This is a genomic window from Paenibacillus sp. FSL R7-0652 (assembly GCF_038595045.1).
Taxonomy (GTDB): Bacteria; Bacillota; Bacilli; order Paenibacillales; family Paenibacillaceae; genus Paenibacillus.
Genome location: NZ_CP152001.1, coordinates 4,911,657 through 5,026,999, shown reverse-complemented (window position 1 = coordinate 5,026,999; position 115,343 = coordinate 4,911,657). Strand labels below are relative to the sequence as shown.

The window sequence follows — 115,343 nt, the reverse complement described above, 5'->3', positions numbered from 1 at the left end:
GACGAGCACGTTGCGAGGTCCCTGAATCGCTGGCTTTGATTTTACATAATCAATCTGTTCCCGGACTTGTGCCGCACAGCCGACAGGATGAGAAGTTGTACAGATAAAACCGCGTGTTCTTGGTTTAATAATCATTATTGTGACACCCTTTCGTGTTTAATTCATGTCGGATCATGTTTAAATTCATGTTCAAATCTTTTAATTCATTTGCAAAATGTAATTAATTCATTGTACTACACCGCAGTACTGTGCCGTGTGTACTGATTGTAAAGCCCTTAAGCATCCTCCCTATTGTAAAACAATTACGTTCGAAACGGAAACCGTTTTGGTCAATTTTACTGAGAAGCTGGAAATTTTGCTCCCATTTTGGGATGATAAGCATGAAAGATGATAGACTTGATTGCAGCGGATGGACTTCTTACGATGAAAGGATAAATCGGTTATGTTGAAAGAACGGATCGAGTTTCTAAGCAAAAGAAAACAAATTTCGCGTAAAGACCTTGTGGAAGGTCTGGTTACGCAGGCACATTTTGCGAATATTCTGGCTGAGCGTTACCCGCTGCCGGAGGATTTGGCTGAGAGCATTGCCAAACGCCTGGGCGTAGGTGCTTCCTATCTGCTGCAGACGGCTGTGCAGGATGAGCAGACATTGGCCCGGGCAGAAGCGGTATTTGCACAGATGGCGGTGCCAGCCTCGGCGATCCCCGAGGAGACGGTACATGCACTCCAGGATCGGGACGATTCGCTTACCGTAGAGCTGACAACCGCTCTTATGAAGGCGGTATATTATCAGCAGCTGAATGATGCGGCTGCGCATGAATATATACATACATCCTATTTGAATTTTTATCTGGAGAAATACGGCCGTCCGGATGACGTGCAGCTGCCTCGGCCGCTGGCCAAGGCACTTCTTTTCTACAAAATTCAGTATTATCGCTCCAAAATGGCTTTTGTCGATGTGCTTACGCATGCAACCAGACTGGGCGGCCTGACGGAACCCGGCAGTGAACTATGGCTGTCTATACAGAATATCCAGATGGAGGCATATATTCAGACCCGGCAGTATGAAGAAGCGAAGCGTACGTTCGAACAGACGATGAAGCATGTGTATGATCAGCGGCTGTTTCATCGCCTGTCCGGTCTGTATGTGGCTTACAGCGGTTATTGCTTTACAATGGGACTGGTACAGGAAGCTTTGTCGGCATTATCGATGGCCGAAGCGAATTTAGTGTATGCAGGGAATCCCGGAGATCTGGTAACCGCGATTGCAAACAACCGCATTGTGATGTTAACGATGTCAGGTGATCTGGATCTGGCACAGGCGGAGATTGAGCGTTTCGACACCCTGCTGCATGCAGAAACAGAGGAGACACGGCAGGCAATGAAGCCGCTGCTGCTGGTGTATCGCTGTGAGGTTGCATCCGCCCGCAAAAGCTGGGGCATGCTGGCGCAGAGCGTAGATCAGCTGTTAAACTGTGCTGTAACCGAGGATCAGAAGATGAACGCCATTTTCTATCAAAGCCAACTGGCGCTGGCACATGGTGAACAGGAGGCATTCTTAAACCATGCTCAGGCCTGTCTTCCTTACTTTGAATCGGTCCAGCAGTCGATGCGCCTGGAAGCTTTATATGAAGGAATGGCTGTAGTGAGCGAGGATCAGCGAAAGTATAAGGAAGCGGCAGCATATTATCGCAAACTGGTGTATTTGCTGCGGAAATCTTCCTGAAGTGATTCGGGAAACCGTGACAAACCGATTCAATAAAAACCGGAAGGAACGCTTCAACGCGTACCACCCGTGTCATGAAGCAGGGCAGCGCTGCTCCGAGGCGCTGTGACGTGAGGATAGCGAGGTTAGGTAAAGTAAATCCAAAGTAAAGTAACTTGAGGATAGGTGATGTGGTTTAATATAATGTAGTGTAATGTAATTTTAGAAGTGGAAGGAACAAGTGAGACATCCAATATATTCGTCTAAAAGCGGGTGTTTGAAAGGCTTGAACTGCCATTTTCGGGGTGAGTTTTGCAAAAAGATATGACTAGATGCTCGGTGAGCGGGGGAAAAAGACCTTTTTTTTGTGGAAAGCAGGGAAAAGAGCAAATAAATGAATGGAGGTGTGTGTTTAACAGGCACATATTTTCGTTTTTTTTGTATGTGACCAGATGTGTATTCAGAAGCTGCGGGTTGTGTTTATAATAAATCATATCCAAAAAAAACAAATGAGGTGTTCGATATGATGGGATGGTTTTCACGTAAAAACAAACAGGAAGATGCTGTTGCCAAAGCGGATCGCGTGATGAATAAAGGGCTTACGGGCATGATGATGAAAGGCTTGGTTCCTAAGGAGCATCGGGATGCGATTAATCAGAGTCTGGACTCGGCCAAACAGGCACAGCTGGCTTCCAGCGGCTCACTGCCCCTGACGGCCACTGGAACTGTGCTGCGTGTGACGGATACCGGGAAATTAATTAATTTTGATCCAATCGTTGTGCTGGTGCTTGAGGTGACAGAAACAGGAGGGCGTACTTATCAGCGCACCATGGAAACGCTCGTATCCAAGCTGCAGATTCCGCGTGCAGGTGATCGTGTAGGTTTGGGGCAGAACCCCGCGAATCCTTCTGAACTGATCTACATGGGACTGATGTCTGTTTAAGCGGCAGGGATGACGGGAGTCATGCGGAACACTTTGTACCGTGGAGTCGTTTTTTTGGAAGGTAAATAGGGAATATTAGGAAATAGTAGTACAGATATTACAGATAACAACGATAAATAGATATAGATAGGATGATGGACATGAGTCGTTTTTTTAGAGTAATTGGTATGCTTCTGATTTTTGGGGCGGGGTTTTCCCCGTTCGTGGCCCAGTGGCTGTGGAATGATCCATTTATGGTGATGCAGTCATGGTGGTTTAAACCGATGATCTTTAGCGGAATTGGTCTGGTGGTCATTTCAGCCATATTCGGTACAAGTCTGGGTCAGCGCAGAATCAAATCAGGATTGCCTGCGGTTGGCGTAATTCAGAGTATACAGCAGACGGGCACCTATATTAATGAACAGCCTGAAGTACGAATGATGCTGAAGGTATCTCGTCAGGGCCGCGATACGTATGACGCCGAACTCAGAACTATTGTTCCTTTGGCCTCCTTGTCCCAGTTTCAGCCTGGAGCTTTCATCCCGCTTGTGGTATCGGAAAAAGATGAACGCAAAGTCGGGCTGGATCAGCATGGAACGGTATCGCAGGAGCACATGCAGCAGCTGTTGAACGAAAAAATGATGCAGCAGGGCATAGCGCCCGAGATGGTGGATATTGCACGTAACGGGGAGAAGGCAATGGCTAAAATCCTGGATGTCACCCCTCTGGGAAGTGGAAATAACGGAAATATCAAGCTGCAGCTTAAACTGAGCATCACGAAGCCGAGCGGTGAAACCTTTGAAGTAATTACGCAAAAGGAGGTTCTTCCTTCTACGCTGTCACAGATCCAGCAGGGCTATGTCATTAACGTATTTTATTCGAAAGAGGATCCTTCCAAGGTAGCTCTTGCACTTCAAGTCCAAGAGGAACAGCTGAACAATCTCTTCTCATCTTGAGTGTTCTTCATGCTCTTGAGAGCTATCCAGCGCTCAGCGCTTCAGCACTACATACGCTCATAACTTATTATTCAGCCAAATAAACCAGCCCTGCTTCAAGACGATGAAGCAGGGCTGGTTTTTAAAATTTTTAACACCAGTATATCAGGAACGACTGCTCGAAGCAGCGCTTATCAGCATCTCCCGGAATGAGGGGAATAGAGGGCGGGCGTACTGTTCAAGTTTCTCCCGGACAGGCTGTTCTTCAACTGTCAGGACCTCATGATCAAACGATACGACGGCGTAATCATTCTCCTCGGTGGGTTGGTTCGTATCCCAGCACACAGGTCCTGCACCATCTTCATAACCTGCAAATGGAATATAACCTGCGGCAATTAATGGTTTCCACGCGGACCAGAGCCCAGACACTTCCCGCAAAGGGGCATCTGAAGCCAGATTTGGCAGAGCGACCGTAAATGCATCGTAACGAAGATAAATGTTCAGCACGCAGCGACTGCTGAGGTAAGCGGTGTACAGTGACGGAAGAGAAAAAGAAACAGCATGAGCAGCAGGGTGAATTAAAGTTTGTACCAAGTCGTTAATTTGTTTTTCTGTAACTTCCGAGTCCAACATTTTCCAACAGACCCAGCCCTCTTCGTCGATTTCACCATCCTGCATAGCCGCAGGCACGCCATAATCCCCTTCTTCTGTCTTGGCAGGGGAGGACATCAGCATCTCCCGGTGCGGAGAGTCAAAGTATGTGTCGAGCCAGCTCTTGATGAAAAGCCGGTCTTGTTCAAGTGTTTGTGCATCATTCATAGCAGCCACAACCCTTCATAGCTCATATCCCTTTTATTTTATACAATCCCGATTCGCATACGGTAAGAGAAAAGTGCTTCTTTTGATTTTCCGGCAAAAACAAGCTCTGCCTGACGTCTGAAATGCTCCGCCATGTCGTTCACTTCTGCTGCGCCCAGCTTGAGAGCTGTCTGCAGTCCGCCTTGACTAAGTGCCAAATTAGCATAGCGATCCGCCGTAAACTGCTCATAATGATGAAAGACAATCTCCCGGCTGTAGCGGAACAGACCGGACTCCCTAATCTGCTGCAGATGGCCTTCCTTATTCCATTTATGTGCCTGCTGCGCCTCACTCGATAGATGTGAAGCGAGCTCATCCGCTGTGCTCACGAGCTGCTGGTATGCAGCTTCAAGCTGCCAGTCCAGCACGGGAGGCCAGTCGCAGTCGTAGGCAGCAAAAATGCCGCCTGGCCGCAGCACCCTCGCGAACTCACGCAGGGTAGATTGCGGCTCCATCCAGTGAAACGATTGGGAGCAGGTGATAATATCCACACTGTCATCCGGCAGGCCAAGATCGTCGGACATGCCTGATGCGAAGCGAAGCTGCTCCGGCTTGCCTGCGGCTTCCCACTTGGCTGTGGCAGTGGAGCGCATGTCATCACTGGGTTCCACACCGATCACTCGCGACGCATGGTCCAGCCAGATCCAAGTGGACAGCCCTGTACCACAGCCAACATCTGCGACGAAGCGCGGCGAGGTGCCCAAATAATTGGTCAGAATATCGACGACTTCAGGGGGGGCGGAGGGTCTATTCTGATCATACAGTGTGCCAAATCCTTTAAAACGTTCCACGTTATTGAGCCTAATCTGCTGATTCATGTGTTTGCCTCCCAACATCAATGAAGTCCAGTGCATCTTACGGCTATGCTGTACAGTATAAACTCATCCTATATTCTATCATCATCGTGCATTTCCCGCCCATCATTTGCCAATAAATGCGCGGCAGCTTCCTGATGCCTGCAAAGCAGCTCCTCGCGTACAGCTGCAGGTTCTGTTACCGTTACTTTGGAGCCAAAGGACATTAGAAAAGAGTACAGCCGCTCACCCTCCTCGGCTTGAAAAGAGACCCGCAGCGTTCCATCTGCTCTCTGCCGAATCATGGCAGGATCAAGCACATCATAAACCCGGTAGGCGATGGATTGATCAAACAGAAGTTTAATCTGGATGGGTTCAGGCTGTCCCAGAGTGTCTCTATGTTCTCCTTGTGTAATGTCCTCATTCATTTTTCCATTTCTTACGGGTGCTGCGAGAGTACGTTCATATCCGCCGTGAACAAAGCGCAGCCCTGTAATCCGTTTGATTTTGTAGGTGACGAAGGTGTCGAGCGAATGGGATGCCGCAGGCTTGGATTGCTTCAAACCTTTGAAGTACCATGTATTGTTCTTAAAGATCAGCTTGACCGGCAGAGCAGTCTCCTCACTGGCCTCTCCATTGGAATCGATATAGTGAAACGAGAGCAGTTGACTGGCGAATATCGCCTGTTTCACCTGATTAAACAGCTCCATCTCCTGCTCAGGGATACTGCCCCAAGGAGAGTACTCAAATTCAATCCAGTCCAGTTTATGATCAAAAAGAGTCGTTAACCTGCTCAGCATGCGGGCGCTGTTCAGGTGGGGAATGGCACTGACGCTGTACAAGCCCAGCAAAATTTCATTTTGTTCATCCTCGCTCAGCAGCGACTTGTCCATGACATAGTGATCCATCAGATGAATGCCGCCGTGTTTGCCCGTTGTAGTATAGACGGGAATACCTGCGGCACTCAGGCGATCAATATCCCGGTATACGGTGCGAACTGAAACTTCGAACAGGCGCGCAAGCTCCGGGGCAGTTGTTTTCTTTTTTTCCAGCAGCAGCAGCAGTATTCGGAATAATCGGTTATGTTCCATGACAAAATTATATCATGACAACCCTTGTCAGGGTATGGGTGCTACACTTGGACTATAACGTTATCGTTCTTAACGAGTTTCAGTGGATTAAAGATAACAGACTTGCTCCTGCAGCAGTCAGCAAAAGAGGAGGAACGCAGCATGAAAATGAAGGACGGATTCTTTTGGGGCGGTGCTACGGCTGCCAATCAGTTTGAAGGCGGATGGGATCGGGACGGCAAAGGACCGAGCACAGCAGATAGGATGACAGGAGGAACACATACCACGCCCCGCCGAATTACACCTGTACTTGAAGAAGGTACCTATTATCCGAGCCATGAAGCGGTTGATTTTTATGGACATTATAAAGAAGACATTGCGATGATGGCCGAGATGGGTTTCAAAATGTTTCGCATGTCGATCAATTGGTCTCGCATTTACCCGAACGGTGACGATCTGGAGCCAAACGAAGAAGGTTTGAAGTTCTACGATAACGTCTTTGCCGAGTTGAAAAAATATAATATTGAGCCTTTGGTGACGATCTCTCACTACGAGACACCGTTTGGCCTCACACAAAAATATAACGGCTGGGCTTCTCGTGAAGTAATCGAGTTTTACATCCGCTACTGTACAACCTTGTTCAACCGTTATAAGGATCAGGTAAAATACTGGCTGACCTTTAATGAAATCAACTGTCTGACCATGCCGATTGGTGCATATATGGCAGGTGGATTGTTGTTTGAGGGCAAAGAAACATTGACGGACGGAGTAGATCAGCCACAGACTCGGTTCCAAGCGCTGCATCATCAATTCGTGGCCAGTGCCAAAGCGGTGAAGCTGGGGCACGAGATCAACCCGGATTTCAAAATCGGCTGTATGGTTGCTTTCATGACAACGTATCCGAATACGTGTAATCCTGACGATATTTTGCTTGCGCAGAAGAAAGATCAGTTGTCCAACATGATCTGTGGCGACGTACAGGTTCGGGGAGCATATCCAGGATTCGCAAAACGTTTCTTCGCAGAAGAAGGCATCGAGATTCAAATGCAGCCGGAAGACGAGCAGACGCTGCGTGAAGGCTGTGTAGATTTCTACTCCTTCAGTTATTATATGTCTCTCGTAGAGAGTGCGGATGCATCGCTGGATCGAGCGGAAGGAAATCTGCTGGGTGGTATCGAGAATCCATATCTTGAAGCCTCCGACTGGGGATGGCAGATTGATCCGAAGGGGCTGCGCTACACGCTGAATCATCTGTATGATCGTTATCAGGTGCCATTAATGGTGGTGGAGAATGGGCTCGGCGCGGTCGATGTCGTAGAAGAAGATGGTTCTATTCAGGATGACTACCGGATTGATTATCTGAAAGGTCATATTGAGCAGATGAAAGAAGCGGTTGCGGACGGTGTAGACCTGATTGCATATACAATGTGGGGCTGTATTGACCTTGTAAGTGCTTCGACTGGAGAGATGAAGAAACGTTATGGTTTCATTCATGTCAACAAAGATAATGATGGCCATGGTGATTTGAGCCGCACACCGAAGAAAAGCTTTTATTGGTACAAAAACGTGATTGCTTCCAATGGTGAGGAACTGTAAGAAGTGTTTACTATCCGAAGAAGCAGTTTGTGAAGTGAAGTAACTTTTGTTAAAAGAAGAAGAACAAAGACCCCAGCAATCTTAGGATCGCTGGGGTCTTTGTGATGCTCCCTGCAGGATGCATGCAGCTATGCGAAGCTTTTGGCATGCCGTCGGGACAGCCGCTGCAGGTGGCGTCTATAGAACCAGATGCAGGTGAATAACCAGCACCCGCTCAGAAAGTAGCCGCCAACGACGTCACTAGGGTAATGCACGCCCAGATAGATCCGGCTAATGCCGATCATCAGGATAAAAGCAGCACTGGCTGCAATCATACATACCCGCCCGGCAAAGCTCGGGATATGTTTCCAGATGAGAAAGGCCAGTCCGCCATACAGGCTGAACGCAGCCATGGAATGTCCACTGGGGAAGCTGTATCCGCTAACTTCGATAATGCGGTTAATGGTTGGGCGAGCTCTTTGAAACACCAGCTTGATCACGGTGTTCAGCAGAGTAGAACCGGCAAGCACGCTGGCCAGAAAGAGCAGCTCGCTTCTGTGGCGCAGAAAGGCATAAAGCACGAACATGACAATAACGGTAATGACAACCACCTGAAGTTCACTGCCAATCCAGGTAAAGAACTGCATGAACTGAGTCATGCCCGGCGATTCCATGCCCTGAATCCGGTCGATCAGCACAGCATCAAAGCGGTGAATTTGATTATCGCTGATGGAGAGTGCGGTGCTGATAAAAGCGAAAAGGCATAACGCTGCAGCGAGCAGCGGAATAGAGATTTTTTGCGTTCGATTATGCTTCAAATGTAGGGTTCCTCCGTGATGTAGGGTGTCTTTGTTACGGCTATATCTGTCGAACGAAAGTATGGTTTGCACGAATGCACCGATAAAGGTTCAATCATTCCATTCAATCGATATAGTCGAAGTATGTACATAACCTTTTTAACATAGTGTTAACATTCTACAATAAAACAAACAAAAACGAAAATGGATACGTTAATAACATAAAAGTAGTTTAAGTGAAGCTTATGGGGGGCGTAAGAATGAGGAGAATCATTTCGGCTGTTTTGATTCTGATGTTGTGTGCAGCAAGTTTAATCGTTTGGTCAGGAGATCGTGCCTATGCGTGCAGCTGTGTGGAATCCAGTGTCAAGGAGAAGCTGGAGAGGTACAGCGCAGTATTTACGGGGAAAGTGGTCAAGATCGGGGGAGACTCCATATTCAGCAGCAGGCAGTATAAGAAATATACGCTGGATGTGGACACGGCATGGAAAGGCGTAGATGAAAAAAAGATGAAAATTCTGATCAATAATATGGGCGAAGGTGCCTGTGGAACAACATTGACCCATAATCAGTTTTATCTTATTTTTGCTAATCAGAATGAGAAGGATGGCAAATTATACAGCAGTCTATGCAGCGGTAATCTGCAGCTGGAACAGGCTGGAGAGGCGATCAATATGCTGGGTAAAGGCACTCCTGTAAGTTCTGTTGATTTCAGGGGCAGCAGCGGATATCGAAATTCGTGGATGATCTACCTATATGGTGGAGGTGCAGTTGTGATCCTTGCGCTGACGGGTGGTTGGCTGTGGAGAAGAAAGCAGCGGAGAGCATAATATCCATGGTGGGATTGACTGCAGTAATATCATAGTTAGTAGGTTTGAGAGCGGCCAAATGAAGGAACAGGAGCTGCACTGCAGTGAGCGCAGTGTGCAGTAACATTTGACAGACAAAACATCCCCTTATGGACGTGAGCACGTTCCGTAAGGGGGTGTTGATCTTTCAGCTGTGTTTTTGAGTTCGGTTGGTGATGAGCATCCGACCGGAGAGCTTTAACTCCATATTAACGCTGGAGCTGTAACATATAATCATACGCGGTAACACCGAATACTCGCTTGAAGTGTCTGTTCAGATGAGTCAGATCCACAAAGCCGCAGTCGGCTACAGCGGCATAGATGTCTTTGTGTTTCTCAAGGGATTGGCGGGCATGCTCAACCTTGCAGTTCAGAAAAAATTGATAGGGCGAAATTCCAGCATGGGCCTTGAACTCTCGAATAAATTGAAATTTGGAGAGGCCGAATTCAGCAGACAGATTATCCAGTTTCAGCACATTAGCCGTGCTGCAAAACATGATTTCTTTTGCTTTGCGAACGAGACTGTCCTGAGGCTTCCAGAGCTTTGAGGGCTGTTCTTCCCGGGCAAGCATATGCACCAGATCGAAGAGCCGGGTGCTGCACTCGGCTTCATCCTGTCTGTGCTGCACGGCATCGTTCAGCATCAGAATACTTCGGGCAAGCTTCGGATCATAAACGATAGGCGTGGAGAAGCGAAGTTCTTTTTTACCCATAATCTCTTCAACTAATTCGGGCTTCAGGTAAAGCATCACATAATCAATACCCTCTTTATCATACGAACTTCCATCATGGAACTGCTCCCGGTTAAACAGCATGACGCCGTTCGGATGTGAAGCCTGATAGTGACCGTCCAGATGATATTGCTGAATCCCGCGCAGGGTTACCCCTACAGCATATTCCTCATGACAGTGTTTTTTATAGGCGAAATCGGTGAAGCTGGCGGACAGAGCCAGCACGTCTTCGGATCGTTTGTAGCTAAACTGTTCCATACCGCACACCTCCGCAGATGAAGTAAGTTTGTTAGATCAGACCTGACACGATAATGGCTGAGTATATCAAAAAAAGTGCCATCAGCATACTGCATGTTCGCTGGTATCGGTTCAATAAGGACCGAAAAATAGTGCCGAACACAACCCAGCTCGAGTACGCCAGAAAACCAATACATGTAATCAGCATAACATAGAAGAACGCAGACCAGGATTCTGCATCCGTGTAGGGAAGTACATAGGCCGGAATGACGGTAAACGTAAACAGTACCACTTTGGGATTCACAAACTGCATCATGACACCGTTCCAAAAGCCCAAAATGGCCTGCGGAACTTCCTCGGTAGAGCCCATTCGATAGACTTGATATGCAAGGTACAGCATGTAGATGCTGCCGATCACCTGCATAAACTGTAGTATGCCCGGCAAGATGTTAGCGAGAAGCTGATTCAGAAAAGCAGAGGCGATCAGCAGCATGCCAAAAGCCAAAGTGGCTCCCCAGACATAGGGCATGGTGCGGCGTGCACCTACCTTTTGAGCAGAAGAAAGAATCACAATATTGCTGGGGCCGGGTGTGAACGTAACAACGGTGCAGTAGATTAAAAAAGAAAGAATATTCATTTCCAGCTCCTTCCTCGATGAGAGATTTGTATAAAATTGAAAGACGATTGTTGTAATCATACGGCGAAGCATACCAGAGCTATAGTACATTATTGCAGCCGTGCTTGAGGTCATGGGGCGTGTTTCCTGATCAGTGCACTCTCTATAAAAGTTGTGCGTATTTTATTTACACGTTAACGGAGAGGACAGAAAAAACCTGAAAAAGCGAAGCGTTCGCCTAAAAGGTTTCTGCAAGAAAGCTGCATCGGAAGCATACGCTTATCACCGGATTTTCCCCTTTGAAAAAGGGAATCAAAAAAATCTGGGGATAACCGCTACTCTCCAGGTTATTCTGTCATCGGAGTGGACTGTGTAAATTTTTAGTCAACTTATATGGAGAGGTTCCCTTTTTGAATGATTGCGTTTACAATCTATAACGGAGTGAGGGTGTACAAACAGACATAGACCACTTGAGGAAGTGAATGAAATGAAAAAAATGCTGCTGATCTATATTGTGCTGATTGCGGCGTTTGCCCTTTATGTTTTGAGATTTGAATATACCAGTCAGGTGGACAGCTCGTGGGAAAACCGCGGACTGCGCGGTGATCTGGGTGAAACGTACATGATGATCACGTTCCAGTCGGGTCTGGAATATTGGAAGAGTCCGTTGAAAGGTTTTGAGGATGCTGCGGATGCGCTTGGCGTGACCGTCGAATACCGCGGGGCTACACGGTATGATGCAAAGGAACAGACCACCGTGATTGAGCAGGCCATTGCACGCAAACCCGCAGGCATCGCTATATCGGCGATTGATCCGAAATCATTGATTCCGGCCATCAACAAAGCAGTGGAAGCAGACATTCCTGTGATCCTGTTTGACGCAGATGCACCGGGGAGTAAGTCATATTCTTTTTTGGGGACAGATAACTACAAGGCAGGCGTAACGGCAGCGGATAAAATGGCCGAACTGCTCGGCCGTGAAGGAGAAGTGGCTGTATTAACGCTGCCGGGACAGCAGAATCATGAGGAAAGAACGAAAGGATTCCGTGAAACGATTGAGCAGCGATATCCTTCCATGCAAGTGGTTGAAGTGGCAGATGGACATGGAGATACACTTAAATCCCGGGATGAAACAATGCGCTTGATGAAGGCACATCCAAAGCTGGCAGGTATATTTGTTACTGAGGCCACAGCAGGCGCTGGGGCTGGCGAAGCGGTGCAAAATGCAGGTTCAAGCCATGGTCAGAAACTGCATATTATTTCTTTTGACACGAATAAAGCAACGCTGGATCTAATCCAAAACGGCACGATATCCGCTACGATTGCACAAGGAACCTGGAACATGGGATATTGGTCGCTTCAGTATCTGTTCCATCTGCATCATCATCTAACCGTACCCGCGCCTTCACCTTCCGGGGAAAATGCACCCCTTCCTGTTACGGTCGATACGGGGATCTCGGTCGTAACCCGTTCAAATGTGGATGATTATTATGCCAAATAACCAGGAGTCCAGCTCTTCTGCCAATCAATCAGTCAACGAACATGAGGCAGAAAATAACGTGTGGAGCCGGAGAACATGGCGTTCTGTGCTTGGCGATCGTGTCCGTCGTTTGCGTTTACGCAATATGCCGCTGCGGTATCAGCTGATGCTGCTCTTCCTGCTGTTCGCGATCGTGCCTTCCGTCGGAATGGGAGTGCTTGTCAACTGGACGGTTGAGCGGGTCGTGGAGCGTCAGGTAGAGGGACACACGATGCAGTTGATAGGCAAGGTCAATGAAGCGTTAAACACAAAGATGGAGAATTTGCAAAATATGACCTACCTGATCGCGTTTAATCCCGATGTGAATGCATTTATGGATGAGAAGCTTATCGGAGATGGTGGCGGTCGAACAGAATCATCCACCACTGAAGGTCATTCAGAATCTGAGCAGAATCGTCTCTATGGTATGAAGCAGACCCTGCAGGGATTCACCACGTTATACCCGGAAATTGCCGGCATTGTGCTTGTGAACAGCGGCGGTGACTACATCAGCAACGAAATGTATCCTCGAACGGACCAGCGTTTGACCCGGGAAGATTGGTATCAAAATGCTGCAGCGCAGCCGGGTATTTTCACCGTGCTGGGTCAGCCGCAGGAGCGCAACATGACAACCCATGTGCGGTATAAGAACGATGAGATCGTGTCGGTCGTCCGCTCGGTCACGGATGAAACGAGTGGAGCTGTGAAAGGTGCTGTATTGATTGATCTTAAGCTGAGGTCTGTTTCACAGGCCGCGCGTAATGTGACACTTGGGAAATCCGGGTATGTCATGGTGACAGATGCGAATGGACAAAGCGTATATAAACCAGAACATCCGTTAATTGAACATATTCCGGTCAGCTGGTTTAACGCCGGGGAGAGCGGAACATTTACGAAACAGGTGGATGGAGAGACATTGCTGTTCATGTATCAATCCTCTACGTTTACAGGCTGGAGAACGGTAGGGGTATTCCCAACCAAAGAATCGATATCCGAGGTGCGGCAGATTCAGTTTTATGTCGTCAGTTTTGTTTTTGTGGTGTGTTTATTTGGTCTGAGTGCATCTTTGTGGTTCTCGCGTTCGATTGCCCAGCCGATATTCCGGTTGATGTCGTATATGCGCAGGGCAGAGACGGGAAATCTCAATGCGGGCCGCTGGAGTGATCGGGCCGATGAAATCGGCATGTTGGGCAGCAGCTTTAACCGAATGCTGAGCCGGATTCGCCAGCTGATCTTGCTGAATGAGCTGCGTGAACGGCAGAAACGGGATGCGGAGATGCGCAGTCTGCAGGAGCATATCAAACCTCATTTTCTATATAATACGCTGGATACGATTCACTGGATGGCTCGCAAGGAAGGCGCTGACGGTGTATCGGATATGGTAGGGGCACTGTCCCGTTTGTTCCGGATCGGACTGAGCAAGGGGCAGGATTATATTCCGCTTCATTCCGAGCTGGAGCATATCAGCAGTTATTTGCAGATCCAGCAGACCAGGTACCGTGATCGTCTTCGCTGTACAGTAGATGTCCCAGATGATTTACAGAACCTATATGTGCTCAAGCTGCTGCTCCAGCCATTGGTGGAAAATGCAATTTATCATGGTATTAAAGGCAGACGCGGCCCGGGTCATATAGTCATTAAAGGGAATCTGCATCAGGGGCGGCTTCATCTGACGATTCAGGACGACGGAGCCGGAATGACCAAGGAACGGTTAGAGGAGATGCTGCGGCTGCTGGATATGCCTATGGAGAGTCTGGAATCGTCTTCACCAGAATGGACGGGCAAAAGTTATGGGATGCTGAATGTGCAGGCGCGGTTACGGTTGTCATTTGGCGGTGATTACGGGATTCTGCTGGACAGCAGGCCGGGTGAAGGAACCTGTGTGACAATAGTTCATCCACTGATGCGAGAACTGCCCGCAGCACCACTTCCCCAGAATGAGACGCGAGATCATCAGGATGAATCGAAAAAGGAGTGAAGAAGGCCGTGGATTATTCAATGACACCCGTCAATGCCAATGCAGCGGATACCTTGTATCGTGTGCTGATTGCAGACGATGAACCGATCATTCGGGAAGGAATCCGGGAGGCTATAAATTGGGCCGCACTCGGCATGGAGGTTGTGGGTGAAGCCGAGGACGGCGAAGAAGCACTCGAACGGGCAGTAGAGCTGCATGTACATGTGGTGCTGGTTGATATGAATATGCCGTTCCTGAATGGCATTGGACTCATTCGCGCCTTGCAAGAGCGCTGCCCGGGAGTTCGATATCTGATCATATCGGGACATGATGAATTTGCTTATGCTCAGGAAGCGGTCCGTCTCGGGGTGGAAGACTATATCCTGAAGCCCGTACAGGCAGAACAGCTGTATGCTGCACTCAAGCGGCTGCGTCAGCGGCTGGACGAGGAACATCAGCGGACAGCGTATGTCAGACAGGCAGCGCATCAGATTGAACGGAACATTCCACTGCTGCGTCAGCGATTTTGTCAGGAATGGATGGAGGGGCAGACGGGCGGTAAAAATCTGACAGAGCAGCTCACCTTTCTGCATCTTCCTGCGGTATCACCTGTGCAGATCGGTGTTGTGCGCTGGCCTGCTGCTGAAGCGCGCCAGACCATTTTGAGAGAAAATGACCGCCAGCTGTTTCTGTTTGCCGTGGAAAATATCATTACGGAACTGCTCGGAGACCGTGCGCATGTGCTGTTCCGCGATGCCAGCAGCGTCATTGGCATTTGTCTGTGGCAGGAGGCACCGGAGGAGATCGCATCTCTGTTGGAGCAGCAGATCAGCGCATGTCTGAACATTGCAGTGCATGCCCATGTGGAGCCGCACACCGGAACGCTGGAAGAAGTGCCGGATACATATCGGCATTGCCGTGGGCAGGTCTATGAAGAAGTGAAGCTCTCTCCACTCGTCCGCAGAGCAAGGCAGATGATTCAGGAAGAGTATGCGGAGCGGGAACTGACGCTGGAATCACTGGCATCCCGTTTGCAGGTGTCGGCGGTGTATCTCAGTCGTGTGTTGAAGAAAGAACTGGACGATTCTTTTGTTACGCTTGTCACTCGTGCCCGAATCCGTAAGGCTGCACAGCTGCTGGATTCCACTGCACTCCCGATCCATACAATCGCCGAACGAGTGGGGTATGATACGCAGCATTATTTCAGCACGGCGTTTAAGAAAACGATGGGCATCTCCCCTGCCCAATATCGCAAGAATGGCGGAACCGAACGTTCCACCGCAGATCCGATATAGGTAGGAATCCATCTGTCATGCGTCTGTATGTGCAGAGCAGCTTAAGTTCAATATATCGAGAATAGAAGTAGACCCGCCGCTAAAGGTAAAATGCCTGCGGCGGGTTTTTCGCTGTCCTCTTCCATCAAAAGTTAAATTTTTATAAAAAAGGTTCAAAACCTGCAAAGACCCTGCTGGTACTGAAATGCTACCATGGGATGCAGAGAGGAACAATAAGCTGCAGGATACTCTATATGTTGTAAGCGTTATCTTATGAAAAACGAACGCGATACGTGGAGAAAGGGGAACTTCATATGAAAAAAGGAGCCGCATTGATCTGGCTTCTAATCATGGCTATGATGCTCTCGGCCTGTAATCTGGCTGAAAGCGATGTGGGCAGCAAGGAAAAAGGGTATGTCGGCATATCCATGCCTACCAAATCATCGGAACGCTGGGTAGGAGACGGAGAGAACATGGTTCGTCTGTTTCAGGAGCAGGGCTACAAAACAGATCTTCAGTATGCGGAAGACGTGGTTGAGAATCAGATTTCACAGATTGAGAACATGATTACGAAAGGTGTAGATGTCATGGTCATCGCATCCGTAGACGGCAACACACTGACGGATGTTATCAAGAAGGCACATGACGAAGGCATTCAGGTCATCTCGTATGACCGACTTATTCGTAATACGCCATATCTGACTTACTATGCTACGTTTGACAACTTTAAAGTTGGAGTGCTGCAGGCCTCCTATATTGAACAGAAGCTGGGGCTTAAGGATGGTAAGGGACCGTTTAACATTGAGCTGTTTGGCGGATCACCGGATGATAATAACGCGTACTTCTTCTTCGACGGTGCGATGTCCGTACTCAAACCATACATTGATTCTGGCAAACTGGTCGTCCGCAGCAAACAGATGACCATGGCGCAGATTGCTACACTGCGCTGGGACGGTGCTTTAGCCCAATCACGGATGGATAATCTGCTGAGCGCTTATTATTCGGGTGATAATCTGGATGCCGTGTTATCTCCGTATGACGGAATCAGTATCGGGATTATCTCGTCTCTGAAAGGCATTGGCTACGGCAAGCCGAACAAACCGCTGCCGGTTATTACGGGGCAGGATGCGGAACTGGCATCGATCAAGTCCATTGTGGCTGGAGAGCAGACACAAACGGTCTTCAAGGACACACGCAAGCTCGCCGAGAAAACAGTGGAGATGGCCAACAGCATTTTACAGGGAAAACAAGCAGAAGTTAATGATACTAAGTCATATAACAACGGATTAATGGTGGTTCCTGCATATCTGCTCGACCCGATCTCAGTGGATCGAACCAATGTGGAGAAAGATATTGTGGGCAGCAAGTATTACACGAAAGAAGAAATCGGCCTACCGTAAAGTGCGATGAAAGAGATTGGTTTGCCTTAAAATACGATGCAAAAGATCGGCGTGTTATACGCATGATCCAGGAAAGGAGCACATGCCATGACGGACGTCATCCTTGAAATGAAGAACATTACCAAAACGTTCCCGGGCGTCAAAGCGCTGGAAAACGTCAACCTGAAAGTACGGGAAGGCGAGATTCATTCCATATGCGGCGAGAATGGAGCAGGCAAGTCTACGCTGATGAAGGTGCTGAGCGGAGTGTACCCGCATGGAAGCTATGAAGGAGACATTTTGTTCCGCGGTAAGACATGTGAGTTCAAAGATATCAAGCAAAGCGAGGATCTGGGCATTGTCATTATCCATCAGGAGCTGGCGCTGATCCCGTATCTCTCCATTGCGGAAAATATATATCTGGGCAACGAGCGTGCAAGCAAAGGTATCGTGAATTGGAAGGAAACCTTTGTCGGGACACGTGAACTGCTGGGGAAAGTAGGGCTGAACGAAAACCCTAACACGCTGGTATCCAGCATCGGAGTAGGTAAGCAGCAGCTTGTTGAAATTGCGAAAGCGCTCTCCAAAAAAGTACGTCTGCTCATCCTGGATGAGCCCACCGCGGCGCTGAACGAGGACGACAGCGAAAATCTGCTGCAGCTGATGCTGGAATTCAAAAAGCAGGGCATTGCCTGTATCCTCATCTCTCACAAACTGAATGAAGTGTCGAAGGTATCGGATGCAGTGACGATTCTGAGGGACGGCAGGACGATTGAAACGCTGGACATGAAGAAGGATAACGTCACCGAGGACCGCATCATCAGCGGAATGGTCGGACGAGATCTGACGAGCCGCTATCCTGAACGTCATGCCACCATTGGTGACGTGGTGCTGGAAGTGAAAGACTGGACGGTGTATCACGAGCATCAGGCGGAACGTAAGGTGCTGGATCAGATCAATATGAACATCAGACGTGGTGAGATTGTCGGGATTGCGGGGCTGATGGGTGCCGGACGCACGGAACTTGCGATGAGCATCTTCGGCAAATCTTATGGACGTAACATATCCGGACAGCTGATCAAGGATGGCAAGCCAATTCAGAACAATAGTGTGACCGAGGCGATTCAGAATGGTTTTGCTTATGTGACGGAGGATCGCAAGGAATATGGCCTTATTTTAATGGATGATATCAAACGCAACATTTCCCTTACCGGACTAAGCAAACTGACTCGTAATGCCGTTGTAAACGAACATGAAGAAGTGCTGGTCGCGGAAGAAATGAAAAAAAGCATGAACATTAAAGCACCTAACATTCTGCAGAAAACCGGCAATCTGAGCGGAGGTAACCAGCAGAAGGTAGTGCTGAGCAAATGGATCTTTGCCGGGCCGGATATTCTGATTCTGGATGAGCCGACGCGTGGAATTGACATAGGGGCCAAGTTCGAAATCTATACGATCATTCATCGGCTTGCTGCCGAAGGCAAGGGTGTGCTGGTGATTTCATCGGAGCTGCCGGAAGTTCTGGGCCTGTGTGATCGGATCTATGTGATGAATGCCGGACGAATCACGGGTGAAGTCAGCCGGGAGCAGGCATCGCAGGAAACACTGATGAGATATATGACCAAGTCTGGAGGCGGTAAGCATGGAAACGGTAACTAAACTATTCAAAAATAACATACGTCAATATGGGATGATCATTGCTCTCGTTGTCATCATGCTTTTATTTGAGGTGCTGACCAGCGGGCTGCTGCTGAAGCCCATTAACATTACGAATCTGATTTTACAAAACAGTTACATTCTGGTCCTCGCCATTGGTATGGTGCTGGTTATTATTACAGGGCATATCGACTTGTCCGTCGGTTCGATTGCGGCTTTTGTCGGTGCCGTTGCCGCTATCATGATGGTCGATTGGCAGCTGCCTGCATGGCTTGCAGTCATTGCTTCCCTGCTGGTAGGTGCGCTGATTGGTGCTTGGCAGGGCTTCTGGATTGCGTATGTGAGGATTCCGGCCTTCATTGTTACGCTGGCGGGCATGCTGCTGTTCCGCGGACTTACAATGATTGTACTTGAAGGGCAGTCTATTTCACCTTTCCCTGGTGGATTCCAGAAAATCAGCTCGGGTTTCCTGCCGGATGTTCAATTCTCCGGTTTGGGTCTGGTATCCATTATTGTGGGGATTGCACTCACCATCTGGTACATTATTAACGAAATGCGGGAACGGGCTTCCCAGCGCAAGTATGGCTTTGAAGTGGTATCGCAAGGGCTGTTCCTGCTCAAGCTGATTGTAGTCGCAGCGGTAACCAACCTGTTTACATTCGTACTAGCAAGTTACGCAGGTATTCCTAACATTCTGGTGCTCCTGTTTGTGCTGATTGTCGTGTATTCCTTCGTCATGAATCGTACGGTGATGGGGCGTCACGTGTATGCACTTGGAGGCAATGAGAAGGCTGCAGGCCTGTCCGGGGTTAAAACGAAAAAAGTGACCTTCTGGGTGTTTGTGAACATGGGCACACTGGCCGCTGTATCGGGTCTGATCTTTGCCGCTCGTCTGAATGCGGCTACACCAAGAGCAGGTACCAACTTTGAGCTGGACGCGATTGCAGCCTGCTTCATCGGTGGAGCTTCAGCTTCGGGAGGGATTGGAACCGTATTTGGCGCCATCATCGGTGGTCTGGTTATGGGCGTGCTGAACAACGGAATGTCCCTGATTGGTCTCGGTATCGACTGGCAGCAGGGAATCAAGGGCTTGGTGCTGCTGCTGGCGGTGGCATTTGATATCTATAATAAAAACAAAAGAGCGGCTTAATATTATAGATGTAAAATATAAAATATACTGAATGTAACGTATACTAAAGGTAAATATAACGAAATTTAATATGAATTTAGCGAAAAGGCTTGGCAAATGCCAAGCCTTTTTTGTCTTTATTTTGGAACAGCAATCCATAATGTCCATGAATCTTTTTCAATAATTGGAGTTGTACTGTTTTTAAGTTTGCTGTTAATAAATACAATCAGCTCGCCAAGCTCATGGTCTGTCAATTCATGAAGAATCGAGCGTCCAGTCCGCTGCGCCAGATCTTTATTTAATGTAGCCAGGTTCTGGTGAACACATCTGGTTTCCCAAAGCTGCACGGTTCTAACGATCATGAATCCATTGGAATCAAGCGATCTCTGGACCTCATGGGCTTCGTGCCGACGTGAGCGTTCCATGCCAATCAATTCAGGATACTTCTCAAAGAAGTAACCTCTCATGTTATGTTCGTCTCCTGGGAGTAAACAGTCTTCAGGTGTTCTGTCTTGGATGATGAACACACCATTGTTTTTCAGGATACGTTTTGCTTCTTGAAAACAGCTGTCTAAATCTTGCAAATGATGTATGAGCGCTCTTTCCAAGACGATATCAAAAGTATGGTCTGGAAGTCCCGAGTTGTAGGCGTTCCCCTGCTGCAATGTGACATTGCTCAAATTCTCACAATGCCGAGCAGCCCCTTTTAACATCTCATCTGAAAAATCTACACCCGTCACATGTGCAGCTCCTGAGTTTGCTAAAGCTCGGGTATAAATTCCTCCGCCGCAGCCGATATCAACAATCTCTTTCCCCGATACATCCACATACTCCTGAAGCAAAGAGAGCCATGATGCATCCGCAGTTCTGGTCGTATACGTCATTCTGTTGCGTTGATCGTGAAAATTGATGGGCACATTACCACCTCTTGTTTCATTGTGTGAAACGTAGTTTCAATAAATGATATATCTTACGATACCATATTATTCTTTTTGGTCAAGAGGTTCCAGCCCATATCCAAGTTTCTTACCTATAGACAGCTCGGTGTAAATTAAGCCTTGCACCGTTTTATCTACATCAGCGCACCTATGAAACGGGTGGCAATTCCAAAGTAGATAAACAGTGAAAGAATATCGTTCAGTGTTGTAATTAAAGGACCGGATGCAACAGCAGGATCAACCTTGAAGCGGCTGAGCAGCAGCGGAATGCAGGTGCCTGTCAGTGTGCCGATGATCAACGTGAAGAACAGGGATACACCGATAATCATACCGAGCAGCCAGTCCCCTTGCCAGAAATAAGCAATTACTGTAATCAGCAGACCGCAGACAAGGCCGATCATTGTACCCACTTTAATCTCTCGTCCAATTAAAGCCAGCACAGTTGATCTGTCGAGCTTGCGTCCAATAAGTCCGCGTACGACGACAGCGAGGGACTGAGTCCCCGTATTTCCCGTCATCCCGGCAATCATAGGCATGAAAAATGCGAGAGCAACGACCTGATTCAATGTATCTTCAAAAAAATCGACAATGCTTCCCGAAATCAATCCGATCAATAACAGTAAAATGAGCCAGGGCAGTCTACGTCTGACCGCGACCAGCGGTTTGGTATCAAAATCAATATCCTTGCCGCCGCCGCCCATTTTGGCAAGGTCTTCGCTGGCCTCATGCATAATGATGTCAATGACGTCATCCATTTGGATAATCCCGCACAGCCGATTGTTCTCATCCACCACCGGAAGGGCAATGAACTCGTAACGCTGCAGCAGTTGTGCCGCTTCTTCCTGATCCATATCTACGGTCGCGTGAATAACCCTCCTGGTCATTAACTCTTCAACCTTGGTTTTGTCGTCAGCCAAGGCGAGGGATCGATAACTAACGACACCAGCCAGCTTACCCTCATCGTCGACAACATAGAGATAACTGGAGGCGGATAGATGTAGTGTACCTTGCGACTGTCTAAGCGCTTCCTTCGCTGTATCGTGAGTGAACAAGGTACGATAGCGGTCTGTCATAATTCGTCCGGCCGTTTCCGGCGGATAGCTGAGTACAGACCGAATAATGGCGGAGTGATCCAGGTTCATGCTGGACAGCAATTCTTCCCTGCGCTTCGCTGGCAGATCGTGCATGAATCGGATAAGGTCACTTTTATCCATCTGCTGCATGACTTCCAATGTACGTTCTGGTCCAAGCCTTTCAAAAAGTTCGGCCTGTTCATGCAGCTTCAGATTTTCGGCTAAATCAGCAAGAATATCCGGTTTGAACAGAAGAAGAAAACGATTTTTATCGTCTTCAGGGAACTTTTTATAGATGAGTGAAAGATCATAGGGACGCAGCTCCTTCACGAGTTTATAGAATTCCGGCAGATTCTGAGACTGCACGTGCTGCTTGAGCTGCTCGGTGATTTCCTCTACGGAAAGCTCTTTGTTGGTCTGTGACCCTTTCATATCGACACTCCTTTTCTGTAAGATGGGCTCCATATTTTTAAACGAAAAGGGCCTGCAGCTAAACAACCGTACATGCATAGGGAGAAGCAGGATGTTGAAATCTTGCTTAAACATTCGACATAGGCTTACAAATGGAAGCGCTCAGGATATACTTGTTCTACAGCAGCAAATGAGGAGGTCGTGTGTATTGGAAACAGAGATTCGAACACAATTGCTCAGCCTGGCTGAGCCGGAATACCAAAAATTCTCAGCTTCTCTCATCCCGAATATTACAAATGTTTTGGGTGTGCGGCTGCCCGCTATCCGCAAAATAGCTAAACAGATTGCCGCGGAAGACTGGCGTACGTACCTGGATACGGCGAAGGATGAATTTTTTGAGGAGGTTATGCTGCAGGCAATGGTTATTGGTCATGCACAGGCGGATTTACATGAGCTGCTGACAAGAATTGCCGCGTTTGTGCCCAAGATTGACAATTGGTCGGTGTGTGACAGCTTCTGTGCCGGACTGAAATATACCAAAGTGCATCCCGAAGCGATGTGGAACTTCATTCAGCCCTACCTGCGGTCAGATCAAGAATACGACATCCGGTTTGGTGTGGTGATGCTGCTGAATTTTTATCTGGAAGAGCCTTATATTCATCAGGTTTTACCTTTACTTGATCAGATTAAACATGAGGCATATTATGTGAAAATGGCTGTAGCTTGGGCCATCTCGATCGCTTATGTGAAACAGCCCGAGGCTGTTATGCCGTATTTGAAGCAAAATACGCTTGACGATTTTACGTACAATAAGGCTCTCCAGAAGATTATAGAATCGTACCGGGTGACGCCAGAGGATAAGCAATTGATGCGAAGCATGAAACGTAAGGTGAACAGACAGACACAAAAAACGGCTGACGTAATCGCGGGAAAAAAGAAGGTGAATATGGGATGAGACAAAAGATAATGTATGCCAATATACAGCTGGACGGACGCCCATGGAGTCTGCTTGCAACCGAAAAGGGAGTGTGCAGGATCGTGATGCCCAATGAAAAACTGGAGGATTGGACTGGCTGGATTAGTAAAATTGCACCAGGCACTGCACTCGAAGAGAATGAGCAGGCATTAAAGCGGACTGGAATGATGGACTGGCTGGTGTCTTATTTTGCAGGAGAAAAGACAGTCTATACGGAGGACATCCCGCTCGACCTGATTGGCACGCCGTTTCAGCAGCAGGTGTGGAAGGCACTCGGGTATGTGCCCTATGGACAGACACGTACGTATGGAGATATCGCTGCAGTGATCGGCAGACCTTCAGCTGTACGTGCTGTAGGTGCGGCAAATGGGGCCAATCCGATTCCCGTATTACTTCCATGTCACCGCATTATCGGTGCTAATCGCAAGCTGACGGGTTTTCGCGGCGGACTGGAGATGAAGCGCAGGTTGCTGGATATTGAACATATTGAAGGCGTGGCAGACGGAGGGCATGCGAGATTTGATTTTTGATATAGAATGCTCCTCCTGTTTGAGTTGGAATTTTCTCTTTATTTGTAATGTTACAAGTGAATTGTAAAAGAGATGTGGTATAAATCTATCTGTGACATGTATATTTATTACAGGTAAAGAGAAGTACATACATCAAAGAAAAAACAGCCGCGCCGCGCCTTCATTGTATAACACCCGGGAATTTCTATTTCATGAGAGGAGATGATGTGATGTCGTACGTTTCGCAGAAATCTCACCCGAATCGTACAAAACGCTGGATGATCCGAATTGGAATTTTTATAGTTATTCAAATCATCTTTATGGTTATTGACGGTACGTTCCTGGAACCCAAGTTAAATGATAGTAACAATGTATTTACTGAAATGCTTAAGGGGATATTGCAATCAAGATTGCTTAATGAATGGGTTGCTCCTTATTCCTTTCCTTTGTTTAATTTAGTTCTGATCGTTCACGCTGCTGCTTTATTGCTTCAAGCTGCGGCAGAGATGATCTCAGCTGTTCTCAAAAAAAGATAAACACAGGCACTGTGGTCAAATACAAATGTGAATGTAAATGCTGAATGAAATCAAAAACAAGCTGGTTTTCGGTTTAACGAAAGCTGGCTCGTCTTTTTTTTTATTAGGTATATGCAGTCTTCATATGTCTATCTTTATATTCTCCTTTATTTATATGACAAAATAAGACAGGGGATTGTCGATTTACTGTGAGGAGTGTCGTTTTTTATTTGGCGCTTTCGAGGATTTAATGGGCAATTATGGTATATTTCTATATTGGATTGTGATACAATAGTGGAAAATATATGTAAATATAGATTAAGTAATTTATTGAAAGTTTAAGGCATAACATAGGGGATGAAAGATAGTCTCTTGCTTTGACTGCATATAATAGAGTGAAATGTACATTTTATGAGAACATAAGAGGAAGCTGCAGCTTGGAAACAGCACATCATCCGTGACATGATATATTTAAGAGAGGAGATCTCAATTGGAAAATATAACGATAAATTCCGATGAAGGAGATAGCCTGAAACTTCACCTATATAACACGGATAAATTCAAGACCATAAGTCTGATGTTGACAATGAGAGCACCCCTGGATAAGCAATCCATCACTTCGAGAGCTTTAATTCCCCAGATTCTCACCGGAGGCTCAATGAAATACCCGACTCGCAAGCAATTACAACAGAAGTTGGATGAGATGTACGGGGCAGAGCTTTCTTGGGACACATACAAAAAGGGAGAGGATCATTGTATTTCCTTAAAAATGGAAATCTCAGCAGAACAATTTCTGAATGATAGCGATTCCTTATTGCATTCCTCCCTGCTTCTATTACACGAAATGATCTATAACCCTTTAATCGAGGATGGAGCGTTTCATCCACAGATTGTTGAACGGGAAAAACAGTTTTTAAAACAGCGCATGGATTCGATGTTCAATGATAAGGTGTTGTACGCCCATGTTCGTCTGGTGGAAGAGATGTTTGAAGACGAGGCGTATGCCAGTCCGCCGTATGGTAGAAGGGAAGAGATAAATTCTCTCCATGCGCAATCCGTATTCCAAGTCTATAATGACATGCTTCGAAATGATCGCTTTGATTTATTCATCGTTGGAGCTTTTAACGAGAGAGATGTCAGAGTCATGGTCAATGAAGTATTTTGTGAAAAGTATAATAATATCTCTTTAAATAGAAATTCTTCAATTAGATCCAAAGTAGATGCGGTGAAAGTGGTACAGGATCATCTGGAGGTCAAGCAAGGAACGCTCCTTTTGGGATATAGAATGTCTACAACCATACAAGATGAGCATTACGAGGCGGCAAGAGTAGCAAATGCTGTTTTCGGAAGGTTTCCATCCTCCAAGTTATTTCGTGCGATACGCGAAAGAGAAGGTCTTGCTTATTATGCTCACTCCCAGATCGAAAGCAGCAAAGGCTTGCTTGTAGCGATGGCAGGAATTGATTTTGAACATTATGAACGTGTGATCGAACTAATGAGAGATCAAGAATACGCGATGAAAAAGGGCGATTTTACGGAAGCCGAAATGGAACAAGGTAAAGCACTGCTGATCAACTTATTGTTAGAAGCACATGATTCCCCTGAAGGCATTATGGATATCTTTATTCAAGCTGTGGATAGCGGATTTTCTGCTGCGATTCAAGACCATATTAAAAGAATCAGCTCAGTAACCAAAGAAGATGTCGTTAACGCCGTGAATAAGTGGGAGCTGGATACAATCTACTTCTTGAATAGAAAGGAGTAAACGCTTTGGAAGCTATCCAATATAATATACTGGAAGAAACAATATACTTTGAGAAGCTGAACAATGGTCTTGAAGTTTACATACTTCCTAAGAAAGATTTTCATAAAACAGCTGCAGCACTCACTGTTAAATTTGGATCTGTAGATAAGAATTTCGTTTTATCAGGAGAAGATTCTATTACACTGCCAGACGGGCTGGCTCATTTTCTGGAACATAAAATGTTTGATTGTAAGGATTGGAATGTGTTTGACAGGTTTGCCCGGCTGGGAGTAAATGTCAACGCTTTCACGAGCTTTACTCGTACAGCTTATACAATATCGGCAGCTTCCAGCGTCCATGAAAGTCTTGAAACTTTGCTGGATTTTGTCCAAGAGCCTTACTTTACGGATGAAGCCGTAGAAAAGGAAAAAGGAATCATAGAACAGGAAATAAAAATGTACGACGATAATCCAGGCTGGCGTGCTCAATTCGGAGTTTTAGACAATTTATACACAAGCCATCCAGTAAAAATTGATTTGGCCGGGACAGCAGCATCCATTCGAAGTATTACCAAAGAGGATTTATACACGTGTTACCAGACATTTTACCATCCTGGCAATATGCTGCTTTTCGTTGTTGGGCCTGTAAGTCCTGAAGAAACGATGGAGCTTATTCGACAAAATCAAGAGCATAAGAACTTTCCGCAAAAGGTAGAGGCCAGCTGTATTTTCGCTGACGAAGATCGCGGCGTGAATCGAAGCTCCAGCGTAATGCGGATGCCGGTCCCTATTCCCCAAGTATTAGTAGGATACAAAGAAACAAAACCATTACGACGAGGGCGGGAACTGCTTAAGTATGAGTTAGCTGTGAATGTATTGTTGGAGTTAATGTTTGGCATCAGTTCAGAGGCATACAATACAATGTATAACCTCGGCTATGTGGACAGTTCATTTCATTTCGAATATACAAGCGAGAAAAATTTCGGATTTACAATCATAGGTGGGAACAGCTGCGAACCGGAAAAAGTAATATCCTGTATAAACGAAACGATACAGCGGTTTAAAACGGAATCCATCCCTGAAGAAGATGCAGAGCGTGTGATCAAAAAAGAAATTGGCCGTTTTCTAAGTTCCATTAACTCCCTGCAATTTATTGCAAATCAGTTTACACGTTATCGCTCTAACGATACCGATTTATTTGACGTATTACCTGCACTGGAGCAGTTAACTCAATCTGATCTTGAAGATGTACTGCACTTGCATTTTTCTGATGAATCCAAAACAACGCTAGTTGTCAAAGATTACTGAACATGCAGAAAAACAGGAGTGAAAACATGACTAATCTTCTGGAGATTAAAAATATCAGGAAATCATATGGAGCCAAGGAGGCATTAAAAGATGTTTCTTTCAATGTTCCTCCTGGATCTATCGTTGGTTTCATTGGTGATAACGGTGCCGGTAAATCAACAACGTTCAAAATAGTACTGGGCCTTATTTCTAACGATGCCGGTACAGTTCAGTTGTTTGGCCAGAAAAATATGAATAAAAATCCTCAGATCAAGGAGAAGATTGGAGTTGTATTTGATGCAGCCAATCTTCCAGCCCATCTGACCATCAAGCAGTTAAATAACGTGTTTGGACATTTGTTCAAAAACTGGGACGAGAATAACTTTCAACGTTTAGTCCGTACTTTCTCGCTGCCTATGGATAAAAAAGTAAATGAGTTCTCACGTGGAATGTCGATGAAGCTGTCTGTAGCGGTTGCCTTATCACATCATGCTGAGCTGTTGATTCTCGATGAAGCGACGGGAGGACTTGACCCTTCATCAAGAGAAGAAATGTTAAATGAGTTAAAAAGCTTTGTAAGTGATGGCAGAGGGGGAATCGTACTTTCCTCACATATCATGAGTGATATCGAGAAAATAGCAAGTCATCTTGTCATTATAAAGGAGGGCGAGATCTTGCTGAATGAAGAGAAGGAAAAGGTCTTTGAAAAATATGCGATTGTCGACCTCGCTGGAGAACAGCTTGACTTACTTCATCCGGAAATTGTGGTGGCCAAGAGAAGTTGCGATTCTTATTATAATGTACTTGTATCAGATAAAAAACAATTACCAGAAGGTATGGTGACTAGACCAATCTCTATGGATGAGATCAGTTTATTATTAACAAGGAGTCATGAATAAATGAAAGGTTTATTAATGACAAGTTATTACTTGGTATATCGGAGTTCACTGTGGTACACAGGTCTGGCTATTTTGCTGTCGGTCATCATTCTAACGTACGCAGATGATTCCATGCACCGTTTGGCTGCCATGTTAAATATTTTGCTCATGGTCATGTCTGCACTCGATGTCATTAAATTTGAGGGAAAGTCAGGATATGATAAATATGTCCTTACCTTACCTGTGAGTAGAAGCCATGTCGTTCAAAGTCACTACCTATTCTATTTTCTAGTCGTCATTTATGGTGTTCTGTTATCTTTCGCTATCTTTTATGTCTATAGTCTTGTGTCAGGTACGGAGATATACAATATGTTCCATGCTATCTTTTTTGGCACTTTTGCAGTTCTCATAACCGGCGGTATCAATTTCCCTCTCTATTATATTTTTGGACCGGAAAAGTCAGATTCCATTACGTTGGGAAGTGTTGGCGGAGCAATTTTAATTACGATCGTTTCACAAGGTATTGTTGGCGGATTGGCCACGAGCCTGAATGCCAATGATCCTGACCAATTTGTTCCTATCATTTATTTATTATTTGGTTTACTTGTCTATATAATATCTTTATGTGTCTCTATGTTTATCTATCAGAAAAAAGAGTTTTGATAAGGGGATGTCTTCAGCGACAATAAGGTCAAGTGTTCTATCTAACTTGGCCCAGTGAATATAATTCTTATAACAATGTAAATTAGATATCTGATAGGGTGGATACTTAATTTTAGGAGGGAATGGAATGGAAGGGAACATGCTGTACAACCTGTATCTAAAACCGAATTCGGAATACTACGGGAAGTCGGAAAACAGCGAAGAAAAGATGCACATCTATGAGCTGAGTGACCTTCCTGACCCTTACGTTGTAATATCAGCAAACGAATCGGTTTGGAAACACTATCATGTTAAGGATTCACCTCTTCCTGATCAGGGATGGAAAATTCATGTCTCTGCATTATTCGAAGAATCAAAACGTTTATTAGAAAAGGTTTCGAAAATATGTATAGATGAACGGGTTGAATTCAAACACCTTAAGGATAAACAAAGCTTTATCAAGATGAATTCGAAAAACGCGAACCGAGCATCTTCAGGCAAATTCATAACGGTATACCCTGTGAATAATGATGAGTTCGTAAAGCTGCTGGATATGATCTCTTTTGCAACCTCAGGCTTCCAAAAAGGACCTTATATTCTGAGTGATAAACGGTGGAAAGATAGTAACGTGTTTTACAGGTACGGCGGTTTCAGGAGTATTTTTAATGAATATGGGGAGCATTGTATCAAAGATGATCAAGGTCGATTAATTAAAGACGAGAGAACCCCGTATTATCAGGTGCCTGATTTCGTCAAAGGTTTTGACGATTACCTTAATACAATAAATATATCAAAGGACTCGGATGATGCAGATTCCAGTGGTGACAGCAGCCTGGAACGGTATGAGATTGAAGCCGCACTGAGCTATAGTAATGCGGGCGGGGTATACGGTGCGACTCGTAAGCAGGACAATCTGAAAGTAATCATTAAGGAAGCCAGACCTAATGCAGGTCTGGATGGTGCAGCTCGGGATTCATTGTCCAGACAAACCAAGGAATACGAGGCGCTGAAGAAACTTAAAGATCTACCTGGAGTCGTAGAGCTAATCGAATATTTTCAAGAGTGGGAGCATTTCTTTTTGGTGGAAGAATTCATTGAGGGGGGAGATTTAAGGCAGTGGCTTGCTAAATATTTCCCGTTCTTTAGGGATCATGAAGACCTGAACATACATGCTGAACATGTCAAAAAGATACTGCTTCAATTATTTGCGTTAATCGAAGAGATGCATCATAAAGATATTGCTATGGGAGACTTCCAACCGGCCAACATTATGGTGATGGAGGATCTGACTGTAAAACTGATCGATTTTGAAACAGCTATGCCTGTAAATTCGGATGAAAAGCCTAGTATGATGACAATCGGATTTGCTTCACAAGAGATAAAAATCAGTGGTGCGCGAGATTGGTTTGGCTTAAAAAAATTGACAAGATATTTGGCTCTTCCAATTTTATCTTCCGAAGTTTTAGATACGTATTTACAGCATAACCACTTTCGGTGGATTAAAGAGCTGTATGATGATTCGTTTTATCAATTCATTGTAGACCTGCAGGGGAAGTGCGATCTTAAGATCCAGGAGTACCAGTCATATGTACCTGAAGCCATTAAAATGAATGAACAAACCATTGATCTGGATCTATCTTCAATTACAGCGAATTTAATTAAAGGTATGCAGCACAATTTAACGAATGATGAGCGATTCATTAACGGTGATATTCGTCAGTTTGAGATGAATGGAGGCAAATATAACTTTTTGACAGGAGGAAGCGGCGCTGCCTATGTTCTCACGAGAAATAAGGTCAGTTCAGTAGAAGTGAACCAATGGATTCAAGATTTCTTGCTGAAACATCTGAATCACATGGATGGGAACGGTCTGATAACAGGGAAAACGGGAGTCCTGGCCTTATTGTACGAAACGGGATATCAGGATGTTGTTTTACAAGAATTGAAGATGATGAGACGGAATATGAACGAAACCAATATCTCTTTACGCTCAGGTCTTTCAGGAATAGGTCTGTTTGTTGTCAGCTTATTTTTTGAAACAGAAGATTATGAATATGTGAAGTACGCTAAGGAAATAGAAGAATTAATAGAGAAGAACCTGGATCACGAAGGAAAGTTAAGTACCAATGACTGGATGGCTGTAGAAATCGGTGTAATAGATGGTTTATCAGGTGTGTCACTCTTCTATTCCGCCATGTATTCGGCAACGAGGGATACTTCATATTTGGACAAGGCAAAGCAGCTCATATCTGAAGATCTGAAGAAAACAATTATGGATGAATCTACCGGCTCAATCCAAACGGTGGATGAGAGAAATCGACAACTGCCCTATCTCTCCGGAGGATCGATAGGTATCGGCATATGCATATGGTTTCTCAATCATGTGAGTGGACAAGATTTTTTCAAAAGTGAAATGAAGGCGGTTTCAAAATTGTCGCGTATATGTTCTACCATCAGTGGAGGGTTATTTGATGGGGCGGGCAGCTTTCTCTTACTGCCTTCTATGGTGGAGCAGGGACAGGAACGTGAACAAATGGAACAAGAGGTTTTGAATCTACTGAATCTATTTTTAATAGATAAACGGGAATATTATGTTTATCCCGGTCAGTTTTCTTATCGATTAGCGGATGATGTGTATTCAGGCAGCTCGGGAATCATATTGGCCTTGATGGGCATCGTCAAAAATAATCCGCTGTATTGGCTTCCGTTGATCCATTCAGATCAATTTGCCGCAAAAACCAAAGCTGGTTCTGTACTAACAGCCAACTAAGCCGTTTTATAAACAAGACATGTGCTGCATACACAGGATTTCTCAGCGCAGGAAAGGAGGTGAAATCTATGAATAAAGTATTGGAATTGCAAAAATTAGCAAACAAAGAGGGAAAAGGTAAGGCAGCAGAAGCTACCGTAACTGTAGTTACCGTTACTGTTTTTCTGTCAACAGTAAGCAACCACTGCTAACTTGAAATTCCAGTTAGTGCATAAAATCCGCATTGATAAATTGCTGTAATAAGGTAATGAAGTGCACTTTACTTGCTGCTTAGCTGAGATACGCAGCTGCTTCTTCAGCTAAGCAGCAATCCCTCTTCTGTATAGACCACTCAATCAAATTCAACAGAAGGAGAGACCATAATGGAAAAATTATTAGAAATGGCGAAAATTCCCGAGCCATTTGAGGAAGGATCAGTACAAATCTGGCTTGACTCTAGCCGTGATGACCTAGTTTTGAAAGCTCATTTTGATGAAAATATTCCTGGTGGCAGTAAGAATAATGAATTTATTAATGAAACCGTTGATTTCATTCATACTATTGCTCCTCTAGATCAGTATACCAAAATTGTTGATCTTGGTTGTGGCCCAGGCCTGTATGCTCAAAAATTAGCGATGAGAGGTTATAAGGTCGTTGGTGTCGATTTCAATAAAAAGTCAATTGAGTATGCAAAGCGGGAAGCCGCAAAAGAAGGTTTATCCATTGAATACAGAAACGAGGACATCACAAGCATTGAACTCGAGAATGAATTCGACATGGCTCTATTGATCTATGAAGTTTACAGCTTTTTTAGCCCGGAAAATAGAAAAAAAATACTTAACAATATCCACCGAGGTTTAAAACCCGGGGGATTAATTCTACTGGATGTATTATCAGAATACAGCTATAACAAATTTGAAACTCAACTGATGTGGGGACTGACCCGAAAAGATAACCCCTTCTCAGAGAAGAAACATTTGTCCTTATATGCTTCTGTGAAATATCCTGATTATGTGACTTTATCAAAAAATGTTTTGGTTTTTGGAGATGGTGAGTTGGTAAACTATCATTACTGGAATCAACATTTTACGGTACAGAGCCTGGAAAAAGAAATGAACGATGCCGGATTTACGCTTGAAAAAGTATACGCAGATGTGAATGGTGGAGAGTACCAATCGGACCGGGACTCTTTCGCGGTTCTTCTCAAGAAAAATTGAAAACTTGATTGCATCGCCTGCAATCCTTACATATGACCAAACATGATTTCCTCTTCTCTCACCTATATGATTGTTTATTGAAAATCATACGGTATGTTAATATAAAATTAATATAAAGGATTAGATTTAGTAAGAAACATGCCGAATGAAAAGAGGAATAGTCTATGGAAAAGACATATTGGCTCACTAATGTCATTTTGGAACAAGGATATATTCGTGAGGGAACAGAAGTAACAGGAACAAAAACTGGGCCTGCCCATCTTCGTATTGAAAATGGAGTAATTGCTGCCGTTGTGGATGGGGGCGAGCAGCCAACGGATCATTTACCACAGGTGGATGGTAAAGGGCTGCTTCTGCTTCCCTCGTTTGAAGAAGCACATATTCATCTGGATAAAACCTATTATGATGGACCGTGGAGAGCGGTTAGACGAATCTCCAGCATCTTTGAACGCATTGAGGAAGAGAAAGTGCTGCTCCCCAAACTGCTGCCTGAGGCCAGACGTCAGGCGGATGGTATTCTTGCCTTAATTCAATCCTATGGTTCCACGCATGTACGTGCACATTGTAATATTGAACCGGTCAGTGGACTTCGGAGGCTGGAAGTAACCAGAGAGGCACTGAATAGCTATGCAGGCAAAATATCCTCAGAGATCGCTGCGTTTCCACAGCATGGGCTGTTGCGCTCGAATTCGGTGGGACTCATGGAACAAGCCATGTCTGAAGGGGCCACTCATGTTGGCGGACTTGACCCGTATACCGTAGATGAGAACATGGAAAAGTCGCTGCATACGATGGTTGAACTTGCAGTGAAACATCGGGCGGGCATTGACATGCATCTGCATGATGGAGGAGAGGCAGGCAGACAGACACTGCTTGAACTTGTCAGACTGACCGAAGAGGCGGGGCTTCAAGGTCAAGTTACGGTCAGTCATGCATTCTGGTTTGCTGGAGCAGAACAGCAGGAGGCCGAAGAGATGGCGGGCCGCATGGCATCGCTGGGAATGGGCGTGGCTTCAACCGTTCCCATTGGCAGAACAATGATGCCGCTTCCTATGCTGCAGCGCGCTGGTGTAAACGTGAAGCTGGCAACGGACAGTTTGACGGATCACTGGTCTCCTTTTGGTAGCGGCGATATGCTGGAGAAGGCCGGGCGCTTCGCTGAGCTGTACGGGTTTAGCGACGAGTTAGCTTTATCACAATCCCTGGCTGTTGTTACTGGCGGAGTAACACCGCTGAACGCCGCAGGGGAAAGGGTGTGGCCGATGGCTGGAGATGCCGCGAGCTTTGTGCTGGTCCATGCGAGCTGTGCTGCGGAAGCGGTTGCCCGGAGATCTGCAAGGGAGGCCGTATGGTATCAAGGCCGATTGGTGAGCGGATCCACAGCAGATATGAAGGGGCAGGCTGCAGAAAGACCGGATTAGAATAGAACAGGATCGTCACAGCGTGAGCCACGGAATCCGTGGCTTTTTTTGCTATTGCAAGAAAAGGAAGAATAAATTAAAAATGACAAAGGAAGAAAGGATGCGCAGATTCCACATTTTGGGTTATGATAGACGTGAATTACAAGAAAGAAGTCGTTCAATAGCTTCCACAGCATTGGAGGCAGATGCGCAGTATTCTGTTTGGAATTAGTGGGGGGACAGACGCTGTTGCCGGGTACACAGCTTCTCAAGATTGTAATGGTCATAAAGACTTAAACATGGACAGATGAAGGAGATTGAAGATGGAACATTCGTTTGAAAAATTAGTAACTTTACAGCAGATAACCCAGGAAAATGAGCAGGAGTGCATTCTTCTCCAACCACGAGAAGATCAGCTCGCACTGGTAGCCAGCAATGCGGACTCTTTAGTTCATGCGACCAAGGAAGTGACTTCAAGACCTTACGGAATTTATGCAGACGATCAGATGGTGGGATTTGTTTTATTTGATAATGAAATCTATACAGACGGTCATTACTGGATTCTGCGTTTTATGATTGACAGAAATCACCAGGGTCAGGGGTATGGCAAACGTGCTATTCAGGAAATTATTCATTTCTTGCAGGAGCGAAGTGACTGTAAGCAGATCAGAGTATCACATGTACCACACAATATTGCGGCTAATACATTGTACAAGCGTTGTGGCTTTCAGGAAACGGCTGAAAGAGAGGACAACGGTGACATTATTTTGAGTTACCAGATGAGAGTATAAGGGGTAGTTATGATGATCAGAGAAGCTGAATTTAGGGATGCAGCAGCGATTGAAAGATTGTACAGAGAGCTGCTTCCGAGCCATACGCATACAAAAGTGCTCGCTGAACGAATAGAAGAGATTAGACGCCACGAACACAGCTATCTCTTTGTGTATGAAGTTGAGAAACAGGTGGTAGGTACGGCGCATTTACATATTTGTCTGGATGCTCTCGCGGGGAACCAACCGTTTGGTGTGGTGGAGAGGGTCATTATATCCAGTGAGGTGCAGGGCCAGGGGTATGGTACAGAATTAATGGAACATCTGGAACAGATATGTATACGGATGAATGCATCGAAGATGCTGCTCGCCAGCGGCGCTTCCAGACATGAGGCCCATCATTTCTATCAAAAGCTTGGATATGATGGGGAGTCCAGCAGAGCTTTTAAGAAATATCTATAATTTTAGGAGAAGGATCAGATCAATAGAATGAGGACTAACCAAGATGGATATAAACACAATAAGCTCTGGAATAAAGGACGTACAGCAGTGCTCTTGACGCTGCTGCTTATGACGTTATGCTGTCTTGGTACTGCGGCGTATCTGCGGGCAAAATCAGGATCGAATATGTATGCTTTTTTGGTCTGGGACATGTTTCTGGCATGGGTTCCACTGCTCATATCATCATTGATCGTTTATGTATTAGAATGTAAAGGTTTCAAACCCGGATGGTTGGGCGCTGCTCTAGTGGGCCTGCTTTGTCTGATTTGGCTTTTCTTTCTGCCCAATGCGGCCTATCTGTATACGGAGATGCTGCATGCCTTCCGGTATTTCACAGCTCAGCCAGAGTCCCCATTTTGGTATAACATGGATTTTTGGTATAGTCTTACACTTTCACTTGGTACGGCTATCGTGGGTTTATTACTCTCTACATGTTCTGTTAGGCAAATTGAAAACGTGCTGTATCTGTTTGTACATAAATATGTCTGCTGGATAATTATAAGTTTTATATTACTTCTGAGCAGTCTAGGCGTGTATATCGGCAGGTATAATCGCTGGAATTCATGGGATGTTGTATCCAGACCGGAGCAGATTATAACGGACTTGCTGCATGATTTCGGCGCAGTGGACAGTATGCTGCTCGAATTTGTAATCCTAAAGTCTGTGGTGCAGGGATTCGTGTATATCATTGTTTCACTAATGAGTTCAAGAACAAACCAGCGGCAGCACTGAAATAGCGTTTCGGAACAGAATGGAATTCATGAATATTTCATAAAAGCAAGGAGCGACCCCGATGAGAGTGATTATAAACCGTGTTCGTTTGTTGGAGCAGTTAACCAAAGCGGTTCGCTTCGTATCATCCAATGAGCATGTCCGAGTGCTCGAATGTATATATATGGAGACGTTTACAGACCGGATCAGCTTGATTAGCGGAGATGGTACAGCTTTTTTTATGACGGAGATTCCTGCAGAGGATATTCAGATCCAGCAATCAGGGAAGGCTGCGGTTCAAGCAAAGCTGCTGGCTGATATTGTACGAAAGATGCAGGAGAACGAAATCATATTATCCAGCGAGGCAGCAGGTGACCGCCTAATCGTCACCACTCACTCCGCCAGATCAACTTTTGTACTCCAGCTGCTGCAGGCTGATGAATATCCGCTTCCAGAGTCGATCGAGTGCAGTACGTTATTTACGATCAGCGGGGCAGGCTTAAAAGATGGGATTCGTCAAACTTTGTTTGCGGTCCAGAAAAAAGAACATATGCCTACGCTGACTGGAGTGAAAATGGAGGTTAAGGATGCTGCGTTAACGATGATCGGCTGTGACCGATATCGGATGGGGAAGGTGAAGCAGGCTCTGACATCTGAGATGCATGTAGTGAGCGAAACAGCTATCGTTCCTGGCCGAACGATGAATGAGCTTGAGAAACTTCTCGGAGATGAATTTGTGAACGTTAGATTGGGCAAAACCAAGATTGAATTTACGGGTGAACATTTCACCCTTCTGACTCATTCAATTACAGGAACTTATCCGAATGTTGACATCGGTACAGACTCGGCTTATGCAGCTCGTTTTGTCGTTCCTGCATCTGATCTGATAGCCGCACTGGACCGCACTGCAATAATCGCATCTCAGGAAAAAACCAATCTGGTCCAAATGCGGGTCCAAGCGGAAAAGGTTGAATTCAACGCCTCAAGTCAAGTAAATCAATCATCAGAAACACTCTCTACATATCGTTTTCTAGGAACGGAATGTAAAGTGTCATTGAATGTAGGTTACGCATTAGAAGCTATAAAAGCGCTGGACGCTGAGCAAGTTCAAGTACAGATTAACCAGGGGATGCAGATGATCCTTTTTACCTCAGATGAAAAAGAGGGGGCACTGCAGCTGATTATGGCGGCTCGTACCGCAGGTTGATATTGGTTCATGCATAATGAGGAGATAGAAAACCAGGGTGAATATATATATGACACTGCTCAGGAGGTAACGACACATGGGTGAGGCTTCTGTTTTTATCAAACGTTTACCGGATATTGGTGAGTGTGAGCGGATCTTTAAGGCAGCAGCGATGATGGATGCGATATTGATGCCCGAATGGGAGTACCGGTATTATTCTTACAATGCACAGTGGGACAAAGGTGAACAGATGGCCTCGATGAGAGACGGAGAAGGGGATCACTATTTTGCATGGTTTGATTCCGGCAGTCTGATTATAAAAGGGTATGACAAAGCTTATGCTTCTCTTCATAAAAATCGGCTTGGTGATGTGTTGAAGGGTGTGCCTGCGGTATTTAATGCATTTCTGCATGAGCCTGCCTTTATGATGGATCAGACGACATTCTGCATTTGGAACGAAGCAGGGAAGAACGGCTGGGCTTCAAGTCAGCAGCTGACGGATGAAGCCTGCGTTTTAATCGAGATACTTGCGGGTGGTGCAGTGTATTATCATGCCTGGGCTCAAGCGTATTATGAGGTCGAATTGGATCTAAATTGGGTTCAGCATGTATTTGCCTTGAAACCGCTGAACGAACAGCTGCTGCAGCGGTTAAATGCAGAGATTGAGCTTGACGAACTGGAAGAAGATATTGCAGAAATTGGTTATCCGGAGATGGAGGAATGACATATGAGTCTAACCGAATGGACTGCGGATACGCTTCAATATGATCTGTCAGATGAATATTCGATTCGACTGGCTGATGTTAAGGAGTGGGGGTTATTCTGTACCGTTTATTATGATATGGGGTACGTTGGATTTTTCAGAGAAGAAGAGTTCAATTCCTCAAGGTGCAGTGCGTACTGGATCTATCAAGGGGAGCGCAAAGTAGGCGGTGTAAGGATGGAGCCCAACAAGATGTATCACTTGTTTCTCATCCCCCCTTTCCAGCAGGGCTTTGAGATCGTCAAGCTTCTGAAACGGAAATTAATGCAGTGGTCAGACCGCAGCAAACGCATCGTGACCTTTGAGATTTTACCGAGCCAAGCAGACTGGTTTGCAAGGGCCGGATTCTGGCCGGCCGAGTTCAGATGCCGCTGGATGCAGCGGCCTACGGATCATTTTGATATCGAGTGGGACCCTAGGTGGTCTGTACAGAGTCCGAAGATCATTGAAAACGGGACGGGTGGATTGAAGTACGTCAACGAAGAAGAAATCGCCCGGTGTGATCTGGAAAGTTTCGGTGGAAGTCTTGAAGCGGCTCGAAGAAAGCAGAAATCACTGGAAGATTTTACACCTGATGAGGACCCCAACTACACTAACGAGATTCTGACGCAGGCCTCTACACTGGTATATGATCAGGAAACCGGTCAGTTGATTGCCAACTGCCGCTTGTGTCTGCAGGACAATCAGGCTGCTGTATACAGTATCGGTGTGATCCCTTCGTACAGAGGAAGAGGACTCGCTTCCCAGATGTTACAACGAGCATTAACCATGCTCAAGGGGCAGTATCCTTTTTTACGGCTGTACGTCATGGAGGGAAATGATGCGGAGTCGGTGTATTTGAATCTGGGTTTTGTCCAGGGGGTTCAGGAGATTCAGACCATGTATATTCCTGAGGAGGAATCGGAATGAAGGCCGCCATTTTAACCGATATTCATGGAAATGCTCCAGCGCTTCAAGCCGTGTTAAGTGATATTGACCAGCAGGGGGACATCGAGCAGTTATTTTGTCTGGGAGACATGATTGGTATAGGTCCATATTCCAATGAAGTGATTGAAATGTTATACAGCCGTGAACACATGACGGCCATTGCAGGGAATCACGAAGAAGCGGTACTCCATTTACTTGAGGGAAGAGGTCCGTTGAAAGGGCACAAAGAATTGCAAGAACATCATGAGTGGGTTGGCAGACAGTTAAGCGAAGAATCTATCAAGCTAATACAGCGTCTGCCCAAATCTATAGACAAAGAAGTCGAAGGACAGCATGTGCTGCTGACTCATTATCATATGAGCGATAACAAGCTGGATGACATTGATCGGGAGCCTTCCGGCGTGAAGTTGGATGCAAAGTATAAAGAAACCTCGTATGACCTGATCTGTTTTGGACATTATCACATTCTTCATTATTTCAGGACGGCGCAGCGGGTCTATATGAATCCGGGAGCTTTAGGCTGTAATGAGTTTGCGGTTGCGCGATATGGCATTGCAGAGTTTCATAAGGATCGACTGGATGTGAAGTTCACGGCCGTTACCTATGACAACAGGCAGTATCTTCAAGCTTATGAGCGTCTGAACGTTCCGAATAAAGATTTTATTTTGAAAGCGTTCCATGGGAATCAACTTGACAAAGAAGTGCAGTAATGACTAAGGGCGATCTGGCGAGATTGCCTTCTTTTGTTTAGAAAAGGGAGGAAAAATAATGATGTTCGTTATAATTATTTGTTCACTCTTAATTTTAATTTTAGGCCAATATGTAATTAAAGCAGCCATTGATACTTCACGAAATAGCCAGCATACGAAAGAGATTTTGGTAGAGCTGCGGGAGATCAAAGCACTTTTGAAAGAGAGACAGTGAACACAAGCGGGAACAATATGGCTTCTGGCTGCGGGAACTGCTGAATAGTTTGAAAATAGGATGTAACTAAAGTCGGCTTTAGGTTGTTTAAGTATTGGATGAGGTGATAAAAAATGAAGAAAACCCAACATTTCAAACGACTCTGGCTGTTTGTTGGGATGGCCGCGGCTGCTGCTGTCCTGTACTTCTGGTTGATGAATAACCGATTTGTGGATATTCATACTCCTCTGTCAAGTGCCGAAGTCGTGCGTGCGGATACGAGCAAAGCTGTATATACCAAGATTGGCGGCGGTGCCCATATCCGTTTTGACGATGCTGTTTTGAACGAAGAAGATATAAGCCGGGTTGTTCATTGGTTGAATGAAGCTCCAGGACTCGCCAAGACACCTGTGGATCGCATTGATGGCAGCATTCATATGGGGATTGCTTTGAGACTTAAGCATCATACTGGGGTCACCATTCAATACAACGGCAGCCAGATTTACGTTACGAAAAATGGCCGTTTTAACCAGACATCGAGGTATGCACTGCACCATCCGGAGTTAAAAAATTATTTGGATGAAGAACTAGAGGGGACGTATTTTGGAGGAAGTCCTGTTAAGGGAGAACAGGAGGGAACATCATGAAGATAAACTTGAAAATATTCAATCTTTCCGCTTGGCTTGCCGCACTGGCAGTCTGGTGTCTCCCGGGTACCATAGAGACAGAAGGCGGGCCGCTCCGAACCGAGTATGGATTTCCATTTCGTTTTTTGACGGATTATCATCTCCCGAACCCGGATGGAGCGATCTGGTTTATATCCGACATGCATATCAATTTGCTGGTGTACTTCTTTAATATTTTGTTTATTTATGCTGGAATACATGTGATTTTGTATCTCAAAAAGAGAATAAAAGAGAAGCAGCCGGAGTGAATTACAATGAAGCATCTTTGTTGAATAGGAGTGTGCAGATATGGAGACGTTTTTTCGCTATAACTGGATCGTACGTGAACAGTGGTATGCATGGTGTGCAGACCTGCCGCCAGAAGAGCTGCTTCGCCCGCGTACAGGAGGGGTTGGGAGTATACTGAGAACTTTGTTTCACGTTATTGATGTGGAATGGAGCTGGCTGCAGCTGCTGCAGGGAAAACCGGACGATGAGGAGGATTTTGCCAACTATCAGACGCTCCAAGCCGTGCGTGAGCTGGATCATAAACTGCACAGGGACGTGGAAGCATTTGTTCTAGCCTGGGAGCCTGATATGGAAAAGAAAGCTTTCATAGACCGCCGAACCGACGGGCGCGCGGACATGGATGCTTGGGGGGAAATTATGATGCATGTGATTGCACATGAAATTCATCACATGGGACAGTTATCCGTATGGGCCAGAGAACTCGGCCGGGTGCCTGTATCCGCTAATGTTATAGGCAAAGGCTTGATCAAGCCTAACCCGAACGGAAGGTCGTGAACAAACGTGATACGGCTTGGTGACATGAACTGGGTTCATCTGGACGAAAAGATCAGGCAGGGTATGCAGCAGCAGAATCAGCAAATTATTCCGCTTACACCTGGGTTGGAAGCCGATGTGATGTGCGTTAGATGGAATGATCAGTCGTACGTTCTGAAGATATGGAATAAGGAATCACGCCCGGATATCGGCAAACAATATCACCTGCTGCTGAAGCTGGGCCAGAGTGGAATTCAAGTGTCCAGACCCTATGGCTGGGGGAAGGATCAGGATCACAATCAGGTGCTGCTTACAAGTTACGATGGCATACCAGTTACCCGGCTGGATCAAAAGGTTTTAAGGCGAATGGCCTGCACATTAAATGATATCCACCAGTATCCATTCAGCATCGCACATACAGATGCAGATACAGAGGCGTCCAAAGAGTACATCCCTCGCTGCCGTTTTGTTGACTATTTTTTTCCTCAGATCGATAAACATGCTGATATTTACGATCGTGTGAATGATGTGGTACAGCGTGTACAGATCAGACAGGATCACTTGATTCACGGTGACTATAACTTGGGGAACATTGTCGAGATGAATGGACAGCACACGGTTATTGACTGGACCAATGGACAGTACGGAGATCCGAGATACGACACGGCATGGTCTGTCTTTTTAATCACCATCTATAACGGAGAAGAGTACGGTAAGCTTTATCGGGATGAGCTGCGGACTGTTTCAAGCTGTATGTTGGATGAAGAACGAGCCTTTGAGGCCCTTGCCTGGCTGCGCTGGGTGCTGCTGTCACGCGAGGGGGATGTTCCAAGAAATTCGGAAGTCATGCGGCGTATGCTGAACATTGCTGCGCATAACCTGTATCTGCACACCAGTTTGTTGTGAATGAAGTAACGTCTTCATCGAGCATATTTCCTTATACCCCAAGATGCCGTTTGGGTATTCCGAATATCTTTTCAAGGCGATTCCCAAGCCTGTCCTAAACTCATATTTTCTGCATACCTATGGTAGTAGAGGAGCGTGATGAGTTATGGAACAGAAAGTGCAGACTTATTTTGAATTGAAACAGCAGCAGAAAGAGATTGAACAGCGGTTATCCGTATTGCGAGATGAGATTGTGGCTTATTGTGCGGAGCAGGGGATCTATGAGACCGAAGTAGGCAGCTACAAGGTGAAAACGGTGCTCCAGCACCGCAAGGAATACGATGATCAGAAGCTTTACGCGTCCCTGCCTGATCCGGAAATTTGGAAGCTGGTGTCCAAGGTGGACAGCCATAAGCTGAAGAGTTTGATCAAGCTTCATATTCTTACTGAAGAACAGGTCAGCCCGGCGTGTACGGTGAAGCAGGTTACGATGCTGCAGGTCGACAAGTTATAACGTATGGCTTCAACCCTTCTTTCGTACCGAAATTGGTAGAATTTCAGGGGGCAAAAGTTTATTTTGTTCATGGAAAGCGCATTCATAATCCGTTATGATGAAGTAATAAACCTGCGAGGAGGAACCAGGATGTCTACTGAAATTCCGTCCCTACATACTGCTTATGCCGATTCGTTCAAGATAGGTGCGGCAGTACATACCAGAATGCTGCAGTCCGAAGGGGATTTTATTGCAAAGCATTATAACAGTGTTACCGCTGAGAACCAGATGAAGTTCGAAGAAGTTCATCCGCGAGAGCATGAATATACATTTGAGGCAGCAGACGAGATTGTTGATTTTGCTGTTGGCCGGGGAATCGGTGTGCGCGGTCACACCTTGGTATGGCACAATCAGACCCCGGCATGGGTGTTCGAAGATGCTTCCGGTGGTCCGGCTTCAAGAGAATTGATGCTGTCCCGGTTGAAGCAGCATATTGATACAGTCGTTGGCCGTTACAAAGGACAGATCTATGCTTGGGATGTTGTGAACGAGGCTATCGAAGATAAAACCGATCTGATTATGCGTGATACGAAGTGGCTGCGCTTGGTCGGAGAGGATTATCTGCATCAGGCGTTCAGTATGGCTCATGAGGCAGATCCGGATGCACTGCTGTTCTATAATGATTATAACGAGACAGACCCCGTGAAGCGGGAGAAAATATACAATCTGGTTCGGTCCCTCCTGGACAAGGGGGCACCTGTTCATGGTATTGGTATGCAGGGACACTGGAACATTCATGGTCCTTCCATTGAAGAGATCCGTCAGGCTATTGAACGTTATGCCTCACTGGATGTACAGCTTCATGTCACTGAGCTGGATCTGTCCGTCTTCCGTCATGACGATCGACGTACCGATCTGACGGAGCCAACATCAGAGATGATGGAGCTTCAGGAGAAAAGGTATGAGGACATTTTTCGATTGTTCCGGGAGTATAAATCCAACATTACTTCCGTGACATTCTGGGGTGTGGCTGATAATTATTCGTGGCTGGATCATTTTCCGGTACGCGGCCGCAAAAACTGGCCGTTTGTATTCGATACACAGCTGCAGCCGAAGGGTTCGTTCTGGCGTATTCTTGGGCAGGACTGAGGCTTAGGCTTAGGCAGTAATTCAGGTATAAGCTCAGCTCAGTTTAGGTTGAAGTTTCAAGCTGCAGTGTACCGCAGTCTGTTGACGGTTACGAACTCATAGCCTTGCAGGCAGGCCCATAAAAAGGGCGAGCCTGCAGGGCTTTTTTGAAGTATCTTATAAATAGAGCAGATTTATTCTAATCTTAGCATTGTCACATTGACTATACGGTGCCATACTGGAGAAAAAAAGGGGAAATGGCAGGTGAATCCATGTATAAGGTCATAGTAGCAGATGACGAGCCATTTATGCTGGAAGGCTGGAGAACGATGATCGATTGGCAGGGCTGCGGATATGAGTTATGTGGAACTGCGACAGATGGAGAAGAAGCACTTGAGTTGATCGGCCATGTGAATCCGGATCTGGTTGTAACCGATATTCAGATGCCGGTACTTGATGGACTTGGCTTGATTCGAACGATGCGTGAAGAATTAAACTATGATTCCCAGATCGTCATCGTGACTGGTTATTCCGAATTCGGTTACGCACAGCAGGCGATACGATATCGGGTGAATGAATATGTACTCAAGCCTTTGGTGCCTGAAGAGATTCATGAGTTATTGAAAAATCTGATTATTCCTCTGGACACCCAGAGACAGGAAATCGAGACGAGGTATGCGGAAGAACGAAATGAGGCAGCGGAGATGCTGGATACGTTTACTGACGCAGGTGGTGTGATTGAAGAAGCGGATCTCGAAAAAATGACTTCTCGTGCCAAGCAGTTCCTGGCTTTGATTGAAGCGGGAGATGTGAACCGGATTGATCGTGCTGTGGACGATATGCTGCAGGAGATGCGCGAATCCCGGGCTGCGAGGGGCTGGACTCAAAGCGCTGTCAGGTATGTACATGGAGAACTGCTGCGGAGATATGGGATAATTGGAGCGGATCAGACGCTTCTGCAAAAACGAACCTGGCATCACACAGAGAGTTGGTTCCATGGAGAGTTAAAGCAGCTGTTTAGGCAGATTGCCGAAACGTTCGCTTCATCTGCTCAGGCTGATCCGGGTTCAGGAGGGCTGGTAGCAGAAGCTGTTCAGTATTTGAAGGAACATTACCGCACCAAAATCAAACTGCAGCAGCTGGCGAATCACATTCATGTGAATGCAGCTTATCTGGGCCAGCAGTTCAAGCGGGAGATGGGCATCAGCTTCAGCGAATATGTGCATCGTCTTCGAATCGAAGAGGCACGCCGGATGCTTCGCCGAACGAATATGAAAATTTCAGATATTGCATTCGAATTGGGTTATCATGATGCGGAGTATTTTACCGAGAAATTTAAAGCGCTTACAGGCGAACTCCCGTCCTTATATAAAAACAATAATCAAGGGTGATCATGTGCATAAAAAAAAGTGGACTTTTCATACAGTGAATGATATCCCCCTTCGATACAAGTTTTTGCTAATTTATGTCGTGAGTATTCTTCTGCCCATTATCGCGATTAATCTGTTTTTCTATCAACGGACATCGGCAGATATCAAGGTGCGGGAACAGGAAAATCTGCGTAAATCCATTGACAGGGCCGCAGGTGAATTGGTGGGTATGATTGATGAGAGTGTTGCACTGAGTCGTATGATTGCAGCGGATGACTCCTTGTATGAAGCACTTGATCGTACTTATGAGTCACCTGTGGAGTATTACAACGAATACCACATTTTCCTGCGTGATAAATTGACTCGGTATATGTCAGCCAATATTCTTGAAGTTCGGATTTTCACGGATAACGATACCATTCAGACAGGTAGTCACTACATTGTCATGAAAGACAAGGGAAGTTCACTGCCTGGAATGAAGCAGTTAAATCAAGCAAGTGGGGATATTCTCGTTATCGATTATGAAGAACAGACCGGATTCAGCCGGGGGAAGCGAATCAGTGTCATCGGGAAGATGAAAACTTTTACTTCGTATGCTAACTATGCGAAGTATTCCAAAATCGATCTGGAAGTGAACCGGATTTTCAGCATACTTAATCGCGAGACGAACAGCCTGCAGCTCCGGCTTGTGGACGGAAATAGCCGCCCGGTTGTGTCCAGTGCACGCTTCCCTGCAGATGGACAGTGGTCTGCCAATGTGAATTCGGAATATGTGCTGGAGAAACCACTTGGCAATCTGGCTTATCTGGACGGCTGGAAGCTGATCGGGGTTGCGGACACGCGGCATGTCGACCAACTGCTGAAGGAAGCGCGGAATTCTATTTTGTGGCTGGCCTTAATAAGTGTAATCGTACCTTCGGTGCTCATCTATTTTATTCTGCGCTCGTATCACTATCGGATTCGCAAACTGTCACGGCATATGGAGAAAGTGCGTAATGAACGTTTTGATCTGATTGAGATACAGGAAGGCCGGGACGAGATCGGTGGTTTGATCCGCACATTTAATATGATGATTAGCAAAATTCATTCCCTGATCAATGATGTGTATAAGCTGGAGATCAGGCACAAAGATCTGGAACTGGATCAAGTACGAACCGAGTTATCCATGCTTCAGAGCCAGATGAACCCGCATTTTCTGTTTAATACACTAAATGCACTGCTCGTTGTGAGCACCAAAAACGGTTATACAGAAGTTTCGGAAATTATAAAGAGTTTATCGCTGCTAATGAGACAACTGCTCAGCAGATCAGATAATCTTATTACACTGGAGGAGGAGCTGCAGTTCACTACGCTTTATCTTCAGATTGAGAAGTTCAGGTTCGGGGAGTTGTTTGATTATACCTTTGATATTGATCCGGAGGCTGCGGGTAAACGCATTCCACGTATGAGTATTCAGCCGCTGGTTGAGAATGCATGCAAGCATGGTTTGCAGGCGCGCAAAACAGGACGATTAATTCATATTACTGCCAAGCTTGGCGAATCCGGGCTGGTTATTCGTGTCATAGATAACGGAATCGGGATGGAACAGGACAAACTGCGCCAATTATTACAGGATGTGCGGTCGGATCAGGCAAAAGACGGCTCACATGTAGGCATCCGCAACGTATACCGCCGCCTGGAGCTGTTTTATGACGGGGATGCAGCGTTTACGATTCGCAGTGAGAAAGGCAGCGGTACGGAAGCCGGGTTTCATATTCCGACAGATAGACTGTGACGTATGAATAAGGGGGTCAGCAAGATGTATAAGGTGCTTCTGGTAGACGATGAGCCGTTTGCGATCGAGGGGCTTCAGCTGCTCATTGATTGGCAGAAATTCGGTTTCGAGATTAACGGTGTATGTGCCAACGGAGAAGAGGCTGTTGAAGCTATACGTACAGACAAACCTGATCTGGTCGTCACGGATATTCATATGCCTGCGATGAACGGGCTGGAACTAATTGAGGAGGCACGTCGCCTGGGATATGATTCCACGATGTTTGTCATTACGAGCGGGTACAGCGATTTTAATTACGCAAGGCAGGCGATTCGTCTTGGGGTATGCAATTATTTGACCAAACCGGTGGATACGGTGGAAGCGGATGATATGCTGGAGCGTCTGGCACAGGAGTTGAAGGAAAAGCAGCAGCGGGATTCTGTTCGTGAAATGGCCAAAGCTCAGGAGATAAGGCATGTTTTGAGTACATTGATTACGGGTCAGGATGCTGAGAATGAAGAGGACATGGCACGCGATATATCTAAATTGAAGGAGCAGGCTCATAAGTGGACGTATGTAAAAGTAAGATTTCAGCGTGCCGATTCCGGTCAGATCCGCTCCACTATTAATGATATGGTGAGCCGTGAACCATGCTGCTATGTAGTTGAAAATGAACAGGATGCCTGCGGCATCGTATGGGGTGAAGGAGATGCCGTGCCAGATAATATGCAGGGCAGGAGCCATCGCGATTTTGCAGAGCGCCTGCTGTCTGCTCTGAACGAAGACATTCCTGACGGGGTACAGCTCGCCGTAGGGCTGCCTGTGCAGCAGCCGGAAACGTTATCTCTTTCCAAAAGTATGGCTGTTGAAACGGAGCGTTTTTTGTTTTTACATCCGGGGAATCTGTTGTTTGCCGAAGATATTCAGGAGCAGCATTTAAAATTCAATCCCGAATTTCTCCATGAAGTGGACAATATTATGGAGCGTTTGGAAAACGGTTCGCCTGAGCAGTTAAGTGTGTCGATCCGGGAAGCGTTCCATCAATTTGTAATCAACAAGACTGCACCTGAGTTTGTGCACATATTCATGACCCAAATTTTATTTCGAGGCCTTGCCCTGTGCAAGGAGCTTGGGGGGGAAACGAAAGAGCTGCTTCAGAATACGGCGTTCTATCCCGGCGATCGGTATCATCGGAACATTGAAGAATCAGCCAGTCTGCTTGAAGCGTTTTGCCTGAAGTGTCAAGCTGCCGCCGCAGCTCTTCGTCAAAAACAGCTCGGCGGAACACAGGCGATGGTGGCCGACTATTTGCAGGAGCATTTCAGGGAGACCTTCACCATTAAAGAACTGGCAGAACGTTTCTTCATGCATCCTGTGCATCTGGGGCAATCGTTTATGAGAAAGTATGGCAGAGGCGTGCTGGACATGGTGCATGATCTGCGGATCGGGGAAGCCAAAAGGCTTCTCAAAGATTCAGACGCTGCGTCATGTGCCATTGCGGAACAGGTTGGTTATAAGAGCTACCAGCATTTTCTTAAGCAGTTCGAGCGGAGGACAGGGATGAAACCGGCGGAGTACCGCCTTAAACATGCAAACTGAAGCATGTTTAAGGCGGTATGTGTGGATTAAAGACCTCCTGCAATTAAGGGGGGCAGATGCTTAAATCTGTTTATTTTGAAACCGCATACATTTCCTCATAATGAAGACAGTAAGGCAAACCACTTCCAAGGAGGCGCAATACATGGGGGGATTGAAGAAAAAGAAACTTTGGGGTTCCGTTTCTCTCGTTCTGGCATTAACTCTGGCACTTGCTGGATGCAGCAGTGAAGAGGCTAAAACGACGACACCCGATGGTAAGGAAGTATTAAACATCTCGGCTTTTATCGGAACACCGAATCAGGCACCTGCAGCGGATAACCGGATCTACAAAAAGATCGAAGAAGAGCTGGGTGTCAAACTGAACATGGAGTTTCTGGTAGGTGACTTGCAGCAGAAGCTGGGTGTTATGGTTGCGGGTGGAGATTACCCGGATCTTATTACGGCAGATACCAAGCTGGTTGCGGCTGGTGCGGTGATCCCGCTGGAAGATCTGATCGAGCAGCATGCACCAAACCTTAAGAAGCATTATGCAAAAGATTGGGAACGGATGAAAGATTCCAGTGATGGACATATTTACTGGCTGCCTAACTACGGTGTATATACCGGTGAATTCATCAGTAACTATTATTCCGGCCCTGCGTTCTGGATTCAAAAGCAGGTGCTGAAAGAAGCTGGATATCCAACACCGAAAACGCTTGATGAGTATATGAAGCTGATTCGTGATTATACAGCGAAGCACCCGACAACAGAGGATGGTCAGCCGACCATTGGTTTCACCACACTGGCTTCTGACTGGAGAACATTCCCTCTCCTTAACCCGCCAGAGCACTTGACCGGTCATCCCAATGATGGCGGCGTTATCGTAGATGACAAAGGTGTTGCAACCGTATTCGCGGATAAAGATATTTCGAAACGATACTATAAAGAGCTGAACAATCTCTATAACGATGGATTGCTCGATAAGGAAGCATTCGTCCAAAACTATGACCAGTATTTGGCGAAAATTTCTTCGGGCCGCGTGGTCGGCATGTTTGACCAGCACTGGAACTTCCAGCAAGGTGAAGACCCGCTTGTAGCTCAGAACAAAATTTCTCAAACCTATGTTGGCTTCCCGCTGGTTTACGACACAAGCATCAAGGATCATTACCTGGATCGCCCGGTAATTAACTTGAATAATGGCTTCGGTATCAGTAAAGATGCTAAAGACGCTGTTGCCATCATCAAATTCCTCGATGCATTGATGGATGAAAAATATCAAAAGCTTCTTTCCTGGGGTGAAGAGGGCGTTGACTATAAGGTAAATGATAAAGGCAGATTCTATCGTACACCTGAACAACGTATTCAACAGGAAGATCCGGCATGGAAATTGGCTAACAAAGCAGAAGGTTTCTATGGCGCAGCACCGAAAATGGAAGGTACGTTCTCTGACGGCAATGCAATTGGTGCAACGAACCAACCTGAGGAATTCTACGACAGCTTGAAGCCGGAGGATAAAGAACTTCTGGATGCATACGGTTTCAAAACATGGAGTGACTTCTTCTCTCCTGCACCTGAGAACCCAGTGTATTATCCGGCATGGCAGGTGGACCTGAAAGAAGGTTCAGATGCATCGGTAGCAAACAAACAAATGACGGATACATCTCTGAAATACCTGCCTAGAGCCATCATGTCTAATTCCAATGAGTTTGATTCGATCTGGAGCGAATATGTGGACGCTTACAAGAAAATTAATGTGAAAGCATACGAAGACCGAATCAATGAGCAGTTACAATGGCGGATTCAGAACTGGACCGTGAAATAAATAAAAGCGGTTGTTGGATCACTTCGGAAGGCGGCAAAGGGGGATGGATACAGCTTATCCCCTGCGCCTTCCGAACAATCCATCCCTATAATCCGCTGTATGTTGATAGGAGGAGTGAAGGATGGCGAATACGCCGGGAGCCATACAGGATAAATCTGCTCCAACCGTTGTTACCAAGACGCCTCTGATGAAGCGCCTGCGCAGTCAAAAACAACTAATGTTTATGTCTCTGCCCATCGTTGCTTACATTCTGGTTTTCTCGTATTATCCGATCTGGGGCTGGGTTATGGCGTTTCAGAATTACAGTCCAGCGAAGAAATTCTCGCAGCAGGAGTGGGTCGGACTTAAGCACTTCAAGTTTCTGCTTACGGACGACGCGTTTCTGAACGTGCTTCGCAATACGATCGCGATGAGTTTGATTAACATGATTCTTGGCTTTGTGACAGCCATTGTTTTTGCGATTTTGCTGAATGAAATCAAGAACAAACTGTACAAACGTACCATTCAAACGATCTCGTACCTGCCTCACTTCCTGTCATGGATTATCGTTACGGGCATTGTTGCCAGTTCGTTATCCGTAGACGGCGGGATTGTGAACGTGGTGCTGATGAAGCTGGGATTCATTAATGAACCGATTATGTGGCTCAGCGTTCCAGAGTATTTCTGGGGGATTGTCGGTGCATCACACGTATGGAAAGAGGTCGGCTGGAACGCTATCATCTATCTGGCAGCAATTACCTCCATTGATCCTTCACTCTACGAGGCGGCCGAAATTGATGGTGCCAACCGTTATAAGAAAATGCTGTATGTTACGCTGCCGGGAATCAAGTCCATCGTCATTATCCTGTTGATCATGAACATGGGTTGGATTCTGGAAGCCGGTTTCGAAGTACAGTACTTGCTTGGAAATGGTGTCGTTGTTGACTGGTCACAGACGATTGATATCTTTGTCTTGAAATACGGACTGCAGATTGGTAACTATTCACTTGCTACCGCCGCCGGTATATTCAAAACCGTCGTCAGTATCATACTGATTTTTGCGGCGAACTCAATATCTAAACGATTCGGCGAAGACCGATTAATATGAGGAGGACACATCGATGGGAATAAACAAATCTCGGATTGAGCCGATTGTCTTCCATACATTTAACGGCTTGCTGATGATCTTTATTGCAGTAGTGACTTTATATCCTTTCTTGAATACGCTGGCTATCTCTTTTAACGCCGGGAACGATACGATTCGGGGTGGAATCTATCTATTGCCAAGGGAATGGACCACTCAGAACTACAAGGCGGTATTTGCAGGAGGCACGATATTCCAGGCATTTGGAATCTCCGTCGCCAGAACAGTGCTCGGTACGGTCCTCAGCTTGTTCCTGACCTCCATGCTAGCTTACACCCTGAGCCGCAGAGATTATATTTTGCGCAAACCGATTACGATTATCGTCGTTATGACGATGTACTTCAGCGCAGGTCTCATTCCAACGTACTTCTTGATCAAAGACCTGCACCTGCTGAACAACTTCCTGGTATACATCATTCCAGGTCTGATCAGCGCATTTAACATGATCGTTATTCGAACGTATATCCAGACGCTGCCGGAAGGGTTGATAGAATCAGCCAAGATTGATGGTGCGGGTGATTTCAGGACTTTTATGTCCATCATCCTGCCGCTCTGCCAACCCGTACTCGCAACCGTAGCTTTGTTCATTGCGGTAGGACAGTGGAACTCATGGTTCGATACGTTCCTGTACGCTTCTTCCAAGCAAAATCTGAGTACGCTGCAGTACGAGTTGATGAAGCTGCTGTCATCTTCCATGAATACGAACAGCAGTGCAGCTGTATCCAGTGGGGCAGACATGGGGCAGGCACGCAACATGGTTACGCCGATATCCATTCGGGCTGCGATTACGATTGTTGCAGCACTGCCAATCCTGGTTGTATATCCGTTCCTGCAGAAATACTTTGTACACGGTTTGCAGCTGGGCAGTGTGAAGGAATAGAGTGAAAGCAGAAACAAGGGTGTAAAATCAAGAAAAAGAATGAAATCGATCTATGGTAAATGATCGATTCATTCTTTTTTTTTTTTTTTTTGTATAATTTTGAAACTTTTTATTTTTTTAGATGTTATTTATTATAGGCACCCGCCTGAAAATAAACAAAGAGATGACATAATGGAAAGAAAAATCATTTTTGGAGCAGGAGCAGTTAAGCTTGCTTATGATAGTAAACTTTCTGGTGCAAGCGGAAATGCTGTGTCATACATGGGATACAACATATGGGGATAATGTTATTCTAAAAAGTAATGGTAGTTTTTCAGTAACCATAAAAGGCGGTACCGATGCTGTCGATACTTTAATTGGACCTGACTATGCGTATTAATGTTCATTAAGTTACAGTGTCTATATATATAAAACTCAGCTACTTCTTTTTGACATATCTAATAAACCAAAATAAAAAAATCCAAGGCAAGATGTATAGCGTTATCCACTCAAATAGACTGATAAGATCAATTACACTAATGCCATTCTGAAACCTTTGATAACTTACTATTGATAATATAAATATAACTATAATACAAATTGAAATTTTCAATGGTCTGTTCGACATGATTGATCACTTCCTTCTTTTAATATGGAATATAATATGTTTTGTAAGCAATAATTACAATGAAGTATTTATTTGTCAATAGTGAAATGAAGTACACTTTTTTAGTATGATGTATTGTGAAGCCAAGTGCCACAGTTCCTCTGAAAAGGATTCTTGAGCGACTCTCGTTTTCCTTAATGTCAGGGATCTGCATAATGCCATGAACTAGTCTTACAGCAAGCATACTCTCACAAGGAGGTAGATATGAGAATTAAATACCTGGTTATGATTCTACTTATGTTTATGCTCGTGGGCTGTTCAAACAGAGTGATATCACTTGATGGAAAAAGCGAAAATTGGCGGGTGATGCTCACCAACAGCTCCGCAGCAGAGATGGTTGAATTCACCATTCGCTATATCGGTGACGAACAGATTGTGAAGGACGTACATTATCAGTTTGGCGGTCAAGAATTCGATGCAAACGGATATGAAGAACATTTGGGTATGCCGCAGCGGCATATTAAACACGCTTCAGGTTCCAAGTTTCTGGATCTTGAACCCTTTCCGATGCCTGTTCATATTCAATGGAATGAGGATCAAGTGGAGACCGTATATCTTCAGGGGTTGTAAAACCATATCTTCATGACGGAGTTGAAGAAGATGAAAAATATTCGGAATAATTCGTTAACTTTTGTCGGGAATTTCGTGATGGCCTATTTTATTTTCGGAGAAGGAACGCTCGGCAGACCGCTGATCTTTGCCTTCTGCATGCTCATGCTGATGATGGGGATAGACTGGTATAAAAGCAGAGCTAACTATACGCTGTATTAGTGTGCGTATGTGTACAAAGAGCCGATTTTGCAGAGGATCGGCTTTTTGGTGTACATTTTTAGAGAGGAGGTGCTTGATCTTTTGTCACAAACGCTATGTCTTGACCTATTCAGACGCTGGATGATGCAGAAACAGGAAAAGCTGCAGATGCTTCAGATCACTACAGAAGAGAGAAGACGAGATCCTGAGAAGGAGGAGGAGGGCACTTCTGACATAGATCTCTTCATTGGATATATTCATGAATCAGAAAGAGCCATTGGTCAAATCACGGTATGGGCCTCTAGGCAAATGGAATTTGAGGTCATTAATATCGACACAGAGGAGCGTTTGCTGTGGACGTATGTTGAACAGATTGAAGAACAGGATACCTATTTCGAAACGATATTGGAACCTTATTTTGGGGCGCTGCAGTCCGGGGTTAAGGCTTGATTCTGCTTATCCGGCTCCTGCATTGGAGAGAGAAAAGAGACTCGCATTTACATTAGCGCAGTTGTTCATTACACTTGATAGGTAAAGCTTATGTTTCTAAACCATTTCAGATGTTCAGGAGGAAGTTCATTATGCATCAATCTGCACATATTCAGGAAGCACGGGATTACATATTAAATCGAATCGATACCAAGCCGGCTGTAGGCATGATTCTGGGTTCCGGACTGGGAGCGCTGGCGGACGAGATTGAAAATGCCACGGTTATTCCGTATACGGATATACCTTATTTTGCTCAATCCGAGGCGATCGGTCACGCGAATGAGCTTGTTATTGGGGAACTGATGGGTCAGACGGTAGTAGCGATGAAAGGCCGTTTGCATTATTATGAAGGCTTCACATTAGACGAAGTGACGTTTCCAGTGCGTATCATGAAAGCATTGGGTGTAGAGAAGCTGCTTATTACCAACGCTTGCGGTGCCATCAATACCAGCTTTGAGCCAGGTCAGCTCATGCTGATTACGGATCATATCAATCTGGTGGGGAATAATCCGCTGATGGGACCCAACAATGCTGAACTGGGCGTGCGGTTCCCTGATGTATCCCAGGTGTATAATCGTGAACTGCGCAGCATCGCACTGCAGGTTGCTGAAGAGCAGCGTGTGAATCTGCAGCAGGGGGTTTACGCTTGGTGGAGCGGTCCTGCTTATGAGACGCCTGCCGAAATTCGCATGATTCGTACGATGGGGGCAGATGCTGTCGGTATGTCCACTGTACCAGAGGCAATCGTCGCGATTCATGGGGGTATGAAAGTACTCGGTATTTCTTGTTTGACCAACATGGCATGCGGCATTCTAGATCAGCCTCTCAGTCATGATGAAGTTATTGAGGTAGCCGCGCAGGTGAAAACTACATTCATCGGGTTGGTTAAGGGCATCCTGGAAAAAATGTAATACAGCATCCTAGGGTGTGTAGAGCAAAAGCAGCTATGCAGCGTATCGTGAATTCCCCAAGCACGGTCTGTCAGAAAATTCTGACGGGCAGTGCTTTTTTTGGCACATCAGAGGTTACAGGATTATTCCTTAATCGGAAGATTCCCCCTATAATATGTAAGAGTGACATCAAGACAAGGTTCAGCTGAATAAAAGGAGACTATAACAATGGAAGATTTACGCGAGGATGAATATGTCATTTTTAAACACGTTCATGCGAATTGGTTAAGAAAATTCGAAGGTGTGGGGGGCAAGCTGTTTCTGACGAACCAACGATTGATTTTTATCCCTCATAGTTTAAACTTTCAGACCGAATGGGTGCAAATGGAACTGTGGGGGATGGCCAAAATTGAAAAACATCAAACGTGGGGAATAATACCTAACGGAATTAAAATTACAATGGATTCGGGGGAAGTTGTCAAATTTATCGTATGGAATCGATCAAAGATCATTCGTGAGATTATCTATGCTAAAAGAACCGATGATATTATTTTAGGCTAGTTTTATAGGCATCACATACATACCTGCATGTGTAAGAAGTGATTATTCAAATACCTGCAGACGGAGCCATCTGTATGAAGCATTAGGATTAGGCCCCACCGTTGAGCACGGCATAAGATACAGCCTCATTCTATGTGCTAAGGAATGAGGCTGTTTTTGTGAGTGCATTATTCTAAGATTGTTCTTCCAGAAGGACATACTTATGTAGATATATTTATTAAAATCATTCGCAGCAGTTGTACATTTCAAACCTTCCTCATATGGTTGATTCATTATTTCTAAGCGTCGATAGATCTCCATCCAAAACTTTCAGTGTTGGCAGGAAGGAAGCGGCTGAGGAGCAGACGATAGGAAGTAATCCAACAGTTATAAATAGAGCGGGGATTCCATATTGTTCTGCTGCAGCTGCACCTGCAAAAGCACCTATAGGCTGCAGTCCTCCACCAATGAGGAAGCGAATGGAATTGACTCTGCCTTGTAGAGATACAGGTACAAGTGTGCCATGAAGTGTAGAACTAAGGACACCAAAAAAGGGGCCTGCAGCACCCGAGAAACATAAGATCAGCAGTGCAAATGGATAACTGGGTAACAGGCCGAGCAGGACGTAGCTTAGCCCAATCACGGTTAAACTGCACAGCATGACGGTTCTTCGTTTTTTAAACTCACCCAGCTTCGAGATAATCAGCAGGCCTGCAAGTGTGCCAAATGCCGACGCAGAAGTCAACGTCCCCATGGTCGCTGCGTCCTTGTGAAGAACTTCACGTACAAAAGGAATCATCATCGTCCAAACAGCTATGGATGACATATTACTTATGGCAACCATGGCCATGATGGTTAACATGGCTGGGAACCTTCGATAAAAGGAGAAAGCTTCCCCAATGTCCTGGATGTATTCTTTTGCAGAAAAATGAACCTTATTAGCTGTTTTCTGATAGATGGCAGGCATATAGAGCAAAGCAGTCAAGGCTAGAATGTAACAGGCAGCATTAATGCCTAAGGTGGGCAGGGAACCTGCAAGAGCGATTAAAGCTCCAGCCAGAGCAGGACCAATCAAAGCAGCGGCGTTACGACAGCCATCGATAACGGCAAAAGAACGTGTTAATTGCTGCTTGTCCACTACGCCAGGAATAACGGCCATGGCTGTCGGCATGAACAGAGCGGAGCAAGCACCACTGAGTGCTGCCGCGGCGAAGAGATGCCAGACATGCAGATGACTGCCTGTCATACTCAGCGTCAGTGGAATCAAAAGAGCCGTTAGTCTAACCACTACAAGTCCAGTCATGAATTTTCCCCGGTTCAATCGATCGGAAAGCGGCGACCCGAGCAGGCGAAAACATACTTCGGAGATACTGAAGCAGAGTGCCATAGCTCCCATCGCCAGTTTGGAAGCTGTCAATTCATAGACCAGCCATTCCATAGCTAAGAGACCAAAAACATCACCCAAGGAACTTAGAGTAACTGTGACCAATAGATAGTAGTAACTTCGTTTAAACATGAAGGTTCCCCCGTAGATGTAGATTAATGTTTACTGATTGGAGAGAAAGGACCAGATCAGCCTTGAAGATAGGTTTTAATCTGCTGCGGAAAGTCATTCAAGGCTTCTAATCGCAGGCTGTATTCCGTATTTTTGTGTTTGTAGTGAACGATGATGAGACCTGCAGCGCGTAAAAAAATGAGATGATAATGAATTGTGCTCTTGGAAAGCTTGACTTGGCGGACAATTTCAGAAAAGGAAAGCTGTTTACCCGCAAGGATACGCAAAATAATTAATCGGGTTTCATCAGACAATGCCCTTGTGAGACGCAGCAGTTTGGGATCAGGACGACCTGCTTCGGTTGGAATAATGTCACAAGAGTAATTCGTGAAAATAACCTCGTCCAACATCGTGGATGTGACAAAAGGGCGTGCGTGGTATTGGGGAATCAGGATGACCTTTTTTAATTGTGAGTTCGAGTATATTCGCATTCCCTGCGTTGCTTGTTCATAAACTTCCTGGTCATCTGTGTTGTCAAGACTGGCGCGTCTTGTCTCTGCCTCGCGTGTAAGTTCATCAAGGATAACCGGGTTGATCTCACTGAAATAGTGGTTATTCCATTCCCGTAACACCTCTATTGTATGGCTGCGTAGGAGTGGAAGATTAGAGGGGACAGACATGTGAAACTGTGACGCGATGTCAAATAACTGTCCTGTTGACAGGTTTTCAAGCCAATCCAGAAATCCATTCACCGTGCGTTCTTCCGGGCAGGTCCAAATGTAGGGAGCCAGAGTGAAATTATCTGTGGCTTTCATCATTTCGCGCATAAGTTGAAGCTTGGCAGGCGTAAATCGATGCTGCACATCACGGATCCAGGTTTTTCCCGCATCCAGAGCATTATGATTTTGCTTGTTCATAAAAGCAGCAAGACTGTTTACACATTCGTACATCGGGGCAAAATCGACTTCTACTGTATACTTCATAGAATAAAACCTCCATTAGTTCTATATTTATAGAACAAGTATGTTGTTTTATATTATATGAACTATTTGGATTTAGCAATAGGACGAGTTCATTGGTGATAACACGTTTGAGTAATGGTACGGCTCTGCTTGGCAATCTTTATCGTATGCTTGCACCCTTCCGTCTTTACCTGCACAGATGCTGTATGGATCTCTGAATATGAAAACATTGACATTATGTTGACAATTCCAATATTTCCCGTTTACAAATCACTCCTATAATTACAAACGTGATAGGTCATTTTGACTATGAACGTGGATAGTTTGGGGGGATGAGCAGCCAGCTCTCATATTGACGATACATGCAAGAATTCCGAACAGGGCACAGCAAAATCAGGCAGGAATATATGGAGAAAAGAAGGGTGACAAGAGCCAATGTCAATGAAAAAGGTGTTTGTAGTGTCCATGGTAGCCGCAGTGATCACAACGTCTGTGGCTGGTGCAGTATCGGCTGCTCCTGCAGCAAAACCTGCTGCGGGTACGAGTACAGCGCAGGTGAAAAACGCCACGTTGACCATAAACGGTAACAACATCATTGTACGGTCCATCGTAAAGAACGGGGAAACCCTTGTAGCGGTGCGCGACATCATTAATGCCATTGGAGCACAAGCCGAAGTTGTAGGCGGAGCAACCGTGATTCAACTGAATGGTCATAAGGTCAGCTTACAGAACAAGTCGAAGCAGCTTGATGTTGACGGTACAAAGGTAGACCTGAATCAGCCCATTTCGATCATCGGAGGCACCAGCTATGCTGCGCTTCGTCCGCTGGTATCCAGTGTAGGTGGGACGGTCAGTTTAAAGAACGGTCAGCTTGAGATCAGCACCATTGCACTCATTGAAGGCGCAGAGAACCCGCGTTTTGCCGGAGCAGGTCATCTGATTGTCTCCAAAAACGATGAGCAGGGTAGAAACGACTATCTTGTAGATACAGCCACTGGGAAATATGAACTGCTGTTAACAACGGAAGGCGGTTCAGACCTAGTGGTGTCTCCGAGCGGTACTCAAGCAGTCTATACCAATGCAGAAGGAGCCGTATATGTTATCGATCTGACAACCAAGGCTTCCAAACTCATTACAAGTGATACAAGTATCAAGCCGGAACTGGTCTGGTCTGCGGATGAAAGTTCGATTTACTTCCTGCAGGGGGATAAAGGTTCGGTAATTGCGAATCTGAATCTGGCAGACGGCTCGATCAAAAAGCTGGTGGAAGATAAGGTAGATTACAAGGAAAACCTGAATGTTTCCGCAAGTGGTAAACGATTCATTTACACCGTAACAACGCTGGGTAAAGTGACAGCAGATGCGACCAATGTAGATGAAGACAATATCGACATTGATTTCTCGGCTAACCAGCAGCAGTTATTTTCATATAACAACGGTGATGGGAAACCTGAGGCTGTGAAGTTGACAACCTCAACCGATGATAAAGTATTTATCTATTCGGCAGACGGACAGAAAGCCTACTACGTAAGCGTACCGTCTGGGGAGGGTAATGCTTCACTGATGTCTGTAGACGCATCTCAGAAGCCGGTTAATGTGTATAACGAGCATGATGTAGAGCAGGCGATATTGTCAGGCAGTATACTGTATGTGCTTGCTTCGCAGGATGAAAAGAACAGCGTGATCCTGGCCATTGATACTGTAACCGGACAGCAATCCAAGCTGTATACCGTATCTTCCGATGTATCCTCGATTGTGGTGAAAGGTGCTCAGATTGCGGTTGTTGAGAACGGACGAGTGCTGGTTCAGGCAGAGGGCGGCTGGAAATCCATAACGAAGTAAAGCGGCATATACGCAGCGATGCGGATGTAAATAAAAGTACGTAATCCAATAATGAATGAACTGAGATAAAAAAGATCGTTACATTCGAGAGGAGTTTATAACAATGAAAAAATGGATTAAACCGTTCACGGCAATGCTGATGGCTGTATCTCTGGTCGGGGGACTTGGTGGTGCATTGACTGCAGATGCTGCCAAAAGCAATGAGAAGGGTAAAATCGTCATCAATGGTTCTTCTGCGCTGCTCCCATTGACGCTTCAGGCTGCAAGTGAGTTCAAGAAAGATAATCCAAAAGTTAAAATTTCAGCTTCGGCTGCAGGCTCGGTGACAGGCCCACAATCCGTTCGTAAAGGCATTGCGGACATCGGAGCAGTAGACTGGGATGCATCCAAGGATGTACCTGGCTTCAAAAAATTTGACGGACAGGTCGCTCATCCGGTAGCGGTAACCGTGTTTACTGCCGTAGTGAATACGAACGTGAGTGTAACGAATCTGACTACGAAACAACTGCAGGATATCTTCTCTGGCAAAGTAACGAACTGGAAAGAAGTTGGCGGTACAGACGGTAAAATCGTTGTCGTTAACCGTAAGTTCGGATCAGGTACACGCGTTAATTTCCAGCAAAAAGCACTCGATGGCAAAGATTTCATGAGCAAAGGGGACAACTACAAAGAAGTGGGTTCCAGCGGCGACATGAAAACAACAATTGAAACAACACCTAACGCGATCGGTTATATCGACCTGCCGTACGTAACAAGCAAAATGAAAGCTGTATCCATCAACGGTGCGGCTCCCACAGAGAAAAACGTGCTGAACAAAACGTACAAAGTATGGGGGATCGGATACTACATGACCAAAGGTGAGCCAACGGGTGCAGTCAAAGCATTCATTGATTACATCCAAAGCAGCAAGTTCCAGAACGGTTCCCTCAAAAAGTTGAAATTCATTCCGCTGGCAGCCGTGAAATAAGCATTGATTCCGATCTAATCTATCTATATCAGTATTCGTAATCAACATCCTGCAGTTCATAAGAAAGGGATAGCCAGCTTCCGCGCGTGGTCGCCAAGCTGGCTTCTCTATGTGAAAGGAAGAGCCCTTTATGATGGAAATGAATCCACCGGGGAACAGCCCGGCTCCGCAGGAGCTTGGTCCAAGCCTTGGCAGAGCGCCTGAGAAGAGAAGACGTTTTGACCGCAAAGCCCGCCTCCGGTGGTCCAACCAGTTGTTTCGTATCCTCTGCATTGGAAGTGCGGCCTTTGTCTGCCTTGTCCTGTTGTGTATTCTGGTACTTATGCTCCGCACAGGTGTGCTGACTTTTGCAGACGTCTCGCTGAAGGAGTTCTTTTTCTCAACGAACTGGGACCCGGAAAATGAGCATTACGGTGCACTGACCTTTATTCTCGGCACGTTTGCGCTCACCGGACTAACTATGCTGATGGCGATTCCGCTATCGATTATTATTGCTGTCTTTCTGGCGGAAATGATGCCCAAATGGCTTCGACGTCTGCTGCGTCCTGTGCTGGATCTGCTGGTGGGTATTCCGTCTGTCGTTTATGGCTTTCTCGGTTTGACGGTGCTGATTCCATGGCTCAGAGACTTGAGCGGGCGTGATCTGGCAGATGGTCTGCTCGCAGCGGCTATTGTGCTCACAATCATGGTACTGCCGACGATTAGCCGGATTAGTGATGATGCGATCTCGGCGGTGCCCAATAAATACCGGGATGCGGCCTATGCGCTGGGTACGAACCGCTTTCAAACGATTACCCGTGTCGTTCTTCCCGCGGCAAGAGGCGGCATTATGTATGCTGTGATTCTAGGCATGACACGAGCCATTGGCGAGACAATGGCGGTGGTGATGGTCATTGGTAATACGGCGCAGCTTCCGAGCAGTCTGTTTACTCCGACAGCCGTGCTGACCAGCAACATTGTGATGCAGATCTCCAGTGTAGAGTTTGATTCAACCTGGAATCATGGCCTGTACATGATGGGCTTTATTTTGCTGGCCATCTCGATTCTGATGATTGCTGCCGTAAGAATGCTGCAGAAGAGAGGGGGACGCAGCCTGTGAGCGTGAAGAAGGAAGTCCATCCGGCTCCAGCCTATTCCTTTGGCAGACGACGGGCGTCCTCCGCGTGGACGGATCGGCTGTTTACAGGCACAGTGTGGGGCATCGGTATCGTTGTCATTTTATTCATTGTTGGACTGTTATTCCTGCTGCTGCAGAAAGGGCTGCCGATGCTCAGCTGGGATTTCCTGTACGGTGTACCGAGTGAGATCGAAGAAGGGGGAGGCATTGGCCCCGCACTGTTTAACTCCTTTTACGTGCTGATTCTGTCACTTCTCATCTCGATTCCGATCGGGTTTGCAGCAGGGATTTACCTGGCTGAATTTTCACCAAACAACAAATGGATTGAGATGGTTAGGATCTGTGTGGAGGGATTGTCATCCGTTCCATCCATTATTTTTGGTTTGTTTGGGATTGCGCTGTTTGTTGAGTATTTCGAGATTGGTCTGACGATTCTTGGGGCTGCGGTCAGTCTTGCTTTCCTAAACCTGCCCGTGCTGACACGGGTGACGGAGGAATCGGTCCGAGCTGTTCCCACAGAACTTCGCAGCGGCTCGTTTGCACTGGGGGCGACGCATCTGCAGACAATTCGGAAGGTCATGCTGCCGGTTGCTTTGAACGGGATTATGACAGGCATCTGTCTGACCGCAGGGCGTGCTTTTGGTGAGAGTGCCGTTATTATTTTGACTGCGGGTGTGTCCACGTCGGGTGAAATGTGGGATTTTAATCTGTTATCGCCAGGCGGAACGCTGGCTGTGCACCTATGGTATATCCAGTCCGAGGCCATCGTACCGGATGCCGAACAGATTGCGCAGAAATCCACGGCCGTGCTGATCTTTGTTGTACTGCTTATCAATATTTTGTTCCGTCTGCCACTATGGTTCAATGCTCGCAAAAATCAGGTCTGAGCAGCGCACCGAACATGCAGTATACTCTATGGATCAACGGAGGACACAATTGTGAAATCGATTATTGAAATTAACAAGCTGAGCTTATTTTATGGCAGTCTTCAAGCGCTGAAGGGAGTGTCCATTGATATCCCGGAACGCGCTATTACAGCGTTTATCGGTCCTTCTGGCTGCGGCAAATCCACACTGCTGCGCACCCTGAACCGTATGAATGACCGGATACCCGGAACGCGGATCGAGGGCACTGTGACTGTGGGCGGCACCAACATTTACAGTGGTGATGTGCATGTCGAAACGATACGCAAGAAGATTGGTATGGTCTTTCAGCAGCCGAACCCTTTCCCCAAATCCATCTACGACAACATTGCGTTTGGACCGAGACAGCACGGGATTCATGGCAAAAAAAAGCTGGATGAGATCGTTGAACACAGCCTGCGTTCCGCCGCTCTCTGGGATGAGGTCAAAGACAGCCTGAAGCGCTCAGCGCTCAGCTTGTCAGGTGGACAGCAGCAGCGTCTCTGCATCGCTCGTGCCTTGGCGGTTGAGCCGGACATCCTGCTGATGGATGAAGCGACGGCTTCCCTTGACCCGGTATCCACCTTCAAGATTGAGGAGCTGACTCATGAGCTGAAGGAGCGTTACACGATTGTGATGGTCACCCACAACATGCAGCAGGCGGCTCGTGTTTCGCAGCAGACGGTATTTTTCCTGAACGGTGAGGTCATCGAGTATTCAGCTACCCAACGTATGTTTGCTGAACCGGTCGATGTGCGTACACAGGATTATATCAGCGGTCGATTTGGCTGAGATCGGTTGTAAGCGAGCTTCGATACAGAGCCTATCTATAGAGCCTATCTATAATACTATCTATAGGGAAGGAGAGCCTTTCAGTGAGAGCTGAAGGGCATTTTTTGTCTTTACAGATGCCGCCCATGAGTGCATACTGCGCAAAGGGCAGGTAGACCCTGGATTAAACAGTTCCAATATGGTGTATCCTTAGGAAACGCGTCATAATCAGAAATAGATTATATTGGTGGAAGTAGATATTTTTGCAGGAAAACGAATGCTGCCCAGGCGGTGTACCTCATCAAAAACAGATAAAAGGTAAAAATTTGACCTGAATCACGTAAAATAAGACCGCTGCTTGTAAGCGTCATCTTGTTATGCTTATAAGCAGGTAAACACTTAAGAACTGAAAGGGAGAGACAGATGGGTCTTGATAAGGAATATGAAAAAATTGCCCAGGATGTAATTAAAGGGCTCGGTGGAAAAGAAAACATTATTTCAATGGCACACTGCGCGACACGGCTCAGACTGATTGTGAAGGATAGAGACATTATTGATGATGAGTTTATCGAGAACGTCGATAAAGCCAAAGGCGTCTTTTTTACTTCAGGGCAGTATCAAATCATTTTTGGAACCGGTACCGTTAACCGGGTATATGAAGCGATGGTAGGCCAGGATGTATCTTCTTCGTCCAAATCAGAATTGAAAGAGAAGGCCTCGGATCAGGATGATAATTTCTTCAAACGGATGATCCGCATTTTCGGAGATGTATTCGTACCGATTATTCCTGCACTGGTAGCAACCGGTTTATTTATGGGTGTCAGAGGTCTGATTACACAGCCGGCTATACTCGAATGGTTTGGATTGACCCCGGATAGTATCTCGGATAATTTCTTGTTATTTACACAAATATTGACGGACACCGCTTTTGGCTTCCTGCCTGTACTGGTGTGCTGGTCAACGTTCCGGGTGTTTGGCGGGTCACCGCTGCTCGGGATTCTTCTCGGCTTGATGCTCGTCAGTCCAGCTCTGCCTACCTCATGGGATGTGGCACAGGGCGCACAGGAACCGCTGATGTTCCTTGGATTTATTAAAGTAGCCGGGTATCAGGGATCGGTGCTGCCTGCGTTTATAATCGGGATTGTAGGCGCGTTGTTGGAAAAAAGAATACGGAAATGGGTCCCGGAAGCCCTGGATCTAATTTTAACTCCTTTCCTGACACTGCTCGTCTCTTTATTACTGGGACTATTCGTGATTGGTCCTGTATTCCATGAAGTTGAATTATTCATTCTGACCGCTGTTACATGGATTCTGAAGCTTCCGTTTGGAATCGGCGGATTTATCTATGGCGGGATTAACCAGTTCATTGTCGTTACAGGGCTGCATCATGCTTTGAATTTGATTGAGATTCAAATGCTGAGTGACAGCGGATGGAATATGGTTAATGCGATCAGTTCAGGCTCAATTGCTGCCCAAGCGGGAGCTGCCCTCGCTGTAGGTCTGAAAGCCAAAAGCGCAAAAATCAAGTCGGTTGCATATCCATCGTCCTTGTCCGCGCTGCTCGGCATAACGGAACCGGCGATCTTTGGTGTAAACATCCGTTACGGAAAACCATTTTTGATGGGCCTGATTGGCGGCGCATTTGCCGGATTCTTTGCACGGCTCATGGATGTTCAGGCAACAGGAATGTCTATCACCGTGATCCCGGGCATGCTGCTGTACTTGAATTCGCAGATTATTCCTTACATTTTGACCTGTGCGATCGGGTTTGGAATTGCCTTTGCGCTGACCTGGATGTTTGGTTTCAAAGAAAAAGCTAACCTTAAATAAAGAAACAGGTGGAGAAAAACCATGCCTAACAAACTGTTTGAACGATTGAACCGTCTTACTGTACAAGAAAAAATAGGACAGCTGGTTCAGCTGACCGGAGATTTTTTTGAAAGAGATCTGGACACGGTTGTCACCGGCCCGCTCAAGAAACTGGGACTGCATTCGGATTACAATGTGTATAACACAGGCTCCATTCTTAATGTAACAGACCCGGACCAGATTATTCGGCTGCAGACGGACTATCTGGAGCGGTCCAGTCATAACATACCGCTGCTGTTCATGGCGGATATCATCTATGGATTTCGGACGATTTTCCCGATTCCGCTGGCCCAGACCTGCAGCTGGAACTTTGAGGAGATTGAGAACGCCGCGAGCATTGCTGCTCGCGAATGTTATGACGAAGGAGTACACGTCACCTTCTCTCCGATGGTGGATATCGTAAGAGATCCTCGCTGGGGCCGGGTGATGGAATCGCCAGGTGAAGATACGCTGCTGGCCCGGAAATATGCGGAAAGCACCGTTTACGGACTGCAGGGCCGGGGAGACGGCCGTATTCCGGCAGATAAACTAGCCGCTTGTGTCAAGCATTTTGCCGCTTATGGCGCACCTATAGCCGGTCGGGAATATAACGCTGTGGATATGTCCGAGCATATGCTTCGCGAATATTATTTGCCTGGATATCAGGCTGCAGTGGATGCGGGAGCCAAGCTGGTGATGACCGCATTTAATACATTGAATGGGATTCCGGCCACCGGTAATGAATGGTTAAACCGGGATCTGCTTCGAGAAGAAATGAAGTTCGATGGAGTGCTCATCTCGGATTATGCAGCAGTCGAAGAATTGATTATGCACGGTTACGCCGAGAACGCTGCGGAAGCCGCCAAGCTGGCTTTGAAAGCAGGTGTAGATATGGATATGAAGACTGCCGTGTATGCGAACCATCTGGAGAACCTGATATCGGAGAACAAACATCTGGAACAGCTTTTGAATGACGCGGTGTACCGTGTTCTTAAGCTTAAGGAGGATCTCGGCCTTTTTGAAGACCCGTTCCGTGGTTTGACAACAACACGTCCGCAGCGGCCTAATCGCATTCTATCCGATGAGCACAAAGCGGCTTCGAGAAGCCTTGCTGAACAGTCCATTGTGTTATTGAAAAATGAAAATGATGTGCTGCCTTTGACGAACAAAACCCGAATCGCGCTGATTGGACCTTACGCCGAGGAAACTTCTACGCTGGGCATGTGGGCCATTAAGGGGAATGAAGCAGACACCGTTCACTTGAAACAAGGCTTAATGCAGCATATCGATGCTGACAACCTGTCGGTCTGTCGTGGTGCTCATCTGCTTCCTGAACATGCACGCGAGGCACTGGGCAAATATGTAGACAAACTGCCTGTCGAAACCGTGGATGAAGATGTACTGCTTCAGGAGGCCATTCAGAAAGCAAGTGCTGCGGATACGGTGATCCTGGCAGTTGGAGAGAGTATTTATCAGAGCGGAGAGGGCGGATCACGTACGAATCCGACACTGCCTGAATCCCAGTTAAAGCTGATGCGTGCCTTAAGCGAACTTGGCAAAAAGCTGATTGTGATTGTGTACAGCGGGCGTCCATTAATCCTTACGGAAGTTGCGGAATACGCGGGTGCACTTATTCAGGCCTGGTACCCTGGAACCATGGGTGGAGAAGCGCTGGCTAACATTTTATATGGAACCGTCAATCCGTCCGGTAAGCTGACCATGACTTTTCCTCGAAGTGTGGGGCAGATCCCGATCTATTACAATGAACTGAATACAGGTCGTCCTGACCTGCCTGAGAACGGGTCGTATCGATTTGCATCCAGATATATAGATGAAGTTAATGAAGCGTTGTATCCGTTCGGGTATGGTAAATCGTACACGACGTTTGATTATCAACTGCTTTCCATAAGCCGGAAGGAGATTAGTGTAAGTGAATCCATGGATGTTGAGGTATCTGTCACCAACACCGGTAAGTACGATGGAAAAGAAACGCTGCAGCTGTACATTCGGGACCGTTTTGCCAGTGTGACAAGACCCGTTAAAGTATTAGCCGACTTCCGGCAGCTATTTTTAAAGAGCGGAGAGACCCAAACGGTGCATTTCTCCATTCAAGAAGACATGCTCCGGTTCTATGGAAGCCGTATGAAGTATGAGAGTGAACCCGGAGAGTTTGATGTTTACATTGGGACAAGCTCACAGGATACACCGCTGACCTTTCGTTTTTCTCTTCGAGGGGAGCAACCGTCATGAGTAAAAGTGAAGCTTATCATCTAAAGTATCACATTACTCCGCCGTACGGTCTGCTGAATGATCCCAACGGTCTGTGCTATTTTGAGGGGCAGTATCATGTGTTCTATCAGTGGAATCCGTTCGGGACAGAACATAGAAATAAAAGTTGGGGTCATGTTGTGTCTGACGATCTTGTCCACTGGCATCGAAAAAAAGCGGCTTTGGTTCCTTCGGAACCTTATGACAAGGACGGAATATACTCCGGCGGGAGCGTTGTGCATAACGGGAAGATGTATTTGTTCTACACGGGCAACGTGATCCGTGAGGATGGAAGCAGAGCGAGTTATCAGTGCGCCGCAGTCTCTGAGGACGGAGAACAGTTTCAGAAGCTGGGCCCGCTCTTTGAGCATCCTGCAGGGTATACAAGACATGTTCGCGATCCGAAAGTATGGCAGGACCGGGCCGGGGATTGGTGGATGATCGTAGGTGCCCAGCGAGAGAATCTCACAGGAGATGCACTGGTATACAAATCAGGAGATCTAATCCATTGGTCACTCCAAGGTTCCTTTCTGGAGCAGGAAAGTCCCTTCGGTTATATGTGGGAATGTCCGGATGTTTTGCAGTTCCCGGAGCAGGATGTGTTTGTATTTTCACCCCAAGGTCTGCGTGAAGAAGGGGATAAATACAGAAATCCGAACCAATCCGGATATATCGTTGGTCACATTTCAGACGAAGGGAGATTCTCGGGCAGTTTGTCTGAATTTGAAGAACTGGATCACGGGTTTGATTTCTATGCACCCCAGGCATTCCGGACAGAAGACCGAATCATCATGTTTGGGTGGATGAGTGCGATGACCGAAGAGGCAGAGCGAGCCGTGCCAACCATACAAGAAGGATGGGTTCATACCCTTACCCTTCCAAGAGAAATGGTGATGAGAGAAGGGACCCTGCGGCAGCAGCCAATACCAGAGCTGCAGGCGCTAAGAAGCGATGAATCCCAGCATAAAGTTCACGGCGGGGGGCAGTGGAATCTTCCTTCGCTTTCATCCGAAATTCTCATTCGATTCACGGAGCCGTCCAAAGATTTTTGCATAGTCATTCGCAAAGCCGTTCGTATTGAATTTGAACATGAACATCGTCGTGTAACGGTCTGGAGAACGAACTGGTTGACCGGAGAGAAGGAGAATCGCAGCACGGTGCTGTGTCACATCCCTTCAGTGATGCAGATCTATGTGGAAAGCTCCAGCATCGAGCTTTTTGTGAACGAAGGCGAGGACGTATTCTCGTTGCGATATTTCACGGACGATACTGCTGAGCTCAGCCTGGCCTTGGAATCCGAAGGCGTGGAAGCGGAGTTACAAGTGTATGCACTGCAGAAAAGTATAGATTAGGAGAGGATTTCACATGTTCTCATGGGGAAAAAACAAAAAGACACTGGAGGCACTGGAAATCCTGGCTCCAATTCCTGGTGAAGTAAAGTTATTAAGCGAAGTGCCTGACCCCGCATTTGCTGGCGGTCATATGGGAGAGGGAGCAGCGATTGAGCCTGCCGAAGGCCGTGTGTACGCCCCGTTTGACGGGAAAGTCGCTCACGTGATGGACAAAAGCAAACATGCGGTTATCCTTGAACATAAGAGCGGCATTCAGGTTCTTATTCACGTGGGCATTGAAACCGTGTCCCTTAAGGGAGAGGGCTTCACCGTACATGTTAAAAACGGGGCGAAAGTCAGACAGGGACAGCTGCTGCTTGAGTTTGATATACAGACGATTAAGGCTGCGGGTCTGTCCGTAATGAGTCCGATTATTGTACCGGAAGGACTGGAAGCTGCAGCCCGGGTAGACGTTCACGACCCTCAGAAGCGTACAAGCCCGGATGATCCAATAATGACTGTGCATCTGAAGTCATCATAAAAGGCATTTACTGCTGCAGCAGCTTGAGTATGGTGAGTGAGGTAATGGGCTGCGGCTTTAAAGAAATGAAGAGAGCGGAAGACGTATAGATGGAGTAGAGAAGGCGAAATCATGCACTTGTGGATGAACTTGCCTTCTTTTTTTGTTCTGCTCACTTTATACATGGCTGCTTGTTTGCGTATTTTACTACAGGTATAGTAGAGATAGACAGTCGAACATATCCTGTACGAAAACAAGCGCTTGATGGTGCTTGGCTTGATTAACGGAGTGACAACAATGAAAAAAATATATGAGCATATTGAAATAGATCGCAAAAAATTAATTAATCTCTTTGTCTTCGAAGCCAGCGACACCGAGCGGGTTATTCCTATGCATTTTCACAGCAATATGGAACTGATCTACTGTATTAGCGGAAGCTTGAGAGTGTGGCATGAAGGTAAGGTCACCACGCTGCGCAATCAGGATGTCATGTTTATCAACAGCAATATCCCGCATTCCACGCAAAGTCTGACGGAGAACCGTGTGCTTGTTCTTCAATTTCCCGAGTCTTTTTTTGCTAACGAGCAGGTGATCATCCAGTTGAATACGGCGGAAGAACATCCGGAGGAGGCGGTTCTGGCTCATCTGAGGGCTCTGCTGATGGAAATATACCATCTGCATCTATCGACAGGCATGTACGATTATATTTTGACGCAGAGCAGAGTGCTTGAACTGAAGTATGGACTGGTTGAACATTTTGGCCGGGCATCCCAGGTTTCGTCTGCCGTAAATACGGTGAAGCAGCAGCGCATCCAAACGATCCTGGATTTCATCAAAGCACATTATACCGAGAATATCAGTTTGGCTGAAACAGCTCATATATGTGGTTATTCCGGGGCTTATTTGTCCAGAATGTTTCACGAATATACAGGTCAGACTTTTACCGAGTACAAGCAGATTCTGTGTTTGGAAAAGGCGATTGAGCTGCTGGATACAACAGATAAGTCACTCACCGAGATTTCATATGAGACCGGATTCCCTAATGTGAAGTCTTTCCGAAAAGCATTTAAAGAGGTCATGGGCAAAACGCCTTATGAGTATAAAAAGTCAACAGTCATGTACTAGTACTAGGATCAGCGGATCACGGAGTAGATGCGAGCCTTTCGGATGTGGTCTGAAAGGCTCTTTGGCAATTACATTTTCCACGGCAGCTTGGGATGCTTGTAGCGAAAAACGGTATCCTTTTCCTGGATTACGTAGATCCAGGGAGGCGGAACAGGGGTGCCAATGGCTTTGTAAAGCGTCGTTCCGTCATCACTTGTCGAATATGATTCCAGGCTGTTCAGAATGTCCATACGATCTTCCCGCTGTATTTTTCCTTGGTAAGATAAGATCTGCCCTTGTGTGGTAATCTGCGGTGCACCTGAAATGAAACGGTATGCTGTATTGAGCATGCCGACCTTTTCGGAATGCAGCTGCATAAGTTCACTTAGAAGCAGGATGCTGATAAAAACAGAAATGATGAGACTCGCGATCCAACGTTTTTTTCTCATCTGCTGACCTCCATGCGCAATCCATGAGCACCTGTAAGTTTGAGAGCACGGTGCACACGGATGTATCGTTTTCTTTTCCAGCTATACCAAGTATAATCGCTCCTTGATCTTGAATAAATGATTTCAAGGTACTGTGATAGAATAGTTTAGGTCTGAATGATGAAACGGTGGGGGCTGGGAGCATGAACAAAACGGAGCGGCAGCTTGCAATCACGCTTGAGTTACAGCGCAGGAAGGTGATAAGAGCAGAGGATTTAGCATCTCTATTTGAAACAAGTGTACGTACAATATATCGGGATATTCAGGCATTAAGTGAGGCGGGGGTCCCTATCATGGGAGCACCTGGTCATGGTTATTCGCTCATGGAAGGCTACTTCCTGCCACCTGTCAGCTTCACTGCGGAAGAAGCGGTGTCCCTGCTCATGGGAGCCAGGTTCATCGAACAGAGAATGGATCGAGCCTACGGAATGCAGGCCCAGTCTGCACAGCGCAAAATCGAAGCCATTTTACCAGAATCCGTCCGTAAAGCGTCCTCGCGTGTTCAAGAAACGATGCGCATGCTTCATCCGATGGAACCGGATACGACAGATAGGGTTAAAATGTACCTTAACGATATACGTAACGCCATTTTGAAGCAGCATAAAATCCGGTTTAACTATTTGAAAAAAATACCGGGGGCGGATGGGAAACGCTCTAATCAGCGTGTTGTTTCTCCTTACGGGCTCGCGTTTGTACGTGAGAATTGGGTGCTGATCGCAAGATGTGAGCTGAGGCAGGACATTCGCCATTTTCGATTGTCCCGCATGACAGAGCTTTCCGTGCTGGAGGAAGAGTTTCTTTTACCCCCGGATTTTGATCTGAATCGGTATCAGCCGCCGGATGATCGCAGCGAGCATGTGCTCATCCGGGCCCAATTCGAAGCTGCTGACAAGATCAGGGAGACGCTTCATTTTTATATCGATCATATGGAGGAAAAGAGCAATAGTGTGATTTTTGGCTTCCGTGTTCGTTATCCCGAGGAAATTCTGCATCATTTGCTTGGATTGGGCGGAGAGATCGAGGTGATGGAGCCGGAGTCGCTGCGTACGCGTATTCGGGAAATCGCCACAAATATGTTAAAACACTACTGACATACTCTTGTCAGCAGCGCTCTTCTATACTGGGAACTATCCAGAACGAAGAGGAGTTGGTTGAACGATGAGAAGTACCCCGGAAGTGCTGCAGTCTTTTGAAACCGCAGTAGAGAGATATTTGGCCGAGCTGAACCTGCTGGATATGAATGATTTGCTGAGAAAAGAGAAGGAAGAGGAATGGTCCATCGGACAGATGTACGTACATTTGATACAATCCGCACTGTTTATGCATTTGCGCAATATTGAGCAGTGTTTGGAAAATGGGGAGCACACCTTACAATCAGACGCCGAAAAAACGGAGCTGGGCAGTCAGGTGTTTGCGTTGGGACAATTCCCTCCTGTTCGTGTTAAGGTACCGGCCTCCCCGCAGTATACACCGCTGCCGCCGGAGAATAAGGAGCAGCTGGTCGAGGGGCTTGACCAGGTTGTGGACCGGATGCGAAGTACAGCGGCTGTTCTTGTTATAGAAGAGGCTGGAGGTTCCAAAGTGCTTCATCCCCGTCTTGGGGCGTTAAATGCGCAGGAGTGGTTCCGATTAATTGCTATGCACTATCAGCATCATTTTTTACAACTGGACCGATTGAAGATGAATCTGCAGCATTAAAAATAACTTATATGCATCCGCTCATGAGAAGTCAGTTTTGGTGAGGAAATGACCCGTTAATTCAACCACAGGAAGGACCCGTAGATCGTTTTACGGGTTCTTTTGGCATGAGGTCCATCCAAGCTTGATGAGTGCTTCTGTACAACTTGTTAAAAATCAGTACAATGAAACCTGAAAGATAAGGGAATAACTTATTAAACCAAGAAGGTACTTCACGTTCATGTCTATAAATATAACTTACTGAATGAGAGGAAGATTGCTGTGACCGTGCAAAAAAACAACCCTAAAGTAGACGAGTATTTCAATAAAATCAAAACATGGAAAGAAGAATCCGTGAAGCTGAGGGAGATTATTCAGGCCTTTGACCTGACCGAAGAGTACAAATGGATGCATCCCTGCTACACGTTGAATGGGAAAAATATAGTGCTGATCCATGGCTTCAAGGCGTACTGTGCCATTTTGTTTATCAAGGGAGCTTTGCTCAAGGATTCCCACGGTCTTTTGATTCAGCAAACGGAGAATGTACAGGCAGGGCGCCAGATTCGTTTTACCAGTCTGCAGCAGATTGTGGAGCAGGAAGAACTGCTGAAAGCATACATTCGGGAAGCGATCGAAGTTGAGCAAGCAGGTCTGCAAGTGGAGAAAAAGAAGACCGAGAACTACACGGTTCCCGAGGAACTCCAGCAGCAATTCGAGGCGAGCCCTGCCTTTCAGGAGGCATTTGAAGCGTTAACACCTGGACGCCAGCGGGCGTACCTGCATTATTTTTCACAGCCAAAGCAGTCCAAAACCAAAGTGTCACGCATCGAGAAGTATATGCAGCCAATCCTGGAAGGGAAAGGGTTAAACGATTGATAGCAAACTGTTTGATGCAGTATATTGTGTTTGGATGTAAGCCGCAATATCTAATTATAATATGAAAAATAGTATAATTAGCAGGGTACATTTTCAATTGACAAAAAGGTAATATGTTAAAAACGTTGGTTAAATTTGTAATTGCGCTGCCTGTGTTTCATAAATGACTTGGATGAGGTGTGATTTATGAGCATTATTGATGTAAGCGGTATCACCAAAATCTATCGTCAGTACAAACGATTTCCGGGATTGGTGGGCTCTCTAAGGAGTCTGGTAACCAGACAATATACGGAGGAAGTCGCAGTACGCGATATCACATTTTCAATTAAGGAAGGGGAGGCAGTAGGGTATCTGGGGCCCAACGGTGCAGGCAAGTCTACAATGATCAAGATGATGACCGGAATTCTGGTACCTACGTCGGGTGAACTGAGGGTTATGGGGATGGTCCCGCATGAAGCGAGACAGCGTAATTCTCAACATATCGGGGTAGTGTTCGGACAACGCAGTCAGTTATGGTGGGATCTGCCTGTCCGTGATTCGTTTGATCTCCATAAATACATATATAAGCTCTCTGACACCGACTTTCAGAATAATCTGAATTATTATACCGAGCTTTTATCTTTATCCTCATTCATGAACAAACCTGTACGACAATTAAGTTTGGGTCAGAGAATGCGGGTAGAAATCGCAATGGCTCTGCTGCATGATCCCAAAATTTTGTTTTTAGACGAACCGACGATAGGTCTGGATGTCATGGCTAAGGAACAGATCCGGGAGTTCCTGAGAATGATTAATCAGGAGAAGAAGGTCTCGATTGTGCTGACGACGCATGATATGAAGGATATCGAAGAGATTTGCCATCGCATGATTGTTGTGAATAAAGGCAATATGGTCTATGACGGTTCTGTCGAGCAGCTTCGGAAAACACTTGGAGATCAGCGCCAGGTCATTATCTATTTTCGTGAAGACCCCGGTCTGATTGATCTTCCCGAGATGAAGCTTACTCATGACGAAGGTCTGCGAAAGACATATCTGTTTGATAAAAAAGATAGAACCGTGTTCGATTGCGTGAACCAGATCGCGAGTAAACACGACATTGAGGATGCAGTCATTGAAGGGGTGGATATTGACTCCGTCATTCGTAATCTTTATCGGAAACTGGAAGAGGATGATCGGGCGAACGACGCGTGAGAGGAGAGACGTGAATTGAAAACCTATATCATGTTTGGAGTGAAAACCTTTTCGAATCAACTCTCCTATCGTTCGGAAGTGTGGCTGAGATTGTTGGGTAACTTTGTGGCCATTCTGATTCTCACAGAAATCTGGAGAGCGGTTCTGGGTAACGGGGAAGTGGAAGGCGTAGGTCTGGAACAGATGATTACATACAGCATTATCAACACGCTTCTGGCCGCTCTGCTGCTTACCGGCATTAGTGCCAAGGTGGATAACAGTCTCAAAACAGGCTCTATTGCTTCCGAGCTGATCAAACCCATGTCCTATCCTATGCATTTATTAGCCGATGGGCTGGGGAATTCGTTATATCAGTTCCTATTTACTTCGCTTCCTTCTTTACTGATCGCCTGGATTTTCTTTGGTTTTCTTCCCCCAGCTTCGGCGACTCATTTGCTGCTGTTTATCCTGGCACTGGTACTCGCTTTGACCATTTCGTTCCTGCTTGGATATCTGATTTCTCTGCTGGCTTTCTGGCTGATGAATCACTTCGCTCTGAACTGGATGATGGGCGGGCTCATCACCATTTTCTCAGGCGCTTTTTTACCCTTATGGTTTTTCCCGGAATCGTGGGTGACGGTAACTAAAATGCTTCCATTCCTCTACTTGGGCTACCTTCCTGCAGCAATCTATTTGGGAGCCATTTCGATTCAGGAGATAGGGATTTCTCTTCTTACAGGGTTGGCATGGAGTGTGGGGCTGACGCTGCTGGTGTACTGGTTATGGAATCGGGCAATCCATCGTTTGGTGGTCCAAGGTGGATAATGTAGCTGTAGAGAGGCTGATCTAAATGACATTGAAACTTTTCGGGAAATTGGTCTTTTTGTTAACGAAAGAAAGAATGGAGTACCGCGGGGATTTCCTGCTTTCCGTTCTGGCTCAGATCATTAATTACACCGGAGATTACATTATCATATGGCTTTTTTTGCAAAAGTTCGATACCCTCGCCGGCTGGACCTGGCCTGAGATTGCGCTGCTGTATAGTCTCGGTTTGTTCACATACGCAATTGGAGCTTCCTTTTCCTTTGTGCAGATGCGAGAGCTTGAAAGTCAGGTGAAAAATGGAACCTTTGATGCCATTCTGGTCAAACCGGTGAATCCGTATCTTTATCTGGTATGCAGAGGCTTTAACCTGGGGTACCTGGCGCATGTGGTAATCTCAGGGTCTGTGCTGGCCTGGGCTTTGATCAAACTGAACATCAGCTTATCAGGGATTCAAATATTGTACCTTGTTCTCTGCATTTTGGGAGGCGCCATGATTCAGGCCGGCTTTATGTCGGCGATCGGAGCTGTATCTTTTGTATGGATAAGGACCAATTTCCTGTTCACGTTATTTTTCAAGTTCAAAGAATTCATCTCATACCCGTTACCTGTTTTCGGTACATTCATTCAAGTGCTGTTAACGTTTATCCTCCCGTTTGCTTTTATTAATTTCTATCCTGCAGCATTTTTGCTGACTAAGGAGACTCCTTTGCTATCATCATGGACGATGTGGATCGTACCTGTTGTTGGACCGTTAGTATATTGGCTGGGTTACCATCTGTGGATGCGGAGTGTGAACAGATATCAAGGCGCAGGCGGATAAAGCAGGCTGGGCTGCGGCGGAAAATACCATAAGTAACTGAATAGAATAGTGCAGCGTATTTTTTCAGCGTATTTTGCTATAGTGTTTTTACATGCCGTTGGTTTCCAGTTTATGAGGAGCCAACGGCTCTGTTATTTCAGAAAAGCAAAAAAGCGAAGGTACCAGGCAGGGATATACTTTAATACTGGCAGCAGCATAACCCTCCAAAAAAGTTACATATGCAGCAAAGCATACACTGGAATGAGCGGATTGAAGCTGTAGAAGCGCTGTAGAAGTGGACGATGATACCAGTATACGGATAAAAGGAGTACACCTAAATGATTCGAACGTACAAATATTATGCCATTTTTAACTTTGCTGAGGACGGAATTAACGTTTCGTTTCCCGACCTGCCGGGCTGCTTTACTTGTGGCGATACTCTGGAAGAAGCATTAATCATGGCAAAAGATGCGCTGGGATTATATCTGAAGGGAGAACCGGTCGATAAACTCCCGCCTCCTCAGACCATGCCTCAGTTATTGGACCCAAATGATAAAGCATACTTGATCGAAGTGAGTATCCCTTATTAAGACATGGACTGTACAGGACACAAGGAAATAGCTTGATTTTTACCGATTCTACTCGGATTCTGATTCTGATTTAATTCTTCTTTCTAATTAACGCTGACCTCAACACGGCATTTGGATGATTAAGTAATCACTTAGCCGCTCTAGTATTTGTGTTTTAATCCATTTCGTTAGTATCATCAGAAATGTTTTTTTTGTTCTCATTTAAAGTTTTTTTTAAATCCAAAACTTCATTTTGTAAATGATCAATTTTTGATTTTAAACCTGAATGATTAAGAACAGAGCTAACAACAAGATACATGATTAGATAGTTGGCGGCCATTATTATTAGAAAAATAATGAGCTCGGGTACTCCTCGTACAGCTAACGGCATATCATTTTCCTTTCTTTAAAATAATATTTTATATATCCTCTTTATTTGGATAATTATAACATAATACATTTAGTATATTGGCTGGGTTGCATGAGATGAGATCGGCGGAGAGAGAACGTTTATTGGCGAATAATTCAAGTTGTAAAGGTCTGTAGTTTTGCTGCGGGCTTTTTTTGTTGCGGCAAAAAAATGAATAAATAAAGAAACATTTCTAATAAATACCATGTTATATACAATGTGAATGAATTGACTATTGAGAAGGCGGAACGAAAGAAAGAAGTAAAAGGAAATGGTTTTACCCGAAAATTTAAAAAATTCAGTCTAAAGAGGAGGCAGATTTACAGATGAGAAGTCGCAAAGCGCTGTTATTCTCCGTATTTTCTCTAATATTTACACTATCTTTTATATCACAGGCATATGCAGCTTCCACGAATTTACCATCATATCCAATAGCCAAACAGGAGAAGGATGAATGGTGTTGGGCAGCGGTAAGCTCAAGTGTTCTTAAATTCATGGCTAATAAGAATGTATACCAATGTGATTTCGTCAAAAAAGCAAAATTAACCAGTTCTTGTGCAAATGAAGCAGCAACTACAGTACAAGCCCAAGGAGGTATGCATAAGTATGGAGTGTCCTCCAATTATTACTCAGGTAATCTAAATGTTGCTCAAGTCAAAAGTCAAATTGATGGAGGGCGTCCTGTATATGTAAGTTGGAAGTGGAATAGTCCTACGGCACAAACTGGTCATGCAGTCGCCATATACGGATATAGTAACACACCAACGTATACGTATTATATGCATTATCTTGATCCTTGGGATGGTGTGAAAACTTCTATGGAGTTCTCGAAATTTAATGGAGGCACGGGAGCAGATAGAACATGGAGATGGGGATTAAAGGACTTTTGGCATTATCAATAAATTAAGTTTGGGAGGTCCATAATGATGGTTATGAAGTATGTCCGGTTTATGATGATGATATGTATTGGTCTAATGTGCAGCTATTTCATTGCTCCAAATACGTATGCTGGCAGCGTACCCCAAGATGTGCAAAGCTTTGCAGAAGGAGAAGGTTTAGATCAGTTCAAAATGATGATTCTAGAAGATCCCGAGGGCTATGGTTATAAGAATGAAGAAGAAGTTAAAGGTGTTACTTTAGGGAGGGGGTTTGAAGTCTATTTATTTGATGTTAACAAGTTCCCAAATATATCCGATAGCTTAATTGATGTTTCAAAGCCTACGGCTCAATATGATTTTATCGTCAAGTCAGGTGGGATGGGGAAATCTTTTCTTAGTGTAGAACGATATGAGGGGAAGTTCAGGGTTGTACTTGCGGGAGGAGATGCATCAAGGTTGGATGAATCTCTTCATGTCATGTCAAAAGCGCTGTCCACTGATATAAGTACTGTTGATCCAGTATTAATTAAAGACGGAAATATTCGTTATCTAGCGATGAAAGTTGACGGAAAAGAAGTGAATATACCAGATGTACCCAAAGAGAAAAACTCGCTTATGGGAGGTATGGATAATCATCAGTTATGGGATTCTGCTAAGACAATTGATTTATTGAAAGAATTTCAAGCACAGGAAGTTGATCCTAATACAGACGGTGCAGGTGGTTATCCAGCCATTCACTCTGATAAATCTAACAAAGACTACACCAATATAGCGCTAATAAGTTTAATTATTGCATTAGTAGGAGTGGTAGTACTTTATATGTTTCTGAAAAAAAAAGAAAATATCTAATTAATCCTTCTATCTCTGATAACGATGAAATCATTTATTTATCATGAAGTCACCTAGGAGTTCGGTATTCCTAATTCGAAATTACTAGGTGACTTCATGTACAAGAGATGATTTTATTCCTGACTTATCAGGCTAACCCGCTCTCACCACACGATGTTAAGAACCTCATCTACCTCTTTGATGCGATTAACGGATGGATTCTGAATCAGATTACCTTTGACCATAACCATCGACATGTTGGATAAGGCTGCAATCTGCTCTAGCGGATTTTGATCCAGTACAATCAAATCGGCCTGTTTACCAATGTCTAATGTACCTGTCACGTCGTCGATCCCGAGAATTTTAGCATTGCTTCGGGTAACCATGTCGATGACCTCTTTATTGGTCAGATTGGTCTGTCTCATGTAGTGATCCATCTCTCTCCACATATCATAGTGGGTTACGTAGGACATGGCTGCATCGTTTCCAATTCCAATAGTGATGCCGTTGTCGATGGCCTGTTTCACCCCTTTGAGCATGGAGTCGTAGACGAGTCTGGCATTTTCTTTGACCGTCGGACTTAACTTGGTCACACTTGGATCGAGCGAAGCGGATGGATAAGCGGCTTGCAGCGTAGGGATCACTGCGGTGTAACCATGAAGAGCCTTGGGATTATTTTTATACAAATGAATAATCTCGTCATCCATCTCAGCCCCATGCTCAATCGTGTCCACTCCCCCACGCAGCGCAACACGCACACCTTCCGTGCTCTCCACATGAGCGGCAACCTTCATTCCAATCTTATGTGCTTCATCGCAAACCGCCGCGACCTCGTCCACCGTCATCTGCAGACGCCCAGCTTCGCCAACCATCTTGGCATCCGTTACGCCGCCCGTCACACAGATTTTGATCCAGTCCACACTGTTCTTCACATTAATCCGTGTATTCTTGCGCATCTCCCAAGGTGAGTCACCCTCCAGCGCCAAATAAGGAGCACCATGTCCACCTGTCACACTCAGAAAAAATCCCGAAACAAGTAGATTCGGACCAACCCACTCCCCGCGGTTCATCTCATCTCGCAGCTGCACATCGGTATAAAAGAATTCACCCACACTGCGCATGGTTGTCACACCCGAATGGAGTGCGGTAAGCGCGTTGCGTTTCATGCGTTTCTTCAAAACATTTCGACCGAATCGGGTATTCAAAATCCGATGATAGGCAAAATCGAGCAATCCTTCACTCACGGAGAGGGTGAGCGGTTTGCCATCGGCAAAAAGATGCACATGTGCGTTAATCAGCCCTGGCATCACATATTTTCCGGTAAGGTCGATTGTTGTGTAGTGGCTGGGGATGTTCAGCTCCTGATCTGGGGCGATGTTTTCAATGCGTCCCTGTTCGTTGACGAGAATCGTCATGTTGGGCTGCAGATGGCGGCTTGCGTCGCCGTGGATCAGATGCACGTTTTTCAAAGCATAAGCGGTGTTCATGATGTGTTCCTCCTTGGGTGTGGGTGGTGTTACATGATGTTAGATGCTGCATCAGTTGAGTGATATGGTTCTGTGCTATTTGGTTTCTCTGTGCAAAGTATTCTTGTGGTCTAAAAGTGAATTTATAATTCATTTTTGGGCTAAAAAAATAGATCGGCTTGCCTATGCTTATTTTTTGCGTACAAATCAGAGGAAAGTACAACTGATCTGCACGCTGTGCGATGCGTAGTGATCTATGGTAAAAATGGATTTTTGCTTTGCAGCGACCAAGCACTATTCCTTATTCGTTCAAGCTTTTCATGCCGTACAGTCGGTATACGTACAACGCTTCAAAGATTTGCTTGCGGCTCTCCTCGCTCATGTCTCGTTTCAATAAATCCAGATTCATGTCGATGACATTATGTGCCAGAATGTTCAGCAGAATCAGGTTCTCCTCGGTGCCGATCTCATAGTGTTTGTATTGATTTTTGAGATAGGCTTTCTTCGTTTCGATCATCAGCTCAACCAGCTCGTTCTTGGCGTTGGTGTAGATGGTGCCCTTGTTCTTTTCAAAAATAATAACGATCTGATTCCGATACTTCCGCAGCACATCTATTTGTTCTTGCATAAGGAAGGATCGCTGCTCACTGTTCGTTTCCTCAAACGCGTTCTGGTTATCAAAATGAATCGTCTCCACCAGTACCTTTTTCAAATAATCCACCAAATCCGGCGGAACAACGGCGTAGAACAGCTCCTTCTTGTTCTTGAAATAGGTATAGATGTTGCCGACCGATATGTTGATCTCATTTGCAATATCGTTCATCTTGGCATCCGCATAACCCTTCTCAAAAAACACCTTCAGCGCCGCGTATTCAATCTCTTTCCTGACTTCGTCTTTCTTGGCCTGCACCATCGGGAACGACTCCTTAATAGTGAATGGAAGATTCGTTATTAGGATAGACCTTTTTGAAGGGGGTGTCAAATGGGGGATCTATTAGAGAAGGATATATAATTTAATGGTTCGGCTCATACAAAAGTGCATGAGGTTTCTGAACCGACAATAGACTAGGTGTCATGGCCAAAAAGAGCAGATTCAGGAATTTCTAAAGAGAGAAAGAGTCTCTATTATCCTGACGAAGTATTACATGAGGGATTTCGATATGAAGAAGAAGGCCTGTAATTTCTTTACCGACCTTCTTGTATTGGGTAGACTCGAACGACTAGACAAGAGTTTTAGTAAGCTAGCTGAGCTATCGCATAAGGAGATAAAACAACTCTCATTTTTTTCCAGTTTTCATGTAGGGATTTTAAGTGACTTTCATCGTAATTCACCAAAGACGAAAAATCAATTTTTCCATAAACAGAATTGTATAATGAATTTGCTTTAATGATTGAAGTCTTAATTATATCTAAAATTTCTGTTTTACTGATTATCTCAGAAGCTTTATAAGAAAGGTTAACTTTTGCAGCATCTAACACAGTCAAACTTCTAACTAGCTCAGGTGAATATGTGGAGTTTTTAAGCTCATACTCATCATTTAAAATTAAGAATAAAATATGAATTGAGATAAATAAAATAAAGCAGAAATTAGAAGGATTTTTTATATGATTCGAATAGAGCGTATCATTATTAATGAAATCAATCATCTCGTCGATTAATTGAGAAATCGCAAATGCGTCAGCATCCATTTCTAATGTTTGCTTGTCTAAAATTCTTTCTTCATTGGCTTTTCTTACTATGTTAAGTGTTTCATCATTAAAATACGTTTTCATATATAAAACATGACCGTCAAAATGGTGTGCTATTTCATGAAGAATTACAAATTTTATTGCGAACATAGCCATTATTTCAGCAATTATTTTTCTTTCTTTGTTGATAGGTAAAAGAAAAGTGTATTCATACTCTGGAAAGGTATCATTAAATGTATATATATTTTTAATATGAAGACTGCCGTCATCAGTTTCACTTAATGTATCAATTAGATTATCTATTGAGAGAATGCTATAGAATGTTTTATATAGCTTGAGCAGTACTCCTTCATTTATTCTTATTATTGCTCTTTCATCATATAGTTGGACACTTCCATTAATTGTGAAATTTTGTTTGTAACTAAAATCTAGAGGGAAATAAAATTTTACATTTTGAGTATGAGTATTCCAAAAACGTTCTGCATATTCTTTGTAGTAATTAAAAGCTATAAGATGATCTGTAGAATTTTCAGCGAGATTGAACAGGGCGAATTCAGTTGAACCACTTAAAATTTCAAAAAAAATATTATTATTTTCCATTTTTATACATACCTATTGTCTTATCAAAATCTTTGAATATTGTCTTTATTATTGATTCCTTCGACTGGTTCTCGCATTTATTTCCATCGTTAAACATTAATTTGTCAAATTCTAAATCGAAATTTGGAAAAACGATTTTTAGTTTATAACTTATTATAGAATTATCAGTTATGCCCAAGGAATCCAAGGTCACATTTTCATTCTCAGGTTTTGTGTTGTACTCTATATCGTCAACTATGATTGATTGAACTATATCGAAATTACCGTGATTTTCAGAATATATTCTTCTTAGATTAAAAAGATCCATTAGAAGTTTGTTGAGTTCGTTTAAGTTAAGAGTTTTTGGGATTTCAATTGCGTAAACTTTGTCATGTTCATAGCTATAAATTAGGATCTTAATAAGCTCAGAATCAAACTTATCTTTCAATGAAGAATAAGAATTACTTAACACAAAGTTTGAATGGTTTATTATTGTTCTTTTAGATAAAGGTAATAGAGTTCTAAAATTTCTTTCTACCTGACGAGAAAACTTTTCACATAAAAATGTCCAATAGTCTTTACCCCGTACCTTTATATCTATGTTGGAGTAACTCTCCTTCAGTTGTTTCGAGAAATCTCCTGTTATATTCTCATTACAACACACAATATATTCATCCCAGGGTAATGAATTCTTAATTTTAATCGCAGAATCTATAGAATTTTTAATTTTCTTTTTATTTATTCTGTGGTTTCTATCATAAATACTTTTGCATTGAAATGCTATTTTCTTATCAGGAAAATACAAGTCTACTCCACTTTCTGGTGGATTTCGTTTCTCTATATCATTGGTGCCTAAATCTAGCTTGAGTAACTTTAAACAAAAAGATTCCCATGCAGCCGAGAAATCAGTTTCTTCAGGAACTACTAGAAACGGTGGATAAAGTATGTACCTCATCAAACAGTCACCTCATAATTATAAGTTATACATAAACTTTTTTTGTATAGTACAATGTATATTTTCAAATTGAAAAATACGAGATTGAAACAGTACTATAAATATTATAGTTCGTTTATGCAAAATAGGGAACTCAGATAGTAGTACGTCTTCTCGCACCATATTATTTTCACACTATGTATACTCTCTTTATACAAAGGAAAGACGAGCAATCTAAGCGAAGATCTGGCTTCGCAGTACGCACAACTCGTAAACCAAGAAGACGATTACGTCGATCAACTGGTTACGTGTCACAAACTCATTCTGGATGCCATGGACATTATCGCAAAGCGGGCAGGGGTGCTGCATATGGATACGGTGAAACAGGCGGCGTATCACCTTCATGCGATGGAACAGGATTTGAACCGAAAGTTATTTGAAGTCAGGCTGGAGAAGAGCATCTTGGCCCATCACATGAGCCAGTCTACATAAGCGTTTGAATCAAAGGACAGCACAGGATCATTCCCAAGATGATCTTGCCCTGTCCTTTTTCTCTTTTTACTTGTCCTCAAACCACTTCCAAATAAGCATTGACTTTCCACACCAATCCCCCTAAACTTCAATTATTAAAATACTTTTAAAAACTTCCCTCCAATACTTTCTCGAATACGCGATCATCCATATACATACAAACGAAAGGAGGCACACAACAAACGATGTTACCCACTTCCCACAACACCCAACAGGTCAAACGGATTAACGTTGAAATTGTGAAAAATACACTTCGGTCGATGGGTATAGGAACGAAGGCTTCCATCGCAAACCTGACCAAACTCAGCGTGGCAACATGCGGCACGATTCTGAACGAACTGCTCCAGACGGGCGAGATCATTGATCTCGGCCCGGATGAGTCGAGCGGGGGGAGACCTGCGAGTCGGTATCAGTTTAATGCGGACTACGCGAGTGTGCTGTGTCTGATTATTCGTACGGAAGGCGGCATTCATTCGATCACACATACATATGCCAACCTGAACGGAGAAATGGCAGACGAACAGACGCTTATTTTAGAAGAGATAAATGTCACGGTGGTGGAGGAACTCATTGCTGGGCTGATCGAGCAGCATCACAATGTGCAGGCCATTGGAATCGGTATACCAGGGGTTGCGCACAATGGTGTGATCGGTATCTGTGACGTACCAGAGTTAGCTAATCAGCCGCTCGGTTTAAGACTCAAAGAGCAATACGAAGACATCGAAGTGGTCATTGGTAACGATATGAATCTAACCGTGTACGGATTGTACAACGAACAGCAATTTGAGGAAGAGAAGAACTTTGCGGTGGTGACATTCCCTGAAAATCATTTTCCGGGGGCAGGTTTTATTATCGATGGTCGCCCGCTCACCGGGAATACGCAATTTGGGGGCGAAGTATCCTTTTTGCCGTTTGGCGTGTCACGGGATGAGCAGCTGCGCATGCTGCAAACGACAGACGGATTGCAGGAGCTCGTCGTACAGACACTGGTCTCCATTATTGCAATAATCAATCCGGCGGCCATTGTGGTGACGGGTGATACGATGGACCCCGCGATGCGGGACGGCCTGATTCAAGGCTGCCGGGATCACCACATTCCACAGGAGCATATGCCTGAGCTGATGATTCGCCGCGACACCCGGCGCGAGTATGTTAACGGGCTGATAGCCGTAACACTTGAAAGCCTAACCTACCGCATTCAGGTAGTTGAGAAGCAGTGGTAGAAACGACTTATTATGAAGTGAAGTTAAGCAACATTTTTTACACGAGAGCGGAGAGGGCAGAGCCAATCTGGAGAACGCCTTTATCACTGTATTTTCACCTTTAGAAAGAAATTCATAAAAATACAGGGATAACAGCGGGCGGAAGATGGCACTGCAATCGGAGGTAGAGCGTGTAACCATTTTTCTGGACACAATGGAGGAACTTATTTTGAATCAGCAAGCAAGTACACAAGGCAGCAAACGAAAGTTTAACAAGCTGTACGCCATGCAGCTGGCAACGATCTTTCTTGGATTTATCGTATTTGGCATCTCGGAAAATATTAAGGGCCCGGCCATTCCGCGCATTCAATTTGACTTTAATCTGGATGAGAAACAGCTCGGAACGTTGTTGTCCCTGAACGCTCTGGGATATCTGATCGCCTGCTCGTTCACGGCTATACTGGTTCGCAAATGGGGCATTAAGGCGGTCAGCATTATTTCATTTGCCTCGATGATTCTGTCGGGTGTGTTCATCTATGTATCGCATACGTATCCGCTCTTTGCGTCATCGTACTTCTTCATGTACATCGGTAACGGGATGCTGGAGATTGCGCTGGCAATTCTCGGGGCGCGGATTTTTGTGAAAAATACAGGCACGATGATGAACCTGTCCCATTTCTTCTACGGACTCAGTTCAACGGTGGCGCCATTGCTGGCGACAGGTGTCATGTCTCTTACCGTATTTGGGCATCTGCTGGACTGGCGCGGCATGTATCTGGTCATGTTGTCACTCTGCCTGCTGCCGATCATTGCGGCACTGCGCAGTAAATTTCCCGGGGATGATCTTGCCCATGAAGATCGCACCTCGCTTAAGACGTTAACACGTGATCCGGCCCTGTGGCTGATGGTGCTTATTCTTTCTTTTGGCGTGGTATCGGAACTGGCGGTCGGAGGCTGGCTTGTTAACTTCCTGGAGAAAGCATACACATGGGACACGGTTAAAGCTTCGGGATTATTGTCGGCATTCTTCCTCACATTCTCGCTTGGACGTCTGCTGCTTGGCCCGTTGACGGATCGCATCGGATTTGTACTTTCGTTGATTTTGTTCTCGGCTTTCTCGGCGGTATGTACGTTTGTGGCACTTGCAGGGGGAGAGAGTCTGGCGATTTTCTTTGCGATATCGGGCGCAGGCATTGCGATGATCTATCCCACGGTGATGGCCTTTATCGCGCGCAGATATCCGAACGGCAGTGATACGGCAATTACGTTTACGGTAACGCTCATGGGGGTGGGCAGTGTCATCGGCAACTATATAATAGGCTGGGTCATTGAAGGTGTGAAGAATATGTACGGTGCCACCACGCAGCTCGGTTTGCTGCGCGGACTACAGGCAGGGTATGGATTCATTGGTTTATGTGCGGTCATTTGTGCAGCGTCTGGTGTGGTGCTGTACGTTTATTTGAAAAGAAGGCGTGAACTGATTTAGTTCCTGAATCATTGAATTCTCAATTGGAACTCTTTCCCTATCTTTTTGGGGAAGGAGTTTTTAATTCTTCAAACTAATTCTAAACTAGCTTAGTCGTTTCAATACTTCTTTTGCATATGCCGTCCAATCTTTGTGATCTGTATTTATTTCGATTGTTGGCAGGAGAGACAAAGCTGACTGTTTACGAAGTTCTGATTGAGTATGTAAAAAATCTTTGGCCGATCTTCGAATTTCATCTTGTGTCTTGTTTTTCCATTCGTGAGGCGTTCGGCTCTGCATTCGTTGTTCGATGTTCTCTGATGAAACGGTCAGTAATACGCATTGCGCCCCAAGCTGAAGTAATTCATTTTCGATGTTTTCGATCTCGTGTACGGGGTCGGTGGAGAAAGCCGCTCTATGATTCAAATGAAACCTTTCCAACACAAAGAATATTCCTCTAGACGCATTAGATGCCTCTGGACCTAAATATGCTGCCCAATCATTTAGCTTTTTTAACATGCTGATCCGTTCTTTCAACAAATTAAGATGTTCATCACGATTCAAGCTTTTATATTCTCCATGGACATTGTTTAATATTTGGGAATAATGTTCACTGAGCACAATAATACTTCGCTCTGATGATTCATCGACTGCATGAAGCTGCTTCAATGCTTTTAGAACAGATGTCTTTCCTGCATGTGAATAACCCTCCAAAACAATTCCTCGAATATGGCTCATCTAAACCTCCAACTAACAAAGTGTTATTTGCTTCGTGATGTATTTGCTAAATTCAACACTAACATTCCAAGTAAAATGAATAGAATTCCTTCAATTTTGTAAGACCAAATCTCTGATTTGATAAAATCCCCAAAAATATCAGTCGTGTCTGATTTTACATTCTGATATTTTGCCAATACCAACATTGCTTTGTCCATACCCCAATCCGTACTTCGGACGATGAATAGAAATCCAAGAATAAGTAAGACGAGAGAAATGATAAGTGCCAACAAGGAATTCATTTTACTTTTCAAAGTTAATTTCTCCTTTGGTAATATAATCATGCTAATGTATGCGCTATTATACTACCAATAATATAAAATCGTGTCTAGTTACCAACTAGTGGTATCTTTCCAGTAAAAGTATAAAGATGTTGGTTCTTTATACTCGTAAGTGCCAATATGAGAATTTGGAAATAGACCTTGTCTCGTATTTAAAATATCAGTAGCTATATGTTGGGGCACAATAAATCGTATATGTTCTGTTTGCAGGGATTTTAATGAGGCCAGATGACTTTTTGTAGGTGTGAGTTCCCTGATAGGTTGTTCCCAGTTTTGCAGCAGTCTCTGCCCCCAACCTACTTTAGAAGAGATTTCAGCTGAGAAAGTAGTAGACACAACGTTACCAACAGATAAGGAGAAAGGCGCTGGCCCTTTTCCAGTGCGATAAATTCCCATAATTAAATGATTTTTTTGGAAATCACATATTGTTATAAGTCGAATTACATATTATGATGAATGGGTCTTTTGATTCAAAAATATACAAAAATCAGGAGAAAAGACTTAAGTGTTAATAGGAGGCTTTATGGATATTTCAAAAAAAATGGGCGCAGCAGCTATAGCGTCGATAGTTATTACGCTAAGCACAGCCATGCAGTCCAACGTATCGGCAGCATCCTCTCTTCCGTTCAAAGATGTTGAACAGGCTTCGCCTTGGGCTAAGGCGGTTATACTTGAAGCTCAAGAGAAAAAGATCATGAGTGGAGACCCTAAAGGGTTCTTTCATCCGTTACAGCAGGTTACTCGTCAAGAGGCAGCCGTTTCAATTGCCAAACTTATGGGGCTTGAACTGGGTGAACATGCAGCTTCTAAGTTTTCGGATGTGTCTCCCGGTTCATGGAGTGCAAGTGCGATTGAAGCCGTGCAAAAAGCGGGATGGATGAATGGAGATCCAAGTGGAATGTTTCGTCCACAAGCTGTCGTTACACGGGAGGAACTGGCTTCCATATTGGTTAGAGCAACTCAAACAGATCCAGCGCAAGATCAGGTTGAAGAGCTGTCGAAGATTAAAGACAATGAGCAGATATCAACGTGGGCTAAAAAATCGGTAACATCTGTTGTCTCGTCCGGTCTGATGACAGGCAATAACGGCAGCTTTCATCCTCAGCAGCCTGTGCTCCGGCAAGAACTAGCTGCTATTCTAGTACGAATAGATTCTACGGTGGCAAGCAGTCAGCTGCAAACCATCCAGAAAGTAGAAAACGGTACAGTTACGATTGGAAATAAGCAATATGGGGTAGCCGAAGCATTAAAACCGTTATTTGAGGCTAAAAATGCAGCTGCACTTGCGAATGCCGGAGTCCGAATGGAAACGGTAGATGAGCAGATCACCAAAGTGTTAGAGCTCAAACTGGTTGCGCCAGGTCTGGCAGCAGAGGCAGGGAAAAAAGAGTTCTCAGGGAACGTCGTACTCGATGGTGGACAAGCGGTTATAGCGGGTAACGTAAGAGCTGCAGCAGACTACATAACGATCAGGAACCTCAATATTAGCGGTGATCTGGAAATTTCAAAAGAACTTGAGAATGATTTTTACGCGGAGAAAGTTACCGTTAAAGGGACAACTTATGTAAAGGGTGGAGATGACAACACGGTTGTATTCGACCAATCGTCACTTCAGCAAATGAATATCAGCAAGGAAGATGTTCGGGTTGAATCCTTAAACAAAACGGTCATTAAAGAGGTTCATATTGACTCCAAGCTTGCGGGGTTGTGGGGAGATGAATCCATCACATATGATACTGTAACGGTAGGAGAAGGAGTTCACAACGCTTCATTATATGCGCACATCCGTAACTTGGAGATTATCGCAGGTAGTAAGGAAACAAGCATCTCTGGAACAGGGCGTATAGAATCACTCACCATTAAAGGTACAGGAACCATCGCGCTGCAAGGTACAGGAACGATAGGAACTGTAACAATTAAGGATCGTGCCAGCCAAGTATCGATTCCAACGAATGCTTCCATTCAACGCTTGGTTCTGCCAGAGGGAGTATCACCCGAAAAAGTCATTGCAAACTACGATAAGGTCAAAATGCAAATCGCTACGATTAACGGTGTAAGCAATCCGACATTCGTACAACCAAGCTCTGGAGGAAGTGATTCTTCCGCTAGTGGAGGCAGTGGAGGAAGTACAGGGAATTCAGGAGGAGGGACGCCTTCCAATCCGGGTACACCATCAACTCCTGCGAATCCAGATCCGACATCATGGTATCCGTATACGTACAAGAGTTATCAGGACCGTACAGAAAATGCAGCTGTTGGTCTGATGACCACAAATAAATCAGGTACAGTTTATTACATGGCTGTTCGTGCCGATGATCGTGTACGTCCTACAGCGGAACAAGTGAAGAATGGATCACTTCCTGATAACTTGCCTTCAACCCATGGGATGTTTTCGGTGACAGCGAATCAACCTGTGACGTACAAAGTAGAAGGACTTGAGCCATCCAAAACCTATCATATCTATACCATTTTCAAAAATGGAGAGACGGGTCAGGAAACGCAGCCGATGTTTATTCATTCGATTATGAATTATCGTGCCAATGACAGCGATGTCCTTCCATACGATAAATCGAACCTGAGCCAGATTAGGATTCAGTTTACGGGTGTACTCACACCTCCAGCAACAACCACGACTAACCCGGCTGCGATCTTTAAGGATGGTCGCCTGCGAAACTATGGATATGGATTTATTGAGATCAAATCGATCCATTGGGATCTAACCATTCCGGAAATGCCTATTCTTAATGTGAATTTTGACCCGGTAACATTGGGAGACGGGACGTCTTATTCTTTCGATTGGACTTATGTTAAAAATGCGTTGACTATTAAAGATTCAGATGGAAGTGGTTCCCGTTCGTTCGGGGGACATGGCAGTTACTCGGGGCCAAATGTTGTCTCGTTGATCACGAAGCAATTATCCATCGAAACGGGCAATCGAATCGACCCAACCAAGGCTGAAGATGTCATGCATATCCTTGGAGCCTACCCCTCTGAATTGAAAAGGGAACTGGGTTTGATTGAATTTAACGGACAGCATTATCAGAAGGCTTTGGCAGAAAAAGCTGGCCAGTACAGCACATTCAGTGATGTTAAACAGATTATTGAGACGACTAACCAGCAGTACCCTGCACCGTCCAATACCGAAGCTGGTGTGATCCATAACTTCAATTATGCCGGAACGAACTCCATCACAGAATCTTATCTGATAAGGTATGCGGATACACTCCATATTGATGCAGCGCAATACAGCAGTATGAACCAAGCAGCTCGAACCGAAGTTGCTAAAATGATCCTAAGTGAGCGCAGTCTCTTGCCGGAAAAAAAATTTATAAGCATTGAACAAATTCGTCATGCTTACGAGTTGGCTTACACCAAATCGTCCTCTATGCCCTTATCTCTTTCTTTTGTTGATACGGATAGAGCTGCAGGAACGATTGGAGGGGAAATTAATTGGACACCAAGCACAAATGACACTGCAGTCGTTTCCTATCAGCTGATGTGGGGAAATGCGGGGGGAAGCCTGGCTGCAATCAAGACATTAGATAAGTCAGACGGAAACAGCTATACGCTGCCCCAAGGGACGTCCATTCCTGAAGGAGCAACTCATTTGCTGATTCAAGCTGTGCTGCAAGACGGAGCTCATACAGCACCGATCTCTATTGCGATCAAAGACACGCTGCCTTCTGCTCCTGAGCAACCAGAGATCGATAAGGACGATAAACTAAATATTTTGGACGGAGCCAATGCAAGCATGGAATTTTCACTTGATAAAGGACAGTCCTGGATTCCGTATGATGAAGCCGCCCCACCTGTTTTTCCCGGGGACAATTCCGTGCAAGTGCGTGTCAAAGCCGATCCGGACAACCAAGTTCCTGCGGGTAAGGTGAAAACTGTTGTTTTTGGAGACAATGTGAAAATGTATGTTGGTCACAATGATGCCGACAATATGTTCTTTGCCTCAGGAATGTCCTCTGCAATGGAATATTCGGTGGATGATGGCAGGACGTGGACCACGTACAGCGAAGAGAATCCACAACAATTTCCCGGGGATCTCACGGTTCTTCTTCGTGAGAAAGGTGGTCAATACCTAGAAGCTGCTCCAGCAAAAGAGTTTAAATTCACATCCGAAGTTCATGTGATGAATTTGAACAATTCAATATCCACCTCTTTGCCGACACTGGAATACTCGAAGAATGATGGAGAATGGACTCCATTGCTCGTCGACCAAACCGTTTCGTTCGAAACGGGGGATTCAGTTCGAGTACGTGAAGCGGCTCAACATCCTTTTCAGGCGGGAGCAATCGAGACATTTACTTTCTGAAAAAGTAATGTTATCCCGATAAAGTACTTCGTGATTAAGTACCTCTATAATCTATAATTTATAAAGCCTCACTCATTTCTAGGAAATCAGTGGGGCTTTACTTCTATTCAGATGAGTAATAACAGCAAGAACGTTATTTTAAAACCAAAAGCCCCGGTCGATCGTGATGATCGCGGGGCTTTAAATCTACCTTCCTTACTTCAACAAGCCTTTATCTTGCCTAAGCCGGTCTTTTTTTCCAACGTTTCAACAGCATATACAAGCCGAATCCGATCAGGAAGATCATGCCTGCCGGGATGACATACGGTTTAACGACCTCGCCGACTTCTTCCCATTGTGCGCCCAGTTTATAACCGAGGTAGACGTAGATGGATGTGATCGGAAGCATGGCTAGAAAGGTAAAGATACTAAACTTGAATACGTTCATCTTGGCCATGCCGCAGGGGATGGAGATGACGGTGCGAATGCCGGGCACAAAGCGTCCGTAGAACGCGACCCCGCTGCCGTATTTCTCAAAAAATCGATCTGAAGCTTCCACATGGTGAGGGCGAATGAGGAAGTATTTGCCGTACTTCTCCACCATCGGTCTGCCGCCGTAACGTCCGAGAGCATACAACGTCAAGGGACCAAATGTGCCGCCAACGGTTCCTGCCAAGATCGCCAGCCACAGCTTCATATCTCCGAGGTATACCCAATATCCCGCCATGGGCAGCACCAGTTCAGCAGGGACAAATTCAAACGACAACGCGATAACAAGACCTGCGTACGACAAATCCTTAAAGAAAAGTATAAATTGCGTAATCCACTCCGTCATGCTTTCCCTCCACAAATCTATCTATTTTTGATATAAGTAGGCATCTCTTTCTCTTCAGAGTAACAAGTACGAACGACGGTTGTCAAAACTCACAGATTCACCGATTTTATCCGGTCAACACGGGATATGTTAGCCTGTACATAAGCCCTGCAGGAGTCCAAAGGTACATACGGACCACCATGGTCTAAGGTTTCTTATTACTTATAATCGTTCTGGACCCAATATGAATCTAGGAGACAAAGACGCTCTGAAAATGTTTCCAATTATAGTATGATAAGACTATCGCTAGATTTGCCGCACAGGGCCTGGATTAGTTCTGCGGCGATCAGAAGAAGGCCAGTTAGTTGTTTATGAAGACCATCCTATACATATAGAGAAGGAGAGCAGAACATGAGCGTACAACCCATCATCGATCAGATTCAGATTGTTGAATACGACCATTCTTACGCTGCCAGTGTGGCAGAGATGTGGAATCGAAGCAATGAGAGCTGGGGAGGCGGCACAAGGCAGAGAACAGAGGAGGCCACTCGCCAAGAGATGGAGAACTCCTCTAATCTTCACGTGTTTCTGGCGATTCATAACGAAGAGGTCGTCGGTTTTTGCAGCTTTGCCCATTATCGATTCGACGAGAATGCACTATATGTACCCCTGCTTAACGTGCGCCCGGACTACCATGGTTACAAAATTGGCCGTAATCTGATTTTGAAGGCAGTGGAGAAAACGGTGCAGGCCGGGTGGCCGCGTCTGGATCTGTTCACTTGGCCGGGTAATACCAAGGCGGTGCCGATGTACAAGAAGTGCGGATTTTTCTGGGAGAAAAAAGACGAGAGCGTACACCTGATGAACTTTATCCCGACGGTGCTGCAGACGGAGGCACTTGCGCCGTACTTCGAAACACTGGATTGGTACGCGGACAGTACGCGTGAACTTGTGATTGAACCGGATGGACGTGAGCATCAGGGGTTTGATTACTTTGACTACTCTTGGAGTAAAGGAGACACTTCCCTTCGGGTATCTTTTGAAAAAACAGGCCGCGGACTGGCCGCGATCGAAACACCGGATTACGAAATTCACACCGAAGTTGACGAGCATAATCTGGTGTTTGGTTCAAGTTATCCCGTGCGTTATCATATCCAAAATAAATCCGCTGCCGCTCTTGCCATCGAGATCAGCGGACAGGATGACAAAAATATCCGTTTTGCTCTGCATACCGTGCAAACGGTGCAGCCGGGTGAAATGATCACGGTAGATGGAGTATTTCACCTTGATCCGGTGACAGAAGAACAGGACAAAAACAAAACCCATCCGGTTATCAGCAGTACCTGGCTTATTAACGGGAAGAAGGCTCATTTCCGGCTCGGTATCCACCCCAAATTTCCTGCCAAAATCACATCTGTGCTGCCTGTGAAGGAGCTGTATCCGGGTGTCCCGGCAGAAATGCTGCTGAATGTGGAAAACAATGTGGATGCTGAAACGGAATTCAATCTGGAGCTGCCTGCAGATGAATTCCTGGATTGGACGGAGCGCAGGCTGCGCTTTACGGTGCCCGCAAAGGGGAAATGCTCTGTGCCCGTTCCATTTACGCTGCATACGTATGGCATCTATGCACAGGACATTGAGATTACCGCTGCTCCGGCAGGGGGATCGGAGATTTCTTTTACAAGAAAACTGTCTGTGCTGATGAAGGGCATCGAAGGCAGGTACGGCGGGGAGGCAAACGGCCAGTGGGTTGTCGTGAACGGTGCATTTTCTCTTCATATGAACAAACATGATAACGTCATGTGGATTGAATACCCCGGGTCGCGTCATTCGTTCTGGTGGAACTATCCGAAGCTGGGTAAGCCGTATTCGGAAGAGCTGTCCAGAAAAGAAGCCAAAGAAGTGAACATTGCTGCAGAGGGCAGTTATCAGGTTCTTGAGGCGGTCTATGAATTGAAAAATTTCCCGGGACTGCTGTTGAAAACGATTGCCAAGCTGTCCGCGAGCGGAATGGCCACGTTCTCTCATGAGGTTGTAAATACACGTGATACGGCATGGGAAGAAGAACTCTTCCTGATGGATAACTTCGGCTTCTATGGAAACGGGCTCATATTACCATACCAAGGCCGTTTTGTGGATATGGGTGATGACTACGCTGGAGATCCAAACCACTGGGATAGTGGGCAGATTACAGAGAACTGGCTGTTCTGCAAGGAAGAGTACGGGACATGCGGCATCTATTGGGACCCTTCGCTGAAACTGATTAAACCTGAATATACACTGGGACTGCAGCATGAGCTTGGACGCTTGAAGGCTGGAGCTTCGGTACATACCAAGGAAACGGTGTTTGCGCTGAATACGTTTGGGAAATGGTCGGATTTCCGTGCATTTGCCCGTAAACAACCGAATCAGACCATCCCGATGCTGGATAGTCATCTGGATGTGACGTTGAATGGCGGGAATCCATTTACCCCGGATGTACTTCAGGCAGAGCTGAACGAACGTAAGCTTGTTCCACTTGCAGGTACATTGGAACTGTATGTGCAGCAGGGTGGCGAACCGGAAATGAAGGCGGGTACGATAGCGTTCGATGCGGCAGAACATCTGGACTCAGCCAAGCTGGAGTTTGCGCCCAAGGACATCGGAACGGCAGGGAATCTGCGTGATCTGCAGCATTCAGAGTCCGCAGCCCGTCCTGACCAGCCTGAGCACATCGGCGGCTGGAAAGTACGCGGTGTATATCGTGGAGAAGACCGAATTCAGGAGCGAACAGCCCTCTGGTTACCACAGACAAGGTCGGAAGTCCAGCAGAAGATTGAAGAGGGAGCAGCAGAATCAGGGACATTGTATACCGTAAACAATGGTGTATTATCCATTACGGCTGATCCGGCTTTCGCTGGTGTAATACACTCGCTCAAAGTTCAGGGAGAGGAATGGCTGGACAGCTCCTATCCTGAACCTGCTCCTCGTTCATGGTGGAATCCGTGGTATGGCGGAATGACTGTCGATATTTCGGGCATGAATGGGTTCAGTCGTCAATTGGAGCAAACGAGTATATCGTGGTCGGAACAAGAGGATCAATTCGGCAATGTTTGGAAAGGCATGAAAACGACCATCTGCATCGACAAACATGAAGCGAATCGGGGAATGACGGTTCAGCAGCATTATCTGATGCTGCCGGGTGTTCCGGTGCTGTGTACGTTAGTTTCTGTAACCAACAAGAGCGGTCTGACACGCGCGAATTACACGATTACAGAAACGCGTTTCTTCAAACCTGCGGATGCGTATACAGAAGGCTGGATCGAACAGCCGAACCAGGACCGATTCCCGCTGGGGAAGGTGGATATCGGCCTGCCATTACGGAATATTTTTCGAACAGGCTCTACTTCACGGCATAACATGCTGCATGCGATTAATCGTTACCCTAATCAGAGTGCCTGGGCTTTTGCCAACAATCTGGTGACCGGACATAACGTAATGCATGAGCTTACGTTGAAAGACGGAGAAACCGTCTGGACGGAGCCGACATATCTTGTGCTGGGACCGATCCCGCTTCAACCGGCGGATGTACATGATCTGTTGAAGCTCAACTTTATAACAACGACAAGCGAAGAGGAGGACTCCGATGCCCATCATTGATATTCATATTCATCTGTCGGATATCGACAGCTTTCACCGTACCGCAATTGATTTGTCCAAAGTAGACTACAGCACGGCTGGCCTCAAAGCGGAATTTGACCGAAATGATGTTATCCTTGGCATCGGCATGGGGGTCAGCGAGCAGACAAAGGGGGCTTTCCCGGATTCCAGTTCCCCTAACCCGATGAGGCTGGACCTGGAAGAACAGGTTCCATCGTTTCTGATGGAATGTGTCGGGATTAACCCGAACAGGCTGGACGGCAAGCATGCTCAGGATGAGCTGGACCGGATCGAAGCCAGACTGCAGCTGCCCGAGATTGCGGGAATCAAGCTGTATGCCGGGTATTACCATCACTATGTGTATGACAAAATCTATACCCCGGTCTATGAACTGGCGGCAAAATACAATCTGCCTGTGGTCATCCATACCGGAGACACCTACTCGATGAACGGACTGCTTAAATATGCGCATCCGTTAACGGTGGACGAGTTAGCTCTGCAGCAGCGGGGCGTCAACTTTATGATCTGCCACCTGGGCGATCCTTGGGTGATGGACGCGGCCGAGGTAGTGGCAAAAAATCCTAACGTGTATGCGGATTTGTCAGGACTGGTGGTTGGAGATCGGCCTCACTTCGAACGCTTTATGAACGAACCGTTATTCATGGATCATTTCCGCCGAGCCCTGGTCTACTCGGATCATTACGAGAAGATGCTGTTCGGTACCGATTGGCCGCTGGCCCCGATCGACTTGTATGCTGAATTTGTGCGCAGACTGGTGCCGGAGCAGCATCATGAGAAAGTCTTTTATGAGAATGCCTTTGGCTTGTTCCCGCGCATTAGCCAGCGAATTGCGGAGCTTTCCTAACAGCCTAACGATAATGGGATGCATGAAACAATACGCATCACTGTCCATGTCTGTAAGTATCTTCATATTTAATGCATATTCCACCCCAAAAAACCTGCCGTTTTGCCGGCAGGTTTTTTCGCTGTCTATATCCTGAAAAGTTAAGCTTCGTTCAGCTGCCATCCATCAATCGATGTGAGCTATAATCGCAGATCCTTTTGGTTGTACTCTCGCGAAGAACCTTCCTGCTTCAGATACATTTTGCTGGGCTGATGAAGCAGCAGGGTGAGCAGCATGAAAACGTGCAGCAGGACGAGAAGGCTTGGAATAAACAAAATGGTGAAGAACAGGGTTAGACTCATGAATGTAATCGTCAGCTTATAGCTCTGTCCTGAGATATACATGATCGTCAGGAGCGGGGGAGCCAGAATCAAAATGATTCGAAGCGCAATGTTGGCAAAGTAGGCGACCTGATCGAATAGCGGAAATGCGGAGTAATCCGCACTGCTGCGGAATACATCTGCAACCAGGAATGCCATGGAGATGCCAATGAAGATGGACTGCAGTCCCAGAAGGGCACGGATGACATTTAATAAAGTGGGCATTTTCATATAAAAATATCGTTCCTCTCTCTTCACAATATGTAGTTCATCCATTATACGATGATAATGTTATATTTTGTATTACCCGGAAGTCCACTTTTGCCAATCCATTCAAACGACTTTTGTCCTGCATATAAACCTTAGGCTAATATTTTTTTATGCAAGCGCTTTATAACTGGACGATTATTTAATAACAACCGATATTAAAATAGCGCATATTATATGGATTCTACACAAATGAGGATGGATGGTGGAAGTATTTATGTTTTTTGCAAAAGCAAGGCAGCGTATAACCAATATGTCTTTTCGAATCAAATTACCGTTAATGATCAGTCTTCTCGTCTGTGTTGTGCTGACTGTAACGGCTGTACTGTGTTATAAGGTGGCCGAAGGCATTACGATGGTTAAAAGCAAAGACGAAATTCGATCGACTTCAGATCGGATCAGCGAAGGATTGTTTACCTCACTTAGTCTGGAGCAGCAGTCAACGTTTCTCATTACGACTCATCGGACATTTAGAGATTTACTTGAAATTAGCAATGCGGCTGAGGCTCAGAATGATGACACATTTACCTCAGACAACCAGGAGCTGGTGGACAAAGCGAATGGCATATTGGCAGACAGTTTGACCGGTATGGAGGGAACCAGCATTCTAACGCTGCTGGATCGCAGCGGTAAAGTGGTAGCAGCCAGTGACCCGGAATCTTTGGGTGGGGAAAGAGCGGATCGTACATATTTTCAGGAAGCTATTCAGGGACGCACGGTCATCAGTGAAGGCATGATCTCCAAGACACTGGGTACCCTGGGCATCGTTTTTGCTTCTCCAATCTACAACGATAAGAAAGAAGTGGAAGGGGTACTCGTTTCTACAGCAAATACATCATTTTTCATAAATCAATTTCAAAATGTCAAAATCAACAACGAGGGCAAAGTCATCATTCTGGATCGCGTTGGCATGGTTCTGTATCATTCGGCAGACGAGAGTCTTGCGGGCAAACCGCTCGAATCGGGAGAATACCAGTCCATTGTTGATCTGGACTCAAGTGATAAGCTGTTCCACGGCGAGGCAAGCAGTGACCAAAAAGTTGTATTTTATTCCAAAATCCCACGTTCGGATTGGACGGTTATTGTAGAGGATTCATATGTAGACGTCAATCAGCCCTTAACCAGCATGGCGAATAAGATGTATATCGTTCTCTTCAGCTCTATTGCCTTTTCAGTCATTGTTGGCATTCTGCTCTCACGGGTGATGACGAGACCGGTTGCTTCCATTACAGCGCTGTTTAAACAGCTGGCTGGAGGTGACTTAACGGTACAGGCGAAGGAGAAATACAGCGGAGAATTCAGAGAACTGGCTGACAGCTTCAACACCATGGCCGAGGGGAACAGACAGCTGATTGCCAGTATGAATGCTTCTATTGGTGTCTTGAATCAAAGTACTGCGGAACTGGATCGATCTGCGCAGCAGACATCGGCATCCATCACCGATACATCAGCCACGGCACTTGAGATCTCACGCGCGATGGAATCACAGGCGAAGGATACCGAGGCGATTGTGGATCAGTTCATGAATGTGGGCAGTAAAATTGTCAGCGTAAACGAAATATCCCAATCCGTCATGGCACAGGCCGATGAACTTACGGATGCGTTCCAAAATAATCATGAGGTCATCGACGCGCTCATTGCTGTAAATGACCGGAACGAAGCAGAGGTTCATAATATTTCTAACATAACCGTACAGCTCGCAGAGAGCTCGTCGGGTATTCAGCAGATTACAAGCACCATTACCGAAATTGCCAATCAGACCAAGCTGCTCGCACTGAATGCATCCATTGAAGCAGCGAGAGCAGGCGAGCAGGGGCGGGGATTTGCTGTGGTGGCTTCCGAGATTCGTAAGCTGGCAGAACAGACAACCGCACAATCTGACGATATTAACCGAATCGTTATGCAGACGATTGAACATGTGGAGCAAAATAACCAGAGTGTGCAGACGATTGAAGCAATTGCGAAGCAGCATAAAAGCAGTGTCATACAGACCAAAGATACGTTCCAATTCGCGACTCAAAATATGCAGCGTATGATGGAGCAAGTGCAGGCCATTGCCTCCCAGATTGAGTCCATTGAAAGGGACAAGGACGAGGTCCTGAGCGCAGCGCAGAGCTTGTCGGCTTCAGGTGAAGAAGTGTCCGCATCCATTGAGGAAGTCACTGCTACCATGGAGGAGCAGTCTGCCATGACCGGGCATCTGGCCGAGCTGGTGCAGACGATTGACGCCTTGACGAAGCAGCTGGCTGAGGAATCGGCAAGGTTTAAAACAAGTTAGTAGAAAGAAGATTTAACGTGATTGCTGCACAGCGATCAAACTCTCACACAGGTACACACGTAAACCTCCCATCCAGAACAGTGGATATGGGAGGTTTTTTTGGATGTTCTGCAGGTTCGCTATATGCAGCAGGCGGAAAGAGCAAGTTTTATTTTTGGACAGGCTCAGACAGGAGCATGAAGTTGTTGATGAAGCCTTCGTTTTGCAGGAAGATCGTCTCGATCTTTTTTGATTGCATATGATAGAAATAAATGCCTCGTTCTGAACTGCCGTTTCCTTTTTCGCCTAGAAAATAGAAGCCGTCTCCTTCGTTGTTCAGGAATAACTCACTGCTTGCCTTGATTGGGAGTTTAAGTTCCTGACGCTTACCGGTCTTCACATCTACCAGACTGTATCGGATCGGCCTTTTGTTAATATATTTGGCAGTCGCTATAAGAAGCTGATCCCCTCTTGCAGATAAAGTTAGAATCTGTTCATCTTGGAGCTCGAATATTTTCCGGGTCTGCTTCGTTTCCGGATCGATTTCAATGATGGTATGACGGGGAGGAATCATCGGTTTTTGGGTCTGATTTGACTTTTCCATCTGCTGATACTGTTCTTCCTCGGAGTATTGAATGGCATATGCTTTTCCGGCTTTGGGATCATACGCAATGTCCCATGTGGTCGTATCCGAATCCTGCTCATGTAAAACCGTCAATTCCTGTGTATCTTGGTCCAGAAACATGACTTTTACCGGGCGCTCTCCTTGCTTCACAGCAGCCAACATGAGTGTATGCTCAGCGACATTCGGGATGATGGCATTCACAGCAAAGAGATTAGAGCTTAACTGCTTCACCTGATGTGTTTTCATATCATAAGCAAATAACTCATCTCCTTTATTTTGGCCAGTACCCGAATAATACGTAGTGTTATCCGCCAGAGAAACGACCGTTAAAGGATATTGCGAGTTATAGGGCAGATCAGTCATTTTGGTGAGAGCTTTGGTTTGCAAATCATAGGTATAAACGTTCATGGTCATTCCATCGCTCTGATCGGTCTCATTCACGTACTCGGTATTGGTAATGGACAGGTACTCATGGGTCTGCGCAGCACTTGGTTTAATTTGGGGTGGTGGGCTCGCAGCACTGTTTTCGCTAGAGCCGCAGCCTGAAATGAGCATGAGTGAGAACGCTGCAATCAGAAAGAACGTTGAGAACATAAACACAGCAGTTAACGGGTGTATCTTATCATTCTTCGGCTTCGGTATCTTAATGCCTCCTTTCTATGGCTGCTGGGTGTTTAGCAAGTTTGTAAAATAAACGCTGCAGGTTCCCAAAAGGTTTTGGTTATAAATCAATAAATCGTAAATATATAGATGATCTGGTTGTTTTGTGTTATTTTCAATTTATTCCAAATTATCCTTGTAGGATTAAAAGGATATTAAATTTTAGGGGGACATTATGCTTTTATCGGAACGATTGCCACGAGCAGCAGGTCTGTATCCAGAGGCACCAGCATTCCTGCACCAAGGTTGCGTAATGAGTTACAGCGAACTTGATCAGCTTGTAACCTTTATTCTGGATCCCCCTATCACTATAGCCAAGAGCCTACAAAAAGAGGTGGTAAAAGTATTGCAGATCAAATTACTGAACGTGGCTGGAATGATCAACGACTGAGTGAAGCTATAAATGAGCCGGCAGGTACTGTAGACTGGGTTGATCAAAGAAAAGGGCAGAAGAATGTACCGGTTACAGTATATTATCACGAAGATAGTGGTTATGTTGTTAGAAGAAATGATACAGGAGAAATTATCCAGGTTAGTCAAGTGGATGACCCCGATTGGAGCACCTACTGGTCAGATGATGATATCAATTGGGTAAAATAGATTTAGTTAGTTTAAATCATAAAGGGAGTAGAACATATGGTCGATAATAATACCTGGAGTACGGAGTATTCTTCTGTTGATATGCATGCAGTAAGGTTAGTAGAAAAAAAATGGGGTATACAGTTTCCTTCAGAGTACATTAACTTTATTCAAAAGTACCACGGTGCAGAGCCTGTACAACGGACGTTGAATATCAATGGAAAGAAAGTTATATTTTCTTCCTTCTTAACCTTCATCGCATTTGATGATCTTGATATATTAGATGTATATAATGAGCAAAAGAGCAGTCTTCCTCTTAATCATTTTCCTTTTGCTATAGATGAGGAGGGTAACCTGTTTTGCTTTAATTTCAGCAGCTTGCCTCATCCTAGTATTATTTACATAGAAACGATACGTTCTGCCGATTCTCAGGGTGTTTATATTGCCTCAAACTTTACAGAGTTCATCCAAAAATTTATTTAGCTGATCTAACCTCAGCATGGTTAAATCTATACTTGATTCCTCATAACAATATCGATTAGGTCAGCGAAATGCTGCCTTCACATTGAAAGTTATGTGATTTCTTAAAAAAATAGTCATCAGCATACGAGGACCAAAAGATCGAATTGGCTAAATCTGATGTCAAGGGACAAGAACATGGCCCATCGAAGTCGCTATTTCAGCGGCTTTTTTATTTTATCGGTACAAGTTCTTGTCCCAAGCTAAGGACAAGAACATAGTCCGATTACCGATTAGATGTGTATCTACTTCGCGCAGGCGATCGTTTCGCCCTGTTAGGTGACCCGAGTCCCGCACTTGTGGTCGCGCTATATGCGGCGGTTGCGGTCGGCGCCATACCGCTTGTGCCCTCTCCGTTGTTAACCGTCTCTGAACTGACCGCCATACTGCAGGATGCAGAGCCGCACATGATTATTCATGATGAACATCACCTCGAGAAAGTGAAAACGTTAATCCATCTTTTGGAATATAGTCCACAATGGTTCACAACACATGAGGAGAATTCGGTTAGCAGATCGCTGCCAACGCTTTTGAAACGGTTATTCTCATCTCGACCCACAGAATCGGTGAATGCAGGTGCCGAAGATACGGCTGTACTGATTTATACAGGAGGCACGACGGGGCGCCCTAAAGGGGTGATGCATTCACACCGCAGCAAACAAATAGTGTTCAAAAACAGCTTCGAGGTTGCAGAGATGGCTCAGGAGACGGGCTGTTCTGCCCGGCATTTTCCATTCAAACAAACCTCCCTTTTCGCGAAGTGCCGATTAGGGAGGTTTTAATCTTAATGTGCATATAAGTGATCGACGACAATCCATTATTCCCTGCACTCAGACGTCATCATTGCAGCTTCCCGCAGATCGTGAACCTTTATACTGTTCCCGTAGATCATCGAACCGCTGCTCAGATGAAACGAAGGGGAGCTCTCATCGGACTGCAGATGTAAACAGGAATCATAATAAAGCTGCTGCTGCTTATTAATCACAAACGGCAGCGAACCCGCATCAATCGATACGTCATCACTGTCCCGCTCGTTTAAAATTAAAAGTACCGTAATTCCGTCACTGCTGCAGCCGGTAGTATCATAAAATAATTTGAAAAAGCCTGGCTGCTCTCCCAGCTGTTCAACAAGTTTTGCTTCGGCCTGCGGACTCACTTGAATGATCATGACGTCGTCACACTCCTCTGTCTCCCAATGAATTCGCTTACAATTTAATATATGGACCACGGCAGTCGATTAGAAGGTAAAATAAAGGAGAAGGAGAGAGATGATATGGAAATACTGACATTAAACGATGAACCCATTGAATATTTTTCGTATTTAAATGTGGTCCCTGGCGGAGAAGTCGTTCAGGCACAGCTTCCGATTTATCATGGTACCCTGGCTGGACTGCCGGACGGAATGCACGCTCTGATTGTAACTTCGGATTTGCAGGGAATTGTACCTGGAACGGAGAAGAAGTCTGGTGCGGCATCTGACGCGGAGGCTGCGGATAAGCTTCTTGGCGAGCTGCTGCCTGCCTATATTCGCCTGCTGATGGAGATAGAATGGCCTATGCTTGATCCTCGGAAGACGGGGGTGCTGTTATGTGGAGACATGTATGCCCTGCGTGGGAAAAGGGGAGCGACTGGCAATCCGGTTCCCGTCTGGCTTGCCTTCAGGGCAGCCTTCGGCTGGGTTGCCGGCGTCCACGGCAACCACGATCTCACCGATGATGCAGACGCTCATCGGTTACACTGCAGCGAGGGCATCCACTGTATGGATGGCCCGGCTGCCATGATCAGCGCTGGCCCCCCACCGGGTGGCCCAGCGCCGAGTGCCGCCAAGACCAGCCAGCTGCGCATCGCGGGCCTTGGCGGCATCATCGGCCGGCCGGACAAGCCGAACCGGCTGCCGGCAGAGCCGTACCTGCAATCCGTACGCAAGCTGCTGAAGCAGCAGCCGGATTGCCTGCTTTTGCACCAAAGCCCGGGCATCGCCGAGCTTGGGCTTATGGGTGAACCGCTCATCCGGCAGGCCTTGGAGGCCGGGCCGAAGACACTGGTGTTCAGCGGGCATACCCATTGGGATACGCCGCTCGTTGAGCTGAGCAACGGCACACAAGTGGTGAATGCCGACAGCAAGGTGTTTGTTTTCACGCGCTGAGACGCACAGGTATACATGAAATGCATTTCATCGCTATATCTTATCTGGTATGATAAGCAGGAAAATAGAGAGAAAAGGAAGGTTCCCCCCTTATGACACCGATCACCATATATGATATTGCGAAAGAAGCAAACGTATCTGTATCGACGGTCTCCCGGGTGCTGAATGACACGGCTCCTGTTCGTGCCAGCACGCGAGAGAAGATCATGTCGATTATCGAGAAACATCAATTTCAGCCCAACGCACAGGCACGCAGTCTGATTAAGAAAGAGACAGGCACCATTGCGATTATTCTGCCGGATATTACCAATCCGTTTTTCCCCGAGGTGTTCTGGGGTGCAGAGAACGAAGCACGCGGACTAGGGTATACGTTCTTTCTGTGCAATACAGCAGGGGATTATAACCGCGAGTCTGAGTACCTCTCCATTTTGCGGGAGAAACGGGTGGATGGCATTATCTTTCTTGGCGGACGCATTAATCTTCAGGTGTGTCCAGATCAGATGGCACAGGAATTGATGGACATGAGCAGGCACATGCCCATTGTGCTGGTTAACGGCAACATTGCCAAAGGCGGATTCCACCGCGTCTATACAGATGAAGGGGCCGGAGCCGCTATGGCAGCCGAACATCTGCTTGAACTTGGACACCGGGAGATTGCATTTGTCGGGGGATTGAAGGAATTATCAACTACGATGGTCAAGGTCAAAGCGGTGCAGAAAAAACTTCGTGAATACGGACTTGAGATCCCGAAAGAACGTCAGCTGCTCGGCAGTTTCTCCATTGAGGACGGTAAACGGGAAATGTCCAAGCTGCTGCAGCAGGACAATCCGCCTACAGCCGTCATCTGTGTGAACGATAACACGGCGATTGGAGCGATCAAGTCAACACTTGAGCATGGACTGTCCATACCCAAAGACATATCCATCATCGGTTTTGATGATACACCGCTGGCGAGTGCTGTAATCCCTGAACTGACAACGATATCCCAGAATACGTATCAGCTGGGTAAGCAGGCTGTAGATGTGCTCCATGAGCTGATTAACCAAGGCAAACCGAAGAAACAGAACATATTGGAACCTAAGCTGATTATCCGTCAGAGTACAGGACCTGCCGCCCGGTAGTGGGCCTGTATTTCTAAAAAAGAAAGCGTTGACATTTCCGGGAAGGGTGAAATATAATGAGGGCGTAAATGAGACCCCTTTCATCATGTGGAACGGGTTTTATATTTACACTTAATGAAACCGATTTCATGAAATGGGTTTCAAAAATATTTTTTCCCATCCTCCTCCTCTACAGGTCTGCTTCTGATTCTCGCATGAATAAGAAATATCCATGAGATATACAGGATTCATGCGAGCGAGTAGGAGACGATCGATTGTAATAATATGAATACAGTTTCAACTACAGCTTCAATATTCAGAAGATCAATGGGTCATGAAGGAAGGAAAAACGATGGCAGATCGTAAGCAGCGTTTCTCAGGCAGACGAGGTTTGGTCCTTGCAGGGACAGTGCTTCTTGCCTTGGTGGCTGCAGGAGGAATTATTATGCATCATTACAAGAATCCATCACTCGAGACACTTGTATTTCAGGAGGACCCGGTGCGTCTGAAGCTGGAACAGTCGTATGATCATTTTGAAGGCTGGGGCACGTCGCTGGCTTGGTGGGCTAATGACCTGGGTGGCTGGGAGAATCAGGCGAAGGTCGATGAGATTATGGATTTGGTATTTGATCCGGTGAAAGGCTTGGGACTTAACATTGTTCGTTACAATATTGGCGGTGGTGAAAATCCCGAGATGAAGGAACTCCGCCCAGGCGGCGATGTTCCGGGCTTCCAGCCTAAGCCAGGGGTGTGGGACTGGGAAGCGGACGCAGGACAGCGTTCTGTGCTGCAGAGTGCGATTAAACGCGGGGTGAACATTACAGAGGCTTTTTCCAATTCCCCTCCGTACTGGATGACGATCAGCGGCTCGGTTACTGGCGCGGAGGATGGCGGCAGCAATCTGCGTGAGGACCAGTATGATACATTTGCCGACTATTTGACCGAAGTGGTGAAGCATTACCGGGATACGTGGGGCATTACGTTCCGTACACTGAATCCGCTGAACGAACCTTCTGCCAACTGGTGGAAGAAGGGAAACATGCAGGAAGGCAGTCATTTCAATACGGAGCAGCAGGCCGCAATGATTAAGAAAACAGCTGCTTCACTCCGCAGCAAAGGACTGGATGGCACCGTAATCAGTGCTGCGGATGATAACAGCATCGACGAGACGATGTTTAATTTCAGCCTGTATGATCAGGATACGGTGGATGCTGTGCAGCAGATCAATACCCACTCGTACAACGGCAGCAGAATGGAAGAACTGCGTGCTCTGGCTGACAAGCTGGGCAAAAAGCTGTGGATGTCCGAATACGGTACCGGCGGAAGCGAGCCGCATCATCATGAAGACATGACATCGGTACAAGAGCTGGCAGAGCGCATCATGTTTGATCTGAAAATCATGCAGCCATCTGCCTGGGTATACTGGCAGGCTGTAGAGGATGAAGGCGCGAGGAACAACTGGGGCTTCATCCATGCCAATTTTAACGGTGATGAGCAGTACGAGATGACCAAGCAGTATTATGCTATGGCTCAGTTCACCAAATACATTCGTCCTGGCGCGGTTATCATTCCAACAGATGAAGGCAGCACACTTGCAGCTTATGATGCCAAGGCGCAGAGACTTGTTCTGGTGATTTGGAATGAACGGTCTGCAGAGAGCAAAGCGTTTGACCTGAACGGCTGGGATTATGCCCAAACCACCTCTGCTCAAGTGTATCAGACCTCACCAGATCACAATATGCAGAAGCTTGAGGATATCCCGGTGTACGCGAACGGAATTGAAGTACCAATCGCGGATAACTCTATCACCACCGTTGTGCTGGAAGGTGTCAGGCCACCAGCAGCGTAAATAACTCAGGACAACAGTGATCTTGAAGTGATTTTGGCATCGTAATGCACTGTATACACGTGTATTTCAATAGAGATCAAGACTTATTCATAAAAATAAGAAGGAGGGGATCACGTTGACAGAACAGGCATCCCTTTTGACACAGGAACAAGAGAGCAGCAGGCTCAGCAGCGGGCGGGGAGTGCAGTATGAATTGACGTATGATGCACGCAGCTTTTATCTGAACGGTGAACGTATTTTTCTGAACAGTGCAACCATCCATTATTTTCGCATGCCGAAGGAAGAATGGCGCGATGTTCTAATGAAGGCAAAGCTGGCAGGTATGAACTGTATTGATACCTATTTTGCATGGAACGTGCATGAACCGGAGGAGGGACAGTGGTCCTTCGAAGGGGATAACGACTGCGGCGCATTTCTTGATCTGTGTGCAGAGCTGGGCATGTGGGTGATTGCACGTCCAGGACCGTTTATCTGTGCAGAGTGGGATTTCGGCGGGTTTCCGTACTGGCTGGGTACGAAACCGGGCGTGAAATTTAGAGAGAATAACGAAACGTATCTGCATTATGTGCAGCTGTACTTTGACCAGCTCATTCCGATTATCCGGAAGCGCCAGCTGTCCGCTGGAGGCACGGTGATCCTTGTGCAGGTTGAAAATGAGTATGGATATCTGATGGATGATGAAGCAGCAAGTGCCCACATGACAACGCTGAGGGACGGGATACTGGAGCGAGGCATAGATGTTCCGCTTATCACCTGTGTTGGCGGAGCAGAAGGCACCATTGAGGGGGCGAACTTCTGGTCGGGAGCCGATGGACATTATGCCAATCTGCGGGCCAAGCAGCCGGGTACACCGAAGATCGTTACCGAATTCTGGACGGGATGGTTCGAAAATTGGGGAGGGCCTTCGGCAATTCAGAAGACCGCATCGCTGCTGGACAGAAGAATTATGGAGATCCTGCGAGCCGGATATACAGGGATCAGCTATTACATGTTTTATGGCGGTACCAACTTTGGCGGATATGGCGGAAGAACGCTGGGAAGCAGCGATATTTTCATGATTACATCCTATGATTATGATGCTCCGCTGAGCGAATATGGACGCGTGACACCCAAATATGCAGTGACGAAAAACCTGTCCTATTTGGTGCGTGCATTCGGATCTCTGTTGATGGAATCCGAGGATATAGCGGCTGATCAGATTCAGGTCCGACACCCGGGAAGCATTTCCGTACGAGGAAGGCAGGCAGGGCCGGAGAAGATCTGGTTTGTAGAAAGTCATAAAGATGAACGTGAAACGGTGTACATCACCCTTGATGAAGAACGGACGCTGCCGGTTTCAATCCATCCGGGTCAGATTGTTCCAATGCTGGATCGTGTGCAAATTGCTGAACGGGTATACCTGACTGCAGGTGCCATGATAACGGGTAACGAGGTGATTAACGGTGAACTAACGCTGTTTGTCACGGCGGATCGAGGACAGCGTTCGGTGATTGAGCTTGAACTGGGAGCGGACCAGGGATCTGCGGCGGGTGCACTTGTGGTGAAGGACAGCACGGTACAGGTGCTGGTTGAAGAGAATGAAGCGAGAAATGCATATCGTTTAGACCTGTTCCACTTTCAGGAGCCGGGTGTGATACGTGTAGAGGCAAACGGAACTTCCATTCGCTTTGTCATTCTGGACCGTGACACGATGAATCGCACGTGGCGTGTGGAATCGGCTGATCGGCAGAGCCTGCGTTATGCGATCGGATTTGACGATGTGGATGTTACGGCTTCAGGGCAGGTCAAAGGTATGATCTCTGATTCTGAACGCACCATCCTGCTGCTGGGCGATTGGCAGGATGGCGAACAGACTCGGACAGGACGTGAGTTCATCACCCGGGAAGCGGAGAAACAGCCTGATTTGGCATCTGGTGAAGTGAAAGAACATCTTGGCTGCATGACGCTTGGCACGCCAGCTGCTCCAGTACTGCCAAGTTCACCTGATATCTCACGCGTCACTCTGAGAGCGGAACAGCATTCTGTGAGCGGGCAGCCTGTGGATTTTTCCGAGTATGGTCAGGACTTTGGATATCTGTTATATGAATGTGATTTGGACCATGCCGTGAATGAAACGACGAATCTCATTCTGCCGAAAATTCAGGATACCGCGAGGATTATTGTGAACGGTTCCGAGCAGGCGCTCGTGCGTCAGGTTGGCGCGGCTTCAGTGCCGATTCGTCTCGTCCAGGGCCGGAATACGCTGCAGCTGCTTGTACAGCAGATGGGCAGACTGAACTTTTCCCCTTACTTGGGTGAACATAAAGGTGTGTCAGGAGCGGTGTACCTTGGCGGTCAAGTGCAGGATATTCGCCGGGATTGGCAGATGGACACAGAAGTTATTCATCTGGATGAAGTGAACACGATTCAGGCAGGAACCGTGCTCCGCCGAAACTTTACGCTGGATGGCATGGACAGGGCAGTACTGGTGGGTGCTTTGAGCAAAGGACTGCGTGTTAACGGCATTGAAATTCCGATGCCCGCTTATCAGGACTGGTTTGCCTTTCAGACACTGGATCTGTCCAGCTATGTGAAGCCGGGAGAGTTAAACACACTGGAGATGCCGTACAGCCGAGCACCGCTCAATCGACTGGAACTGATCACTTATGCGAATGCGGGCGAGCTTCAGAACTGGCGGATGGCAGGTACGGATGAGCTGCTTCCAACAGGGTGGGAATCGTATGATACGGCACAGCGTCTCACTTCAGGTGCATTGCAAACGAAAGGGACTGAGGTTGGCAAAACACCTGCTGAATCAGGTTCAATCACGGTTGAACCTAAGTCAGGACGGACTTCCCGGGGGGCTTCGTACGGTCAGCCGGTATGGTACCGTTGGCGTTTTGCCAAACCTGTCACAGACGCACATCACAAAGTAAACCTAATGCTTCGCCTCACGGGTATGAGCAAAGGAACCATCCATGTGAACGGGCATCACCTCGGCCGATACTGGCAGATTGGGCCGCAGGAGGATTACAAAATTCCGACTGCCTGGCTGCAGGAAGAGAATGAACTGCTCATTTTCGATGAAGAAGGCAGGACACCGGAACGGGTAAGGCTGATGCTGGATGAGATGTCACGATATCCGTGGATTACAGTGGGAAAATAGATGTAGAAGGTTAGAATTTGGAAGTAGCAGTAGAAGCAGCACCAACTCCATCCCATATCAACAGCAATAGTAAGCAGCAGTATAAGCATTAGCATCAATATAAGCAGCATTTTGAGTGAGCAGCAGTAGAAGAAGCAGCAGTACAGCAGTGTCAAATATAGCGAAATTAGAATTCGAATAGATTCTCCCTCATTCTTATCTATACCTGAATCACAAGAGAGCTTGATACCTCAGGCGAATCTTGTACCAAACCGGTTGTATATGAGAATGAGGGTTTTGCTTATTTTATAAGCTAACCATGAAGGATCGTTTGTTCACAGCGCTTATGAAGCGGAGAGTAGTCTTATTTGTAAGCGTATACATAAATGAATAAGCATGGTTGTTTCACATATATAAAGGGGGTGATATTCCATGTGAGTAGACGGAAGCAGATACCGGAAGATGCTGCATGGCTAATTGAAAGCAGGTTATAACCCACTTACTCTTCGATCAGTCAGAAGACAGTCCGATATCATTTTGTGAAGGATAAGGAGCTGAATGGATGCTGCTGAAAAGGAAAGGCAGAGTACAGTCATGGGGTAGATGTAAGGCTGTACCGCTGCTCATGCTGGGATTGTTAATTTTGTATACTGCTGCATTTCCCGGTTCAGTCCAAGCAACAACCAGTGTGTACACAATGACAGCCTTTACGAACACAAGCGAATCCAACATGTATATTTATGAGTCCTATAATGCGAAACATTATGGTTTGCTGAAAGGTCCGGCATACACACCGCCTGGATCTGATCTGATTCGCGATCCCAGCGTTATGAAGCATACCGATGGATTATATTATGTGGTGTACACCACGAACTGGTCAGGTCATACGGTTGGCATTGCTTCCAGCCCGGACAAAATCAACTGGACATTTGTTCGCAACATCACACTGTCTACCGCAGCCCCGATCGCACATACGTGGGCACCGGAATGGTTCATGGACACGAACGGCAGTGTGAACATCATCGTTTCGCTCTCTCCTGGCAATTACGAGAATTTCAAGCCGCATGTTATTACCGCACTGGGCAGCAATCTGTCATCCACATCATGGTCTGCACCTGCGCTGCTTGCAGGTCTGGCCCCCAATTATATTGATACCTTTGTAGTGAAGACAGATTCAACCTATCATGCGTTTACCAAGAACGAAACGACCAAAAACATCGAATACGCCACAGCCAATTCCCTGACAGGTCCGTATACGTTCAAAGGCACAGGTGACTGGGCAGGCTGGGGTTCAGGACTGGAGGGACCCGCCGTGGTGCAGCTGGATAACGGTTCCTGGCGAATTTATTTTGACGGATATGCAGATCACAAATATTATTACAGCGACTCGGCGGACAACTTTCTAAGCTGGAGCGGCAAACAGGAGATCGAGGGCCTGTCCGGAATGGTTCGGCATATGACTGTGCTGAAGGAGCCAGGACAGCCTGGGGATATCCGCAAGCTGGAATCGTTTAACGAACGAGGAAGCTTCATTCGTCACTATTTCTATCAGGCTCGTATCGATGACAGCGTGAATCCGGCAGAAGACGCTCAGTTTCGGATCGTGCCCGGACTGGCGAGTCAAGAGGGCATCTCGTTCGAAGCGATGAATTATCCCGGTTATTTTCTGCGCAACCATAATGGTAATATCATGCTGGTGAAAAATGACCGCAGTACTGCATTCCGTAATGATGCTACATTCAAACGTGTTAACGGGCTGGCAGATGCAGGCTGGACCTCTTACGCTTTATTTTATAATCCGAACCTGTACTTGCGGCATTCTGATCAAATGCTGCGATTACAGCCCATTGTTACCCCAATGGACAAATCCGATGCGACTTTCCGTGAGATCAATTGATAAGGAGCTGAGTATATGAAGTGGTTGAAACGAATGAGTGCAGTGCTGCTGAGCGGAACACTGCTGGCGGGCAGCATGGGTACTGCAACGGACGTGTCGGCTGCGGGAGCTTATACGGCCGCCGCTGATCCATCGAAACAGTATCAGACCGTTGAAGGTTGGGGAACATCGCTGGCTTGGTGGGGCAAGGTGGTTGGCGAGTATTCGAATCGGGACGAATATGTAGAGAAAATGTTTAATCCAGTGACGGGAATCGGGATGAATATTCTGAGATATAACATTGGAGGCGGGGATGATCCGTCGTCCAACATACTTGAATATCGCAAAGCGGTTCCTGGTTTTCAGCCATCTCCGGGCGTATACGACTGGACCGCCGATGCGAACCAGCGATACATGCTGCAGGCCGCCAAGGCACAAGGGGTCAACATCATTGAAGCTTTTGCAAACTCCGCACCGTACTGGATGACGATCAGCGGCAGTGTATCCGGTGCAGCGAATGGCGGCAATAACCTCAAGCCGGATTATTATGATGATTTTGCCGATTATTTGACGGAGGTTGTTAAGCATTTCCGGGATCATTGGGGCATTACGTTTGATACGGTGACCCCACTGAATGAACCAATCTCGAATTGGTGGAAGCTGGGCAATGATCAGGAGGGCATGCACTTCGGCCGGGCAGAGCAGAATGCGATTTTAAGTCAGGTCCAAGCATCTTTGAATGCCAAGGGGCTGACCACCAGGCTGAGTGCACCAGAGGAGAATAACCTGGATGATACCAATACTTCCTATAAAAGTTACAGCAGTGCCGTTCAATCGGCGATCAGCCAGATTAACACACATACGTATAATGGCAGTAACCGGACAGCTCTGCGCAATACCGCAGCGTCTGCAGGTAAAAAACTGTGGGCATCCGAATACGGAGATGGGGATGCAAGCGGCCTTACGATGTCACGCACAATCCTGAAGGATATGCGCAGCATGGGTGCGAGTGCGTGGGTGTACTGGCAGGCTGTAGACAGCGCAGAAGGCTGGGGATTTTTTAAGAATGTACTCAACAATACAAAAACGACCAGCTACACGGTGAACCAAAAATATTATGTCATGGGGAACTACAGTAAATTTATCCGCCCAGGGTATAAAATTATCGGCATGAGTGATGCCAATACTCTTGCAGCTTATGATGCGGCATCGGGCAAAGTAGTATTGGTCACGACCAACTCAGAATCCACGGATACAACCGTAACCTATGATTTGAGCCGTTTCTCAAGCATTGGTTCGTCTGCGCAGGTGTACCGTACTTCGTCAACGGAGAAGCTGCAGCAGCTGACGAACATTCCGATTCAAAACAAAACGTTCACAACGACAGCTAAAGCGAACTCGGTGACCACTTATGTGATCTCTGGCGCATCATACAGCGGCAGTACAGGATATGAAGCAGGAGCAATCTACAAGCTTGTTAACCGTAACAGCGGTCTTGTACTGGATGTGAACGGTGCTTCATCGGCCGGAGGAGCGACGATTATTCAATGGAGTGATAACGGAGCAGCCAATCAGCAGTGGAAGCTGGAGCCTACAGGGAGTGGATACTACACCATTCGTAACGTAGGCAGCGGGCTGATGCTCGATGTTAACTCAGGCTCTACCCAGGGCGGCGCATCACTCATTCAGTGGCAGGCTAACGGAGGTTATAATCAGCAGTGGCTGCCAATTGATGTGGGCGGATATGTTGTATTGGCGAATCGCAACAGCGGCCTTACCGTCGATATCAACCAAGGATCGATGAATGCAGGTGCTTCCACCATCCAGTGGGAGGATAACGGTGGGGCCAACCAGCAGTGGAATCTGGTTAAGGTGAATTAGAGTAAACATACCATGAT

The 115,343-nt window shown here is 46.0% G+C and carries 104 protein-coding genes (1 of these 104 only partly in view); 82 read left to right on the top strand and 22 right to left on the bottom strand.

Translation table 11 applies throughout. The features are described from left to right. Nucleotides 1-135: the 5' portion of an enoyl-ACP reductase FabV gene (gene fabV / locus MKY97_RS22030; RefSeq protein WP_342552407.1), read on the bottom strand. 1,062 nt of this gene lie to the left of the window's left edge; the window shows 135 of its 1,197 coding nt (coding positions 1-135); the start codon lies at nt 133-135; the stop codon falls past the left edge of the window. Between the two features lie 307 nt (nt 136-442). Between fabV and MKY97_RS22025 the strand changes: the two genes are divergently transcribed. The 3 genes from MKY97_RS22025 to MKY97_RS22015 all read left to right on the top strand — a co-directional run bounded on the left by MKY97_RS22025 (nt 443) and on the right by MKY97_RS22015 (nt 3,583). Next, a complete protein-coding gene (locus tag MKY97_RS22025) occupies nt 443-1,726 on the top strand; it encodes an XRE family transcriptional regulator (protein WP_342552406.1) in 1,284 nt (427 codons plus the stop codon). 502 nt (nt 1,727-2,228) lie between these two features. Further along, nucleotides 2,229-2,648 (top strand): hypothetical protein, encoded by a 420-nt coding sequence (locus MKY97_RS22020; protein WP_342552405.1) that lies wholly within the window; start codon nt 2,229-2,231, stop codon nt 2,646-2,648. A 140-nt stretch (nt 2,649-2,788) separates the two neighbouring features. Beyond that, nucleotides 2,789-3,583 (top strand): hypothetical protein, encoded by a 795-nt coding sequence (locus MKY97_RS22015; protein WP_342552404.1) that lies wholly within the window; start codon nt 2,789-2,791, stop codon nt 3,581-3,583. 144 nt (nt 3,584-3,727) lie between these two features. Here the strand turns inward: MKY97_RS22015 and MKY97_RS22010 are convergent, their stop codons facing one another. The 3 genes from MKY97_RS22010 to MKY97_RS22000 form a co-directional block, all read right to left on the bottom strand. Beyond that, a complete protein-coding gene (locus tag MKY97_RS22010) occupies nt 3,728-4,381 on the bottom strand; it encodes a hypothetical protein (protein ID WP_342552403.1) in 654 nt (217 codons plus the stop codon). A 38-nt stretch (nt 4,382-4,419) separates the two neighbouring features. Then, entirely contained in the window at nt 4,420-5,238 is an 819-nt protein-coding gene (locus MKY97_RS22005; RefSeq protein WP_342552402.1) for a class I SAM-dependent methyltransferase, read from the bottom strand. 68 nt (nt 5,239-5,306) lie between these two features. Continuing rightward, nucleotides 5,307-6,305 carry a YafY family protein gene (locus MKY97_RS22000; RefSeq protein WP_342552401.1) on the bottom strand — a complete coding sequence of 333 codons (999 nt, stop codon included), beginning with the start codon at nt 6,303-6,305 and terminating at the stop codon, nt 5,307-5,309. Nucleotides 6,306-6,446: 141 nt separating this feature from the next. On the opposite strand from MKY97_RS22000, the gene MKY97_RS21995 reads away from it, so the two are divergent. Continuing rightward, nucleotides 6,447-7,880, top strand: coding sequence for a glycoside hydrolase family 1 protein (locus tag MKY97_RS21995; RefSeq protein ID WP_342552400.1), 1,434 nt, complete (start codon nt 6,447-6,449; stop codon nt 7,878-7,880). Between the two features lie 128 nt (nt 7,881-8,008). Here MKY97_RS21995 and MKY97_RS21990 read toward each other — a convergent pair whose 3' ends face one another. Further along, a complete protein-coding gene (locus MKY97_RS21990) occupies nt 8,009-8,677 on the bottom strand; it encodes a phosphatase PAP2 family protein (RefSeq protein ID WP_342552399.1) in 669 nt (222 codons plus the stop codon). A gap of 239 nt (nt 8,678-8,916) precedes the next feature. Between MKY97_RS21990 and MKY97_RS21985 the strand changes: the two genes are divergently transcribed. Continuing rightward, nucleotides 8,917-9,486, top strand: a complete 570-nt coding sequence (locus tag MKY97_RS21985) for a hypothetical protein (protein WP_342552398.1) — start codon at nt 8,917-8,919, stop codon at nt 9,484-9,486. Between the two features lie 227 nt (nt 9,487-9,713). Here the strand turns inward: MKY97_RS21985 and MKY97_RS21980 are convergent, their stop codons facing one another. Then, nucleotides 9,714-10,493 (bottom strand): AraC family transcriptional regulator, encoded by a 780-nt coding sequence (locus MKY97_RS21980; RefSeq protein WP_342552397.1) that lies wholly within the window; start codon nt 10,491-10,493, stop codon nt 9,714-9,716. Nucleotides 10,494-10,524: 31 nt separating this feature from the next. After that, nucleotides 10,525-11,109, bottom strand: a complete 585-nt coding sequence (locus MKY97_RS21975; RefSeq protein ID WP_342552396.1) for a LysE family transporter — start codon at nt 11,107-11,109, stop codon at nt 10,525-10,527. A gap of 466 nt (nt 11,110-11,575) precedes the next feature. Here MKY97_RS21975 and MKY97_RS21970 point away from each other — a divergent pair, with 466 nt between their 5' ends. The 6 genes from MKY97_RS21970 to mmsB all read left to right on the top strand — a co-directional run bounded on the left by MKY97_RS21970 (nt 11,576) and on the right by mmsB (nt 20,023). Next, entirely contained in the window at nt 11,576-12,589 is a 1,014-nt protein-coding gene (locus tag MKY97_RS21970) for a substrate-binding domain-containing protein (protein ID WP_342552395.1), read from the top strand. Nucleotides 12,590-12,713: 124 nt separating this feature from the next. Further along, nucleotides 12,714-14,585, top strand: coding sequence for a sensor histidine kinase (locus MKY97_RS21965; RefSeq protein ID WP_342556420.1), 1,872 nt, complete (start codon nt 12,714-12,716; stop codon nt 14,583-14,585). 20 nt (nt 14,586-14,605) lie between these two features. Then, nucleotides 14,606-15,859: a response regulator gene (locus MKY97_RS21960; protein WP_342556419.1), complete on the top strand. Its 1,254-nt coding sequence runs from the start codon at nt 14,606-14,608 to the stop codon at nt 15,857-15,859. Between the two features lie 293 nt (nt 15,860-16,152). Continuing rightward, nucleotides 16,153-17,238, top strand: a complete 1,086-nt coding sequence (gene chvE / locus MKY97_RS21955; RefSeq protein ID WP_342552394.1) for a multiple monosaccharide ABC transporter substrate-binding protein — start codon at nt 16,153-16,155, stop codon at nt 17,236-17,238. An 87-nt stretch (nt 17,239-17,325) separates the two neighbouring features. Continuing rightward, entirely contained in the window at nt 17,326-18,876 is a 1,551-nt protein-coding gene (mmsA, locus tag MKY97_RS21950; protein WP_342552393.1) for a multiple monosaccharide ABC transporter ATP-binding protein, read from the top strand. Then, the gene (gene mmsB, locus MKY97_RS21945; protein WP_342552392.1) at nt 18,860-20,023 is read left to right on the top strand and encodes a multiple monosaccharide ABC transporter permease; all 1,164 of its coding nucleotides are present in this window, start codon (nt 18,860-18,862) and stop codon (nt 20,021-20,023) included. The genes mmsA and mmsB overlap by 17 nt, the downstream gene beginning before the upstream one ends. 116 nt (nt 20,024-20,139) lie before the next feature. Here the strand turns inward: mmsB and MKY97_RS21940 are convergent, their stop codons facing one another. Together MKY97_RS21940 and mgtE are read right to left on the bottom strand one after the other, a co-directional pair. After that, nucleotides 20,140-20,919 (bottom strand): methyltransferase domain-containing protein, encoded by a 780-nt coding sequence (locus tag MKY97_RS21940; protein ID WP_342552391.1) that lies wholly within the window; start codon nt 20,917-20,919, stop codon nt 20,140-20,142. 155 nt (nt 20,920-21,074) lie between these two features. Further along, nucleotides 21,075-22,445 (bottom strand): magnesium transporter, encoded by a 1,371-nt coding sequence (gene mgtE / locus MKY97_RS21935; protein ID WP_342552390.1) that lies wholly within the window; start codon nt 22,443-22,445, stop codon nt 21,075-21,077. A gap of 187 nt (nt 22,446-22,632) precedes the next feature. On the opposite strand from mgtE, the gene MKY97_RS21930 reads away from it, so the two are divergent. The 36 genes from MKY97_RS21930 (at nt 22,633) to MKY97_RS21755 (ending at nt 55,917) form a co-directional block, all read left to right on the top strand. Continuing rightward, the gene (locus tag MKY97_RS21930; protein ID WP_342552389.1) at nt 22,633-23,379 is read left to right on the top strand and encodes a DNA alkylation repair protein; all 747 of its coding nucleotides are present in this window, start codon (nt 22,633-22,635) and stop codon (nt 23,377-23,379) included. Continuing rightward, nucleotides 23,376-23,930, top strand: a complete 555-nt coding sequence (locus MKY97_RS21925) for a methylated-DNA--[protein]-cysteine S-methyltransferase (RefSeq protein ID WP_342552388.1) — start codon at nt 23,376-23,378, stop codon at nt 23,928-23,930. The genes MKY97_RS21930 and MKY97_RS21925 overlap by 4 nt, the downstream gene beginning before the upstream one ends. Before the next feature lie 191 nt (nt 23,931-24,121). After that, complete coding sequence (locus tag MKY97_RS21920) at nt 24,122-24,445, top strand: YfzA family protein (protein ID WP_342552387.1); 324 nt, start codon at nt 24,122-24,124, stop codon at nt 24,443-24,445. Nucleotides 24,446-24,914: 469 nt separating this feature from the next. Continuing rightward, a complete protein-coding gene (locus tag MKY97_RS21915; RefSeq protein WP_342552386.1) occupies nt 24,915-26,189 on the top strand; it encodes a pitrilysin family protein in 1,275 nt (424 codons plus the stop codon). Nucleotides 26,190-26,194: 5 nt separating this feature from the next. Continuing rightward, nucleotides 26,195-27,475, top strand: a complete 1,281-nt coding sequence (locus MKY97_RS21910) for a pitrilysin family protein (protein ID WP_342552385.1) — start codon at nt 26,195-26,197, stop codon at nt 27,473-27,475. 26 nt (nt 27,476-27,501) lie between these two features. Next, nucleotides 27,502-28,353: an ABC transporter ATP-binding protein gene (locus MKY97_RS21905; RefSeq protein ID WP_342552384.1), complete on the top strand. Its 852-nt coding sequence runs from the start codon at nt 27,502-27,504 to the stop codon at nt 28,351-28,353. Beyond that, a complete protein-coding gene (locus MKY97_RS21900) occupies nt 28,354-28,995 on the top strand; it encodes an ABC-2 transporter permease (RefSeq protein ID WP_342552383.1) in 642 nt (213 codons plus the stop codon). 127 nt (nt 28,996-29,122) lie between these two features. Continuing rightward, nucleotides 29,123-31,744, top strand: a complete 2,622-nt coding sequence (gene lanKC, locus MKY97_RS21895) for a class III lanthionine synthetase LanKC (protein ID WP_342552382.1) — start codon at nt 29,123-29,125, stop codon at nt 31,742-31,744. A 68-nt stretch (nt 31,745-31,812) separates the two neighbouring features. Continuing rightward, on the top strand, nt 31,813-31,935 hold the full coding sequence (locus tag MKY97_RS21890; protein ID WP_342552381.1) for a class III lanthipeptide: 123 nt from the start codon (nt 31,813-31,815) through the stop codon (nt 31,933-31,935). A 171-nt stretch (nt 31,936-32,106) separates the two neighbouring features. Then, nucleotides 32,107-32,940, top strand: a complete 834-nt coding sequence (locus MKY97_RS21885; protein WP_342552380.1) for a methyltransferase domain-containing protein — start codon at nt 32,107-32,109, stop codon at nt 32,938-32,940. Between the two features lie 164 nt (nt 32,941-33,104). Next, nucleotides 33,105-34,361, top strand: coding sequence for an amidohydrolase (locus MKY97_RS21880; protein WP_342552379.1), 1,257 nt, complete (start codon nt 33,105-33,107; stop codon nt 34,359-34,361). A 302-nt stretch (nt 34,362-34,663) separates the two neighbouring features. Then, nucleotides 34,664-35,131, top strand: a complete 468-nt coding sequence (locus MKY97_RS21875) for a GNAT family N-acetyltransferase (protein WP_342552378.1) — start codon at nt 34,664-34,666, stop codon at nt 35,129-35,131. 9 nt (nt 35,132-35,140) lie between these two features. Continuing rightward, the gene (locus MKY97_RS21870; protein ID WP_342552377.1) at nt 35,141-35,572 is read left to right on the top strand and encodes a GNAT family N-acetyltransferase; all 432 of its coding nucleotides are present in this window, start codon (nt 35,141-35,143) and stop codon (nt 35,570-35,572) included. Nucleotides 35,573-35,599: 27 nt separating this feature from the next. Continuing rightward, nucleotides 35,600-36,343 carry a DUF1361 domain-containing protein gene (locus tag MKY97_RS21865; RefSeq protein WP_342552376.1) on the top strand — a complete coding sequence of 248 codons (744 nt, stop codon included), beginning with the start codon at nt 35,600-35,602 and terminating at the stop codon, nt 36,341-36,343. A gap of 61 nt (nt 36,344-36,404) precedes the next feature. Next, nucleotides 36,405-37,529, top strand: a complete 1,125-nt coding sequence (gene dnaN / locus MKY97_RS21860) for a DNA polymerase III subunit beta (protein WP_342552375.1) — start codon at nt 36,405-36,407, stop codon at nt 37,527-37,529. 76 nt (nt 37,530-37,605) lie between these two features. Then, complete coding sequence (locus tag MKY97_RS21855) at nt 37,606-38,232, top strand: hypothetical protein (RefSeq protein ID WP_342552374.1); 627 nt, start codon at nt 37,606-37,608, stop codon at nt 38,230-38,232. Nucleotides 38,233-38,235: 3 nt separating this feature from the next. Next, nucleotides 38,236-39,180, top strand: coding sequence for a GNAT family N-acetyltransferase (locus MKY97_RS21850; protein WP_342552373.1), 945 nt, complete (start codon nt 38,236-38,238; stop codon nt 39,178-39,180). Further along, nucleotides 39,177-39,908, top strand: coding sequence for a metallophosphoesterase family protein (locus tag MKY97_RS21845; RefSeq protein WP_342552372.1), 732 nt, complete (start codon nt 39,177-39,179; stop codon nt 39,906-39,908). The genes MKY97_RS21850 and MKY97_RS21845 overlap by 4 nt, the downstream gene beginning before the upstream one ends. Nucleotides 39,909-39,966: 58 nt before the next feature. After that, nucleotides 39,967-40,122: a hypothetical protein gene (locus tag MKY97_RS21840; RefSeq protein WP_342552371.1), complete on the top strand. Its 156-nt coding sequence runs from the start codon at nt 39,967-39,969 to the stop codon at nt 40,120-40,122. A 113-nt stretch (nt 40,123-40,235) separates the two neighbouring features. Continuing rightward, nucleotides 40,236-40,748 carry a hypothetical protein gene (locus tag MKY97_RS21835; RefSeq protein ID WP_342552370.1) on the top strand — a complete coding sequence of 171 codons (513 nt, stop codon included), beginning with the start codon at nt 40,236-40,238 and terminating at the stop codon, nt 40,746-40,748. After that, on the top strand, nt 40,745-41,035 hold the full coding sequence (locus MKY97_RS21830) for a hypothetical protein (protein ID WP_342552369.1): 291 nt from the start codon (nt 40,745-40,747) through the stop codon (nt 41,033-41,035). The genes MKY97_RS21835 and MKY97_RS21830 overlap by 4 nt, the downstream gene beginning before the upstream one ends. 40 nt (nt 41,036-41,075) lie before the next feature. After that, nucleotides 41,076-41,570, top strand: coding sequence for a DinB family protein (locus tag MKY97_RS21825; protein ID WP_342552368.1), 495 nt, complete (start codon nt 41,076-41,078; stop codon nt 41,568-41,570). Between the two features lie 6 nt (nt 41,571-41,576). After that, entirely contained in the window at nt 41,577-42,455 is an 879-nt protein-coding gene (locus MKY97_RS21820; RefSeq protein WP_342552367.1) for an aminoglycoside phosphotransferase family protein, read from the top strand. A gap of 145 nt (nt 42,456-42,600) precedes the next feature. After that, nucleotides 42,601-42,948 carry a hypothetical protein gene (locus MKY97_RS21815; protein ID WP_342552366.1) on the top strand — a complete coding sequence of 116 codons (348 nt, stop codon included), beginning with the start codon at nt 42,601-42,603 and terminating at the stop codon, nt 42,946-42,948. 129 nt (nt 42,949-43,077) lie between these two features. Next, nucleotides 43,078-44,076 carry an endo-1,4-beta-xylanase gene (locus MKY97_RS21810; protein ID WP_342552365.1) on the top strand — a complete coding sequence of 333 codons (999 nt, stop codon included), beginning with the start codon at nt 43,078-43,080 and terminating at the stop codon, nt 44,074-44,076. Between the two features lie 251 nt (nt 44,077-44,327). Next, nucleotides 44,328-45,446: a response regulator gene (locus MKY97_RS21805; protein WP_342552364.1), complete on the top strand. Its 1,119-nt coding sequence runs from the start codon at nt 44,328-44,330 to the stop codon at nt 45,444-45,446. Between the two features lie 4 nt (nt 45,447-45,450). Further along, on the top strand, nt 45,451-47,199 hold the full coding sequence (locus MKY97_RS21800; RefSeq protein WP_342552363.1) for a sensor histidine kinase: 1,749 nt from the start codon (nt 45,451-45,453) through the stop codon (nt 47,197-47,199). A 24-nt stretch (nt 47,200-47,223) separates the two neighbouring features. Continuing rightward, nucleotides 47,224-48,777, top strand: a complete 1,554-nt coding sequence (locus tag MKY97_RS21795) for a response regulator (protein ID WP_342552362.1) — start codon at nt 47,224-47,226, stop codon at nt 48,775-48,777. A gap of 142 nt (nt 48,778-48,919) precedes the next feature. Further along, nucleotides 48,920-50,578: an ABC transporter substrate-binding protein gene (locus MKY97_RS21790; RefSeq protein ID WP_342552361.1), complete on the top strand. Its 1,659-nt coding sequence runs from the start codon at nt 48,920-48,922 to the stop codon at nt 50,576-50,578. 121 nt (nt 50,579-50,699) lie between these two features. Then, nucleotides 50,700-51,665 carry an ABC transporter permease subunit gene (locus MKY97_RS21785; RefSeq protein WP_342552360.1) on the top strand — a complete coding sequence of 322 codons (966 nt, stop codon included), beginning with the start codon at nt 50,700-50,702 and terminating at the stop codon, nt 51,663-51,665. 13 nt (nt 51,666-51,678) lie between these two features. Then, nucleotides 51,679-52,581: a carbohydrate ABC transporter permease gene (locus MKY97_RS21780; protein WP_342552359.1), complete on the top strand. Its 903-nt coding sequence runs from the start codon at nt 51,679-51,681 to the stop codon at nt 52,579-52,581. Nucleotides 52,582-53,431: 850 nt separating this feature from the next. Then, nucleotides 53,432-53,797 (top strand): hypothetical protein, encoded by a 366-nt coding sequence (locus MKY97_RS21775; protein WP_342552358.1) that lies wholly within the window; start codon nt 53,432-53,434, stop codon nt 53,795-53,797. Nucleotides 53,798-53,827: 30 nt separating this feature from the next. Continuing rightward, nucleotides 53,828-53,998 carry a hypothetical protein gene (locus tag MKY97_RS21770; RefSeq protein WP_342552357.1) on the top strand — a complete coding sequence of 57 codons (171 nt, stop codon included), beginning with the start codon at nt 53,828-53,830 and terminating at the stop codon, nt 53,996-53,998. A gap of 81 nt (nt 53,999-54,079) precedes the next feature. Continuing rightward, entirely contained in the window at nt 54,080-54,427 is a 348-nt protein-coding gene (locus tag MKY97_RS21765) for a hypothetical protein (protein ID WP_342552356.1), read from the top strand. 131 nt (nt 54,428-54,558) lie between these two features. Beyond that, nucleotides 54,559-55,377, top strand: a complete 819-nt coding sequence (locus tag MKY97_RS21760; RefSeq protein WP_342552355.1) for a purine-nucleoside phosphorylase — start codon at nt 54,559-54,561, stop codon at nt 55,375-55,377. 207 nt (nt 55,378-55,584) lie between these two features. Continuing rightward, nucleotides 55,585-55,917 carry a GRAM domain-containing protein gene (locus MKY97_RS21755; RefSeq protein ID WP_342552354.1) on the top strand — a complete coding sequence of 111 codons (333 nt, stop codon included), beginning with the start codon at nt 55,585-55,587 and terminating at the stop codon, nt 55,915-55,917. Nucleotides 55,918-56,173: 256 nt separating this feature from the next. Here MKY97_RS21755 and MKY97_RS21750 read toward each other — a convergent pair whose 3' ends face one another. After that, entirely contained in the window at nt 56,174-57,412 is a 1,239-nt protein-coding gene (locus MKY97_RS21750; RefSeq protein WP_342552353.1) for an MFS transporter, read from the bottom strand. A 56-nt stretch (nt 57,413-57,468) separates the two neighbouring features. Further along, nucleotides 57,469-58,374: a winged helix-turn-helix domain-containing protein gene (locus tag MKY97_RS21745; protein ID WP_342552352.1), complete on the bottom strand. Its 906-nt coding sequence runs from the start codon at nt 58,372-58,374 to the stop codon at nt 57,469-57,471. Nucleotides 58,375-58,788: 414 nt separating this feature from the next. Between MKY97_RS21745 and MKY97_RS21740 the strand changes: the two genes are divergently transcribed. The 10 genes from MKY97_RS21740 (at nt 58,789) to MKY97_RS21695 (ending at nt 71,044) form a co-directional block, all read left to right on the top strand. Beyond that, on the top strand, nt 58,789-60,195 hold the full coding sequence (locus tag MKY97_RS21740; protein ID WP_342552351.1) for a stalk domain-containing protein: 1,407 nt from the start codon (nt 58,789-58,791) through the stop codon (nt 60,193-60,195). A 103-nt stretch (nt 60,196-60,298) separates the two neighbouring features. Beyond that, nucleotides 60,299-61,162 carry a phosphate ABC transporter substrate-binding protein gene (locus MKY97_RS21735; RefSeq protein WP_342552350.1) on the top strand — a complete coding sequence of 288 codons (864 nt, stop codon included), beginning with the start codon at nt 60,299-60,301 and terminating at the stop codon, nt 61,160-61,162. Nucleotides 61,163-61,292: 130 nt separating this feature from the next. After that, on the top strand, nt 61,293-62,261 hold the full coding sequence (pstC, locus tag MKY97_RS21730; protein ID WP_342552349.1) for a phosphate ABC transporter permease subunit PstC: 969 nt from the start codon (nt 61,293-61,295) through the stop codon (nt 62,259-62,261). Further along, nucleotides 62,258-63,166: a phosphate ABC transporter permease PstA gene (gene pstA, locus MKY97_RS21725; protein WP_342552348.1), complete on the top strand. Its 909-nt coding sequence runs from the start codon at nt 62,258-62,260 to the stop codon at nt 63,164-63,166. Before pstC ends, pstA begins: the two co-directional genes overlap by 4 nt. Before the next feature lie 51 nt (nt 63,167-63,217). After that, on the top strand, nt 63,218-63,973 hold the full coding sequence (gene pstB / locus MKY97_RS21720) for a phosphate ABC transporter ATP-binding protein PstB (RefSeq protein WP_342552347.1): 756 nt from the start codon (nt 63,218-63,220) through the stop codon (nt 63,971-63,973). A 402-nt stretch (nt 63,974-64,375) separates the two neighbouring features. Next, nucleotides 64,376-65,782, top strand: coding sequence for a sucrose-specific PTS transporter subunit IIBC (locus MKY97_RS21715; RefSeq protein WP_342552346.1), 1,407 nt, complete (start codon nt 64,376-64,378; stop codon nt 65,780-65,782). A gap of 21 nt (nt 65,783-65,803) precedes the next feature. Continuing rightward, a complete protein-coding gene (bglX, locus tag MKY97_RS21710; RefSeq protein WP_342552345.1) occupies nt 65,804-68,050 on the top strand; it encodes a beta-glucosidase BglX in 2,247 nt (748 codons plus the stop codon). Further along, nucleotides 68,047-69,420: a glycoside hydrolase family 32 protein gene (locus MKY97_RS21705; RefSeq protein ID WP_342552344.1), complete on the top strand. Its 1,374-nt coding sequence runs from the start codon at nt 68,047-68,049 to the stop codon at nt 69,418-69,420. The genes bglX and MKY97_RS21705 overlap by 4 nt, the downstream gene beginning before the upstream one ends. A gap of 13 nt (nt 69,421-69,433) precedes the next feature. Beyond that, complete coding sequence (locus MKY97_RS21700) at nt 69,434-69,940, top strand: PTS glucose transporter subunit IIA (protein WP_342552343.1); 507 nt, start codon at nt 69,434-69,436, stop codon at nt 69,938-69,940. Between the two features lie 276 nt (nt 69,941-70,216). Continuing rightward, the gene (locus MKY97_RS21695) at nt 70,217-71,044 is read left to right on the top strand and encodes an AraC family transcriptional regulator (RefSeq protein ID WP_342552342.1); all 828 of its coding nucleotides are present in this window, start codon (nt 70,217-70,219) and stop codon (nt 71,042-71,044) included. A 68-nt stretch (nt 71,045-71,112) separates the two neighbouring features. On the opposite strand, the gene MKY97_RS21690 is transcribed toward MKY97_RS21695, so the two are convergent. After that, nucleotides 71,113-71,472, bottom strand: coding sequence for a hypothetical protein (locus tag MKY97_RS21690; protein WP_342552341.1), 360 nt, complete (start codon nt 71,470-71,472; stop codon nt 71,113-71,115). A 182-nt stretch (nt 71,473-71,654) separates the two neighbouring features. On the opposite strand from MKY97_RS21690, the gene MKY97_RS21685 reads away from it, so the two are divergent. The 9 genes from MKY97_RS21685 (at nt 71,655) to MKY97_RS21645 (ending at nt 79,563) form a co-directional block, all read left to right on the top strand. Further along, nucleotides 71,655-72,602: a YafY family protein gene (locus tag MKY97_RS21685; protein WP_342552340.1), complete on the top strand. Its 948-nt coding sequence runs from the start codon at nt 71,655-71,657 to the stop codon at nt 72,600-72,602. Nucleotides 72,603-72,669: 67 nt separating this feature from the next. Beyond that, nucleotides 72,670-73,209 (top strand): DinB family protein, encoded by a 540-nt coding sequence (locus MKY97_RS21680; RefSeq protein ID WP_342552339.1) that lies wholly within the window; start codon nt 72,670-72,672, stop codon nt 73,207-73,209. A gap of 261 nt (nt 73,210-73,470) precedes the next feature. After that, the gene (locus tag MKY97_RS21675; RefSeq protein ID WP_342552338.1) at nt 73,471-74,064 is read left to right on the top strand and encodes a YdeI family protein; all 594 of its coding nucleotides are present in this window, start codon (nt 73,471-73,473) and stop codon (nt 74,062-74,064) included. Nucleotides 74,065-74,250: 186 nt separating this feature from the next. Beyond that, on the top strand, nt 74,251-75,255 hold the full coding sequence (locus tag MKY97_RS21670; protein ID WP_342552337.1) for an ATP-binding cassette domain-containing protein: 1,005 nt from the start codon (nt 74,251-74,253) through the stop codon (nt 75,253-75,255). Between the two features lie 15 nt (nt 75,256-75,270). Beyond that, nucleotides 75,271-76,059 carry an ABC-2 family transporter protein gene (locus tag MKY97_RS21665; RefSeq protein WP_342552336.1) on the top strand — a complete coding sequence of 263 codons (789 nt, stop codon included), beginning with the start codon at nt 75,271-75,273 and terminating at the stop codon, nt 76,057-76,059. Nucleotides 76,060-76,084: 25 nt separating this feature from the next. Continuing rightward, a complete protein-coding gene (locus MKY97_RS21660; RefSeq protein WP_342552335.1) occupies nt 76,085-76,879 on the top strand; it encodes an ABC-2 family transporter protein in 795 nt (264 codons plus the stop codon). A 317-nt stretch (nt 76,880-77,196) separates the two neighbouring features. Beyond that, entirely contained in the window at nt 77,197-77,448 is a 252-nt protein-coding gene (locus MKY97_RS21655) for a type II toxin-antitoxin system HicB family antitoxin (protein ID WP_342552334.1), read from the top strand. A gap of 714 nt (nt 77,449-78,162) precedes the next feature. After that, the gene (locus MKY97_RS21650) at nt 78,163-78,738 is read left to right on the top strand and encodes a papain-like cysteine protease family protein (RefSeq protein ID WP_342552333.1); all 576 of its coding nucleotides are present in this window, start codon (nt 78,163-78,165) and stop codon (nt 78,736-78,738) included. A gap of 21 nt (nt 78,739-78,759) precedes the next feature. After that, nucleotides 78,760-79,563, top strand: coding sequence for a hypothetical protein (locus tag MKY97_RS21645; protein WP_342552332.1), 804 nt, complete (start codon nt 78,760-78,762; stop codon nt 79,561-79,563). Between the two features lie 143 nt (nt 79,564-79,706). Here the strand turns inward: MKY97_RS21645 and MKY97_RS21640 are convergent, their stop codons facing one another. From MKY97_RS21640 to MKY97_RS21625, 4 genes are all read right to left on the bottom strand, one after another. Then, nucleotides 79,707-81,029, bottom strand: a complete 1,323-nt coding sequence (locus MKY97_RS21640; RefSeq protein ID WP_342552331.1) for an amidohydrolase family protein — start codon at nt 81,027-81,029, stop codon at nt 79,707-79,709. Between the two features lie 280 nt (nt 81,030-81,309). Then, nucleotides 81,310-81,921 (bottom strand): TetR/AcrR family transcriptional regulator, encoded by a 612-nt coding sequence (locus MKY97_RS21635; RefSeq protein WP_342552330.1) that lies wholly within the window; start codon nt 81,919-81,921, stop codon nt 81,310-81,312. 320 nt (nt 81,922-82,241) lie between these two features. Next, nucleotides 82,242-83,297 carry a hypothetical protein gene (locus tag MKY97_RS21630; protein ID WP_342552329.1) on the bottom strand — a complete coding sequence of 352 codons (1,056 nt, stop codon included), beginning with the start codon at nt 83,295-83,297 and terminating at the stop codon, nt 82,242-82,244. After that, nucleotides 83,287-84,231, bottom strand: a complete 945-nt coding sequence (locus MKY97_RS21625; protein ID WP_342552328.1) for a hypothetical protein — start codon at nt 84,229-84,231, stop codon at nt 83,287-83,289. Before MKY97_RS21625 ends, MKY97_RS21630 begins: the two co-directional genes overlap by 11 nt. A 312-nt stretch (nt 84,232-84,543) precedes the next feature. Here MKY97_RS21625 and MKY97_RS21620 point away from each other — a divergent pair, with 312 nt between their 5' ends. The 3 genes from MKY97_RS21620 (at nt 84,544) to MKY97_RS21610 (ending at nt 87,429) form a co-directional block, all read left to right on the top strand. Next, entirely contained in the window at nt 84,544-84,702 is a 159-nt protein-coding gene (locus tag MKY97_RS21620; RefSeq protein ID WP_342552327.1) for a hypothetical protein, read from the top strand. Nucleotides 84,703-84,926: 224 nt separating this feature from the next. Then, the gene (locus MKY97_RS21615; protein ID WP_342552326.1) at nt 84,927-85,964 is read left to right on the top strand and encodes an ROK family protein; all 1,038 of its coding nucleotides are present in this window, start codon (nt 84,927-84,929) and stop codon (nt 85,962-85,964) included. Nucleotides 85,965-86,229: 265 nt separating this feature from the next. Next, nucleotides 86,230-87,429 (top strand): MFS transporter, encoded by a 1,200-nt coding sequence (locus MKY97_RS21610; protein WP_342556418.1) that lies wholly within the window; start codon nt 86,230-86,232, stop codon nt 87,427-87,429. 84 nt (nt 87,430-87,513) lie between these two features. Here the strand turns inward: MKY97_RS21610 and MKY97_RS21605 are convergent, their stop codons facing one another. Further along, nucleotides 87,514-88,146 carry a DUF4515 domain-containing protein gene (locus MKY97_RS21605; protein WP_342552325.1) on the bottom strand — a complete coding sequence of 211 codons (633 nt, stop codon included), beginning with the start codon at nt 88,144-88,146 and terminating at the stop codon, nt 87,514-87,516. Nucleotides 88,147-88,169: 23 nt separating this feature from the next. Further along, nucleotides 88,170-88,439 carry a hypothetical protein gene (locus tag MKY97_RS21600; protein ID WP_342552324.1) on the bottom strand — a complete coding sequence of 90 codons (270 nt, stop codon included), beginning with the start codon at nt 88,437-88,439 and terminating at the stop codon, nt 88,170-88,172. Between the two features lie 550 nt (nt 88,440-88,989). On the opposite strand from MKY97_RS21600, the gene MKY97_RS21595 reads away from it, so the two are divergent. Then, nucleotides 88,990-92,787 carry a DUF4073 domain-containing protein gene (locus tag MKY97_RS21595; RefSeq protein ID WP_342552323.1) on the top strand — a complete coding sequence of 1,266 codons (3,798 nt, stop codon included), beginning with the start codon at nt 88,990-88,992 and terminating at the stop codon, nt 92,785-92,787. Between the two features lie 220 nt (nt 92,788-93,007). On the opposite strand, the gene MKY97_RS21590 is transcribed toward MKY97_RS21595, so the two are convergent. Then, entirely contained in the window at nt 93,008-93,601 is a 594-nt protein-coding gene (locus MKY97_RS21590; RefSeq protein WP_342552322.1) for a DedA family protein, read from the bottom strand. A 390-nt stretch (nt 93,602-93,991) separates the two neighbouring features. Between MKY97_RS21590 and MKY97_RS21585 the strand changes: the two genes are divergently transcribed. Then, nucleotides 93,992-97,219, top strand: a complete 3,228-nt coding sequence (locus tag MKY97_RS21585; protein WP_342552321.1) for a GNAT family N-acetyltransferase — start codon at nt 93,992-93,994, stop codon at nt 97,217-97,219. Beyond that, nucleotides 97,206-98,084, top strand: coding sequence for a TatD family hydrolase (locus tag MKY97_RS21580; protein ID WP_342552320.1), 879 nt, complete (start codon nt 97,206-97,208; stop codon nt 98,082-98,084). The genes MKY97_RS21585 and MKY97_RS21580 overlap by 14 nt, the downstream gene beginning before the upstream one ends. A gap of 179 nt (nt 98,085-98,263) precedes the next feature. On the opposite strand, the gene MKY97_RS21575 is transcribed toward MKY97_RS21580, so the two are convergent. Then, complete coding sequence (locus tag MKY97_RS21575; protein WP_342552319.1) at nt 98,264-98,674, bottom strand: hypothetical protein; 411 nt, start codon at nt 98,672-98,674, stop codon at nt 98,264-98,266. Between the two features lie 253 nt (nt 98,675-98,927). On the opposite strand from MKY97_RS21575, the gene MKY97_RS21570 reads away from it, so the two are divergent. Continuing rightward, nucleotides 98,928-100,988 (top strand): methyl-accepting chemotaxis protein, encoded by a 2,061-nt coding sequence (locus tag MKY97_RS21570; RefSeq protein ID WP_342552318.1) that lies wholly within the window; start codon nt 98,928-98,930, stop codon nt 100,986-100,988. A gap of 148 nt (nt 100,989-101,136) precedes the next feature. Here the strand turns inward: MKY97_RS21570 and MKY97_RS21565 are convergent, their stop codons facing one another. After that, a complete protein-coding gene (locus MKY97_RS21565; protein WP_342552317.1) occupies nt 101,137-102,186 on the bottom strand; it encodes a hypothetical protein in 1,050 nt (349 codons plus the stop codon). A 241-nt stretch (nt 102,187-102,427) separates the two neighbouring features. Between MKY97_RS21565 and MKY97_RS21560 the strand changes: the two genes are divergently transcribed. The 3 genes from MKY97_RS21560 to MKY97_RS21550 all read left to right on the top strand — a co-directional run bounded on the left by MKY97_RS21560 (nt 102,428) and on the right by MKY97_RS21550 (nt 104,132). After that, a complete protein-coding gene (locus MKY97_RS21560; RefSeq protein ID WP_342552316.1) occupies nt 102,428-102,643 on the top strand; it encodes a hypothetical protein in 216 nt (71 codons plus the stop codon). 245 nt (nt 102,644-102,888) lie between these two features. Then, nucleotides 102,889-103,314 carry an SMI1/KNR4 family protein gene (locus MKY97_RS21555; RefSeq protein WP_342552315.1) on the top strand — a complete coding sequence of 142 codons (426 nt, stop codon included), beginning with the start codon at nt 102,889-102,891 and terminating at the stop codon, nt 103,312-103,314. Nucleotides 103,315-103,589: 275 nt separating this feature from the next. Then, nucleotides 103,590-104,132: a class I adenylate-forming enzyme family protein gene (locus MKY97_RS21550; protein ID WP_342552314.1), complete on the top strand. Its 543-nt coding sequence runs from the start codon at nt 103,590-103,592 to the stop codon at nt 104,130-104,132. A 35-nt stretch (nt 104,133-104,167) separates the two neighbouring features. Here MKY97_RS21550 and MKY97_RS21545 read toward each other — a convergent pair whose 3' ends face one another. Next, nucleotides 104,168-104,518, bottom strand: coding sequence for an iron-sulfur cluster biosynthesis family protein (locus tag MKY97_RS21545; protein WP_342552313.1), 351 nt, complete (start codon nt 104,516-104,518; stop codon nt 104,168-104,170). A 105-nt stretch (nt 104,519-104,623) separates the two neighbouring features. On the opposite strand from MKY97_RS21545, the gene MKY97_RS21540 reads away from it, so the two are divergent. The 6 genes from MKY97_RS21540 (at nt 104,624) to MKY97_RS21515 (ending at nt 115,326) form a co-directional block, all read left to right on the top strand. Further along, nucleotides 104,624-105,496, top strand: coding sequence for a metallophosphoesterase (locus tag MKY97_RS21540; protein ID WP_342552312.1), 873 nt, complete (start codon nt 104,624-104,626; stop codon nt 105,494-105,496). A gap of 92 nt (nt 105,497-105,588) precedes the next feature. After that, a complete protein-coding gene (locus tag MKY97_RS21535; protein WP_342552311.1) occupies nt 105,589-106,617 on the top strand; it encodes a LacI family DNA-binding transcriptional regulator in 1,029 nt (342 codons plus the stop codon). A gap of 331 nt (nt 106,618-106,948) precedes the next feature. Further along, entirely contained in the window at nt 106,949-108,445 is a 1,497-nt protein-coding gene (locus tag MKY97_RS21530) for a glycoside hydrolase (RefSeq protein WP_342552310.1), read from the top strand. A 115-nt stretch (nt 108,446-108,560) separates the two neighbouring features. After that, nucleotides 108,561-111,590 (top strand): beta-galactosidase, encoded by a 3,030-nt coding sequence (locus tag MKY97_RS21525; RefSeq protein WP_342552309.1) that lies wholly within the window; start codon nt 108,561-108,563, stop codon nt 111,588-111,590. A 541-nt stretch (nt 111,591-112,131) separates the two neighbouring features. Then, nucleotides 112,132-113,466, top strand: coding sequence for an AbfB domain-containing protein (locus tag MKY97_RS21520; RefSeq protein WP_342552308.1), 1,335 nt, complete (start codon nt 112,132-112,134; stop codon nt 113,464-113,466). Nucleotides 113,467-113,481: 15 nt separating this feature from the next. After that, the gene (locus MKY97_RS21515; protein ID WP_342552307.1) at nt 113,482-115,326 is read left to right on the top strand and encodes an RICIN domain-containing protein; all 1,845 of its coding nucleotides are present in this window, start codon (nt 113,482-113,484) and stop codon (nt 115,324-115,326) included. The last annotated feature ends 17 nt before the right edge of the window (nt 115,327-115,343 follow it).

Bases quoted from the DNA above. Each gene is read 5' to 3' on its own strand.
- MKY97_RS21835 (WP_342552370.1), top strand. From the start codon at position 40,236: ATGAAGAAAACCCAACATTTCAAACGACTCTGGCTGTTTGTTGGGATG.
- MKY97_RS21605 (WP_342552325.1), bottom strand. From the start codon at position 88,146: ATGAGCCATATTCGAGGAATTGTTTTGGAGGGTTATTCACATGCAGGA.
- MKY97_RS21970 (WP_342552395.1), top strand. From the start codon at position 11,576: ATGAAAAAAATGCTGCTGATCTATATTGTGCTGATTGCGGCGTTTGCC.
- MKY97_RS21590 (WP_342552322.1), bottom strand. From the start codon at position 93,601: ATGACGGAGTGGATTACGCAATTTATACTTTTCTTTAAGGATTTGTCG.
- MKY97_RS21740 (WP_342552351.1), top strand. From the start codon at position 58,789: ATGTCAATGAAAAAGGTGTTTGTAGTGTCCATGGTAGCCGCAGTGATC.
- MKY97_RS21520 (WP_342552308.1), top strand. From the start codon at position 112,132: ATGCTGCTGAAAAGGAAAGGCAGAGTACAGTCATGGGGTAGATGTAAG.
- MKY97_RS21865 (WP_342552376.1), top strand. From the start codon at position 35,600: ATGAGGACTAACCAAGATGGATATAAACACAATAAGCTCTGGAATAAA.
- MKY97_RS22010 (WP_342552403.1), bottom strand. From the start codon at position 4,381: ATGAATGATGCACAAACACTTGAACAAGACCGGCTTTTCATCAAGAGC.
- MKY97_RS21535 (WP_342552311.1), top strand. From the start codon at position 105,589: ATGACACCGATCACCATATATGATATTGCGAAAGAAGCAAACGTATCT.
- MKY97_RS21750 (WP_342552353.1), bottom strand. From the start codon at position 57,412: ATGTTTAAACGAAGTTACTACTATCTATTGGTCACAGTTACTCTAAGT.
- MKY97_RS21695 (WP_342552342.1), top strand. From the start codon at position 70,217: ATGAAAAAAATATATGAGCATATTGAAATAGATCGCAAAAAATTAATT.
- MKY97_RS21875 (WP_342552378.1), top strand. From the start codon at position 34,664: ATGGAACATTCGTTTGAAAAATTAGTAACTTTACAGCAGATAACCCAG.
- MKY97_RS21715 (WP_342552346.1), top strand. From the start codon at position 64,376: ATGGGTCTTGATAAGGAATATGAAAAAATTGCCCAGGATGTAATTAAA.
- MKY97_RS21685 (WP_342552340.1), top strand. From the start codon at position 71,655: ATGAACAAAACGGAGCGGCAGCTTGCAATCACGCTTGAGTTACAGCGC.
- mgtE (WP_342552390.1), bottom strand. From the start codon at position 22,445: ATGAAAGGGTCACAGACCAACAAAGAGCTTTCCGTAGAGGAAATCACC.
- MKY97_RS21870 (WP_342552377.1), top strand. From the start codon at position 35,141: ATGATGATCAGAGAAGCTGAATTTAGGGATGCAGCAGCGATTGAAAGA.
- MKY97_RS21760 (WP_342552355.1), top strand. From the start codon at position 54,559: ATGCATCAATCTGCACATATTCAGGAAGCACGGGATTACATATTAAAT.
- MKY97_RS21745 (WP_342552352.1), bottom strand. From the start codon at position 58,374: ATGAAGTATACAGTAGAAGTCGATTTTGCCCCGATGTACGAATGTGTA.
- MKY97_RS21975 (WP_342552396.1), bottom strand. From the start codon at position 11,109: ATGAATATTCTTTCTTTTTTAATCTACTGCACCGTTGTTACGTTCACA.
- MKY97_RS21700 (WP_342552343.1), top strand. From the start codon at position 69,434: ATGTTCTCATGGGGAAAAAACAAAAAGACACTGGAGGCACTGGAAATC.
- MKY97_RS21880 (WP_342552379.1), top strand. From the start codon at position 33,105: ATGGAAAAGACATATTGGCTCACTAATGTCATTTTGGAACAAGGATAT.
- dnaN (WP_342552375.1), top strand. From the start codon at position 36,405: ATGAGAGTGATTATAAACCGTGTTCGTTTGTTGGAGCAGTTAACCAAA.
- MKY97_RS21885 (WP_342552380.1), top strand. From the start codon at position 32,107: ATGGAAAAATTATTAGAAATGGCGAAAATTCCCGAGCCATTTGAGGAA.
- lanKC (WP_342552382.1), top strand. From the start codon at position 29,123: ATGGAAGGGAACATGCTGTACAACCTGTATCTAAAACCGAATTCGGAA.
- pstC (WP_342552349.1), top strand. From the start codon at position 61,293: ATGATGGAAATGAATCCACCGGGGAACAGCCCGGCTCCGCAGGAGCTT.
- MKY97_RS21540 (WP_342552312.1), top strand. From the start codon at position 104,624: ATGGAAATACTGACATTAAACGATGAACCCATTGAATATTTTTCGTAT.
- MKY97_RS21995 (WP_342552400.1), top strand. From the start codon at position 6,447: ATGAAAATGAAGGACGGATTCTTTTGGGGCGGTGCTACGGCTGCCAAT.
- MKY97_RS21925 (WP_342552388.1), top strand. From the start codon at position 23,376: ATGAGACAAAAGATAATGTATGCCAATATACAGCTGGACGGACGCCCA.
- MKY97_RS22000 (WP_342552401.1), bottom strand. From the start codon at position 6,305: ATGGAACATAACCGATTATTCCGAATACTGCTGCTGCTGCTGGAAAAA.
- MKY97_RS21585 (WP_342552321.1), top strand. From the start codon at position 93,992: ATGAGCGTACAACCCATCATCGATCAGATTCAGATTGTTGAATACGAC.
- MKY97_RS21855 (WP_342552374.1), top strand. From the start codon at position 37,606: ATGGGTGAGGCTTCTGTTTTTATCAAACGTTTACCGGATATTGGTGAG.
- MKY97_RS21545 (WP_342552313.1), bottom strand. From the start codon at position 104,518: ATGATCATTCAAGTGAGTCCGCAGGCCGAAGCAAAACTTGTTGAACAG.
- MKY97_RS21610 (WP_342556418.1), top strand. From the start codon at position 86,230: ATGCAGCTGGCAACGATCTTTCTTGGATTTATCGTATTTGGCATCTCG.
- MKY97_RS21645 (WP_342552332.1), top strand. From the start codon at position 78,760: ATGATGGTTATGAAGTATGTCCGGTTTATGATGATGATATGTATTGGT.
- MKY97_RS21570 (WP_342552318.1), top strand. From the start codon at position 98,928: ATGTTTTTTGCAAAAGCAAGGCAGCGTATAACCAATATGTCTTTTCGA.
- MKY97_RS21775 (WP_342552358.1), top strand. From the start codon at position 53,432: ATGAGAATTAAATACCTGGTTATGATTCTACTTATGTTTATGCTCGTG.
- MKY97_RS21985 (WP_342552398.1), top strand. From the start codon at position 8,917: ATGAGGAGAATCATTTCGGCTGTTTTGATTCTGATGTTGTGTGCAGCA.
- MKY97_RS21920 (WP_342552387.1), top strand. From the start codon at position 24,122: ATGAGAGGAGATGATGTGATGTCGTACGTTTCGCAGAAATCTCACCCG.
- MKY97_RS21825 (WP_342552368.1), top strand. From the start codon at position 41,076: ATGGAGACGTTTTTTCGCTATAACTGGATCGTACGTGAACAGTGGTAT.
- MKY97_RS21850 (WP_342552373.1), top strand. From the start codon at position 38,236: ATGAGTCTAACCGAATGGACTGCGGATACGCTTCAATATGATCTGTCA.
- MKY97_RS21670 (WP_342552337.1), top strand. From the start codon at position 74,251: ATGAGCATTATTGATGTAAGCGGTATCACCAAAATCTATCGTCAGTAC.
- MKY97_RS21690 (WP_342552341.1), bottom strand. From the start codon at position 71,472: ATGAGAAAAAAACGTTGGATCGCGAGTCTCATCATTTCTGTTTTTATC.
- MKY97_RS21980 (WP_342552397.1), bottom strand. From the start codon at position 10,493: ATGGAACAGTTTAGCTACAAACGATCCGAAGACGTGCTGGCTCTGTCC.
- MKY97_RS21815 (WP_342552366.1), top strand. From the start codon at position 42,601: ATGGAACAGAAAGTGCAGACTTATTTTGAATTGAAACAGCAGCAGAAA.
- MKY97_RS21640 (WP_342552331.1), bottom strand. From the start codon at position 81,029: ATGAACACCGCTTATGCTTTGAAAAACGTGCATCTGATCCACGGCGAC.
- MKY97_RS21770 (WP_342552357.1), top strand. From the start codon at position 53,828: ATGAAAAATATTCGGAATAATTCGTTAACTTTTGTCGGGAATTTCGTG.
- MKY97_RS21830 (WP_342552369.1), top strand. From the start codon at position 40,745: ATGAAGATAAACTTGAAAATATTCAATCTTTCCGCTTGGCTTGCCGCA.
- bglX (WP_342552345.1), top strand. From the start codon at position 65,804: ATGCCTAACAAACTGTTTGAACGATTGAACCGTCTTACTGTACAAGAA.
- MKY97_RS21655 (WP_342552334.1), top strand. From the start codon at position 77,197: ATGATTCGAACGTACAAATATTATGCCATTTTTAACTTTGCTGAGGAC.
- MKY97_RS22020 (WP_342552405.1), top strand. From the start codon at position 2,229: ATGATGGGATGGTTTTCACGTAAAAACAAACAGGAAGATGCTGTTGCC.
- MKY97_RS21795 (WP_342552362.1), top strand. From the start codon at position 47,224: ATGTATAAGGTGCTTCTGGTAGACGATGAGCCGTTTGCGATCGAGGGG.
- MKY97_RS21705 (WP_342552344.1), top strand. From the start codon at position 68,047: ATGAGTAAAAGTGAAGCTTATCATCTAAAGTATCACATTACTCCGCCG.
- MKY97_RS21785 (WP_342552360.1), top strand. From the start codon at position 50,700: ATGGCGAATACGCCGGGAGCCATACAGGATAAATCTGCTCCAACCGTT.
- MKY97_RS21890 (WP_342552381.1), top strand. From the start codon at position 31,813: ATGAATAAAGTATTGGAATTGCAAAAATTAGCAAACAAAGAGGGAAAA.
- MKY97_RS21565 (WP_342552317.1), bottom strand. From the start codon at position 102,186: ATGTTCTCAACGTTCTTTCTGATTGCAGCGTTCTCACTCATGCTCATT.
- MKY97_RS21735 (WP_342552350.1), top strand. From the start codon at position 60,299: ATGAAAAAATGGATTAAACCGTTCACGGCAATGCTGATGGCTGTATCT.
- MKY97_RS21575 (WP_342552319.1), bottom strand. From the start codon at position 98,674: ATGAAAATGCCCACTTTATTAAATGTCATCCGTGCCCTTCTGGGACTG.
- MKY97_RS21845 (WP_342552372.1), top strand. From the start codon at position 39,177: ATGAAGGCCGCCATTTTAACCGATATTCATGGAAATGCTCCAGCGCTT.
- MKY97_RS21960 (WP_342556419.1), top strand. From the start codon at position 14,606: ATGACACCCGTCAATGCCAATGCAGCGGATACCTTGTATCGTGTGCTG.
- MKY97_RS21755 (WP_342552354.1), top strand. From the start codon at position 55,585: ATGGAAGATTTACGCGAGGATGAATATGTCATTTTTAAACACGTTCAT.
- MKY97_RS21810 (WP_342552365.1), top strand. From the start codon at position 43,078: ATGTCTACTGAAATTCCGTCCCTACATACTGCTTATGCCGATTCGTTC.
- MKY97_RS21680 (WP_342552339.1), top strand. From the start codon at position 72,670: ATGAGAAGTACCCCGGAAGTGCTGCAGTCTTTTGAAACCGCAGTAGAG.
- MKY97_RS21840 (WP_342552371.1), top strand. From the start codon at position 39,967: ATGATGTTCGTTATAATTATTTGTTCACTCTTAATTTTAATTTTAGGC.
- MKY97_RS21560 (WP_342552316.1), top strand. From the start codon at position 102,428: ATGCTTTTATCGGAACGATTGCCACGAGCAGCAGGTCTGTATCCAGAG.
- MKY97_RS21580 (WP_342552320.1), top strand. From the start codon at position 97,206: ATGCCCATCATTGATATTCATATTCATCTGTCGGATATCGACAGCTTT.
- MKY97_RS21900 (WP_342552383.1), top strand. From the start codon at position 28,354: ATGAAAGGTTTATTAATGACAAGTTATTACTTGGTATATCGGAGTTCA.
- MKY97_RS21650 (WP_342552333.1), top strand. From the start codon at position 78,163: ATGAGAAGTCGCAAAGCGCTGTTATTCTCCGTATTTTCTCTAATATTT.
- MKY97_RS22015 (WP_342552404.1), top strand. From the start codon at position 2,789: ATGAGTCGTTTTTTTAGAGTAATTGGTATGCTTCTGATTTTTGGGGCG.
- MKY97_RS21515 (WP_342552307.1), top strand. From the start codon at position 113,482: ATGAAGTGGTTGAAACGAATGAGTGCAGTGCTGCTGAGCGGAACACTG.
- MKY97_RS21635 (WP_342552330.1), bottom strand. From the start codon at position 81,921: ATGGTGCAGGCCAAGAAAGACGAAGTCAGGAAAGAGATTGAATACGCG.
- MKY97_RS22005 (WP_342552402.1), bottom strand. From the start codon at position 5,238: ATGAATCAGCAGATTAGGCTCAATAACGTGGAACGTTTTAAAGGATTT.
- MKY97_RS21530 (WP_342552310.1), top strand. From the start codon at position 106,949: ATGGCAGATCGTAAGCAGCGTTTCTCAGGCAGACGAGGTTTGGTCCTT.
- MKY97_RS21905 (WP_342552384.1), top strand. From the start codon at position 27,502: ATGACTAATCTTCTGGAGATTAAAAATATCAGGAAATCATATGGAGCC.
- MKY97_RS21620 (WP_342552327.1), top strand. From the start codon at position 84,544: ATGGACATTATCGCAAAGCGGGCAGGGGTGCTGCATATGGATACGGTG.
- MKY97_RS22025 (WP_342552406.1), top strand. From the start codon at position 443: ATGTTGAAAGAACGGATCGAGTTTCTAAGCAAAAGAAAACAAATTTCG.
- MKY97_RS21660 (WP_342552335.1), top strand. From the start codon at position 76,085: ATGACATTGAAACTTTTCGGGAAATTGGTCTTTTTGTTAACGAAAGAA.
- chvE (WP_342552394.1), top strand. From the start codon at position 16,153: ATGAAAAAAGGAGCCGCATTGATCTGGCTTCTAATCATGGCTATGATG.
- MKY97_RS21805 (WP_342552364.1), top strand. From the start codon at position 44,328: ATGTATAAGGTCATAGTAGCAGATGACGAGCCATTTATGCTGGAAGGC.
- MKY97_RS21790 (WP_342552361.1), top strand. From the start codon at position 48,920: ATGGGGGGATTGAAGAAAAAGAAACTTTGGGGTTCCGTTTCTCTCGTT.
- MKY97_RS21595 (WP_342552323.1), top strand. From the start codon at position 88,990: ATGGATATTTCAAAAAAAATGGGCGCAGCAGCTATAGCGTCGATAGTT.
- MKY97_RS21965 (WP_342556420.1), top strand. From the start codon at position 12,714: ATGCCGCTGCGGTATCAGCTGATGCTGCTCTTCCTGCTGTTCGCGATC.
- mmsB (WP_342552392.1), top strand. From the start codon at position 18,860: ATGGAAACGGTAACTAAACTATTCAAAAATAACATACGTCAATATGGG.
- MKY97_RS21615 (WP_342552326.1), top strand. From the start codon at position 84,927: ATGTTACCCACTTCCCACAACACCCAACAGGTCAAACGGATTAACGTT.
- MKY97_RS21780 (WP_342552359.1), top strand. From the start codon at position 51,679: ATGGGAATAAACAAATCTCGGATTGAGCCGATTGTCTTCCATACATTT.
- MKY97_RS21630 (WP_342552329.1), bottom strand. From the start codon at position 83,297: ATGGAAAATAATAATATTTTTTTTGAAATTTTAAGTGGTTCAACTGAA.
- mmsA (WP_342552393.1), top strand. From the start codon at position 17,326: ATGACGGACGTCATCCTTGAAATGAAGAACATTACCAAAACGTTCCCG.
- MKY97_RS21555 (WP_342552315.1), top strand. From the start codon at position 102,889: ATGGTCGATAATAATACCTGGAGTACGGAGTATTCTTCTGTTGATATG.
- MKY97_RS21625 (WP_342552328.1), bottom strand. From the start codon at position 84,231: ATGAGGTACATACTTTATCCACCGTTTCTAGTAGTTCCTGAAGAAACT.